The 115,343-nt window shown below is 41.6% G+C and carries 90 protein-coding genes and 1 pseudogene (2 of these 91 running past the window's edge); 43 read left to right on the forward strand and 48 right to left on the reverse strand.

Annotation, left to right across the window (positions count from 1 at the left end):
- From H6G96_RS12010 to H6G96_RS12045, 8 genes are all read right to left on the reverse strand, one after another.
- A protein-coding gene (locus H6G96_RS12010; RefSeq protein WP_190911663.1) for a sugar porter family MFS transporter crosses the window boundary here: on the reverse strand, window positions 1-1,201 show its 5' portion. It extends 200 nt beyond the left edge of the window; 1,201 of the gene's 1,401 nt are visible here — the first part of the coding sequence; it begins with the start codon at window positions 1,199-1,201; its stop codon lies off the left edge, out of view.
- Window positions 1,202-1,349: 148 nt separating this feature from the next.
- Window positions 1,350-2,348: a ribose ABC transporter permease gene (locus H6G96_RS12015; protein ID WP_190911664.1), complete on the reverse strand. Its 999-nt coding sequence runs from the start codon at window positions 2,346-2,348 to the stop codon at window positions 1,350-1,352.
- Window positions 2,345-3,901 carry a sugar ABC transporter ATP-binding protein gene (locus H6G96_RS12020; RefSeq protein WP_190911665.1) on the reverse strand — a complete coding sequence of 519 codons (1,557 nt, stop codon included), beginning with the start codon at window positions 3,899-3,901 and terminating at the stop codon, window positions 2,345-2,347. Before H6G96_RS12020 ends, H6G96_RS12015 begins: the two co-directional genes overlap by 4 nt.
- Before the next feature lie 269 nt (window positions 3,902-4,170).
- Window positions 4,171-5,196 (reverse strand): ABC transporter substrate-binding protein, encoded by a 1,026-nt coding sequence (locus H6G96_RS12025; protein ID WP_190911666.1) that lies wholly within the window; start codon window positions 5,194-5,196, stop codon window positions 4,171-4,173.
- 152 nt (window positions 5,197-5,348) lie between these two features.
- Window positions 5,349-6,356, reverse strand: a complete 1,008-nt coding sequence (locus H6G96_RS12030; protein WP_190911667.1) for an ABC transporter substrate-binding protein — start codon at window positions 6,354-6,356, stop codon at window positions 5,349-5,351.
- A 1,296-nt stretch (window positions 6,357-7,652) separates the two neighbouring features.
- The gene (locus H6G96_RS12035; protein WP_190911668.1) at window positions 7,653-8,549 is read right to left on the reverse strand and encodes an inositol oxygenase family protein; all 897 of its coding nucleotides are present in this window, start codon (window positions 8,547-8,549) and stop codon (window positions 7,653-7,655) included.
- Window positions 8,550-9,005: 456 nt separating this feature from the next.
- Window positions 9,006-9,329: a DUF1815 family protein gene (locus H6G96_RS12040; RefSeq protein ID WP_190732704.1), complete on the reverse strand. Its 324-nt coding sequence runs from the start codon at window positions 9,327-9,329 to the stop codon at window positions 9,006-9,008.
- 138 nt (window positions 9,330-9,467) lie between these two features.
- A complete protein-coding gene (locus H6G96_RS12045; protein WP_190911806.1) occupies window positions 9,468-9,953 on the reverse strand; it encodes a gluconokinase in 486 nt (161 codons plus the stop codon).
- Between the two features lie 437 nt (window positions 9,954-10,390).
- On the opposite strand from H6G96_RS12045, the gene H6G96_RS12050 reads away from it, so the two are divergent.
- From H6G96_RS12050 to H6G96_RS12065, 4 genes are all read left to right on the forward strand, one after another.
- Window positions 10,391-11,425 (forward strand): LacI family DNA-binding transcriptional regulator, encoded by a 1,035-nt coding sequence (locus H6G96_RS12050; protein ID WP_190911669.1) that lies wholly within the window; start codon window positions 10,391-10,393, stop codon window positions 11,423-11,425.
- Between the two features lie 175 nt (window positions 11,426-11,600).
- Window positions 11,601-13,019 (forward strand): glucuronate isomerase, encoded by a 1,419-nt coding sequence (gene uxaC / locus H6G96_RS12055; RefSeq protein ID WP_190911670.1) that lies wholly within the window; start codon window positions 11,601-11,603, stop codon window positions 13,017-13,019.
- A gap of 290 nt (window positions 13,020-13,309) precedes the next feature.
- Entirely contained in the window at window positions 13,310-14,146 is an 837-nt protein-coding gene (locus H6G96_RS12060; RefSeq protein WP_190911671.1) for an SDR family oxidoreductase, read from the forward strand.
- Window positions 14,147-14,148: 2 nt separating this feature from the next.
- Window positions 14,149-15,405: a lactate racemase domain-containing protein gene (locus tag H6G96_RS12065; RefSeq protein WP_190911672.1), complete on the forward strand. Its 1,257-nt coding sequence runs from the start codon at window positions 14,149-14,151 to the stop codon at window positions 15,403-15,405.
- Window positions 15,406-15,513: 108 nt separating this feature from the next.
- Here the strand turns inward: H6G96_RS12065 and H6G96_RS12070 are convergent, their stop codons facing one another.
- A complete protein-coding gene (locus tag H6G96_RS12070; RefSeq protein WP_190911673.1) occupies window positions 15,514-16,302 on the reverse strand; it encodes a Uma2 family endonuclease in 789 nt (262 codons plus the stop codon).
- A 124-nt stretch (window positions 16,303-16,426) separates the two neighbouring features.
- Between H6G96_RS12070 and H6G96_RS12075 the strand changes: the two genes are divergently transcribed.
- Window positions 16,427-18,643: an FUSC family protein gene (locus H6G96_RS12075; RefSeq protein ID WP_190911674.1), complete on the forward strand. Its 2,217-nt coding sequence runs from the start codon at window positions 16,427-16,429 to the stop codon at window positions 18,641-18,643.
- Between the two features lie 45 nt (window positions 18,644-18,688).
- On the opposite strand, the gene rimM is transcribed toward H6G96_RS12075, so the two are convergent.
- Both rimM and H6G96_RS12085 read right to left on the reverse strand, forming a co-directional pair.
- Window positions 18,689-19,393, reverse strand: a complete 705-nt coding sequence (gene rimM, locus H6G96_RS12080; RefSeq protein ID WP_190911675.1) for a ribosome maturation factor RimM — start codon at window positions 19,391-19,393, stop codon at window positions 18,689-18,691.
- A gap of 14 nt (window positions 19,394-19,407) precedes the next feature.
- Entirely contained in the window at window positions 19,408-20,691 is a 1,284-nt protein-coding gene (locus H6G96_RS12085; RefSeq protein ID WP_190911676.1) for a valine--pyruvate transaminase, read from the reverse strand.
- Between the two features lie 285 nt (window positions 20,692-20,976).
- On the opposite strand from H6G96_RS12085, the gene H6G96_RS12090 reads away from it, so the two are divergent.
- From H6G96_RS12090 to H6G96_RS12110, 5 genes are all read left to right on the forward strand, one after another.
- The gene (locus H6G96_RS12090; RefSeq protein WP_190911807.1) at window positions 20,977-22,086 is read left to right on the forward strand and encodes an S-(hydroxymethyl)glutathione dehydrogenase/class III alcohol dehydrogenase; all 1,110 of its coding nucleotides are present in this window, start codon (window positions 20,977-20,979) and stop codon (window positions 22,084-22,086) included.
- A 101-nt stretch (window positions 22,087-22,187) separates the two neighbouring features.
- Entirely contained in the window at window positions 22,188-24,449 is a 2,262-nt protein-coding gene (locus H6G96_RS12095) for a heavy metal translocating P-type ATPase (RefSeq protein ID WP_190911677.1), read from the forward strand.
- A 129-nt stretch (window positions 24,450-24,578) separates the two neighbouring features.
- Window positions 24,579-25,151: a cupredoxin domain-containing protein gene (locus tag H6G96_RS12100; RefSeq protein WP_190911678.1), complete on the forward strand. Its 573-nt coding sequence runs from the start codon at window positions 24,579-24,581 to the stop codon at window positions 25,149-25,151.
- A gap of 96 nt (window positions 25,152-25,247) precedes the next feature.
- On the forward strand, window positions 25,248-25,661 hold the full coding sequence (locus H6G96_RS12105; protein ID WP_190911679.1) for a heavy metal-responsive transcriptional regulator: 414 nt from the start codon (window positions 25,248-25,250) through the stop codon (window positions 25,659-25,661).
- 495 nt (window positions 25,662-26,156) lie between these two features.
- Window positions 26,157-27,035, forward strand: coding sequence for a hypothetical protein (locus H6G96_RS12110; protein WP_190911680.1), 879 nt, complete (start codon window positions 26,157-26,159; stop codon window positions 27,033-27,035).
- A gap of 95 nt (window positions 27,036-27,130) precedes the next feature.
- On the opposite strand, the gene H6G96_RS12115 is transcribed toward H6G96_RS12110, so the two are convergent.
- The 7 genes from H6G96_RS12115 to H6G96_RS12145 all read right to left on the reverse strand — a co-directional run bounded on the left by H6G96_RS12115 (window position 27,131) and on the right by H6G96_RS12145 (window position 34,484).
- Complete coding sequence (locus H6G96_RS12115) at window positions 27,131-28,804, reverse strand: ATP-binding protein (RefSeq protein ID WP_190911681.1); 1,674 nt, start codon at window positions 28,802-28,804, stop codon at window positions 27,131-27,133.
- 335 nt (window positions 28,805-29,139) lie between these two features.
- On the reverse strand, window positions 29,140-30,504 hold the full coding sequence (locus tag H6G96_RS12120; RefSeq protein ID WP_190911682.1) for an MATE family efflux transporter: 1,365 nt from the start codon (window positions 30,502-30,504) through the stop codon (window positions 29,140-29,142).
- A gap of 438 nt (window positions 30,505-30,942) precedes the next feature.
- Window positions 30,943-31,857 carry a glycine betaine ABC transporter substrate-binding protein gene (locus H6G96_RS12125; protein ID WP_190911683.1) on the reverse strand — a complete coding sequence of 305 codons (915 nt, stop codon included), beginning with the start codon at window positions 31,855-31,857 and terminating at the stop codon, window positions 30,943-30,945.
- Entirely contained in the window at window positions 31,857-32,486 is a 630-nt protein-coding gene (locus tag H6G96_RS12130) for an ABC transporter permease (RefSeq protein ID WP_190732674.1), read from the reverse strand. The genes H6G96_RS12125 and H6G96_RS12130 overlap by 1 nt, the downstream gene beginning before the upstream one ends.
- Window positions 32,483-33,241 (reverse strand): ATP-binding cassette domain-containing protein, encoded by a 759-nt coding sequence (locus H6G96_RS12135; protein ID WP_190732672.1) that lies wholly within the window; start codon window positions 33,239-33,241, stop codon window positions 32,483-32,485. Before H6G96_RS12135 ends, H6G96_RS12130 begins: the two co-directional genes overlap by 4 nt.
- A 104-nt stretch (window positions 33,242-33,345) precedes the next feature.
- Entirely contained in the window at window positions 33,346-33,741 is a 396-nt protein-coding gene (locus H6G96_RS12140; protein ID WP_190911684.1) for a hypothetical protein, read from the reverse strand.
- Window positions 33,742-34,265: 524 nt separating this feature from the next.
- Window positions 34,266-34,484, reverse strand: coding sequence for a hypothetical protein (locus tag H6G96_RS12145; RefSeq protein WP_190911685.1), 219 nt, complete (start codon window positions 34,482-34,484; stop codon window positions 34,266-34,268).
- Window positions 34,485-34,639: 155 nt separating this feature from the next.
- Between H6G96_RS12145 and H6G96_RS12150 the strand changes: the two genes are divergently transcribed.
- From H6G96_RS12150 to H6G96_RS12180, 7 genes are all read left to right on the forward strand, one after another.
- Window positions 34,640-35,515 carry an STAS domain-containing protein gene (locus H6G96_RS12150; protein WP_242063258.1) on the forward strand — a complete coding sequence of 292 codons (876 nt, stop codon included), beginning with the start codon at window positions 34,640-34,642 and terminating at the stop codon, window positions 35,513-35,515.
- Between the two features lie 17 nt (window positions 35,516-35,532).
- Complete coding sequence (locus tag H6G96_RS12155; RefSeq protein WP_190911686.1) at window positions 35,533-35,946, forward strand: STAS domain-containing protein; 414 nt, start codon at window positions 35,533-35,535, stop codon at window positions 35,944-35,946.
- Window positions 35,933-36,331, forward strand: coding sequence for an anti-sigma regulatory factor (locus H6G96_RS12160; protein WP_190911687.1), 399 nt, complete (start codon window positions 35,933-35,935; stop codon window positions 36,329-36,331). The genes H6G96_RS12155 and H6G96_RS12160 overlap by 14 nt, the downstream gene beginning before the upstream one ends.
- Before the next feature lie 141 nt (window positions 36,332-36,472).
- Window positions 36,473-37,474 carry an ATP-binding SpoIIE family protein phosphatase gene (locus tag H6G96_RS12165; RefSeq protein ID WP_190911688.1) on the forward strand — a complete coding sequence of 334 codons (1,002 nt, stop codon included), beginning with the start codon at window positions 36,473-36,475 and terminating at the stop codon, window positions 37,472-37,474.
- 183 nt (window positions 37,475-37,657) lie between these two features.
- The gene (locus tag H6G96_RS12170; RefSeq protein ID WP_190911689.1) at window positions 37,658-38,044 is read left to right on the forward strand and encodes a four helix bundle protein; all 387 of its coding nucleotides are present in this window, start codon (window positions 37,658-37,660) and stop codon (window positions 38,042-38,044) included.
- Window positions 38,045-38,230: 186 nt separating this feature from the next.
- Entirely contained in the window at window positions 38,231-40,381 is a 2,151-nt protein-coding gene (locus H6G96_RS12175; RefSeq protein ID WP_190911690.1) for an ATP-binding protein, read from the forward strand.
- Complete coding sequence (locus tag H6G96_RS12180) at window positions 40,374-42,350, forward strand: response regulator (RefSeq protein ID WP_190911691.1); 1,977 nt, start codon at window positions 40,374-40,376, stop codon at window positions 42,348-42,350. Before H6G96_RS12175 ends, H6G96_RS12180 begins: the two co-directional genes overlap by 8 nt.
- Window positions 42,351-42,465: 115 nt before the next feature.
- Here H6G96_RS12180 and H6G96_RS12185 read toward each other — a convergent pair whose 3' ends face one another.
- From H6G96_RS12185 to H6G96_RS12195, 3 genes are all read right to left on the reverse strand, one after another.
- Entirely contained in the window at window positions 42,466-44,394 is a 1,929-nt protein-coding gene (locus tag H6G96_RS12185) for an ABC-F family ATP-binding cassette domain-containing protein (RefSeq protein ID WP_190911692.1), read from the reverse strand.
- 71 nt (window positions 44,395-44,465) lie between these two features.
- Window positions 44,466-44,882: a DUF1824 family protein gene (locus tag H6G96_RS12190; protein WP_190911693.1), complete on the reverse strand. Its 417-nt coding sequence runs from the start codon at window positions 44,880-44,882 to the stop codon at window positions 44,466-44,468.
- A gap of 175 nt (window positions 44,883-45,057) precedes the next feature.
- A complete protein-coding gene (locus H6G96_RS12195) occupies window positions 45,058-45,906 on the reverse strand; it encodes a prohibitin family protein (protein WP_190911694.1) in 849 nt (282 codons plus the stop codon).
- A 389-nt stretch (window positions 45,907-46,295) separates the two neighbouring features.
- Between H6G96_RS12195 and H6G96_RS12200 the strand changes: the two genes are divergently transcribed.
- Window positions 46,296-47,837, forward strand: a complete 1,542-nt coding sequence (locus H6G96_RS12200; protein WP_190911695.1) for an NAD(P)/FAD-dependent oxidoreductase — start codon at window positions 46,296-46,298, stop codon at window positions 47,835-47,837.
- Here the strand turns inward: H6G96_RS12200 and H6G96_RS12205 are convergent.
- The 5 genes from H6G96_RS12205 to H6G96_RS12225 all read right to left on the reverse strand — a co-directional run bounded on the left by H6G96_RS12205 (window position 47,824) and on the right by H6G96_RS12225 (window position 54,200).
- A complete protein-coding gene (locus H6G96_RS12205) occupies window positions 47,824-48,498 on the reverse strand; it encodes a hypothetical protein (RefSeq protein WP_190911696.1) in 675 nt (224 codons plus the stop codon). The genes H6G96_RS12200 and H6G96_RS12205 overlap by 14 nt on opposite strands.
- A 467-nt stretch (window positions 48,499-48,965) precedes the next feature.
- Window positions 48,966-49,427: a hypothetical protein gene (locus tag H6G96_RS12210; protein WP_190911697.1), complete on the reverse strand. Its 462-nt coding sequence runs from the start codon at window positions 49,425-49,427 to the stop codon at window positions 48,966-48,968.
- 26 nt (window positions 49,428-49,453) lie between these two features.
- A complete protein-coding gene (locus H6G96_RS12215; protein ID WP_190911698.1) occupies window positions 49,454-51,292 on the reverse strand; it encodes a bifunctional serine/threonine-protein kinase/formylglycine-generating enzyme family protein in 1,839 nt (612 codons plus the stop codon).
- A 308-nt stretch (window positions 51,293-51,600) separates the two neighbouring features.
- The gene (locus H6G96_RS12220) at window positions 51,601-52,404 is read right to left on the reverse strand and encodes an ABC transporter permease subunit (protein ID WP_190911699.1); all 804 of its coding nucleotides are present in this window, start codon (window positions 52,402-52,404) and stop codon (window positions 51,601-51,603) included.
- Window positions 52,405-52,670: 266 nt separating this feature from the next.
- Window positions 52,671-54,200, reverse strand: a complete 1,530-nt coding sequence (locus H6G96_RS12225; RefSeq protein ID WP_190911700.1) for an FAD-dependent oxidoreductase — start codon at window positions 54,198-54,200, stop codon at window positions 52,671-52,673.
- A gap of 1,143 nt (window positions 54,201-55,343) precedes the next feature.
- Between H6G96_RS12225 and H6G96_RS12230 the strand changes: the two genes are divergently transcribed.
- From H6G96_RS12230 to H6G96_RS12240, 3 genes are all read left to right on the forward strand, one after another.
- On the forward strand, window positions 55,344-57,740 hold the full coding sequence (locus tag H6G96_RS12230; RefSeq protein WP_190911701.1) for a glycoside hydrolase family 31 protein: 2,397 nt from the start codon (window positions 55,344-55,346) through the stop codon (window positions 57,738-57,740).
- A gap of 186 nt (window positions 57,741-57,926) precedes the next feature.
- Window positions 57,927-62,393, forward strand: coding sequence for a PAS domain S-box protein (locus tag H6G96_RS12235; RefSeq protein WP_190911702.1), 4,467 nt, complete (start codon window positions 57,927-57,929; stop codon window positions 62,391-62,393).
- Window positions 62,394-63,063: 670 nt separating this feature from the next.
- Window positions 63,064-63,675: a helix-turn-helix transcriptional regulator gene (locus H6G96_RS12240; protein WP_190911703.1), complete on the forward strand. Its 612-nt coding sequence runs from the start codon at window positions 63,064-63,066 to the stop codon at window positions 63,673-63,675.
- A 314-nt stretch (window positions 63,676-63,989) separates the two neighbouring features.
- Here the strand turns inward: H6G96_RS12240 and H6G96_RS12245 are convergent, their stop codons facing one another.
- Complete coding sequence (locus H6G96_RS12245; RefSeq protein WP_190911704.1) at window positions 63,990-64,472, reverse strand: DUF4168 domain-containing protein; 483 nt, start codon at window positions 64,470-64,472, stop codon at window positions 63,990-63,992.
- 109 nt (window positions 64,473-64,581) lie between these two features.
- The gene (holA, locus tag H6G96_RS12250; RefSeq protein ID WP_190911705.1) at window positions 64,582-65,571 is read right to left on the reverse strand and encodes a DNA polymerase III subunit delta; all 990 of its coding nucleotides are present in this window, start codon (window positions 65,569-65,571) and stop codon (window positions 64,582-64,584) included.
- Window positions 65,572-65,785: 214 nt separating this feature from the next.
- On the opposite strand from holA, the gene H6G96_RS12255 reads away from it, so the two are divergent.
- From H6G96_RS12255 to H6G96_RS12300, 10 genes are all read left to right on the forward strand, one after another.
- Window positions 65,786-66,574, forward strand: a complete 789-nt coding sequence (locus H6G96_RS12255; protein WP_190911706.1) for a DUF1868 domain-containing protein — start codon at window positions 65,786-65,788, stop codon at window positions 66,572-66,574.
- Between the two features lie 709 nt (window positions 66,575-67,283).
- Window positions 67,284-68,297, forward strand: a complete 1,014-nt coding sequence (locus tag H6G96_RS12260) for a PstS family phosphate ABC transporter substrate-binding protein (RefSeq protein WP_190911707.1) — start codon at window positions 67,284-67,286, stop codon at window positions 68,295-68,297.
- A gap of 111 nt (window positions 68,298-68,408) precedes the next feature.
- A complete protein-coding gene (gene pstC / locus H6G96_RS12265; RefSeq protein ID WP_190911708.1) occupies window positions 68,409-69,323 on the forward strand; it encodes a phosphate ABC transporter permease subunit PstC in 915 nt (304 codons plus the stop codon).
- Between the two features lies 1 nt (window position 69,324).
- On the forward strand, window positions 69,325-70,248 hold the full coding sequence (pstA, locus tag H6G96_RS12270; RefSeq protein WP_190911709.1) for a phosphate ABC transporter permease PstA: 924 nt from the start codon (window positions 69,325-69,327) through the stop codon (window positions 70,246-70,248).
- Window positions 70,242-71,036: a phosphate ABC transporter ATP-binding protein PstB gene (gene pstB / locus H6G96_RS12275; RefSeq protein WP_190911710.1), complete on the forward strand. Its 795-nt coding sequence runs from the start codon at window positions 70,242-70,244 to the stop codon at window positions 71,034-71,036. The genes pstA and pstB overlap by 7 nt, the downstream gene beginning before the upstream one ends.
- Before the next feature lie 1,125 nt (window positions 71,037-72,161).
- Window positions 72,162-72,941, forward strand: a complete 780-nt coding sequence (locus tag H6G96_RS12280; RefSeq protein ID WP_190911711.1) for a phosphate ABC transporter ATP-binding protein — start codon at window positions 72,162-72,164, stop codon at window positions 72,939-72,941.
- 184 nt (window positions 72,942-73,125) lie between these two features.
- The gene (locus tag H6G96_RS12285) at window positions 73,126-74,415 is read left to right on the forward strand and encodes an NYN domain-containing protein (RefSeq protein ID WP_190911712.1); all 1,290 of its coding nucleotides are present in this window, start codon (window positions 73,126-73,128) and stop codon (window positions 74,413-74,415) included.
- An 81-nt stretch (window positions 74,416-74,496) separates the two neighbouring features.
- Entirely contained in the window at window positions 74,497-75,201 is a 705-nt protein-coding gene (locus H6G96_RS12290; protein ID WP_190911713.1) for an SDR family oxidoreductase, read from the forward strand.
- Window positions 75,202-75,307: 106 nt separating this feature from the next.
- Window positions 75,308-76,393 (forward strand): 4-hydroxyphenylpyruvate dioxygenase, encoded by a 1,086-nt coding sequence (gene hppD / locus H6G96_RS12295; protein WP_190911714.1) that lies wholly within the window; start codon window positions 75,308-75,310, stop codon window positions 76,391-76,393.
- Between the two features lie 79 nt (window positions 76,394-76,472).
- Window positions 76,473-77,165 carry an HAD family hydrolase gene (locus tag H6G96_RS12300; RefSeq protein WP_190911715.1) on the forward strand — a complete coding sequence of 231 codons (693 nt, stop codon included), beginning with the start codon at window positions 76,473-76,475 and terminating at the stop codon, window positions 77,163-77,165.
- A 165-nt stretch (window positions 77,166-77,330) separates the two neighbouring features.
- Here H6G96_RS12300 and H6G96_RS12305 read toward each other — a convergent pair whose 3' ends face one another.
- Window positions 77,331-77,957, reverse strand: coding sequence for a CPP1-like family protein (locus H6G96_RS12305; RefSeq protein WP_190911716.1), 627 nt, complete (start codon window positions 77,955-77,957; stop codon window positions 77,331-77,333).
- Between the two features lie 648 nt (window positions 77,958-78,605).
- Here H6G96_RS12305 and H6G96_RS12310 point away from each other — a divergent pair.
- Window positions 78,606-79,325: a response regulator transcription factor gene (locus H6G96_RS12310; RefSeq protein WP_190731217.1), complete on the forward strand. Its 720-nt coding sequence runs from the start codon at window positions 78,606-78,608 to the stop codon at window positions 79,323-79,325.
- Between the two features lie 619 nt (window positions 79,326-79,944).
- On the opposite strand, the pseudogene H6G96_RS12315 reads toward H6G96_RS12310, so the two are convergent.
- Window positions 79,945-80,136, reverse strand: a pseudogene (locus H6G96_RS12315) (DUF2811 domain-containing protein); the annotation flags it as partial.
- Window positions 80,137-80,624: 488 nt separating this feature from the next.
- On the opposite strand from H6G96_RS12315, the gene H6G96_RS12320 reads away from it, so the two are divergent.
- Complete coding sequence (locus tag H6G96_RS12320; protein ID WP_242063259.1) at window positions 80,625-81,884, forward strand: MFS transporter; 1,260 nt, start codon at window positions 80,625-80,627, stop codon at window positions 81,882-81,884.
- Window positions 81,885-82,078: 194 nt separating this feature from the next.
- Here H6G96_RS12320 and hisIE read toward each other — a convergent pair whose 3' ends face one another.
- Window positions 82,079-82,729 (reverse strand): bifunctional phosphoribosyl-AMP cyclohydrolase/phosphoribosyl-ATP diphosphatase HisIE, encoded by a 651-nt coding sequence (gene hisIE, locus H6G96_RS12325; RefSeq protein ID WP_190911718.1) that lies wholly within the window; start codon window positions 82,727-82,729, stop codon window positions 82,079-82,081.
- Between the two features lie 101 nt (window positions 82,730-82,830).
- Window positions 82,831-83,019, reverse strand: a complete 189-nt coding sequence (locus tag H6G96_RS12330) for a ChaB family protein (RefSeq protein WP_100899632.1) — start codon at window positions 83,017-83,019, stop codon at window positions 82,831-82,833.
- A gap of 105 nt (window positions 83,020-83,124) precedes the next feature.
- Between H6G96_RS12330 and hemL the strand changes: the two genes are divergently transcribed.
- Window positions 83,125-84,423 (forward strand): glutamate-1-semialdehyde 2,1-aminomutase, encoded by a 1,299-nt coding sequence (hemL, locus tag H6G96_RS12335; RefSeq protein WP_190911719.1) that lies wholly within the window; start codon window positions 83,125-83,127, stop codon window positions 84,421-84,423.
- A 194-nt stretch (window positions 84,424-84,617) separates the two neighbouring features.
- On the opposite strand, the gene H6G96_RS12340 is transcribed toward hemL, so the two are convergent.
- Window positions 84,618-84,779 (reverse strand): metallothionein, encoded by a 162-nt coding sequence (locus H6G96_RS12340; protein WP_100903011.1) that lies wholly within the window; start codon window positions 84,777-84,779, stop codon window positions 84,618-84,620.
- Window positions 84,780-85,075: 296 nt separating this feature from the next.
- Complete coding sequence (locus H6G96_RS12345; RefSeq protein ID WP_190911720.1) at window positions 85,076-85,873, reverse strand: fasciclin domain-containing protein; 798 nt, start codon at window positions 85,871-85,873, stop codon at window positions 85,076-85,078.
- An 830-nt stretch (window positions 85,874-86,703) separates the two neighbouring features.
- On the opposite strand from H6G96_RS12345, the gene H6G96_RS12350 reads away from it, so the two are divergent.
- From H6G96_RS12350 to H6G96_RS12365, 4 genes are all read left to right on the forward strand, one after another.
- A complete protein-coding gene (locus H6G96_RS12350; RefSeq protein WP_190911721.1) occupies window positions 86,704-87,498 on the forward strand; it encodes a glutathione S-transferase family protein in 795 nt (264 codons plus the stop codon).
- Between the two features lie 82 nt (window positions 87,499-87,580).
- Window positions 87,581-89,311, forward strand: a complete 1,731-nt coding sequence (locus tag H6G96_RS12355; protein WP_190911809.1) for an ATP-binding protein — start codon at window positions 87,581-87,583, stop codon at window positions 89,309-89,311.
- A 552-nt stretch (window positions 89,312-89,863) separates the two neighbouring features.
- Entirely contained in the window at window positions 89,864-90,847 is a 984-nt protein-coding gene (locus H6G96_RS12360; RefSeq protein WP_190911722.1) for an RNA polymerase sigma factor, RpoD/SigA family, read from the forward strand.
- Window positions 90,848-91,295: 448 nt separating this feature from the next.
- Window positions 91,296-91,997, forward strand: a complete 702-nt coding sequence (locus H6G96_RS12365) for a hypothetical protein (protein WP_190911723.1) — start codon at window positions 91,296-91,298, stop codon at window positions 91,995-91,997.
- Window positions 91,998-92,005: 8 nt separating this feature from the next.
- Here H6G96_RS12365 and cobO read toward each other — a convergent pair whose 3' ends face one another.
- From cobO to H6G96_RS12380, 3 genes are all read right to left on the reverse strand, one after another.
- A complete protein-coding gene (gene cobO, locus H6G96_RS12370; protein ID WP_190911724.1) occupies window positions 92,006-92,683 on the reverse strand; it encodes a cob(I)yrinic acid a,c-diamide adenosyltransferase in 678 nt (225 codons plus the stop codon).
- Between the two features lie 417 nt (window positions 92,684-93,100).
- Window positions 93,101-93,556, reverse strand: coding sequence for a GFA family protein (locus tag H6G96_RS12375; RefSeq protein ID WP_347242220.1), 456 nt, complete (start codon window positions 93,554-93,556; stop codon window positions 93,101-93,103).
- Window positions 93,557-93,624: 68 nt separating this feature from the next.
- Window positions 93,625-94,893 (reverse strand): plasmid pRiA4b ORF-3 family protein, encoded by a 1,269-nt coding sequence (locus H6G96_RS12380; protein ID WP_190911726.1) that lies wholly within the window; start codon window positions 94,891-94,893, stop codon window positions 93,625-93,627.
- Between the two features lie 195 nt (window positions 94,894-95,088).
- Between H6G96_RS12380 and H6G96_RS12385 the strand changes: the two genes are divergently transcribed.
- Complete coding sequence (locus tag H6G96_RS12385; RefSeq protein WP_190911727.1) at window positions 95,089-95,625, forward strand: nucleotidyltransferase family protein; 537 nt, start codon at window positions 95,089-95,091, stop codon at window positions 95,623-95,625.
- A gap of 107 nt (window positions 95,626-95,732) precedes the next feature.
- Here H6G96_RS12385 and H6G96_RS12390 read toward each other — a convergent pair whose 3' ends face one another.
- On the reverse strand, window positions 95,733-96,152 hold the full coding sequence (locus tag H6G96_RS12390) for a (2Fe-2S) ferredoxin domain-containing protein (RefSeq protein ID WP_190911728.1): 420 nt from the start codon (window positions 96,150-96,152) through the stop codon (window positions 95,733-95,735).
- Window positions 96,153-96,360: 208 nt separating this feature from the next.
- On the reverse strand, window positions 96,361-97,041 hold the full coding sequence (locus H6G96_RS12395; protein ID WP_190911729.1) for a GntR family transcriptional regulator: 681 nt from the start codon (window positions 97,039-97,041) through the stop codon (window positions 96,361-96,363).
- Window positions 97,042-97,136: 95 nt separating this feature from the next.
- Here H6G96_RS12395 and H6G96_RS12400 point away from each other — a divergent pair, with 95 nt between their 5' ends.
- The 3 genes from H6G96_RS12400 to H6G96_RS12410 all read left to right on the forward strand — a co-directional run bounded on the left by H6G96_RS12400 (window position 97,137) and on the right by H6G96_RS12410 (window position 100,006).
- Window positions 97,137-98,753: a 2-isopropylmalate synthase gene (locus H6G96_RS12400; RefSeq protein WP_347242225.1), complete on the forward strand. Its 1,617-nt coding sequence runs from the start codon at window positions 97,137-97,139 to the stop codon at window positions 98,751-98,753.
- A 203-nt stretch (window positions 98,754-98,956) separates the two neighbouring features.
- A complete protein-coding gene (locus H6G96_RS12405; RefSeq protein ID WP_190911731.1) occupies window positions 98,957-99,385 on the forward strand; it encodes a KTSC domain-containing protein in 429 nt (142 codons plus the stop codon).
- Between the two features lie 123 nt (window positions 99,386-99,508).
- Complete coding sequence (locus H6G96_RS12410) at window positions 99,509-100,006, forward strand: molybdenum cofactor biosynthesis protein MoaE (RefSeq protein WP_190911732.1); 498 nt, start codon at window positions 99,509-99,511, stop codon at window positions 100,004-100,006.
- 248 nt (window positions 100,007-100,254) lie between these two features.
- Here H6G96_RS12410 and H6G96_RS12415 read toward each other — a convergent pair whose 3' ends face one another.
- The 4 genes from H6G96_RS12415 to H6G96_RS12430 all read right to left on the reverse strand — a co-directional run bounded on the left by H6G96_RS12415 (window position 100,255) and on the right by H6G96_RS12430 (window position 104,492).
- The gene (locus H6G96_RS12415; protein WP_190911733.1) at window positions 100,255-101,205 is read right to left on the reverse strand and encodes a PEP-CTERM sorting domain-containing protein; all 951 of its coding nucleotides are present in this window, start codon (window positions 101,203-101,205) and stop codon (window positions 100,255-100,257) included.
- Between the two features lie 263 nt (window positions 101,206-101,468).
- Window positions 101,469-102,176 carry an actin-binding WH2 domain-containing protein gene (locus H6G96_RS12420; RefSeq protein ID WP_190911734.1) on the reverse strand — a complete coding sequence of 236 codons (708 nt, stop codon included), beginning with the start codon at window positions 102,174-102,176 and terminating at the stop codon, window positions 101,469-101,471.
- Between the two features lie 41 nt (window positions 102,177-102,217).
- Window positions 102,218-102,922, reverse strand: coding sequence for an actin-binding WH2 domain-containing protein (locus tag H6G96_RS12425; RefSeq protein WP_190911735.1), 705 nt, complete (start codon window positions 102,920-102,922; stop codon window positions 102,218-102,220).
- A gap of 28 nt (window positions 102,923-102,950) precedes the next feature.
- Window positions 102,951-104,492, reverse strand: a complete 1,542-nt coding sequence (locus H6G96_RS12430) for an FAD-binding oxidoreductase (protein ID WP_190911736.1) — start codon at window positions 104,490-104,492, stop codon at window positions 102,951-102,953.
- A gap of 409 nt (window positions 104,493-104,901) precedes the next feature.
- Here H6G96_RS12430 and H6G96_RS12435 point away from each other — a divergent pair, with 409 nt between their 5' ends.
- Window positions 104,902-110,724, forward strand: coding sequence for a PAS domain S-box protein (locus H6G96_RS12435; RefSeq protein ID WP_190911737.1), 5,823 nt, complete (start codon window positions 104,902-104,904; stop codon window positions 110,722-110,724).
- Between the two features lie 197 nt (window positions 110,725-110,921).
- Here the strand turns inward: H6G96_RS12435 and H6G96_RS12440 are convergent, their stop codons facing one another.
- The 5 genes from H6G96_RS12440 to H6G96_RS12460 all read right to left on the reverse strand — a co-directional run.
- Window positions 110,922-111,341 (reverse strand): endonuclease domain-containing protein, encoded by a 420-nt coding sequence (locus H6G96_RS12440; RefSeq protein WP_190911738.1) that lies wholly within the window; start codon window positions 111,339-111,341, stop codon window positions 110,922-110,924.
- Between the two features lie 173 nt (window positions 111,342-111,514).
- Window positions 111,515-112,822: a CO2 hydration protein gene (locus H6G96_RS12445; RefSeq protein WP_190911739.1), complete on the reverse strand. Its 1,308-nt coding sequence runs from the start codon at window positions 112,820-112,822 to the stop codon at window positions 111,515-111,517.
- Between the two features lie 45 nt (window positions 112,823-112,867).
- Complete coding sequence (locus H6G96_RS12450; RefSeq protein WP_190911740.1) at window positions 112,868-114,364, reverse strand: NADH-quinone oxidoreductase subunit M; 1,497 nt, start codon at window positions 114,362-114,364, stop codon at window positions 112,868-112,870.
- Window positions 114,365-114,476: 112 nt separating this feature from the next.
- On the reverse strand, window positions 114,477-115,202 hold the full coding sequence (locus H6G96_RS12455; protein ID WP_190911741.1) for a carbonic anhydrase: 726 nt from the start codon (window positions 115,200-115,202) through the stop codon (window positions 114,477-114,479).
- A 69-nt stretch (window positions 115,203-115,271) separates the two neighbouring features.
- Window positions 115,272-115,343 carry the 3' end of an NAD(P)H-quinone oxidoreductase subunit F gene (locus H6G96_RS12460; protein ID WP_190911742.1) on the reverse strand. It continues 1,788 nt past the right edge of the window, so 72 of the gene's 1,860 nt are visible here — the last part of the coding sequence; the start codon falls outside the window, past its right edge; its stop codon occupies window positions 115,272-115,274.

Here is a 115,343-nt window from a genome sequence, read left to right on the forward strand (position 1 = left end):
TTTTGTTATTAAACATTTCTCCCAACAGCACCCAAACCACTGGCCCCCAAGAGAAACCGAAGCAAAATACATAGAGATTGGCTGCAATGAGAGCTATAGTACCTGCGCTTCCGGTGAGATTGGGGTTCCCAGCCGCATCTAGGGGAGCGTTGCCAAAAATATAAGCCATTGTCCCCAAGGTCAAAGTCATGCCAATCGACCCTAGTATAAGCAAGGGCTTGCGACCAAATTTATCTACAAAGGCGATCGCAATCAGTGTTGTAATAATATTTACGGCTCCTGTAATCACCGTAATTGTTAGGGAACCTTGCTCTGAAAACCCGACTGCACGCCACAAAACGCTGCTGTAGTAGAAGATGACATTAATACCAACAAATTGCTGTAATACAGATAAGCCTATTCCTATCCAAACAATCCGAAGGAGTCCACCATTTCTGCTTAAGAGGTCAGAAAAACTGGGTTCGCGTTCTCGAAGCACTGTATGCCGAATTTCTTCAATTTTTGCCAGTACGTCACCCCCCAAAATCTTGGTCAGAACGTTAGCAGCTTCTGGTTCTCGCCCTTGAGCAACCAAGTATCGGGGGGATTCGGGAATCATTAAAGCTGACATTCCATAAAGTACGGCTGGAGGAATTTCTGTCCAAAACATCCAGCGCCAAGCAGCTATGCCAAACAAGAACGGTGCCTGAGCTGAACCTGCTGACACCGCAATAAAGTAGTCACATAGCAGTGCAATGAAAATCCCAATTACGATCGCTAATTGTTGCAGAGATCCTAATCTTCCTCGCAAATGGCTAGGAGAACACTCGGCGATATAAGCTGGTGCAATTACACTAGCAGCACCGACTGCAATCCCACCTAATACCCGCCAAAAGATAAAATCCCAGATTCCAAAGGCAATCCCGGAGCCAATGGCACTAATGGTAAACAACACCGAAGCTGCTACCATTGCCTTGACTCGACCATAGCGGTCTGCGATTTTCCCTGCGTAGAAGGCTCCTATCGCAGACCCCAACAATGCCAGTGACACCGCAAGACCCGTTAATACACTGTTGGCGTTAAAGGCATTAGAAAGAGCGCCAACTGCACCATTGATTACAGCAGTGTCAAAACCGAACAGAAAGCCGCCGAGGGCAGCAGCACCAGCAATCAAAACGACATAAAACGTGTTTGATTTACGACGAGTAGTAGTGGAGGTCATAGTTTATATATTGTTTATATATTGGGAATGGAGCATTGGGCATGGGGCATGGGGCATTGGGCATTGGGCATTGGGCATTGGGCATTGGTTAATAATCAATATTTCTTCCCCTGCTCCCCCTGCTCCCTGCTCCCTGCTCCCTGCCTCTTTACCGTCTAGAACGTCTGCGGAGTCGATCAATCATCACTGCCAAAATAATTACTAGTCCTTTAACGACTAGTTGCCAGAAATAAGATAGGTTCAACAGAGTTAAACCATTGTTGAGAATAGCAATGATTAATGCACCTAAAAGAGTGCCGCCAATGGTGCCAATACCGCCTGTGAAGCTGGTTCCACCTAGAATAACAGCAGCGATCGCATCTAATTCGTAACCCTGACCTAATACGCCACTGGCACTATAAAGACGACTGGCACTCATGATTCCTGCTAAACCTGCCAGTAATCCACTAATACCATAGACGAATAGTAACACCCGATTAACTTTAATCCCAGTTAATCTCGCTGCCCGTTCGTTACCACCAACGGCATATATCTGCACTCCTAGAACAGTTTGCCGCAGCACAAACCAGCTAACTATCACACTCAGTAGCGCAATTATCACTAGCCAAGGAAAGGGGCCAAGATAGGTATTACCTACCCAAGCAAAATTGATGTCTCGGTTAATCAGTGTTGTTCCTTGAGCAATCAAAAAGGCCACACCCCGCAAGGCAGTCAGTGAACCTAATGTGACAATAAAAGGTGGTACATCCAAAAAGGTGATGAGAGCGCCGTTGAGTAAGCCCAAAAACAATCCTGCCAGCAACGCAACAGGCACGGCTGCCCAACTTAAAGCCGGCAGTAGCGATACTAGCAGGGCAACTACGGCAGAAACAGCCAATATTGACCCAACTGAAAGGTCAATACCTCCGGTGAGAATTACAAAGGTCATTCCTGTCGCCAGCACAATATTGATTGATGCCTGACGCAAGATATTAACGATGTTATTGCCTGTGAGGAAGTTGGGAGAAAGGAATGCAAATAAGATGCAGATAATTACTAGAATTGGCAGAATACCCGCAACTTCTAGTAAAGTGCTAATTGATTTCCGGTTGCGGGGTGCGGGATTGTTGCCTAATTTCTTGGCAGGCGGTCTGACTGTCTGACTCATGATTCTGATACCTCCGATGCTCCAGTTGCATAGTGCATAATCTTTTCTTGGGTGATCTCTTTACCAGGGCTGCCGTCGAGTTCACCTACCAGCTGTCCTTCTCGCATTACCAAGACGCGATCGCTCATGCCGACAATCTCTGATAACTCGCTGGAAACCATTAAAATAGCAACACCTTGTGCTGCCAATTCGCTCATAATTCGGTAAATTTCACTTTTGGCACCGATATCTACGCCGCGTGTCGGCTCATCTAACATCAAGACTCTCGGTTTAATGGCTAACCAACGTGCTAGCAGTAACTTCTGCTGATTACCACCAGAAAGATCCAGCGCTCTAATTTCTAAATTGGCTAGGCGGATATTAAAGTTTTCTACCGCATCTGTTGACAGCCGATTAACTGAACTCCAATTAACAACTCCAGCTTTGGCATCCTGCTTAAGTGTGTTGATGGCAATATTCTTGCGGGCGCTCATCTCCAGAAATAAACCTTGATCTTTGCGGTCTTCTGGGACGTAGCCAATTCCCGCAGCGATCGCATCACTGGGCGTATTAATTTCCAGCTTCATCCCATTCAGGAATACTTCACCACTTGCTTTACGGTCAGCACCAAAAATCAGCCGTGATAGTTCTGTACGTCCTGCACCAACCAGCCCTGCTAGACCAAGAATTTCTCCAGCATGAAGTTCAAAACTAGCTGGCTCAATCTTTTTGCGGGCATCACTCATATTTCTGACTTCCAGCACCACGGGGCCAGTATGCATTTGCCGTTGATGTTCGTAAAAGTCTTGCATAGAGCGACCGACCATCATCTGCACCAATCGCTGTGGAGAAATTTCACTGCGTGTGAGACTGCCAATATATTGACCATCGCGCAGCACACTAATCCGGTCAGCTAAGGCATAGATTTCTTCCATCCGATGGCTGATGTAGATAATGGCAATACCGTCATTCCGTAGTTTGCGAATTACCTCAAATAAATGCTCACTCTCGCGGTCAGACAGTGCTGCTGTAGGCTCATCCATCACCAAAACGCGGCTTTTGTCTTTCAGCGCCCTGGCAATTTCTACTTGCTGCTGTTCTGCGATCGATAAGGTACCAACTACAGTCTGGGCTGTAAAATTGGCTCCAAGGCTTTCTAGCACTTGCTCTGCTTCAAGTTGCATCCCTTTGCGGTCTAAAAACTGACCTCGCCGCAACTCGCTACCCATAAACATATTTTCGGCAACGGTTAAATTAGGTGCAACATTCAGTTCTTGATAAATGAGATTAATACCTGCCTTACGTGCTGTCGCCGGATCGGTAATTTTGAAGGGTTGACCATTGATGCGAATTTCTCCTTCATCGGCAATGTAAGCCCCAGCCAGGATTTTCATCAATGTGCTTTTACCTGCTCCGTTTTCACCCATGAGGGCGTGGACTTCTCCTGGATAAATCGTAAGATTCACATTTTGGAGCGCAGATACACCATGAAATCGTTTCGTAATCCCTTGCATTTCTAATACAGGGGTAGTGGTTGGTGTATCAGGATATGAGGTTTCAGTAGTTGTTGTCATGAGCAGAACCTCTAAAAACAATTTAAAAATTGCATTGTGAGTTAAAAATTAACGAACTCACATTTGATGTGAAATTAAAATCATCACAAAATCATGTTTTAAAAAGCGATCGCTGTTTTGGAAAGTTCTGAACGTCGCCTTCCAACATTCAGAACTTTTCGCAGATGCATATATACATCATGAGTATGTGCAAAAACTCTGTCAATGTATCAAAAGACTCAACTCAGATTAGACATAATTTTTAATTGTAAATTCACAATTTTTATTATTTACCAGCCTTTTTCTGTGTTGACATTATCTTTTGTGATCAACTTAACTGGAATCAGAATGGTAGGTGACTCAGGTTTTTTACCATTTAAGATGTCGTTGCCAACTTGAACTGCTTTCTGGGCCATTCCTCGCGGATTTTGAGTAGCAGTTGCAGCATATAAACTACCTTTAGTAGCGATCGCAGTGATTGCTTCTGGCGCACCATCAACTCCAACAATAAAGAATTCTTTACGTTGTGCTTGGTTTGCTGCTAGTTCTGCGCCAACCCCACTCGGATCGTTAATAGCAAAAACTGCATCAATCTTCGGAAAGGTTGTCAGCAAATCAGTCATAACTCTGAGTCCTCCATCCCGACTACCGCCTGCATTCTGGTTTTTAGAGAGGATTTTGATATCGGGATATTTAGACAATACATTCTCGCAGCCATTAACTCGCTGAATCACCGAGTCCACTGGCGGCCCATTAACTATTACTACGTTGCCTTTACCTTTAAGGCGGTCAGCAATATATTGACAACTCACTTCTCCAGCTTGGACATTATTAGTAGTGATAGTGGCATCCACACCTCCCTCAGCACCTGTGTCTACGGCAACGACAATTGCACCTGCTTGTTTAGCTTTTTCTACTATTGGTCTAATTCCACTTTTATCAGCAGCATTTAAAACAATGATGTCAATATTCGCAGCAGTAAAATTTTCAATTTGATTGGCTTGCTGGTTGAGGTCATAGGCACTGGAAGCTATAATAACATTGACATCTTTTCCGCCAATTTTCTTCGCTTCTGCCTCAACTGCTTCGCCCATAACAACGAAGAAAGGGTTACTTAGATCGCCAACGGTGAAGGCAACCGATCGCAACTTTTTATTCCCAGTGGCGGTTTTACTTTCTGCACTAGTATTGATAGCAGTTGTAGTATCAGTATTAGTAGCAGTGTTGCCATCGGGAGAACTATTTGTACAGCCGAAAAGGCTACCACTAATGATACCTAGTATGCTAGCTGCGATTACAATCTTTCTCACATTCATATACCTCCTAAAAGTCATTTTGATTTACACCCAATTTGTAACTGATGTATTTTTAAACAAGGTCAAAGATTCCAACCCTCCCGTATCAAGTCTTTTTCTGTGTGTTGTAATTACGAATTACAAATTACGAATTACGAATTACGAATTACAACTTACCAGCCTTTGTAGCTGCTAAGGTTTTCTCTGGTAACCAACTTGACTGGAATCAGAATGTCAGAGGACTCAAGTTTTTTGCCCTGGATGATATCATTTCCCAACTGAACTGCTTTTTGGGCCATCCCGGCGGGATTTTGAGCAGCAGTTGCAGCAAATAGACCATCTTTGTCTTCCATTGCTTTGGTTGCATCTGGCGAACCGTCAACCCCAACAATAAAAAATTCATTACGTCTTGCTTGCCTAGCAGCTAAATCTGCACCAACACCGCTTTGGTCGTTAGTGGCAAAAACGGCATCAATTTTCGGAAAGGTTGTGAGCAAATCGCTCATAACTCTGAGTCCGCCATCCCTAGTACCTTCTGCGTTTTGGTTTTTAGAGATGAGTTTGATATCAGGATATTTGGACAATGACTTTTCACAGCCACTCACTCGCTGATTTATTGAGTCCATCGGAGTCCCGTTGAGGATGACTACACTACCTTGACCTTTGAGGCGATCGGCAATATATTGACAAGCAATCTCACCAGCCTGGGTATTGTTGGAGCTAATCATTGCATCCACATCTGCATCAACGGCTGAATCTACTGCAATCACAACCTTACCTGCAAGCCTTGCTTGGTCAATTACCGGTTTAACTCCTTTTTTATCAACTGCACTGATGATAATTAAATCAGTATTTGCAGCAGTGAAATTTTCAATTTGATTAGTTTGTTGGTTCAGATCAAAGGCACTGGAAACCGCATTAACTCTAATATTACCCCCAATTTTCTTCGCTTCTGTCTCAGCCCCTTTCTGCACTGCATTATAAAAAGGGTTGCCTAAGTCACCCAAAGCGACACCGATTGTTTGCAATTTTCTATTTGGAGCATTAGCCTGACTCTCTAAACTAGCGTTGGTAGCAGTGTTAGTACCAGTATTATTAACAGTGTTGTCGTTTTGAGCGCCATTTGTGCAACCAACAACAGCGAAACCTAATATGCCCAGTATGAGCGAAAATCTCTTCATATTCATCTATTTTTAACAACGGATTTAAATTCAAAAAGGTCAAAAGAAGATAAGTTTGCTAAGTTATCACAAGATGAGCTAAATCTAAAAATTTCAGAAAGAACCTATGTACTACTAGATTTGGCAATTTAAACTCCTTCCAAAAGTTTAATAATGTGACCTAACTAGAGCTAGCGCTATTAATTGCCCTAAATTAGATAGTTTATTTTTTAAAGCAAAACTATGAGCGTTACACTACTTCAAAAAATCACATTTTTTGTGAAAATACATTTGGAAGCGTGTGGAATAAAAACAGATATTAACTAAAATTAGTAGAACCTGATGTTATGAGAATTGAAAATCTGTATTTCCTTTTAGATTATTTCAGTTTAACCTGCATGATTGTAAATATGATCCCCGTTTATCGAACTTTACAAAACCAAGAAAACTATTCCCTTTCTATGTAGTTTAAATTTTTTCCACTAGAGTATCTGCGAAAAATTAAGTAATTTTTAGCTTAGTAGAGTTTAAAAAAACTTAATACGTTTAACTCAAGTTGAGTTGAGGGAAGTTAATCGTCTCAGAGGAAAAATTTTGCTTTAAATCTATCCTTTATGGGCAGAAATACATAGCCTATTACCATACATAAAAATCCTCGCGTTTTATTTTTGGAGTTTACTCAAATACACCTGCCAGGTGTGCTTATTAGCTATACTAATTGGTCAGAGCTAATCTTGTTATATCTCGATCAGAATAATTCTCTGGATATAGGGAGAAGAAATACCAAAAAAGTCATTATTACCCTATTATCACCGTTATCAAGATGTGAAATAACGAACGCAATAAGTAGTTATTGTCTGTTCAGTTGCTCTGGTAATTAAAGAAAATTTGAGCCAATAGCTATAAACTTTAGGACATCCGCACAGATGTTTTATAGGTTTGTAACTGGCAATGTACTATTTGTTCTTGAAAAATATTTTACTTGTTTAGGGTAAGGATTCAGGTGTTTAAAACTCAGTCACAGAGCCAGTTTCAAAATTGAGTTTCGCTTATTAACATACCTGTAGTCGCAATAAAGCACGAAAATATAGTCGTTACGCAATTCTTATTGAGAATGTAAATTTGTGACTAATTCCCGGAAACCTTTATCAGCAAAAGATTGTAGAGATTTTGGTATGACCTGAATCCTTACTGTTTAGGCTTGCCGAAAAATTTTTATTCATCATTAGGTAAAAATATTCGCAATCTCTACAAGCTCAATCAGTTATAATTTGTAAGGAATGTTTGAAATTGTTTACCTTAATTACTAAGAAAGATTTAGAATTTCAAAGTTTTGGGTAAATATTTAGCCACTAAATCTTCATAGTAAGGCTTTAATTTTTGCCAGTCTGGAGGATTAGGGTTTTTTGAATACAAATCGTAGGGATTAAATAACTTCACCCATTTAAACATTTCTTTATCGTGTTTATCCATTAAATGTTCGTAAGCATTTTCACGATGTTGAGGATAAAATGAGTGATAGCGAAGGATATACAATGCAGATTCGGGCAAATAGTTTTTCATCATGTAATATACATACTCATCATGTCCCCATGACATATGTACATTACTCAAACCACAATTCGGCTCGTAAACACCATATAAAGAGTTATATATAGGGTTACTATAATCAGGGTTTTGTTTGAAAAATTCCGAAAAAACAATCTTATCAGAAAATGCACAACCCACAGGATAGGTATCGCCTACTGTAGCCCATTGGGGTTCACTAAATAAGCAAAGTACTTTCCCCATATCATGAAACAAGCCAGTAAGTACCATCCAGTCTGGGTGGCCATCAGCGCGAATGGCTTCTGATGTTTGCAATAGGTGCTGTAATTGGTCTAAGTTTGTATCAGGATCTGAATCATCAACCAATTGATTCAAAAACTCTAATGCATCCCAGACAGACATTTCTTTCTTATCTAACTTCAGAAAGTCTTCTTTTTTCTCTAATACAAAATCATATGTTTGATTGATATGATTTAATCGATAAAACTCTTTCACGGTGTCTCTAGTCGGCGTTTCGTAATTCCTGTACTCTTTGGTGGTTTTACCTTCTTTAACTATGCTGTCCGGATCGGGATAGCGATTAAGCAAGTCTTCTTCCCATTCTTCTAGCGAATGTAAGGGATTGTTTTGAGCTTGTTCGATGGCATTATTTAGAGTTTGAGACATATCTTTTTACTTGTCGATATTGATTTGTTAAATGGTACTTTCGCACTCCAACTTATGCACAGGTGTGCAAAACCTGTATTGAACTTATTTTTAATTTTTGCACACGTGTGCAAAAACGTGTGTTAAGTTTCTTTTCGTCGTATTTTGTTAAATTTGCTTGGAGCAGAAGAAATTAGCAATTAGGTAACACGTTGACAAAAGACATCTCCAGAAATTAATTCTGCGTTACCTGAAACCCTTGTAAGACCTTGCATTGCAACGTCTCTATAATCTTTTTCACTCCTATGTCGAAAATAGATAAAATCTGTTGGATGCCTTGTCTGCAACAACCAAATTATACCGCGTTTATACTTAAACGGGCATAAGTATACTAAAATATAAGCTCATCTTTTATTTTAAAGACGTAGGCAAAATAATATATATTAATCTTTTTTATCAACTCTATGCAGAGGAGCATCAATTCGTCAATTGTATAGCAAGAGAATGCTTAACAATATTAGCCAACTCTTGTAACTGGCTTATCGCTTCTGCACCCTCTAACTTCATTAATTCGCGATCGTCCCACAATTCCATCCAGGTTATCCCGTAATCAGACACTAAAAACCGAATCAGGTGTTTTTCTCCCAGGCTAACCATAAATGAAGCACTCTGCATTTGGTCACCGCATATATAACAAGACGCAGTATAGCCACGCCGCTCAAGTATAATTGTCAAGGCTTGCAGGTTCATTACCAAGTCTTGGGCGAATTCCTGATGCTGTTGCGCTAATCTTAAAAACACTTTTTCTCTCCTACCACTCCACTTATGTGGTTAATTTTAAAATTTCTTTAGATTTACGTCCGACGTAATTTAATTACCAAAAGTTCCTGTTTTCGTAAAGACGTGATTAATTTTAATCTTGCGTTTGTAACCAATAAGCTAAATTCCTAAAGCCGTTCTAATGTTTTGGACAATTATCTGGGGTGGTTGTGCAACATCCATAGATAAGATGTTTAATGGCTCTTCAAGAGTATTAAACTGACTGTTGAGGAGTTTTTCACTCATGTAATGATTGCTACGCTCTTGCAGCCGCTTTTGAATCAACTCATAAGACCCTTTGAGGTAAACTAGCTTGATGCGTTCGCTATCCAATACCAGAAATTGCCGATAACTATCTTTTAGAGCCGAACACGCCAGCACCACATTTTTATTTTCTTGCAGCCAATGTTTTATAGCTGTTTGTAAATCTTGCAACCAAGGCATCCTGTCAGCTTCACTTAGAGGGATACCGCACCGCATTTTCTCAACATTCTCTGGCGAGTGGAAAGCATCAGCATCGCTAAATTCCCATTCTAACAAGTCTGCTAAGAGTTTTCCTATTGTGGTTTTGCCAGAGCCAGATACACCCATTACGATAATAATCATTGACTGCTTAATCATATTTTACTTAAGAAAAGTTAAGTTATTGAAATCGAGGTAGAAGTCAGGACTACTGATAACAATTTACTCAAGCTACTTGTCCACCTAGTTAATTTTTTACAGTTTGACAAATAACGATTATTTTCTATAATAAAATATATATGCACACGTGTGCAATAATTAAAACTTAAGAGGATGTTTGAAAAGTCCTCTTGCCGATATCAAAAGTTCTAAATCCTCTAAATCCACGGCACTTGCTCCACTTTGGTAAACCCCTTCTCTACGGAAGGCGCTAGCCTCTCCCTTTGGGAGAAGACCACAGTGGCTTCCCTAAAAAAGGGGGACTTTGATTCCGGTTCCCCGCTTTTTAAGGGGGTTAAGGAGGATCTAAAAATGCCTAAAGTCACAACGAAAAACTTTTCAAACAACCTCTAAGATAAAAAATGAATAAACGAAGAATTTCTATTGAAGATATTGCTCGGAGAGCAGGCGTTTCTCATTCTACTGTTTCACGTGCTTTGCGAGATAACGCTCTTATTAGCCCTAAAGTGCGAGAAGAAATTAAGCAACTGGCGCAAGAAATGAACTATGTGCCGAATGCGATCGCTCAAAGCTTGCAAAATAAACGCACTAATACTATTGGAGTAGTAGTAACTTCAATAGCAGATCCCTTTTTTGCTGAGGTAGTAGATGGAATTGAACAGATAGCTAGACCCGCAGGCTTGAGTGTTTTGTTAAGTGCTTCACACCGAGATTTTGAGCAGGAAATAGCAGCTATAAATACTTTTCATCGCCGGAGAGTGGACGGAATCTTAGTAGCCGACTCACGAATTAGTAAACAGCACACTAAGCAACTGACACAAATTGCAGTGCCAACAGTTCTAATTAACAGCCAGACTGAAGAGCAATCAGAAATATTTCACTCAGTGGCAATAGACGATCGCTTAGGTGCTAGATTAGCCACAGAGCATTTAATAAGTCTGGGACATACCGCTATTGGTTATCTAGGTGTAGGCGATCGCAGCAGGTCGAATCAGCAACGCCTAGAAGGATATCAAATGGCTCTTGCTGAAGCTGGTTTACCACAAAATCCTGATTGGGTTGCAATTAGTGACCAAGAGAATATCAGAACCAGCGATGTTACGACTGGGCAACAAATGCTATTTAAACTATTAGCTGCTGAGGTAACAGGCATCTTTTGTTACAACGATATGGTGGCGATCGGCGCTTTGTTAGCCTGCCAAGAACTAGGTATTTTAGTACCGCGAAGTTTAAGCTTGGTTGGATTTGATGGTATTGCTTTGGGCTGTTACGTTACACCTGCACTGACGACAGTCAGCCAACCAATGTTAGAAATTGGTGGCTATGCCATGCAAATGTTACTCGATTTATTAGAAGAAAAAACTGTAGAAAACCGCGTTTTATCTCCTTCTCTATTACAGCGTGGCAGTAGTGCAGCATTAACAAAGTCATCTTAAACCATATCTACCGTCAATAACTCCACCCTAAACTTTAATCCGTTGGTTCATTGGTTTTGAGGCTGGGGCTTGGGTAGTCAAACTGAATTGAAAAAATTGGAAATTCTTACTTTCTGCATGAGGCAAATTCATATTTTCACTCAGCAATACTAAAAATTTTAAGCAAACAAAAATTATGTTAACCAAAAAACCAAGTTTATCTCCCGATCGCTGCTTTTCTCCAGAACCAGTTCAAAGACAACTAGCTCATCAATTTTTTGACAGCATCTCTGCGCTACCCCTAGTCTGTCCACATGGGCACGTTGATCCAGCCTTGTTAGCTAATCCCGCAGCCCGTTTTGGTTCACCGACCGAATTATTTATTATCCCTGATCACTACCTTTTGCGAATGCTCTATAGTCGGGGCGTGCCTCTGCAAGCTTTGGGCATACCTACTAGTGATGCACCAACAGAAACAGACCATCGCAAAATCTGGCAATTGTTCGCCGAACATTTTTATCTATTTCGAGGTACTCCGTCCGGGTTGTGGCTCAAAGACGAACTAACTAATGTCTTTGGCGTAGATGAACCTTTAAACTCTCGCAATGCCGGACATATCTATGATTACCTGGAACGTCTGTTAGCTTTGCCTGAGTTCTCCCCTTGTGCTTTATTTAAACGCTTTAACATCGAAGTGCTTTGTACTACCGATGCAGCTAGTGATAACCTAGATAATCAGCGATCGCTCCACGAACAAGGTTTTACTCAAATCAGACCAACTTTTCGACCAGATGCAGTAGTTAACCTAGATGCTCCTAGTTGGCGCGAAAATCTTACTAAATTGGAAAGCGCTGTAGGTAGAGAAATTAGCACTTACGCCACTTTTGTGCAAGCTTTAGAAGAACGTCGGGCTTTCTTCAAAAAAATGGGCGCAACGGCTACGGATCAAAGTGCGGCTACACCTTATACCACACGCCTTTCTGACCACGAAGCAGAAGCTATCTTTTCTAGAGCATTAATCGGCAAGCTGAATCCAGGAGATGTAGAGCATTTTACCGGTCATATATTCATGGAAATGGCTCGGATGAGTGTAGAAGATGGCTTAGTGATGCAAATGCATTGTGGTGTTATGCGTAACCACAACCCGGCTTTCTTTGAGAGGTTTGGATCTGATAAAGGTGCTGATATTCCGTTGAAAATAGAATGGACTCAAAATCTGCGTCCGTTGTTGTCAGCTTACGGTGATGACAAGCGCTTTAGTTTAATTCTTTTTGGCATGGATGAAAGCACTTACAGCCGAGAATTGGCTCCACTAGCCGGTCATTATCCCACTGTATTGCTTGGCCCGCCTTGGTGGTTTCATGACAGCGTAAATGGCATGGAACGCTACTTCAATCAGGTAATGGAAACTGCTGGACTTTATAACACTGCCGGGTTTAATGATGATACCCGCGCTTTCGTTTCTATTCCGGCTCGTCATACAGTCTGGCGGCGAGTAGCTTGTAATTGGTTAGCTGGATTGGTAACACGGGGATTAGTCGAGGAAGAGGAAGGGTATGATATGGCCCGCGCTTTAGCTTACGACCTCGCTAAGAGTGCTTACAAACTGGACTAATACCAATTTTCCCAAATCAAGCTATTAAAATTAGCTCTTTCAAGGTGATTCGAAAAATCTCTTTTTTTCTCTCTGCGCTCGCGGTTTAAAAGTAATTTATTTAACCACAGAGGCGCAGAGAAGCCAGTGCGTTGGGCGGGTTCCCCGACTTGTAGCAACTGGCGCGACACAGAGTAAATAGCTCGAACAAGAATTTATTAACCAAACTTTTTACCTACCTTGAAAAGGTTAGTCCTAATATTGATTTTTTAATTACGAATTACGAATTACGAATTACGAATTGAAACAAGATGTCAAACTTAATTTTAAATAAACTTTTTAGTTTAAAAGAGCAGGTAGCAGTCGTCACAGGCGGCTCTGGTGTGCTTGGTGGGGCTATGGCACGGGGTTTAGCCCTTGCTGGAGCGCGAGTCGTGGTTTTGGGTCGCAATGAAGCAAGGGCGGGTGCAGTAGTAGCTGATATTACTGCTAATGGTGGAGAAAGCATAGCTGTGCTGGCAGATGTTAGCGATCGCTCCCAATTAGAAATAGCCAGGGATGTAATTATACAGCGTTGGGGTCAAATAGATATTTTGGTAAACATGGCTGGCGGTAATATTCCGGCTGCCACAATTACCCCTGATGCGACTATCTTTGATATGCCACACGCGGCTTTTGAGGAAGTAGTTAGCTTAAACTTACTCGGTACTCTACTACCCAGCCAAGTTTTTGGTCAAGCAATGATAGAAAAAAACCAGCCCTATGGTTGTATTGTCAATATTTCTTCTATGTCTGCAATTCGGGTGATCAGCCGTGTGGTTGGCTATTCAGCTGCTAAAGCCGGGATAGATAACTTTACTCGCTGGTTAGCCGTCGAACTCGCCCAAAAGTATGGAGATGGAATGCGAGTAAATGCGATCGCGCCAGGTTTCTTTATTGGGGAACAAAATCGAGATTTACTCCTAAATACAGATGGCAGTTTGACCGTTCGCGGGCAAAAAATTATCGAGCATACCCCCGCCGGACGTTTTGGAAAACCGGATGAATTACTCAGCACCTTAATCTGGTTATGCAGTTCTGGTTCTAGTTTCGTCAACGGAGTCGTTGTACCTGTAGACGGTGGGTTTAGTATCTACAGTGGAGTTTAATCATGTATTCACTGGCTGTAACTTACGGGACACTTTCAGATCAGCAAGTTTCCGAGCTAGTTCATCAAGCTTTGGCAGATCCTAAGTTGGATGGACAGCGTATTTTAGTATTAATTCCAGATGGCACTCGTACTGCTCCCATCCCTCAAATGTTTCGATTGCTTCATCAAGAGTTGGGTAAAAGGGTAGCGGCTCTAGATTTTTTGATCGCTCTGGGTACACATAATCCCTTGAGTCAAGAACAAATCAATCGCTTGGTGGGGGTGACACAGGAGGAGCGAGAGACAATCTTTAAAAAAGTTCAGATATTTAACCACCTTTGGAATGAACCGAATACCTTTATTTCTTGTGGAGTAATTTCGGCAGATGAAATAGCAGATATCAGCCGGGGAATGCTACATCAGGCAGTTGAAGTCCGTGTCAACAAACTGGTAACAGAATACGATTTAATAATGGTTTGCGGCCCAGTTTTTCCACACGAAGTTGTCGGTTTCTCTGGTGGGAATAAATACTTTTTTCCCGGCATTGGTGGTCAGGAAGTAATTGATATATCACATTGGTTAGGTGCATTAATCACCTGTTACGAGATTATTGGTACACCGGGAATAACACCAGTTCGACGCTTGATTAACCGAGCCGCTAACCTGATTTCTACCCCGAAACTTTGCTTGGCGATGGTGGTTGCACCCAAAACAAATCAGCTAGCTGGACTTTACATAGATCAACCAGAGTCAGCCTGGGAAGCTGCTGCAAAATTATCAGCCAAACTGCATATTAAATATGTAGATCAGCCTTTTAAACAAGTGCTTTCAGTAATGCCCCGAATGTATGACGACATTTGGACAGCAGCTAAAGGAATGTACAAGCTAGAGCCAGTAGTGGCCGACGGAGGCGAAGTAATTATATACGCCCCTCACATTACCGAATTTAGCTATACACATGGCGAAATTCTAGCCCAAATTGGTTATCATGTGCGGGATTACTTCCTCAAACAGTGGGATAAATTCCAAGAGTATCCCGGTGGAGTGCTGGCCCATAGTACTCATTTAAAAGGTATGGGTACATTTGATCCGATAAAAGGGGAACAAGCGCGGATTTGTGTGATTTTAGCTACTGGTATTTCTGCTGAACGGTGTGTTGCTCATAACTTGAACTATCGTGATCCGGCTACTATTAGACCTTCTGAATGGGCTAACCGCGAGGATGAAGGTATCTTGCTTGTGCCAAAGGCTGGCGAAATACTATACCGTACAATTTGACATCCTCCCCGCCGTAAACGGCGGAGATTCCTAAACTTTACAATTTAGGTTTCTGTTTCTTTCCCTTACGGGTATTTCGCAACAGCCCATAATTAGTGAAGTTATTTATTAAGACAAATTATTCGGGTCAATACCCTGAGATTGCAAATAAGCAATCAGCCGTTCTTTTTGCTGGCGTTCTTGTTCAGCGCGTTGGTGTTCTTGTTCAGCGCGTTGGCGTTCTTGTTCAGCACGTTGGCGTTCTTGTTCAATCTGTTCTACAGCCCACGGTAATAAATTACCAGCTTGATCCCACCAGCGCAACCAATAACCACTTCGCCCTTCTTTTGTTCCTTGCCAAGTTCCCAAAAATAAGCCCATTACATCAATCCAATGGCGGCCATTTTCGTCGGGTTGCTTTAACTCATAGCGTTTATTTTCCAGTTCATAGAATTCTAATAAACCGCCATCTGGTTCAAAAATTACGTAGATGGGAATCTGCAAAATTTGCTCGTAGAAAAACCATTTTCCTGGTGGATAAGTTCGCTTGACTGAATATTCTCCACCTTCAGTATCGGATAAAAATTCGATGGCGATCACTGGGATATCCCCTTCTAAATTGGGTGTATAACTTTTGCGATTACCCACAACTTGATTAACCGACGGCACATAAACCCAGTCAGGTGCTTTGGCAATAAATTGGCCGTTGACTGTCGCACAAAGACCAAAGTTTGAAGCTATCAACATCTGGGGTTGGATAAATCCACTGATTTCTAAGCTTTCACGCAAAGCACCAGCCAGAAGTGGCTGACCTGTGTTCTCCACTGGTTCATCCTCTAGTTTAAAATCCTTGGGTAAGGCTTCCCAAGAAATTACCAGTTCAGTTTGGGATTTGGCTTCACTGAGTTGGGTTGCCATAAACACAGCATGAATTTATTTTTAATCTTATCGCTTGCCATACCAGGATCAAAAAAAGGCGCAGAAAACCCGCCTCTCTATTTAACTAAAAACTTCAAATTATTCAAATTTTTTAACAAAAACAATGCAATTGAATCGAAGTAATTTTCTGAAATTTCTGATCCAGTCACAGCCAGGAAAACCAGCAATATCCAACGGCTTGCGAGCAGCGTTAGGATTGGGGGTTCCCATGCTAATCGGTCAACTTATAAACCAGAGAGAAAGCGGATTATTTATCGGTTTAATGGCTTACTTTGTCAACTTAGCGAATGTTGGCGGCCCTTACCAGATAAAAGCTAAGGCAATGACGGCGGCTACTTTGGGAATGGCTGTTTCAATGTTTGTGGCTACCCTAGCCGCTAAAGTTCCAGCGCTAACTGTGGTGCTGACATTTCTCTGGGGTCTTGCTTCAGGTTTTGCATCCATGTACGGTAATGCTGGCGCGAATGTCGGTCTGGTGGTAGGAATATCATTTATTTCCATGATCGCACAGCCAGGAAACTTGGAAGCCGCACTCATGCGATCGCTGCTATGTCTTATTGCAGGCGGATGGGCGATGCTACTCTCGTTAGTAATGTGGCCTTTTAGACCTTATGACCCCCTACGGATAGCTTTGGCTGGCTGCTTCAGTGCGATCGCTAACTACATTCAGGCATTTCTCGGTAAAGTGGCAACACCTGAAAAGATTCTCGAAATTAGAAAGGCGTTAGAGACAGCACGTACTATTTTAGGTACTGCACGAATTGGAAATTCGGCTCGAAGTTGGATGGATGAACAATTGTTGGTACTAATTCAGGATGGCGATCGCTTGCTTGGTTCAGTTATTGCCTTAACAGAGTTACTAGAAACTCACTTTCAACATCAGCAATATCACGCAGTCCAGCAATTAGTAGACGATGCACTCGAACAAATATCAGTGATTCTTCGATCCATAGCGAAAGCCATATCTGGCAAGCCTACCAGCATCGATCTGGGAAATCTCAACCGCATCTATGAGGCACTGAAAGAACAAGAAAATCTGCAAAGAAAAGCAATTGCTGGGAGTGAGACAGACTACACAACTCTCGTTGCTCTCACTAACCTAGTGCTGATGATAGAAAAGCTGATGAAGCAATTGCAATACATGGCTCAGACAGCTAAATCTCTAATAGATCGCAGCAAAATGAGTGGGCGAGATGTAGATACACTTCTTGTAGTTGAAGATAAACAGCGATCGCTCTTAGATTTACTCAAAGAAAACCTTACCTTAGACTCAGCAATCTTTCGCCATGCTCTCCGCATTGCTGTGACTCTAACTGTAGGTGTAATTCTGTATAGCATTACCAATTTACCAATGGGCTATTGGGTGACACTGACAAGCATCCTAGTCCTCAAACCTAACTTTGGTGCAACTTTCTGGCGTTTCTTCCAGCGAGTTGGCGGGACTATCTTGGGAGCTGTGTTAGCAGCTGTCATAGTTGCAACCATCACAAGTAAGCCTGTGTTAGACATAATCATTGTGCTGACAGTCTTTTGTGGCATTTCCCTGATCAGTTTCAACTATGCTTATTCAGTGATTTTCTTATCAATATTTGTCTTACTAATTATCGATATTGGTCATCCAATTGGTTGGGAATTTGCTGGCTTTCGCGTGTTAAATACATTAATTGGGGCGGGACTAGCTTTTGCGAGTCATTACTTTATATTGCCAAATCGGGAACGCGATCGCTTACCTACTCAACTCGCCACTGCTCTGCGAGAATCCCACAAATACTTTAGGGATGTAATGGCTGTTTACCAAGGAACAAAGGAGCAAGACTCTACGATTATCAGTCAACGCCGGCAAACCGGACTGGCAATTGGTAATGCCCAAGCCTCTTTCCAAGGATTGCTGCGCGAACCCCAGATGCAGAAAGGAATAGTGGAACCAGTAATGACGCTGTTGGTATACATGGGACGTTTTACTAATGCCGTGACAGTTTTGGCTGTCCATCTCGAATATTTTCGAGGAACTGTGCCACTTCCAGAATTAGAAACCTTTGTTCGCCAAGTTTCATTACTGTTACAGCAGTTAGCTGATTCAGTACAGCAGGAAGTTATACCACCGCCTTTACCTGACTTGGAAGAAACGCTGCAAAAAATTCAACCGCACCTGCAAGCGCTACGTACGGCGCGTATACAAGAGCTAGCTGTCAATCAAGGACATACACCTATTCGTCAAGCAGTCATTGATTACAGCATATTAGATTTGGAGATTGATCAGATTGTCCGACGGTTGACTGCTATGCACTCAGCGATGGTAAGGCTAGTATCAGTTAAATAAAGCGATCGCCTCTAATGTATCGCCAAGATTGTTGACAGCAATGAGCTAATTATTAATTTCCAATAATCCAGGCGGCGGGGTAATTTCAATACGATGAGATTTCAAGTCTACGACTGGTGCGATCGCTTCCACAAATGGAATCAAAACAGTCTGTTGCTTTTTGTCAGTAGCAAATGATTCATGGAACTTTACTTCTAACAAATCATTTCCGGCGGGGATAATATCTACTACCGTACCAACAAGTTCGCCAGATGCTTGCATGAAAACTTCCAAGCCTATCAAATCGAGGACATGATATTCATCCTCATCTAATTGGGGGCGATCGCTTGCTGGTACCATTAGCTTACAACCGCGCAACGCCTCGGCCTGATCGCAATGTTCCACGCCAGCTAATTTGATCACATACAAGTTTTTGTTACTAATATAACGTCCTGTCAATAATTCGATTGGTTGTGGTTCTGTATCACCTGAACGCAACAACCAACGTTTCCCTGGTACCTCAAATCTTTCGGGGAAGTCAGATACAGGATAAACGCGTAATTCCCCAGACAACCCTTGAGGGGAAACAATCTTACCAATTTCTAGCCAATCGTCGAGATTGGGGGCTGGGGACTGGGGATTGGGGATTAGGGATTGGGGATTGAGGATTGGCGATTGGGGACTGGACTTTTTTGATTTTCTTCCTCCTCTGCTCCTGGGCACTTTTGCGCCTTTGCTCCCTATCTCTTTGTTTGCTTCTTCGTGTTTCATTTCCATTTTTACTACTAGGCAGTCACAGCCGTACGCTTATAAGTTTCTTCAGCCACTTTTGCTAAACGTTGCATAGCAGTGGCTATCTCCTCATCGCTGCCTGTGAGGCTGATGCGGAAGCATTGGTGTTTGTGGGCCCATTCTTCCTCTAAACCGGGGAAGAAGGTACTTCCAGGGACAATAATCACACCTACTTGCTTAAGTTGCTGGTAAAATTCCCAGTCGCTGATGGGTAGATCCTGTAACCACAACCAAGCAAAAATTGCTCCTTCACCGCGATGGAGGAACCAAGGTAAATCCTTGGGCATCGCTTGTTCTAAACTAGTTTCTAAAACGGTAAATTTATTTTGGTAAAAGGGACGGATGACACTGTGAGAAATTTCCACTAAAGCGCCAGAGTTGATTGCAAGAGCTGCGATCGCTTGGCCGTAACGTGAAGAATGGAGACCAATATTTGCTTGGAAACACTCCAGCGCTTCAATCCACTTTTCATTCCCAATGGCAATACCAACCCTTTCTCCTGGTAATCCCGCTTTTGATAAACTCATGCAGTGTAAGATGTTATCGCCAAACACTGGTGTCATTTCGGTAAAGTTCAATGCCGGGAAGGGAGGTGCATAAGCCGAGTCAATTAACACGGGCAGATTGTAAGGCGCAGCCAGGGCAGTAATTTTTTTCACCTCATCATCAGTGAGAACATTACCAGTGGGATTACAAGGGCGAGAGAAGAGAACACAACCCGTATCTTCTGTAATCGACAGTTGGCTGAAGTCGGGGCGATATTTAAATCGATGGGCGGCTGCATCAATATCAAGAGTCGGTTTGTAGGCGATTAAGGCTTTTGGAACTAAGCAAACACCGCCGTAACCAGTGTAGTCAGGGCTGAGGGGCAAAACGATTTGTTTTAACTCGCCGCTAGAAGTGTAACCACCGAAAGTATTAGCAGCGTAGAAGTAGAGGGTTTGACTGCCGGCGGTAATGAGGATATTGCGATCGCTTAAGTTTAACCCGTAGCGTTTGTTAAAGTCGTTGGCGATCGCTTCAATTAATGGTGCATAACCCTGACTTGAGCCGTAGCGACAAACTACCTCACCATATTCTGGGCTAGCCAAAAGCTGTGCAGTACAATCCCGCCATAATTGCTCTACCTCTGGCAAAATCAACGGATTACCAGCACTCAAATTAATAAACTGCTGCCCTGCACCCGCTCGTAATGTCTCGATAATATCCTTCATGATTGCTCTTACGCCAGTCAGGTTGGACATTTGAGCGCCAATTTGAGTTAGGGCAGGGTTCATAAGCTGTGACAAAATGTATTAATTGAGGGGTGGACAAATTATTTAGGGGTTGGTGCTGACATCAAGTTTAGATTGTTGCCAAAACAACTGTTACCGCCTTTAACCAATCTAGCTAGAGAATGATATTTTAACAAAGATAAGATTTATCGTTATCGTGGCGATCGTCCTTAATAAATACGATGAAGTGATACAAAAGTGTATCATGCGCTCAATATGTTTAAGTGAAATAATCCCTGTATTGCAGCACTGGGGAAAAGTCAAATAACTATATTAGGAGGGCTGATGTTGCAAGTTAAAGCAGCAGTAGCTTACAGCGTAGGTAAGCCGTTGACGATTGAAACCGTTCAACTATCGGGGCCAAAAGCTGGTGAAGTGTTAGTTGAGGTGAAAGCCAGTGGGGTTTGCCATACCGATGCCTTTACATTATCTGGTGATGATCCCGAAGGTTTGTTTCCGGCAATTTTGGGACATGAAGGCGCTGGTGTGGTAGTGGAGGTAGGCGCTGGTGTCACCAGTCTCAAACCAGGGGATCATGTAATTCCCCTGTACACTCCCGAATGCCGCCAGTGCGAATATTGTTTGAGTTTCAAAACTAATCTTTGTCAAGCCATTCGCTTAACTCAAGGACGGGGTGTTATGCCCGATGGCACTAGTCGCTTTAGCATTGATGGACAGATGATTCATCATTACATGGGTACATCCACTTTTGCCAACTATACGGTGCTGCCAGAAATCGCTCTGGCAAAAATTCGAGAAGACGCTCCATTTGATAAGGTTTGTTACATTGGCTGTGGTGTGACTACTGGCGTTGGTGCAGTCATCAATACTGCCAAGGTGGAACCAGGAGCAAATGTTGTGGTTTTCGGCTTGGGTGGTATTGGCTTAAATGTTATCCAAGCGGCGCGGATGGTAGGGGCGAATATGATTGTCGGGGTAGATATTAATCCCAGCAAACGTACCTTGGCGGAAAAGTTTGGCATGACGCACTTTGTCAATCCCCAGGAAGTAGAAGGTGATTTAGTTCCTTATCTGGTTGATTTAACAAAAGGCGGTGCTGATTACAGTTTTGAATGTATCGGTAATGTCAAAGTTATGCGTCAAGCATTAGAATGCTGCCACAAAGGTTGGGGCGTTAGTGTGATTATTGGTGTTGCTGGTGCTGGACAGGAAATCAATACTCGTCCTTTTCAACTAGTAACCGGACGCGTTTGGAAAGGTTCGGCGTTTGGTGGCGCTAGAGGACGTACAGATGTGCCAAAAATTGTTGATTGGTATATGGAAGGGAAGATAAACATTGATGATTTGATTACTCATGTAATGCCCATTGAGCAAATTAATAATGCTTTTGAATTGATGCACAAAGGCGAATCAATTCGCAGTGTGGTGACTTTTTAGCTAATTCCAATTTTTTTCCTCTACCCTCTTGACTCTCCAGTTAACTGGATGATTCAAGATGAAATCAGTCTTGAACACGACTTGATAATTGGAGGCTTAAAATGGAGAATGCCACACTTAAGCTGCGTGGGATGAGTTGCGCTTCCTGTGCCAGAAGTATTGAAGATGCTATTAGTTCTGTCCCAGGTGTGAATGAATGTAGTGTGAATTTTGGGGCAGAACAGGCAACAGTTGATTATGACCCCAGAACAACAGATTTACAAGCCATCCAAGATGCGGTGGATGCAGCAGGTTATTCTGCCTATCCCCTCCAAGAACAAAACTTGATGACTGGGGAAGATGATGAAGAAAAAAGATATCGCCAGAAAGAATCCCGTGATTTAGTGCGAAAGGTGACGGTAGGGGGCATCATTGGCACTGTGCTGGTGATTGGCTCACTACCGATGATGACAGGGTTACACCTACCTTTGATTCCAATGTGGCTGCATAACCCTTGGCTGCAATTAGTCCTTACTACTCCTGTACAGTTCTGGTGCGGTTACTCTTTTTACGTTAATACCTGGAAAGCTTTCAAACGCCATGCTGCGACAATGGATACCTTAATAGCTTTGGGTACAAGTGCCGCATATTTCTATTCACTATTTGCCACTTTATTTCCTGGCTTTTTCATAGCTCAGGGATTGATGCCAGATGTGTATTATGAAACTGCGGCGATTGTAATTACCTTGATTTTGTTAGGGCGGCTGTTTGAAAATCGCGCCAAAGGCCAAACTTCAGAAGCTATCCGCAAGCTGATTGGTTTGCAGGCGAAAACAGCACGGTTAATTCGCAACGGGCGAGAAGTAGATGTACCCATTGAACAAGTACAAATTAGCGATGTAGTGTTGGTTCGTCCTGGGGAGAAAATTCCGGTTGATGGCGAAGTAGTTGACGGAACATCCACTGTTGATGAAGCAATGGTGACTGGCGAAAGTGTAGCAGTGAAAAAGCAACCAGGGGATGAAGTTATCGGAGCAACCATCAACAAAACCGGAAGTTTTAAGTTTCGGGCGACAAGAGTTGGTAAGGATACTGTACTGGCGCAGATTGTCCAACTAGTGCAACAGGCTCAAGGCTCAAAAGCTCCCATTCAAAGACTAGCAGACCAAGTTACAGGGTGGTTTGTGCCGGCGGTAATTGCGATCGCTATCTTTACCTTTATTATTTGGTACAACATCATGGGTAATGTCACCCTGGCGTTGATTACCACAGTCGGGGTGTTAATTATCGCTTGTCCTTGTGCGTTGGGTTTAGCCACACCAACTTCGGTGATGGTAGGTACTGGGAAAGGTGCAGAAAACGGCATTTTAATTAAAGGAGCCGAAAGCCTAGAAATAGCACATCAGATTCAAACAATTGTGTTAGACAAGACCGGCACGATTACTCAAGGTAAACCGACAGTTACAGATTTTCTCACAGTTAACGGTACACTTAACGGCAACGAAATTAAACTGATACAACTAGCAGCATCCTTAGAACGTAATTCTGAACACCCATTAGCAGAAGCAGTTGTTCGATACGCCCAATCTCAGGAAGTAACCTTAGCAGATGTCAGAGATTTTGAAGCCGTTGCAGGTAGTGGTGTACAAGGTATCGTTACTAACCGTTTCGTACAAATTGGTACACAACGCTGGATGGAAGAGTTGAGTATTAACACTCAAAGTTTGCAACAAGACAAAGAACGCTTAGAATACCTGGGTAAAACCGCAGTTTGGTTAGTAGTTGATGGCGAAATCAAAGGATTAATGGGGATTGCTGATGCTATTAAACCCACTTCCACCCAAGCGGTAAAAGTACTGCAAAAACTCGGTTTAGAAGTTGTGATGCTCACAGGTGATAACCGCCGCACCGCAGAAAGTATCGCCCGTGAAGTTGGTATTAAGCGGGTTTTGGCAGAAGTCCGCCCCGATCAAAAAGCTGCTACAGTGCAAGCACTACAAGCAGAAGGCAAAATCGTTGCAATGGTTGGTGATGGTATTAATGATGCACCAGCCTTAGCTCAAGCCGATGTGGGAATTGCAATTGGTACTGGTACAGATGTGGCGATCGCAGCTAGCGATATTACCTTAATCTCTGGTGATTTGCAAGGCATAGTTACAGCAATTCAACTCAGCCGCGCCACAATTCGCAATATTCGCCAAAACCTATTCTTCGCTTTTATTTACAACGTTGCTGGTATTCCCATCGCCGCCGGAATTCTCTTTCCTATCTTTGGTTGGTTACTGAACCCGATTATCGCCGGTGCAGCAATGGCCTTTAGTTCGGTTTCTGTAGTTACGAATGCGTTACGTTTACGTAACTTCCAACCTAAAACACTTGGGTAGAGGAAATAACAATGTTCAATCAAGTGATATTTTTCGGGACTTTAGCAGGATTTGGATTTCTGCTAGGAGCAATTTCAGGAACTTTAATATAGCTGGTAACTTACTCACATTCACCTAGGAGGTTTTTTAATGTTGAACAAAACAGCACTCATCGGTAGTATAGCCAGTTTAGGAGTTGTATTCTCAATTGCATCTGGTGAAGCAGTTGCACAAAACTCCCACCAGGCGCACTCATCTGCAACAGTCCAAACCAATCAATTTCAACGCATTGAGCAGCCATTAGGGAACAAAGTAGCCGTCACCCTCGGCGGATTGGGACTAATTAGCTTAGAAGTTTGGTGGTTCTTGCTGAGTAAACCCAAGTCTCAGAAAGCAGTTGCAACGAGTGGAAATATTCAGGAAGCAACCGTCACCGTTGATGGAGGATATGAGCCAAGTCGAATTGTAGTGCAAGTCGGGAAACCAGTACGACTAAAATTTGAACGCAAAGATCCCAGCAGTTGTTTAGAACAAGTTTTGATTCCAGACTTTCACATTGCCGCAGATTTACCGCTTAATCAAGCTACTACTGTGGAATTTACCCCTGAAACAACAGGTGAATATACTTTCACTTGCGGTATGAATATGTTTCGTGGTGCGATCGCAGTCCAAGCCGCAAACACTACTGAAGAAAAGTTGTCCACTCAAATCAGTGTCTCATGAGCTTAATGGAATCATCCTTTTCATACTTGACTCTCCAGTTGAATGGAGAGTTTAGTATAAGATCAGTAATCATATCTCACTGAGGGTTTAGTTAGTATGTTAGCCCAAGCAGAAGCAAAACAGATTGGTGTAGTTGCCAAAGAAAGCGGCGTACCCATTAAAACTATTCGCTACTATGAAGAACTTGGCCTATTAAAATCATCAGGAAGAACGGAAGGTGGATTTAGATTATTTAACTCTGATATTTTGGAGCGACTACACTTTATTAAACGCGCTCAAAGTTTAGGATTAAGCTTATCAGAGATTAAAGATTTTTTAAATGTTCATGATGGAGGGGAATTACCTTGTGAGCATATCAAAATTAAACTAGAAGATAAGGTAAAAGCAATTGATGAGCAAATTCAGCAATTACTAATTTTGAGGCAAGAATTATCGGGTTTGCTCTCTGGTTGGGAAATTAAGCCTGATGATTCTTATTCAACTATTTGTCCAATTATTGAACATAATTAGTGAGAGATATAGCGGTTCCCATTCAGATGCAGTACAAAATTATATTGCAAGGTGTAGGGGCACGGCAGTGCCGTGCCCTTACGAGTGTACTTAAAAACAGTCAATTTAGTAAAAAATAAAATTTCTAGTAAAAGTCAAAACTTGAAATTTTAATGGTGACTATAAGTTAGTTTTTGCTATTTTTAATATCCTCATTACAGCCTTTATTTTAAAAATTTCTGTTCATCATAAGTTGGTGAATAGAAATTTTATGTGTTTACTTATAAGTTAATTTCTTTGATTTTTCCTCTTGACTCTCCCGTTAGGTGGAGAATATAAGCTAATTCTAGGTTGAATAAATAAATTAAAAACCTACTCAAACAAATCACGATTTATCAGTTAATAGCCAGGAGTTTTCAGAGATGACCCTACAAATTACTGTTCATAAATTAGCTTGTTCAGCTTGTGTGGATACTTTTGAATAATTTAATCTATTAAAAAAATGGAGTTAAATCAATGAATCGATTTCTAAATACGATTGTTATAGCTACTACTTTAGTGCTAGCTCAAAGTTGCTCATTATTATCTAATCAAGAAAAAGCAATATCTGTTAGCACACATCAGCATCAAGAGCGTTCAACCACTGAGAGTGATCATAGAGAACATTCAACAAGTGGCACGATTCATGGTGATAAGAAAGCATTGACTCAGGCAAAACTCAAAGTTCCTAGTAACATTACCCAGAATAAAAATATTCCACTATTGATTGAGGTTCAAGATTTAAATGGGAAAGCGATCGCAAATTTTGAAACTTTCCAAGAAAAGCTCATGCATTTAATTGTTGTTAGTGATGATCTTCAATTTTTTAGTCATCTTCATCCAACATATAACGATAATGGGCAGTTTGAAGTTAAAACTAGTTTTCCACAAGCTGGTGGTTACACATTTTTTAGTGATTACAAACCTGTTAGTCAAACAGAACAAGTTTCAGTACTGAAAATGCAAGTTCCTGGAAATAGTATTGCTGCTCCAGAAATTAACCTAGACAGAACTAAAATTTTTAATGATACTAAAGTCAATCTCATTCTCTCTGAATCCACTATTAAAGCAGGTCAAGAAGTCACTTTAATTTTTAAATTACAAGAAGCTTCTAGCAATCAATCGCTTACAGACTTACAGCCTTACTTGGGAGAAAAAGGACATTTAGTTATCCTGCGAAAGTCAACCTCTTTAACAGCAGAAGATTATATCCATGCTCATGCATTAAAAAATACTCCTACTGGACAGGTTCATTTTATGACTAAATTTCCTCAATCAGGAAAGTATAAACTTTGGGGTCAGTTCAATCGAAATGGCAAAATCATCACTGCTGATTTTTTGATCAATGTTGTTTAATTTGGCTTGAGTAAATTCTGAGCGATCGCTTTTATCCGGGTGAGCCTGCAAAATATGATTTAATACGATAAAAGTGAGTCTACGATGGGCTACGCTTACGCACTCACGAGAAAGTATCGATCAATTTCTGCCGTAAGCACTTCAAAGTCCACAGGCTTGGTCAAGTGAGATTTAAAACCAGACTTAAGCGCAAGCTCTCTATCTTCTTGACTACCATAGCCAGTAAGCGCAATCAGAATTGAGCGAGTAAATTTAGGGTCTTTACTCAGTTCCTGTGCAACGGCGAATCCATCCATTTCGGGAAGTCCAATGTCACAAATAATCACATGAGGCTCAAATTCCCTTGCAGTTTCTACCCCTGAAATTCCATTATTGGCAATAGAAACTTCATGCCCGAAGTACTCAAGCACTGCTTTTAATGTCACGGCTGAATCCTCGTTATCTTCGATCACTAAAATCTTCAACGATTTTTTAGCCGTTTCTATAATCTCTGGGTCATTATGCCAAGCTGTAGTCTCTTCGCATACAGGGAGAGTGACTTTGAATTCTGCTCCCAAATTGATCCCTCTACTTGAGGCTTCAACATTACCACCATGAAGTTCGACAAGACTTTTTACTACCGATAGTCCTAAACCTAACCCACCCCTCGAACGGTCTAAACTGCGATCAGCCTGGGTAAACGGCTCGAATAGTTCTGGTAAGATTGTCGGGTCTATCCCTATGCCTGAGTCTTTTACAGATAAAGCTGCTACACTGCCTGAGCCATTTTCACCTGGAATAAATGAGAGATCCACCCAGATCATTCCATCTGGCTTGGAAAACTTTAAGGCGTTATCAAGAAGGTTTCCAAAAACTTGGAAGAATCGCGTCGGATCAACATAAGCCCACAGAGGCGTGTTTGGCAGGTCTTGTACTACGTTAAGGTTCGATTTCTTTATTGCTTGTGCATGGTCATTAAGACTCTGGCGAACCAATTCCACCAGATTAACCTTCTCAAGGTTTAATGAAATCTTCCCATAGGTGATGGACGATACATCAAGTAACTCATCAATCAATTTTGAGAGGTGCTTAATCTGGTGCTGCATCTTTAAAACTGTTTCTCCGACTACACCAGTCTCGCCTAGCTTCAACTTGAGAAGCTGAACCCCATTTGAGATGGGAGCAACAGGATTTCTCAGCTCGTGAGCTAGCATGGCAATGAATTTGTCTTTAAGCGCGTTTTGGTTCGTAAGTTTTTGAAAAAGTTGAACATTTGCGATCGCCACTGCTGTAGTTTCGGTCAAAGTTTCAAGCAATTCTATCTCTTCGGGCGTGGCTCGGTGTGGTGTACTCCAGTAGGCTCCGATCGCACCGAGTGGATCAGAAATCCGTATGGGAACCATCACTAAGCTCTTGACAAAAGTTACTTTATAAGCATCGAGAGGAATTCGCGCATCCTGATAAATGTCCTCAATCACGGCTGCTTGTTTATTGAGCATTGCCCAACCGGAGATGCAAGACTTGATCGGAAAACGCATACCTTTCCAAAGTGGCCCGATGGCATTTTCATCGACATAGTGGCAACATTCACCATCCCGCAGTACAAAAGTTACTCCATCAGCATTAGTTAGATCGCGAGCAGCCAAACGCACAATCTCAATAATTTCCTCAATAGTCCGTACACAAGCCAAATCCTTCACGACCAAAAGCAGCCTATTGTAGGACGGAATACTATAGCTCTGATGTGAATTCTGTGCTTCACAGATGGAGCCTTGTAATATGTTTTTCATAAAAAACTCCGTAAAAAGGGATGTCTGTATAAAAACTCAGGTAAAGCGGGTAGGTTTTAGCAGACACCTACTCTTAATCGTAATCTTAACTTTGATGTTAAGAGTACGTCTTGCATTTTTTGCTTCTATGTTTATGGGTATAAATACTTTTAATCCAGCTTAGAGATTTCCAAATAAATATTCTGAATTTTCTTATAGAGTTGCGCCACAAGCTTTGATCCCCCCAACCCCCCTTAAAAAGGGGGGCAAAAACCTTTCAAAGTCCTCCTTTTTAAGGAGGATTTAGGAGGATCTACAACGACTTTGATAAAAATCTCCGAATCTTCCCTCTGCGGTTAACTTATTTCTATAAATGATTTAGTTTTTTTAGTACTAAACCGCCAAGTAAGGATTATTGCAGCGATCGCTAAACCAATAGCCAATCCCCACCAAAGACCAATGGCTCCATATCCTGACCAGATCCCGAAACCATAACCAGTCAATAAACCAACACACCAATAAGCAAAAATGCCAATTAACATCGGAATTCGAGTGTCTTTTAGTCCGCGTAATGCTCCCGCCGCAGTCACTTGCACACCATCAACTATTTGAAAAATCGCCGCCACTCCCAGCAATTTCACCGCCAGGGCAACCACATCTGCATTATTCTGATTGCTGGTGTCAATGTAAAGGGAAATAATCGACTTTGGCGCTAACCAAAATAAAATGCCTGCTACACCCATAGACAAACCTGCAATGGCAATGCCTACATATCCAGCCCGACGAGTAGCGATTAGGTCATCCTGTCCGGCTAACTGCCCAACCCGTACTGTTGTTGCTAGAGAAATACCCAGCGCAATCTGGAATGATATAGAAATTGTTTGTAAAGCTATTTGATGAGCAGCAAGGGCATTTGTTCCCAATTGTCCGATTAAAAAGGTGACAACGGTGAACAGTCCAGCCTCTACTGCAATCAGTCCGCCGATGGGTAATCCAATGTGAAAAATCTCGCCAATGATCCGGCGATACTCTACGGAAAAAGCTTCGTTAGACAAAGGTCGAAAAATACCGTAGACTGCAAATTCACGCTGATTACAGACATAAACTGTCAAAGCAATAAACATTGCCCAAAGTGAGAGCGTGCTTGCCCAACCGATACCAGCTAAACCCAGCGCAGGAAATCCCAACTTGCCAAACATCAGCACATAGTTAGCTGTGATGTTGAGCAGAGTACCCAAAACCACAGTCACCATAATTAACTGCGGTCGCAAAAGAGCCGAAAGAAAGCTTTTAAGTACCCCAAAGCCCAAACCAGGAATAAAACCCCAGGCGATCGCCCTTAAATAAATTTCTGCTAATGCTACTGTATTAGCATCCTGCCCTAGTAGCAGTAGTAAAGCACCTGCATTGTAAAGCAGCAATGTAATTGGCATTCCTAATATCAGAGATATGCCTAGTCCAAGCCGGACAATTGTGCCAACTTTTTCTGTATTTCCCGCTCCGTATGCTTGGGCAGCTAAGGGACTGACAGCAGAAACAATACCATTAGCAATCAGCAGACAAAAATTAAAGATAACAGCTCCCAAACCTCCAGATGCAATTGTTTGGCTTCCCAACCAGCCCATCATGACCGTATCTACAAAAGCAGTTGCAGATTGAGCCAGTTGTGCTGCTGCTAAAGGTACAGCCAACACAAGACATTTTTTAACTTCAGAAAACATATATCTTTATCTTTATAACCCGATGTGAAAAGCAAAGGGGTCTATGGCGTTTCTCGTTTACGCGAGGTACATCCGTAGGGGCACGGCACTGCCCATTGGTGTCAACTTAAGTTAAAACGCTTATCCCACAGGCGTTTTACCCCACACGCCAGATGCTTCACTTGAGGAGACCCCAAGACCGCACTGGCTCCCCTTAATCCCCTCCCCGTTCACGGGGAGGGGAGGTTTTGTCGCTAGACAAAAGCGGGGTGGGGTTCCGACGACTTAATTGGTAATTGAGTAGGCTTGATATAACGTCATTGCCAAGGTTTCACGTTAAGTTGACACGTATGGGTACTGCCGTGCCCCTACACCTTGCAATATAATCTTGTACCGCATTTGAATGGGAACCGCTATATCTAGTAGTTGGAAAATGGTATAGACTATTACCCATCTTGTCTATCCTTGAGATGAACCTAATCCTTTCGATTTCAAAAACTCCCGGACAACACCTTTAATATCACGTAATTCCCCTTCAACTAAATAGTTTAATTGTTGCATTTCATCTGCTGAAATCTTCCCAGCAAGTGAAGCGATCGCTTTTCTTAATTCGGGATATTTTTTCAATGTTTCTTGACGGACGATTGGCACAGTTTCGTAAGGTGGAAAATACTGTTTATCATCTTTTAAGACAACTAAACCCAAGCGAGCAATCTGCCCGTCAGTGGAATTACCCGCCACCACATCCACCTGTTTTTGAATCAAAGCACGATATATCAAACCCAAATCCATAATTTGGGGTGGTTTAGCAAAACGTAAATTGTAAGTTTTAGCTAATCCTGGAAAACCATCTTCCCGTTCTACAAATTCGTAACCGAAACCCGCACGCCACTGCGGTGTATATTGACTAGCTTGGGAGAGAGTTTGAATATTGTTGCGCTTGGCATCTTCACCTCGGATAATCATTGCAAAAGTGTTTTCAAAACCCAAGTTTGGCATCACTTCCAAATTGAATTGCCGGGCGTATGTTTGTTTTATTTTTTCATAAACTTCTTTGGAGCCATTAATTGGTTTTTCCTTTAAAATTGCAGTCAAAGCTGTGCCTGTATACTCAATATAAGCATCGATTTGACCAGCAGTAATAGCATTATGGCAAACAAAAGAACCACCTAGAGTACGACGAGATACTTTTAAATTAGTTGTTGCCTCGATTTGCTGTGCTAAAAGTTCAGCTAAAACATCTTGTTCGGTAAAACCTTTAGAAGCAACGATAATATTAGCATCATTGTTACTACTATTTAAATTCGGCGTACAGCCAGCGATTAAAAATAATACAGCAAAATTTAAAAAGCAAAGTGCCAAAAATTTTTTCATTACTTAACTTTTAATTTATTCTCCATCCAGCCAATTGCGAAGTCAGTTAATAATGCAATTCCCGCTGCCGGAACTGCACCAGCTAAAATTAACTGATTGTTCACTACTGATATCCCACGAAAAATAAATACTCCCAAACCACCAGCACCAATTGCTGCTGCAATAGTTGCAATACCTATGGCAATCACTGCTGCTACTCTTACCCCTGCCAAAATTACTCCCAATGCCAAGGGAATCTCAACTTGCAATAACAATTGTCTATCTGTCATTCCCATCCCTCTCCCAGCTTCTCGAATCGCTGGATCTACGCCAGTAATCCCTGTGTAAGTATTACGAATTATCGGCAGCAAGGAATATACAGTTAAAGCAACAATTGCTGGGACTGCGCCAATTCCGCCAATTATCGGCACAGGAATGAGTAAGCCAAACAACGCCAAACTAGGAATAGTTTGGAAAATATTTGCTATACCGAGAATTGATTGGCGGAGATAGGTTTTGCGTGTAATTAAAATACCTAATGGAATACCTACAAGTATGGCAATTCCAATTGCAATACCTACCAAAAATAAGTGTTCTAGAGTATGCTGAAGAATTTCTGGAGCATACTTAACGAGGAAGAAATCTTTCATAAAGTATCTTGTAGGGAACGCAGACATTGGAGAAAAGCGAGGCTTTCTGGATGTTGCGATCGCATAAATTCATCCTTCGCCTCCAATACTACCAACTCTCCCCCATACATTAAACCAATTCTCGATGCTAAAACAAAGGCTTCTTGAATATCGTGGGTAACAAACACAACTGTCTTGCCTAACTCTTGCTGCAAACGCCGAAACTCTTGTTGCAGTTCTAAGCGGGTAATCGGATCGAGTGCGCCAAACGGTTCATCCATCAACAGCACAGGCGGATCTGCTGCTAAAGCCCTGGCTACACCTATTCTTTGCTTTTGTCCCCCCGAAAGTTCGTGCGGGTAACGCCCTGCGAATTGTGCTGGTTCTAAACCCACTAATTGCAGCAATTCATAAACCCGCGTTTTTATTTGTTTAGATTGCCAACCTTCCAAAGCTGGGACTAAACCCACATTGCGTTCTACAGTGAAATGCGGAAATAAACCAATTTCTTGAATTACGTAACCAATTTTTCGTCGCAGTTTAATTTCATCCCATTGAGTTGTGGGAATGCCATCAAATAAAACTTCGCCTTGTGTCGGTGTGAATAGGCGATTAATTAACTTCATTGTTGTGGTTTTGCCGCTACCACTACGCCCAAGTAATATCAGTGCTTCTCCTTGGCGGATGGTGAAATTGAGATTTGACACCAAAGGGCGATGATTGCGGCTAAAGGTGACATCGCGGAATTCGACAGCAGTTTGGTTATTTTGCGGCATTAGTTGGCTTTTGGTGGACGCTAGCTATTGTAGTGCTGATTTTACTAGCGTGCTAACGCCCAATTTGCCAGACAAGTTGCTCAAGGCTTTTGTTTTAAGCTGCTCTATGCAGTTTTATTATTTTCTTCTGATGCTTGTTCTGCAACATTTTTCAAGCGGCTCGACCTAATTTTGCGGATGCGATCGCTATTGCGAACACCACCCGCCATTTCATATTCGCGGCTGTCTTTGCCGTATTTGATAGCAACCACCATCAGCATTTTTTCAGAAAGCTGACTCAAGTTTTTTTCCATCTCTTCAATTTCAGTTTTAGAAGAGTCAACCACAGACAGAGCCGTATTATAAACATCAAGTTTGTTACGTAACTGGTCAATTGACTCAATCAGTTTTTCCAGATTATAATTTTCATCAAATTTGATGTTTGGAACGATCGATTTCAGTCCGGCCGACCTTAACTGAGCTTTTTCTAGAATGCGGGATGTACGTTTTTGACGAGACATAAAATTACTCCTTTAAGATGCTGCTATAGCTAGCTTGGCTTAATTGAACTACGTTTCGGTTCAGCAGAACTCACAGTTTTTGTTCATAAAATATTCAGGTTATATCGGTAATTTTTCGGTATTTCTTTTCAGAATTTAATTAATCATGTAAAAAAGCAAAAGTGAGACCGCTCCCGTCACGAGTGAGACCGCTCCCGTCACGAGCGAGACCGCTCCCGTCACGAGTGAGACCGCTCCCGTCACGAGTGAAACCGCTCCCGCCACGAGCGAGACCGCTCCCGTTACGACTGAGACCGCTCCCGTCACGAGTGAAACCGCTCCCGTCACGAGCGAGACCGTTCCCGTCATGACTTAGACCGTTCCCGTCATGACTTAGACCGTTCCCGTCACGAGTGAGACCGCTTCAGTTTGTTGGGGAGTGCGTAGATGCAAAGCGGCTTAAGCGATCGCTTAGTATTCTGTAGAAAAGACTGATGCGATCGCAGTTTATAGAAGAGCGATCGCCTTTTGCCCATAAGATAAATCTACATATCTAATACACTACTCATCAACAAGCCTAAGTGCTGACTCCAAAACTTGTGTACTGATTCTAAAACCAACCTGCCCAAAAGCAGAAAATTGAGTAGCTTAAATGTCTTCCGAGAAATCATTGTAGGCGATGCATACAACGGTAAACTATGCAGTTTATGAGAGATAGTTAGTAGGGTGTTGTAGAAGTGCGATCGCAGGTTAGGCAAGGACATTTTGAAAACCTCAAGGCTAGGAATAGTAATACTTTTACCTCCTGCCTCCTGCCTCCTGCCTTTCTTGACAATTTTTCTCCAAAAACAAGCATGACTCGATTTTCAACTTCAGCTATTAGGTTAGGCTGAATCGTCATACACTGAATTGGAGACTAATGAAAACTGTTGCCTTAGGAACAATGAGTGAAAGTAAGATACCGCAGATCCTAGAAACCTTTGAGGCTGATCTGCTGTCGGAGTGGACTCAGGAATTAGCCACTGTCAATATTCGCAGAGGCTTGATGAAAGAAGCCGAGCTAAAAGAGGAGTGCCGGGAATTCCTAAGCTTGTTTCGTGTCGCCGTTGCTCAGGGAAAGTTGAGCAATATTCAAGCAGGGGACTGGCAAGAGATGCGCTCGATGCTAAAGGGCGTTTCTCGATCGCGATCGCAACAAGGTTTCACACCGTCGGAAACAGCTACATTCGTCTTTTCGTTCAAGCAACCCCTGTTTAACCGAATGCGTCAGCAATTAAAAGACGCCATTGAGTTAGGTGAAGAGATATGGCTAGCCACAAACCTACTGGATCAGCTGGGATTGCTGACAATTGAAGTGTATCAAAAAGCGCGTGAAGAAGTGATTTTGCGGCAGCAGCAAGAGTTGATGGAGCTGTCTACCCCAGTAATTAAACTCTGGGAGGGAATTTTGGCATTACCCATTATCGGTACCCTGGATAGTACGCGTACTCAAATTATGATGGAGTCGTTATTGCAGAAGATTGTTGAAACAGGGTCAGAAGTTGCCATTATTGACATTACCGGGGTTGCAACCGTAGATACCCTCACCGCTCAACATCTACTTAAGACAGTTACGGCTGCCCGTCTCATGGGAGCTGATTGTATGATCAGTGGCATTCGTCCTCAAATTGCCCAAACGATCGTTTATCTCGGCATTGATTTGACTGATGTTACAACGAAGGCAACGTTAGCCGATGCCTTTCTCACTGCACTAAAACGTTTGGGAGCTAGCATTACCCGCTCTCAACCCGAATAGGTAGGCAGGAGGAAGTAATGGAACACATTCCTATACTCGAAATGGGCAATTTCCTGATTGTGACGATCCAAGTGGATATGCACGATCAGCTTGCTATGACACTACAGGATGACTTGACCAACCGCATCTCTGAAGCTAATGTTCACGGTGTATTGATCGATATCTCTGCATTAGAGATTGTTGATTCTTTCGTTGCGAGGATTTTAGGAAACACTGCCAGAATGTCACGGGTGCTGGATGCCCAAACAGTTGTCGTTGGTATGCAGCCTGCTGTGGCAATTACCCTGGTAGAATTGGGGCTGTCGCTGACAGACATTCGGACTGCCCTAAACGTAGAAAAGGGTATGGCACTGTTGCGCTCTTCACTTAATAAAACCAAAAATCAGACCGCTGCTAATAAATGGCGTGTAGATGACGATGCAGCAGACTGAAACGCTCAACATTCAAACTTCAACAGATATAGTATTAGTTCGGCAAGCTGTGCGCCAGATGGCCGTGGAGATTGGTTTAAGTTTAGTAGACCAAACTAAAATTGTGACTGCTGCTAGTGAGTTAGCGCGCAATACCCTAGACTACGGGGGAGGTGGCACAGTCAAGCTAGAAATGCTTCAAGAAGAGAGAAAACGAGGACTTCGGTTGACTTTTGAAGATCGGGGGCCGGGAATTCCCAATATTGAGATGGCACTGAAGGATGGGTTCACCACTGGGAGCGGGTTGGGGATGGGACTGGGCGGTGCCAAACGACTTGCCAACGAGTTTGAAATTCAGTCTGCGGTGGGAGAAGGGACACGGATAGTAATTGTACGATGGAAATAATACAGCAGTTTTCTTTTGCATGAAGTACAAAGTCAGTGGTTTTGAGGCAGGAGGCAGGAGGCAGAAGGCAGGAGGAAGAAGAATAATTTGATTTGTGTGTGAATCCTTGGTTCTGTACCTCATTTAGTTGCAAAGTGCTGTATGAGAGAATCTGTCGCCATTACAATTACTGAATCTAGCCAGACTGGGGAAGCGCGACGGGTAGCGATCGCTTTAGCAACTCGGCTCGGTTTTCAGGAAACCCAACGGGGCAAGGTTGGTATTGTGGTGACAGAGGTTGCGAACAATCTGATCCAGCACGGTCAGGGTGGGGTCTTATTACTAAGATTGCTCGAACAAGATTCAGCCATCGGTATTGAAGTCTTGTCGCTAGATAAAGGACGGGGAATGGTTGATGTGGATGAGTGTTTGCAAGATGGCTTTTCCACAGCCGGAACCTTAGGCAATGGACTGGGTGCAATTTCTCGCCTCTCTGGTTTATTTGAAATTTACTCCATTCGCAACCAAGGGACGGCGCTCCTCGCTCACCTTTGGTCAGACTCCGCACTTCATCCGCCCCAAGAAACTTTAGAAATTGGGGCGATCTGTTTGCCCAAACGAGGGGAGGACGTTTCGGGAGATGCCTGGGCATATCAAATCGATCGTTGCCGCAGCCTGTTGCTAGTAGCCGATGGCTTAGGGCATGGGCCTGCTGCTGCCACTGCTGCTTCACAAGCCGTAAGAATCTTTCAAGAACATCATCGCTCTCCTGGTGCGATCGTCGAAGCTGCCCACGCCGCCTTGCGAAGTACACGCGGAGCAGCACTCGCCATTGCCGAAATCGACTTTGAACAACAGTCTGTCCGCTTTGCCGGAATAGGTAATATCGCTGCCAGCATTTTCTCGTTTACTGAACGCCACCATCTAATATCTAACAACGGCACGGTGGGACATGAAGTCCGCAAAATTCAAGAGTTTACCTATCCCTGGTATGCCAACGGACTTTTAATTATGCATTCTGACGGATTAGACACTAAGTGGCAGCTTGATCGCTATCCAGGCTTAAGTCAAAAACATCCCAGCCTGATTGCAGGTGTGTTATACCGGGACTTTAACCGAGAGCGAGACGATGTGACGGTGTTGGTGGCTAGGGGAGTGGGGTGAAGATGGCAGGGGGAGTAGGGGAGGCAGGGGAGGCAGGGGGAGCAGGGGAGGCAGGGGAGGCAGGGGAGGCAGGGGGAGCAGGGGAGTAGGGGAGGCAGGGGAGGCAGGGGAGGCAGGGGAGGCAGGGGAGGCAGGGGGAGCAGGGGAGGCAGGGGAGGCAGGGGGAGCAGGGGAGGCAAAATAATGAATAAAGAAGCAATAAAAGATCATAGAGATTTGGGGATTTATAAAATTGCCTTTGAAGCAGCAATGAAAATTTTTGAGCTATCAAAAAAGTTCCCTGTGGAGGAGAGATATTCGTTAACTGATCAAATTCGTAGATCATCACGTTCTGTGTGTGCAAATATGGCAGAAGCATGGAGAAAACGGCGTTATGAAGCAGCTTTTATCGCTAAATTAAATGATTGTGAGGCAGAAGCTGCCGAAACTCAAACCTGGATTGAATTTGCTGTCAAATGCAACTACATGAATGTAGAATTAGGACGAGAAATTTATGCAAATTACAACCAAGTTTTATCTGGTCTGGTGAATATGATTAATAATCCATCACCTTGGTTGAGAAATCATTAAGGGCACTCCAAAAATTAAATTATCCAATTTTTAGCTTAAGTCCCGTTATTCAGACTCTTCTCCCCCTGCTCCCCCTGCCTCCCCTGCCTCCCCTGCCTCCCCTGCCTCCCCTGCCTCCCCTGCCTCCCCTGCCCCCCTGCCGTCTCAGTAGTAACTGATAACTGATTTAATTTGGAGTGAAGCGACTTGACAACTATTTTCACCCTCGAAATCCAGTACGAACAGGATGTTGTGCAGGCTCGGCAGCGAACTCGTGAGATTGCAGAGCAATTGGGCTTTGCTGCCCAAGATCAGGCACGATTGGCAACGGCAGTTTCAGAAATTGCCCGTAACGCCTTTCAGTATGCCAGAGGTGGAACCGTTGAATTTTCTGTGGCAGGAGAACCGCAAGCGTTTGTGATTCGGATTCAGGATCGGGGTAAGGGAATTCCTGATCTGGCAGACGTTCTGGCAGGACGCTACACCTCTAGTACAAGAATGGGGCTAGGCATCATGGGTAGCCGCAAGCTGATGGATTTCTTTGAAATGGAATCGCTGCCAGGACAGGGAACAACGGTGGTGATGAGCAAAAAATTCTCGAAGCGCACACGGACTTTTACTGATTCGCAATTGCAGCAGATTCGAGAAACTGTGATGGAGCGATCGCCCCAGAATCCATATCAAGAGATCCAGCGACAAAACCAGGAATTACTGCGGGCAATGGCAGAGTTACGCAAGCGCGAGGAAGAATTGACCCAGCTCAACCGGGAACTGGAAGATACCAATCGTGGTGTGGTTGCTCTCTACGCAGAACTGGATGAAAAGGCAAGTTCCTTGCAAAAGGTAAATGACCTAAAAACCCGCTTTCTCTCGAACATGAGCCATGAGTTTCGTACACCCCTCAACTCGATTCTGTCCCTTTCTCGGATGCTGTTAGCACGGATGGATGGCGATTTGACCGTCGAGCAAGAAAAGCAGGTGACATTCATCCAAAAGGCGGCGAGCGGATTATCAGAAATGGTCAATGACTTGTTGGATTTGGCAAAGGTGGAAGCTGGAAAAATTGAAGTGCGTCCCAGTTCCTTTGAAGTTAGTGACTTATTTGCTACTCTGCGGGGAATGCTGCGCCCATTATTGGTTCAAGACTCCTCTGTTGCGCTGATTGTGGAGGAACCTGAAAGCATAGCTCCACTTTATACTGATGAGGGCAAAGTCGCGCAAATACTGAGAAACTTTGTCTCGAATGCACTCAAATTTACCCAGCAGGGAGAAGTGCGCGTGAGTGCTGTGCAAAGGGGTCATACCGTGACATTCTCTGTGTCTGATACGGGGATCGGCATTGCGATCGCCGATCAAGAGCGCATTTTTGAGGATTTTATTCAAATTGAGTCTTCTCTACAAAAGCAGGTGAAGGGAACCGGGTTAGGATTGCCGTTATCACGCAAGCTAGCGGAGCTACTCGGCGGTAGTATTTCGGTTAGAAGTAAGCCAGGTCAAGGCTCTACTTTTACAGTATCGATTCCGCTCATCTACCCATACACAACTGAATTTCCCACCGTAGTACAGCCGCTTATATCACTTGAGACAACTCGGCTGCCCATTCTGGCGGTTGAAGATCATCCAGAAACACTATTTATTTACGAAAACCACCTTCAGCAGTCAACCTATCAATTAATTGCCACCCGCACCTTAGCTGAAGCAAGGCAAGTATTACAACAAGTCCGACCAGCAGCGATTATGCTAGATATTATGCTAGAAGGGCAAAACGGCTGGACGTTCTTGCGAGAACTTAAAGCAGATGAAATGACTTGCACCATCCCTATAGTCGTTATTACTATCATTGATAACGAGAAGCAAGCACTGGCACTAGGAGCTAACGGTTTTCTGATTAAGCCCGTAGACAGATTACAGCTATTAATCAAACTCAATACGCTAATTAATCAGAACAAGCCTCAAAAAATCTTGTTAATTGACGATGACCCCGCCTATCGGTATCTGATGAAACAGTTGTTAGGAAATACACCTTTGAGTATTTTAGAAGCCGCGAACGGACAGGAAGGGTTAGCGTTGGCACAATCTGAGCAACCGACTGCGATCGTGCTTGACTTGGAGATGCCAGAGATGAGCGGGTTTGATGTACTCAAACAACTGAGGCATAATTCAGTCACTTCGTCAATTCCTGTAATTATCCACTCGTCTGCCCAACTGGATGCAGAAGCGAACAGCTGGTTAGCAAAACAAAGCATCGCTATTGTTTCTAAAGAAACAGGCTCTCAAGCAACGACGAACGCCCAACTTCAAGATGCCCTCGTCAAAGCCGGACTTGTTCTAGAGGTTTCAGGGGGAATTCATGTCTGAGCTACAGGTTACAATTCTCCATGTGGATGATAACGAAGCCAATCGTTACGTTGTGATCCGGATTTTGCAAGATGCAGGCTTTCGGGTTGTGGAAGCAGCAACCGGAGCAGAAGGATTAAAGGCAGTTGTTGAGCATCTCCCTGCTCTGGTGATTTTGGATGTCAAATTACCCGATATTACAGGCTTTGAAGTTTGTCGCCAAATTAAGGCAAATCCCGAAACTGCTTTTATTCCCGTGCTACACCTTTCGGCAAGTTTTGTTCAAAGTCAAGATAAAGCAGAAGGCTTAGACAGTGGTGCTGATGCTTATCTTATACAACCTGTTGAACCTATTGAACTGGTGGCTACAGTGCGATCGCTGCTGCGAATTCGACGGGCAGAGGAAGCAGCTTTATCTTCAGCACGAGAGTGGCAAACGACTTTTGACTCCATCAATGACGGTGTATGTCTAGTAGACCAAGAAGGCAGAGTGTTGCGCTGTAATCGAGCGATGATGCAACTCGTTTACAAGCCTTATAGCGAAATTTTAGGTCGCACCTACTATGAGTTGATTAACGTAAAATGGGGAATTGGGGACGGTATTTGCTTTCACCGTGCTACAGAAACTCACCAACGGCAGGTTTTAGAAGTTCAGTCTCAAGACAGATGGTTTAGTAAAACTATCGACCCAGTACTTGATGAGCATGGGACGCTCACAGGTGCTGTTTTCATCCTATCCGATATTACCGAACGTAAGCGTGCAGAAGCTTTACTGCAAGAGCAGAACGATCGCCTTAATCGGCTGATGGTCTCTTTGCAGGAACAGACTGAACAAGCGCAGCAAGCAAACCGCATCAAAGATGAATTTTTAGCAGTGCTGTCTCATGAATTGCGATCGCCCTTAAATCCGATTCTGGGATGGACAAAAATCTTACAAACCAGCCAGCAAAACGCAGCTAAAACTCAGTATGCACTGGAAACGATCGAGCGCAATGCCAAGCTGCAAGCACAACTGATCGAAGATTTGCTTGATGTGTCGCGCATTCTCCAAGGCAAATTGAGCTTGAAAACAGTTCCAGTCAACCTAACTTTTACCATCAAAGCTGCGCTGGAAACGGTGCGGCTTGCTGCTGAAGCTAAATCTATTCAGATTAAGACAATATTTGAACCAAACGTTGGGCAAGTTTTGGGTGATTCTGGTCGCCTGCAACAGGTTGTTTGGAATCTGCTTACCAACGCTATTAAATTTACCTCACAGGGTGATCAAGTTGAGGTGCAGTTAGAGACAGTAAAGGAATTAGATACTCATCCTGATGAATACGCTCAAATCACTGTCAGCGATACTGGTAGGGGGATCTCTGGTGACTTTCTGCCTTATGTCTTTGACTACTTCCGCCAAGCCGATGGTACAACAACTCGACAATTTGGGGGGTTAGGCTTAGGGTTAGCGATCGTGCGTTATTTGGTTGAATTGCATGGGGGAACTGTTCAGGCAGCGAGTCCCGGAGAAGCGCAAGGAGCAACGTTTACAGTTAAGCTGCCACTCATCCCTACGGCAAAATTAAATCACAATGATATTGTGCCTGATAATTTCTCAGACTTTGATTTTCATGGATTGCAAGCACTGCTAGTAGACGACGACACAGATTCACGAGAGGTAATCGCCTTCTTGTTAGAAGAGCATGGCTTTCAAGTGACTCAAGCTCAATCAGCATACGATGCTCTGAGCATTTTGGAGCAAGCAAAATTTGATTTGCTAATAAGTGATATTGGTATGCCCGATATGGATGGCTACACACTAATTCGTCAAATTAGAAAGCTCTCACCTTCAAAAGGCGAAGAAATTCCAGCGATCGCCCTCACAGCTTATGCTGGAGAGATTAATCAACAACTTGCAATAGCGGCTGGATTTCAACAGCATATTTCTAAACCAATCGACCCAGAGATACTAATGCGGGTTATTTTAGATACATTAGGGGTACGGCAATAATTGAGAAAAATTCTGTCATAGCTATATCTGCCCCAATACTACTAAAGTTTTGCATTTTTAACGCAGGTGGGTTTTGTGTGTGTAACCGCAATTTCTAATCTCCAGGTATTTGCTATTAAGACTCCATCTCTGCCAACTCTAACCAGCGTTCAGTCGCCACATCAATCGCTTGCTTGAGCTTTTCCACCTGATCGTACAATTTCTGCACTTGGCTATAATTTCCCGGTGAGACATTCGCTAGTGTTTTCTCGGTTTCTGCCTTTTCAGCCTCTAACTTGGCAATTTTACCTTCTAATTGCTCAAATTCTTTTTTCTCCCAATTAGATAACCTCCGCCGCTTGGTATTCTCTACATCCTTGGGTGAAGCCGCACCATTTTGCACTTCGACATTTTTGGGCTTCTCCTTAGCGTTAGCAGCTTGTTGCTGTGCCTCTTCAGCCTTCTTATAGTCCAGATAAATTGAGTAATTACCTGGATATTGCCGCAGATTACCGCCTTCTTCAAAGGAAAAGACTGTGTCGATGGTGCGATCGAGAAAGTAGCGATCGTGAGAAACTACAATTACACACCCGACAAAATCCTCTAAATAATCCTCAAGTACTGCCAATGTCTGAACATCTAAATCGTTTGTCGGTTCATCTAAAATCAACACATTGGGCGCACTCATCAAAACCCGCAACAGAAATAAACGGCGTTTTTCACCACCCGAAAGTTTATTAATTGGGGCATACTGTTGATTACCAGGAAACAAAAACCGCTCTAACATTTGAGAAGCAGTAATTTGAGTCCCATCGGTAATTTTGATAAATTCACCTTCTTCTTTGATGTAGTCAATCACGCGCTGATTTTCGTTTAAAGCTGTGAGCAATTCTTCTGAATGCTGGTCAAAATAACCGATGTGAATTGTAGTACCAATTTCTGCAACACCTGAATCTGGCTTAATCTGACCAGTAATAATATCCATTAAAGTGGATTTACCAGCACCATTAGCGCCGATGATGCCAATGCGGTCTTCTGGACTAAATTCGTAGGTGAAATTATTAATCAGGGTACGTCCATCATAAGCTTTAGAAATGTTATTTAATTCAATAACTTTTTTGCCAATGCGACGACCAACTGTAGAAATATCAACTTTACCCTGAACTTGTTTAAATTCAGTATCCCGCAAAGCGTGAGCGCGGTCAATTCTAGCTTTCTGTTTGGTACTTCTAGCTTTTGGGCCTTTTTTCAGCCATTCCAACTCGCGCCGCAACAAGCCTTGGTGTTTACGTTGACTACTTACGGCAGATTCTTCGGCTAAAGCTTTCTTTTCGAGGTAATATGAATAGTTACCTGAATAGGTGTAAATGTCGCCTCGGTCGATTTCAATGATCCGATTGGTGACACGATCTAGAAAGTAGCGATCGTGGGTGATGAGAAAAAGTGCGCCGCGATAGCGATTTAAATAACTTTGTAACCATTCTACAGAAAGAGCATCCAGATGGTTTGTCGGCTCATCCATAAGCAAAACATCGGGTTCTGCTAGCAATGCTGATGCTAAAGCAATCCGCTTGCGATAGCCCCCAGATAAAGTGCTTATTTTGGCATCAAAGTCAGAAATTCCTAATTTTGTGAGGATGATTTTAGCATTAGTTTCTAGTTCCCAAGCACCAGTTGTATCCATCTTTTGCATCACCACAGAAAGGCGAGACATCAGTTGGCTATCATCTGGATAGTGAGCTAATTTATCCGAGAGTTCTTCGTACTCACGCACCAAAGCCATGTGTTCACCACTGTCGGCGAAAACTTGCTCTAAAACTGTGTGGTTTTCATCTAAATCTGGCTGCTGGGGTAAGTAGATAATTCTAGAACCAGAATTAACTAAAATTTGACCACTATCAATGGATTCTAACCCGGCAATCATTTTTAATAGGGTTGATTTTCCTGAACCGTTAGTACCAATTAAACCAACTTTATCGGTAGCATCGAGGCTAAAGCTGGCATCTTTTAAAACTTCTTTGATACCAAAGTCTTTTTTAACCGATTGTAGTGTAATAATACTCATAAAATCTAGTAATTTTTCATTGATCGTTAGCTAGTAGGTAAAGCACATACCTTACCTACATTTGCCGAATTCTATACAAATAAATCCAAGGGGAGATGTCCATACATTTCGTTTATTCCGTCTTCGTGGTAAGACTGACAAGAAACTAATACGCCACGATGATGTCCAGCATAAGAATCGAGATAACACAAGCCATTTTTACCATTTAATTTTATATAAACTGGCCCTTCAGGTGTAAGTAAATTGTCTGGTGGTTCATAACCCAAAGCCAGAGAATAGGTCTTCATTGCCAATATTCCTTCTTCTGCTGTATCAGCACAAATTCCTAAAATTTGGTAATCAGCAAGCTTGGTGATCAAAATTAGGGCATCACGAATTACTGCTTTTTCTGATGACTTGAGGATAGGGGCAATGTCTAGACAGTTGAATTTATTCAGTAATTTTTTCGCTTCTTCGGCGGTGAGATTTTGAGGATTGGGGGTTGACATAAACTTCGATTATTGACTTGTTGGGTTTTCGATTGTGTTAGAGTTGGTACTAGCCCAACTTATACTATTTTTGATTTTAGATTTTGGATTGCAAATCGTCCAAGTGCTATGGAATTTGTATGAGGCCAAAGCAAATTCCATAATTCTGGACTTTATTATCTAATGCCTACTCTTTTTACGGTTGATTTTGGACATTTCCAAGGTTAAATATGAAGGGGACACCGCCTTTTGAGTCACCACCCATAACAAGGACTTTGGGCATTTGAGCGCCGCCAGTTCTCCAAGCTTCAATTGCTTCTTTTTGCAGAACTAACTGCCCCCCTTGGGCTTTGAGTGTCTCTGCTAAAAGTCTTTGAGCTTCTGCCCTACCTTTAGCGCGATTCACATCTGCTTGTGCTTCTTGTTCTGCTTCCCGTGCTACATAAACGGCTCTTTGCGCTCGTTGTTCAGCAATTTGTTTTTCTTCCACAGCTCTTGCAAATTCTGGTGAGAATGCTAAATCAACTACGCTAGTATCTAACACAATTATCCCATATTTGTCTAAGCGATCGCCTAGGGCTTCATCAAAGTCTTCTTTCAACTCACTTCTTTTAGTAATTGCTTCTTCTACTGTTCTTCTAGCGGCTGCAATTTTAAAGGCTTCTTGGGTCTGTGGTGCAATGATTTTCGATACAATATTTGCTAAGGTTCCTTGTTTCCTTCTAACTTCAACTACCTTAATGGGATCGAGGCGAAAGTTGATCGCAAATCTCGCAGATAAATTTTGCAAATCTTTAGTGGAACTCTCTGCCGGAACTTCAAATTTCTGCACAGTCAAATCATACACATCTATCACTGAGATAAAAGGCGGTTTTGCATGAATCCCTTCCAATAATGCCCCATCTCTCGCTTTACCCAAAATGCTGATCACTCCTGCTTGTCCTGGGTTAATAATGATAAAGGAATTTAGTCCCAGAACCACTAGTGTTGCTAACACAATTCCTAAAACTGTGCTTTGCCAATTTCCAAATTGCTGATTTTTCAAATTCCTTTCTCCAATATGAGTTAGTCATTGGTCATTAGTCGTTAGTCATTAGTCGTTAGTCATGAAGAGTTATTATTTTTCTCCTTGTCTTCTTTTTCTAGTCCCCAATCCCCAATCCCTAGTGCTAAGTCAGAAGTTTTACTTTAGCTTGGGTCAACTTAGTTACTAGTTTAAGCTTCTCATTAGCCTGTGTGAATCAACCCTTTAATTTGAAGAATGCGGCACTGGCGGTTTAATGTTCATCGTTTGTGATGATATTAACTAATTAGAGCGGTTTATGGATGGAGGAGCGAATGATATTATCCAAGTTTCCACACCTGTTCTAACAGTACGCGGAAGTCCCCACCCGTAGGCAGTCTGAGTAGCTCACTTTATTGTTGCAAACATATATGCAAGTTACAGATGTAGTTGTCATTGGTAGCGGTATTGGCGGTTTGAGTTGTGCTGCTGTTTTGGCACGATATGGCTTTGATGTAATAGTCTGCGAAAGTCACTCCATTGCTGGAGGTGCTGCCCATGCTTTTGAGCGCAATGGTTTCAAGTTTGACTCGGGCCCGTCTCTCTACTCTGGACTATCTTACAGCCCCTCTGCCAATCCTTTGCGACAAGTGTTAGATGCAATTGGTTCTGAATTACCATGTGTAACCTACGATACTTGGGGTTGTTGTGTACCAGAAGGTGATTTTGATACGTCGGTTGGTGCGGAGCAATTTTGTGAAGTGCTGATGAGATTCTGTGGTAATGATGCTGTTGCTGAATGGCAGGAACTCCAGCGCATTATGGAACCATTTGCTAGTGCAGCAACTTCCATACCACCAGCCGCATTACGCTTTGATTTTGGTGCAGCTAGAACTGTGGGCCCATTTCTCCCATCTCTGACAAAAAATCTGGCGAATATAATTAAGCTGACGGGCCCCTTCAGCCGAATTATGGATGGGGTTGTTAAAGATCCTTTTACCCGAAACTGGCTGAATTTGCTGTGTTTCCTACTTTCTGGATTACCCGCAGATGGCACTAGTGCCGCAGAGGTAGGATTTATGTTTGCGGACTGGTATCGCCCAGATGCAATACTTGAATATCCCATTGGTGGTAGTGGTGCTTTAGTTGACACCCTTGTACAAGGGTTGGAGCGTCACGGTGGGAAGTTGATTCTAGGCGCTCATGTGGAAGAAGTGCTTGTAGAAGGTAATCGTGCGGTGGGTGTGCGTCTGCGCGATCGCTCCGAAATTCGAGCGCGGCGGGCAGTAATTTCTAATGCATCGGTTTGGGACACACTGAAGTTACTACCAGAAAAGGCGATACCCAAAAAGTACCGCACTAAACGACAGGCGACACCTGAATGTGATAGCTTTATGCATCTACATTTGGGCATTGATGCTCAAGCATTACAATCAAATTTGCGGTGTCATTACATCGTGGTTAATAACTGGGAATTGGGCATAACAGCACCTCAGAATGTTGTAGTGATATCAATTCCTTCAGTTCTGGATCCATCCTTAGCGCCAGCAGGTAAGCACGTAATTCATGTTTATACTCCTGGTAATGAGCCGTATGCTATCTGGCAGGGAATGGATAGGAGGAATCAAGAATATGCCCAACAAAAGCGATCGCGTGCAGAAGTAATGTGGCAAGCTTTGGAAAGGGTCATTCCAGATATTCGCTCTCGTTGTGAAGTCACACTTGTTGGTACACCTCTAACCCACGAGCGTTATCTTCGCCGTCACCAAGGTTCCTATGGCCCAGCAATTCAGGCTGGAAGTGGTATGTTTCCTGGTCCCGGCACACCTCTACCAGGGCTGATGTGCTGTGGAGACTCGACATTTCCCGGTATTGGTTTACCAGCAGTCGCCGCCAGTGGGCTGATTGCTGCGAATACCCTCGCACCGGTTGATAAGCATTTAGCCATGCTTCAAGATATCAAGTGTATTTAATTTTTCGAGGATAAAATCTAGTTGCCAAGAGAGCCGCACCCACTGCCAAAACTGCTAGCACACTATCAGATTCGGGTACGGCAGCAACTTGAGCATCAATTCGTGCAGTTCCAGCAAATAAACCTGTCAAGTCCGGGTTTCCTAGTATTTTGGCAAACTCTGGAGAAACCAGCAATTTAACATCAGGGATAGTTAAATTTTTACCATCAAATGCCACAGGTTCTGAAAGACTCAAATCAAACAAAATTGTATCTAAAGAAAATGTGTCTCTTAAAACAAATCCGCTAGCATCTTTGATAGTACGTCCCGGAGCAAAACCTATTGAAAACTCACCAACAGTAATTTGATTATTGAAAGTAACAGTACCAGTTTGCTCGATTGTCCCTGAGAGCGGAGTAAAACCGCCCTGATCACTGAACGTAAAGTTGGTGGCTGAGTCGATGTTGAAGCCAACCAAATAATTGCTGGGAATTGGTGCGACTGTATGATTAGCACCTGTCAAGGTTAGCCCGATATTTCTAAGAATATCCTCGTGATCGTGATCTATACTGGTGACTCCAGATATCACTTTAAAAGTTGCAGCTTCTACCTCTATGGGTGCAATTAATATAAAAGCTGCTGTTGTACAACCAAGAATTCCTGCAAATTTAGAAAACCGCATACATACCCTTACATTTTTAGTTTATTTTATCGAACAAATGCTCTTTATTAATTTAAAAGCTTAAGTATTACCACTAAAGAAATACTCTCAAAACATAAAAGAATATTTTTTGAAACTTTATATTGAGCAAAAGCTAAGTTAATACCAAGATTTAATTTGTATAGTTACAAAGATAAGTTTAAGTAGTGGGTAAAAATAAAGATCACTGCTTATAATAGAGTAGAAAATATCAGGCATAAGGCATTAGACATAAAACACGATAAAAATATAGTTACGTTTAATTATGTCCAATGCCAAAACCTCGTTTCCAACCTCTGGCTATAAATGCTACTCATTGACTGCTGCCGCTAGTCTTGAGGCGGCAGTTCTCCCATTAGGGACTTGCAAAAAATAAATTATTCCAAATTATTTGTAAATTGGTAGGGGGCATACAGCTAGCTGTGCGTCCCTACTGAAAAGTTTTTGCTTTACAAGCTTGTTCTAATCCACCAGCTTATTTTCTCCAAATTAGGATCTATTTCTTGCCAAAAGCTTGCTGATGAGTTTGCTTCTCTTGCGGCTGCCAGTATTTTATCTATATTGTCGAAGTTTTTTTGAATCACCTGTTTATCAAGTTTAGGAATATCTAATTTAAGGTATTTCAGACGGTTGGGTAACTCTACTTTCTCTTTTATCGGCAAGTTAAGAAACTGCTCAACTATTTCTAGAATTTTATCTATTGACGTAATGACTTCTTCAACACTCGGCTTTTTACTTTTTAATTTTAAATCTTTTTCTTCAAAGGCTTCTTCTTGATTACCTAACTTTACTATCACTATTTTGACAAAGAAAATATTGTAATCAACTTCAATAACTTCACCCACTTGATTATGATATTTTCCAGTTTTATTTATAAGTACTATGTCACCTTTCTCAATTTTGTCTTTCATAATTTATGCAGCGCTGAATTAAATTGCTAAATAATCTCCTCTACAGAAAATACTACTCTAAAGCCACAAACCCTCAGCCCACCGTCTGACTCATTCCAGCTACGGCTAGCGCTGCGACACAGTTCTGCATTGAAACTCCAAGAACCACCGCGTAACACTCGGCGATTAATATCACCGCCAACTTCCCAGGCTGTTCCATCTGAGGGTGCGTCGCTGTAATTGTTGTGCCACGAATCAGCGCACCATTCCCAAACTAGCCCGTGCATATCATACAATCCAAAGGCGTTGGCGACTTCAAAACTACCGACGTTTGTTGTTTCTTTACGGAATTTGCTTTTTGGTTCGATAGTGCAACTGACTAACTCAGAGGTAATGGCTTCACCAAAGTGGAAAGATGTTGTAGTTCCAGCCCGACAAGCATATTCCCATTCAGCCTCACTGGGTAAACGATAGTCGCGTCCAGTTTTTTCTGATAGTCTAAGACAGAATTCTACAGCTTCATGCCAGGATACATTTTCTACTGGTCTATCTAAACCTTTGAATTTTGATGGATTGGGATTTAAAGCTTGTTTGACTTTGGGGAAAGCGGCTACTACTCTCCACTGTGCTTGAGTTATGGGAAATTTCCCCATAAAAAATGGTTCGACGGTAACTTTGTGTCGAGGGCGTTCGTCAGCATCTCCTTCAAACTCCGGTGAACCCATCATGTAAGTACCACCAGGAATCGATACCATTTCTAATGTGACAGATTTACCCAATTCTTCGGCAAAAAAGTTTGCATTACAACTGATGCGGTTTACTTCTCTACCACCTGTGTCTACTGTTACTACATCAAATTCAAAGGTTTCTAAGGGGGGTAATGGTACTATTACTTTTTGTGGTAGCGGCGGTAATATGGGTTGGGACATCGAAACAATTTTAAGGGCAACAGGTTCAATGTTCAATGTTGCAAACTTCAAATCATTAATAACTTCTACTGCTGTTTGATATCTTTCACTCGGTAGATGTTTTAATAATTTATCTAAAATTTTTCCTAAGTCGTCGCTGAGAGTAATACCTTTTTCTTGTAAACGTTCACGCCACAACCACTTAGCATTCATGGCATCATAAATAGGATCAGTAATTTGTCCAGAAGCATCCTGCAACGGTAAACATCGAGTTAAAAGACGCACGCAAGTTACACCCAAAGCATACAAATCGCTGCCGTGACAAGCAAATCCAGCCATTTGTTCTGTTGGGGCATAACCAAGGGTATAAATTACTGTAGCTTGTCTTCCTAAACTAGTTTGTGTTACCTGTTTAGCACCGCCAAAGTCAATTAATACGGGTTTTTGATCACTTGCACGGCGGATAATATTTTCTGGTTTAATATCCCGATGAATGACATTATGAGTATGAATAAATTGCAGTACTGGCAATAAGTCAGTTAAAAGTTGCCAAACTTGTTTTTCACTATATATTTGTTGCTGAACTTCCTGTAAGAGAGTTTTTCCTTGAATAAATTCTTGTACGAGATATAAGCTAGCACCTTGTTCAAAATAAGCTAGTAATCGGGGAATTTGGGTATGATTTTCTCCCAGTTCATACAACCGAAAAGCCTCTTCTTTGAAAAACTCTGCTGCTTTTGTACGTTGTCCTGTTCCCTGAAACTGCGGAAAAAATTGCTTGATGACGCAAGGCGCGTTTAGTCTGTCTACATCTTCTGTAGCATAGGTTCTACTAAATCCACCTTCACCTAGAAGTCTCAATACACGGTAACGGTTTCTTAGAAGTTTGCCAAAGTTGCTTTGTCCGCAACTCACGCAAAATCTATTGCTATCAGAGTTGAATGGATTTGAGCAATTGGGATTTTGGCAGATTTGCATAATGAGGTGAAAATAGCATCTTCTCCAAAGTTAGCCCCAATATTATCTAATTGAAAACAGTTATGTAGAGAAGCGAACACGGAAGTTTATTTATGTGCTTAAATTTCCTTCCATACGAAGGCAGAAATATAAATAAATCCTAATATTGTAGCGTTTTAAAATATTAGTAAATATGAATACATCAGTATAACGGATGTAGAGGCGTTACATCGCAACGTCTCTTTTAATATAGCTTTTGTTTCCCACTTAAAAAGTTCATGGAGAGCCAACTCGTCCATAATGTTTATTACTAATTGGGATTTTTATTTTCAGCTTTTATTCTCTCCAGAAATGCGAATTAATTCAGCTACAAGAGCCGCGATCGCAGATACTGTAATCAACATTACACTTAATGCGTTAATATCAGGCTTGACTCCTGTTCTAATGCGGCTAAAAATCTCCATTGGCAAGGTGTTAGAACCACTACCAGCAGTAAAACTGGCAATGAGAAAGTCATCTAAGCTGAGGACAAAGGCTAAAAGACAACCAGCGACAATCCCAGGCATCAATTGAGGTAATAATACTTCAATGAAAGCTTGCGTTGGTGTAGCACCTAAATCTAGTGCTGCTTCTTCTAAGTGAGGATCTAAATTGGTAAGTCGTGAACTAACTACAAGTCCAACATAAGCAAGACAAAATACGATATGGGCTGCAACTATTGTCCATAAACTTAGGGGTATGGCAAAGGCTGCTAGACATACTAGGGTAGCCACTGCGATCGCAATATCGGGAATAATCAATGGTAGGTAAGCAACACCTCGATACAATTTCTTCCCAGGAAATTGGTAACGCGCCAACCCAACCGCCATTAAGGTTCCCAGCACTGCTGAAATCCCGACTGCACAACCAGCAACTATCATACTGTTTTGCAAAGCTGATAAGATGCGATCGTCATTGAATAACTTGCGATACCAATCGAGAGTAAATCCTTGCCAAGTTGCGCTGTAAGGTGACTGATTAAAGCTATAAAAGCTAAGTACTAGTATGGGCAAGTACATGAACACAAACATGAGCAGTGAGAAAACCGCCTGCCATGAGACACGCGGTTTTTTGATAGATGGAGAGATATTCACGTTTATATATGATTTTTATCTGATAGCAACATAAAATATCATATTTAATGTAATAAGTCAATGATATAAGCAGAGGAGGCAGGGGAAGCAGGGGAAGCAGGGGAGGCAGGGGAAGCAGGGGAGGTAGGGGAGGCAAGAGATATCTGTTCAGCTATTCTTATCTCCCCCTGCTTCTCTTCTCCCCCTGCTCCCCTTACCTACCTCAACCAAGAAATTCCTTAACCGAACGGTATTGCCTTCTCCCCTGCCTCTTCGGTGAGAGGATGTCAAGTATTTTCCGTTGATGCCAGTCCATTAATCGCCGGGCCGTTAATTACCTTTCCCTGCGTATCAAACCGTGAACCATGACATGGGCAATCCCAGGTGTTTTCTGAAGAATTCCAGGCAACGATACAGTTGAGGTGGGTACAGATTGCAGAATGTTCGTGTAGTGTGCCGTTTTCATCTCGGTAAGCTGCAATTTTTGTCAAACCACGCCGCACTACTGCACCTGTACCGGGAGCAACTTTTTCAACAGAATCAACATCACCTGGTGTCACCCAGTCTAAATATTGGGTAGCAACGTTGAGATTTTCAGAGATAAAATCACCTACTCCACCAATTCTGATACGCGATGGGTCATAAAGCTCTGCCCAGGTATTCTTTCGCCCTAAAATCAAGTCAGTTAAAAGTATACCTGCGATCGTGCCGTGGGTCATTCCTATGCCTGTATCACCAGTAACGATATAGACGTTTTCCTCATCAAAGGGGTTTTTGCCAATGTAAGCAATACCATCATCAGAATTCATTACCTGACCCGACCAGCGAAATAAAATCTCCTGTGCCATTGGGAAACGTTCTCGTGTCCATGTTTGGAGTCTGGCATAGCGGGCATCGGCATCGTCAGCTTGTCCGGTTTTGTGGTCTTCGCCGCCAACGATTAATACATCATATTGTTCGTCAATGCTTTGTAACCTTACGTAATGGTAAGGGTCTAGGGTATCCCAATAAAGCGCTTTGGGAACAGAACCGCGAGGCACTTTTGCACCGATGACAAAGGTGATGTATGGAGCCTGCTTGAAGTGCATAGTAGCTAAGTTACTGATGGGTGAGTTGGTTGCTACCACTACAGCATCGGCTGTCACAACTTTACCACTGCTCGTCTCAACGCGGGCGGGTAAACCACCTTTAATTTTTTCAACGTGTGTGCCAGTATAAATTTTACCGCCACGGCGTTCTATGGCTTCTGCAAGCCCAGCTAGATATTTTAGTGGATCAAATTGCCCTTGTCGGGGAAAGCGTAGGCACATTCCTGTATCAAAATCAGGCAACGGCGCTTTTGTCACCATTTCAACATCAGTAAGTCCAGCCCGGTGTACTGCTTCTAATTCCTGCTGAATCTCATCTATTGATTTTAGGTCTGGGGGAAAAAGATAGCCGTCAAGTCGCTCAAAGTCGCAGTTAATGTTTTCTTGGGTAGCGATCGCCTCTATAGTATTAATTGCTGTAACATGACTTTGAGCAATATGTTTTGCACCTTCTTTACCGTGCATTTGCTCCAGTTCGTGGTAACCATAACTTAGCACATTCGATACGTGTGCTGTTGTTCTTGATGTTTGACCGCCACCAATGGGGCCATCATCCAGTACGATCACTGATTTACCTGCGCGGGTTAACATATAGGCAGTTGACATCCCTGCTATCCCAGCACCAATAACGCAGACATCTGCATAAGTATTTTCGGTAAGCACGAGTTTATCTGGGACTTCTGCCGTTGTCATCCAAATAGAAATTGTTTTACCAGAGTCATTTTGCATATTTTTTTAGAGTCTCAAGCCAAATTTAGCTGCTGGAAAGAAAATTATGGAGCTAAGAGTAATGACAGAAGAAGAAGGAAAAATATTTTTATATTTTTCCTTTTCTGATTGTGCCTTTATGTGTCTTTAATCCGCACCACAACTAAGCTAAGATGTGTATTCCAGCTTGTTATTGTATAAGCCTAGACTATTAATTGTAAATAATGTATCTATATCATGATAGACATAGAAATATGCTTAAGAGGGGATGAAATCGTCAGAAGTTTATATTGCAGGAAAACTTAAATTATTTTGTAAAACATTCGACTCTGGAGTAGATAATTTATGATTTGGTATAGCAATCTAAATGAATCGTAAAAATCTCCGATTCCCCTGTCTGCGTTTTCTGCGGTTAATTTATTTTTACAAATGATTTAGAACTGTTATGTAGCGGTTCTCCTTTGGATGCAATACGTCTGACCTCACTTCCATTCCTCTCTCCTAAAAGGCTACCGTGTACACACAAGTCGAATTTCTTCTTAAATCCCAAAGACTACCTACTTAATCGCAGTGATGGTTAGGGTGGGGTAAAACTAAAGCTAAAACCTTAGTAAATCAGGTTTGGGGTGAGGTTTTGAGAATTTATGCAATAAATATATTGAATTCGGATGGTCGTTTATTGAATTCGGGTAGTCGTTTATTGAATTCGGGTAGTCGTTTATTGAATTCGGGTAGTCGTTTATTGAATTCGGGTGGTCGTTTATTGAATTCGGGTGGTCGTTTATTGAATTCGGGTGGTCGTTTATTGAATTCGGCTGGTCGTTTATTGAATTCGGCTGGTCGTTCATTGAATTCAAGCAGTGGTTAGGGTGGGGTAAAACCCAGATTCTTGAACAACTTCAGACTTGTGTGTACACCGTAGTCTAAGAGGAGAGAGGCTTTGAACTTTACTCCCCAACGCTAGTAGGGAAGGGGCTGGGGTTAGGTCTGTATTGCACTCAACTGAGAACTGCTATATAGCAACAACTTGTGCATTACAAAAACCACTCTTGGTAATAAATATCTACTAACTTTTTACCCAACATCTAGCGAAAGAAAGAGTTTAAGGCTGAATATCTCTGTAATCATAAATGCGGACAAGTTTTAACCCACTTAATAACTGATATGCCGCAATATTTCGGAAAACTACCCACTACTAACCAACCTTGGACAAGCATCGGCAATGTAAAAGCTGTAACGTGGGACAATAATATTATTAATTTAGACTGTGACAACTCACGCCTTACTATCAGCGTACTTGCTCCCAATTTAGTCCGGGTGCGTTTTGCACTAACTGGGCAATTTATGCCCCGCCGTTCTTGGGCAGTGACGGTAGATGATGCAGAATGGGTAACAACACCTTTTACAGTGCAAGAAACTGAAGCAACGGTAGAAATTGAAACAGCACAGATTCGGGTGTGCGTCCAGCGAGAAAAGTGTCGCATTGCTTGTTTTGACAAAAATAATCGTCCGTTCGCCCAAGATGCAGAGATGGGTATAGGTTGGCGGATGGGCGCAACTGCGGGGTGGAAAGAAATTGTAGCCGACGAACATTTCTATGGCTTTGGTGAACGTACAGGTTTTCTGGATAAACTCAGCGAGGTAAAAACCAACTGGACAACGGATGCCTTAGATTATGATGCACTTACTGATGAAATGTATCAAGCAATTCCATTCTTTATGGCTTTGCGCCCAGAGTTAGGCTATGGCATCTTTTTCAACACTACTTTTTGGAGTCAGTTCGATATTGGTGCTGAACAACCAGGTATTTGGAAGATGGAAACTCGTGGCGGTGAATTGGATTATTACATTATCTATGGCCCCGAACCAGCCCAAATCTTGGAGACTTACACTCAGTTAACTGGGAGAATGCCATTACCGCCGAAATGGGCGCTAGGTTATCATCAATGTCGCTGGAGTTACGATTCAGAAACCGTTGTGCGGGAACTGGCGCAAGAATTTCGTCAGCGTCGCATTCCTTGTGATGTTATTCACTTGGATATTGACTATATGCAGGGTTATAGAGTGTTCACTTGGAGTAAACAGCGCTTCCCCAACTCGGCAAAACTTATTAGTGATTTAGCAAAGGATGGTTTCAAAACAGTCACAATTATTGACCCTGGTGTTAAGTATGAACCAGAAGGCAATTATCATGTTTTTGACCAAGGAATAGAAAAAGACTATTTTGTGCGTAAAGCTGATGGTACGTTGTTCCACGGCTATGTTTGGCCAGAGAAAGCTGTTTTTCCTGACTTTTTACGTCCTGATGTGTCTAACTGGTGGGCTGATTTACACAAAAGCCTAACTGATATTGGGGTGGCAGGCATTTGGAATGATATGAACGAACCCGCCATAAATGATCGCCCTTTCGGCGATGATGGTGAAAAGATTTGGTTTCCACTTGATGCACCGCAGGGGGGAGAGAATTCAAAATTCAAAATTCAAAATGACGCTCGCGGACTCGCTAACGCTGCGCTAACAAAATTAGAAATTGATGTGACTCATACGGAAGTGCATAACTTGTATGGGTTGATGATGGCTAAGGCTTGCTATGAAGGGTTGGAAAGACATCGAGGTTCAGAGCGATCATTTGTGTTAACGCGATCGGGTTATGCTGGTGTGCAACGCTGGTCTTCTGTGTGGATGGGGGATAACCAATCGTTGTGGGAGCATTTAGAAATGTCTCTGCCGATGCTTTGCAATATGGGACTTTCGGGTGTGGGGTTTGTGGGTTGCGATATTGGCGGGTTTGCTGGTAACGCTACAGGTGAATTATTCGCTCGGTGGATGCAGGTAGGAATGCTTTACCCATTAATGCGCGGTCACTCGGCCATGTCTACTGCTCGTCATGAACCTTGGGTATTTGGCGATCGCGTTGAAAATATCTGTAGAGAATATATTAATTTACGCTACCAATTACTTCCCTACATTTATAATCTTTTTTGGGAAGCGGTAACAACAGGCGCACCAATTTTAAGACCATTATTGTACCATTTCCCTAATGATCCGAAAACTTATAGCCTCTACGATCAAGTATTACTAGGTGCGTCGCTGATGGCTGCGCCAATTTATCGCCCTGGAGTTGAGCATCGAGCTGTCTACTTACCTGCTGGCACTTGGTATGATTGGTGGAGTGGTGAGAGTTATGAAGGCCCGATTCACATTCTTGCTCATGCACCACTAGAAAGAATGCCATTGTATGTTCGTAGCGGTGCGATCGTTCCCATGCAACCTGTCAGGCAATACGTTGATCAAGCCCCACTCGACGAGATGAAATTACGGATTTGGCCTGGTAATAACGAATATCAGCTATTTGAAGATGATGGGCACACAAACGATCAAGATAAACATTTTTCGCTAACAAATATAATCGTATTTACAGAGGCAAACCAAACAGTAGTGGAAATTGGAGCGAGAGTTGGGGAATGGACACCTCCACCACGTGAAGTGATTGTAGAACTTGTTGGTGTTGGAGAGCAACGTTTCCAAGATGATGGTAAGCAACGTAGCCTGCAATTCTGAAATATTCACAAAGATAGTTTTTTAACCAACATTATTTCTAATTCTCAATTCTGGAACACAAAATATGCATAAAGATAGATGAAAAGTAAGTCAATGGCAAACATACAATACAAAAGATAGAGGTGATTAAACTGTAAGAAATACGGTAGTTTAATACGCTAGATAGATGCGGTTAGAGAATACTTGATGTTAAATATTAACCGCTTGCGGCTGCAAGATATATTTAAAATCCCTACAAATTCACTTGTGGCAAAAGTCGCAAGTGCGATCGCTGTTTTTGTTGGCAGCTTGGTACTAGTTGGTTGGTGTTTTGGCATTGAAGTTCTTAAGCGCGGCTTCCCTGATAGCCTTGCCACAATGAAAGTCAACACAGCGCTGTGTTTTGTGCTGTGTGGTATATCGCTGTGGTTGTTTTCAACAGGGGAAGAAAACAATTCAAAATTCAAAATTCAAAATGACGTTCGCGCAGCCTCTCCAAAAGTTGCCATGCCGTTGGCAAAGCCTCTTTTAGAGAAGGCTTACGCCGCGCTAACAAAATTATTCCCCAACTTTCCCACTCTTTTAATCTCTAGGGTCTGTGCAATAGCTGTCACTACGATTGCTGCGCTCACACTCTGTCAATATCTGTTTGGCTGGAATCTCGGCATTGACGAGCTAATTTTTCGTGATTCGCCAACTAGTATAGCGACATCGCATCCAGGGCGAATGGGGGTGAACACAGCACTGAACTTTGTGCTGGTTAGCGTCGCCTTACAACTTCTGGTTCATCCAAAAAACCACCGCAGTTATTGGTATGCTCAGATTATCGTACTGATCGCTACTTTAATTTCCTTTCAGGCGCTCATGGGCTATGCCTACAAAGTGAAAGCTCTCTACGGGCTTGCCCCCTATACAACATCAATGGCTTTACATACAGCTATGTTGTTCAGTTTACTAAATATGGGAATTCTGTGGGCGCGGGCAGAACAAGGGTTAATGAGAGTAGTTACAAGTGATACCTACGGCGGCTTACTTGCACGTCGTTTATTAATTGCCGCGATCGCAGTACCTTTTGTATTGGGGTGGATAATCGTTGAAGGTCAACGAGCAGAAAAATACGGCCCGGCGTTTGCAATGTCGCTGTTTGCAATCATCCTGATTGTGATTTTTACGATTTTGATTTGGCAAAGTGCCAGCGTTATTGAACGCCTCAGCGAACAGCGCGATCTTGCCCAGGAAGCACTTAGAACCCAGGAAGCTAAACTGAGAAGTTTTGTAGATTCTAACGTCATCGGCATTCTATTTGGCAACGTGTATGGCGGCATCCAGCAGGCAAACGACGAATTTCTGAGGATGATTGGTTACACGCAGGAGGATTTGTTAACAGGTAGGTTAAGTTGGAGCAATATCACACCACCAGAGTATCTGTCTTTGGATGAGCGAGGTGTCGCCGAAGCACAAGCAAATGTTAACGCTGCTTGTACGCCTTATGAGAAAGAATATATCCGCAAAGATGGTAGCCGCATCCCAGTTTTAGTTGGTTACGTGCTGCTAGGAGAAAAACGGGAAGAGTCAGTAGCGTTTATCCTTGACTTGAGCGAACGCAAGCAAGCAGAAGCAGAACAGCAAAAATTAGTATCGCTGGTAGAAAATAGCTCTGATTTTATCGGCATTGCTACCCTTGAGGGTCAATTACTCTACATAAATGATGCAGGTCAAAAGCTGGTAGGCTTTGCAAGCCTTGATGAAGTGAGGCAAAAAGCAGTATTAGATTACGCCATGCCCAAAGACAAAGCCTATTTTCAAGAATATATACTGCCGACTGTGCTATTACAAGGGCGCTGGCAGGGAGAATTCTGCTTTCGGCATCTTCAAACAGGTCAACCAATACCAGTTGATTACAATATCTTTACTGTTACCGACAACAACACAGGTCAACCAATTGCCTTAGCAACTGTGACTCGCAATATCAGCGAACAAAAACTGGCTAAGGAAAAAATCTTACAACTAAACAAGGATCTACAGCGCCGCATTACTGAGTTACAAACATTGTTGGAGGTAATTCCCATTGGAATAGGCATTGCCGAAGATCCAGAATGCCAAAATATCAAGGTTAACCCTGCTTTTGCCAAGCAGTTGGGGATATTACCAGATACAAATGCCTCCCTCAGTGCTCCCTTGGACGAAAAACCGACAAGCTTTAAAGTCTACCGCCACGGAAGAGAACTGTCAGCAGAAGAACTCCCAATGCAATATTCTGCTGCTCATGGTGCGGAAGTTCTGGATTGTGAACTGAAAATTGTCCATGAAAATGGAAAAATTGTCAATCTGTTGGAGTATGTTGCACCCTTGTTTGATGAAGAGGGTAAAACCAGAGGAAGCGTTGGTGCATTTTTAGATATTACGGAGCGCAAACAAACAGAGGAAGCACTTTTGAATCAGCAAAAATGGCTGGAGGATGTGTTAAATCTGATGCCAAGACCATTGCTGTTTATCGAACCAGGAACGGCGCGGGTAACTTTTGCCAATCGCTCTGCTAACGAATTAGCTGGGGGCGAATTTCCCAAAGGTGTACCAGCCCAGGAGTATCACACAGTTTATCATTATACAGATGCGGCAGGCGATCGCATCCCCAATGAACAAATGCCAGGAGTGCGGGTTGCCCTTGGCGAACGCCTGAATGGATTGGAGGTAGACTGGCACACTCCATCTGGTGTACGCTCTCTACTAATATTTGCTGATACCTTACCAGCAATGCACGGTCATCCGGCTACCTGTATCTTGGTGTTCCAAGAGATTAGCAACCTCAAACAGGCAGAAAAAGCCCTCTCGTTAGGTTACAAAAGGCTAAAGCTACTATTTGACACAGCCAACGATTTACTATCAAGCCAGGAACCAGTACTACTAATCGATAGCGTCTACCGAAAACTAAGAGAGCAAATAGGTTTAGATGTTTATTTGAACTATTTGGTTGAGGATAACTCTCAAGTAATGCGGTTGAGGTCTTCGAGTGGCATTTCCCAGGAACTAGCAAAGGAAATTGAGTACTTACCATTTGGTCAAGGGGTTTGCGGTACTGTAGCGCTGTCACGCCATTCCATAGCTGTAGAGAATGTGCAGCAATCTACTGACCCGAAAACAGAATTGATTCGCTCTTTAAGTATTACTGCTTATTATGCATATCCATTGATCGCCCAAGGACGGCTGTTAGGTACTCTTTCTTTTGGCAGTCGCACTCGGTTAAGCTTCACCGAGAATCAAAAGGGGATGATGCAAGCAGTATGCGACCAAATAGCGATCGCAATGGAACGAGCTAGTTTAATTAGTTCTTTGCAACAACAAACTGAGCAGTTGCAAGAAGCTAACCGCATGAAAGATGAGTTTCTGGGAATATTGTCTCACGAATTGCGATCGCCCCTCAATGCCATCTTTGGCTGGGCGCAATTACTGAAACGAGGCAAGCTTAGTGAAACTCAAATGGCTAGGGCTACGGAGACAATTGAGCGCAATGTTAAGGCGCAAACCCAGCTAATTGAAGACCTACTGGATATATCACGGATGATGAGAGGCAAGTTACGCCTTAATGTTGGTACTTGTAATTTGGTTCCGATGATTGAGTCAGCTATTGAGACTGTTAGCCTCGCCGCCCAATCTAAGGAAATCGATTTAAGATTTTCCCTGATTCCTTCAAAAGAAACGCGAAATGCGCCACCGGGGATACTCCCCGTGGTCACTTTCGCGCAAAATTCAGATTTGGGATTAGGAATCAATCACGAAAAGATAGAATCTTCAGAAGTACAATCCCAAACCAGTCAACACTCAGAGGAGAATTTGCTTGGTGAAAATTCTCAATTCTTAGTTTCCGGGGATTTTGAGCGCTTGCAGCAAATAATCTGGAATCTCCTATCCAATGCCATTAAATTCACACCCAGAGGAGGACGGGTAGAGGTGCAATTGTCTGTAGTGACTGACCAAGAAAAACAACAGACGATGGATCAATATGCCCAAATTCAGGTAATTGACACAGGCATTGGTATCAGCCCTGATTTTCTTCCCTATGTCTTTGATCGCTTTCGTCAAGCTGATAGTTCTAGCACTAGAACCTATGGTGGATTAGGATTAGGATTAGCGATCGTGCGTAATTTAGTAGAATTACATGGCGGTACTATCCACGCAAATAGTCCAGGTAAAGAGCAAGGAGCAACGTTTACAGTCAAGCTACCACTTTTGAAAAGTCCTCCCCTCACAGCCTTGCAGCCTCTCCCCCTGCCCTCTCCTCTTCCCTCCCTCTCCCTCCTTGGCGTGCGCGTACTGGTTGTAGATGACCAAGCCGATACCCGTGACTTCATCACTACAGTCCTCGAACAGTGCCAAGCCGAAGTTCAGGCTGTAGCATCAGTTCAAGAGGCATTACAGGTAATTACACAGTGGAAACCAGATGTTTTAGTCAGTGACATCGCTATGCCCGATGAGGATGGTTATTCTTTAATCCGCAAAGTGCGATCGCAACCACCAGAACTAGGAGGAAATATTCCAGCCGCAGCGTTAACAGCTTATGCTAGGGCAGAGGATCGGATGCGAGCTATACAAGAAGGTTATCAGCTACATTTACCTAAACCTATTGAGGCAGCTGAGTTAACTACAGTAGTTGCCAGACTTGCTGGACGGACTTAGAGAAAATGGAGCATGGGGCATCGTCCTTTTTCCTAATATCAAAATTTATACAAAATTCCAATTGTTTCCCAATTACTAAAAAGCAGTTTTTATTTGTAATTTAGCGTAGTTGGTGGATACCTGCATTGTCTAAATCCCGTTAGATGTATATTTTTATTTCAGCATGAATAATTGTTGTCTTTTGGAGCGATCGCTATTTAATAGAAGTGGCTTCAATAGGCAAGATAATGGCTTCACCTCAAAAAAGCCCGCTCTTTTCCTCCTTTAGTCCGTGTCAACGGGATAAATAGTACAGGCGGAAATAAGCAGATCATTGAAAATCCATAAATAGCTTATTCCATAATACTTTTGAATTTTGAATTTTGACTTTCGCCTTGCGGTAATAGGGGGGATAACTTAGTTTAAAGTTGATTGGAAGTAAATTCCGAAATAGGCAATTGTAGAGTTGTATTTAAATTATGTAATCTAACTTAATTCGAACAAACTACATAAATGGCAAATTGAGTATCTCAAAGAAATAGTCTTAACAAAAGTTGTAGTTGCTGCCATTAGCATGATTTATCTTTATCACCCAATTTATTTAGATAATCATGCAAAAAATAGATAGTGCATCTTTCAAACGCCATAAAGCTAACTAATAAACAGTATTTTATACATTACAGTTTTTATTATGATCGCCATAAACAAGACATTATTAAAAACATTAGCTGAACCACAAAAACTAGAAAGTATTGACTTATATGAATCGAAGCGAGCTGATTTTTTACAAGAAGTAATTGAAGGTTTAGAAGACGGTATATTAATTTTAAACCACACTGGTGAAGTAGTTCATGCTAATGCATCTGCTCGTCGCCTTTGTTGTAAATTTAATCAAGGCAACTTCAACCAAAATTTTGTACCATCAGCTATCTGGAACCTTTGTGAATCGTTGTTCAATAACCGAGATTTGTTTTCTGACAAACTACTAATTTTGTCGGATGAGATTGTGCTTGATAAGTCAAATATTTTTCGGATTAGGGTGAGACTGTTAGATTTAGATGGGTTTGAAGTACCTTGTTTATTGGTGACTATAGAAAATCAATATGAATCTGTGAAAAATGTAGCACTCACTGAAGTTAAAAAATTTGACCTAACGCCCCGAGAAGCTGAAATTTGGTTTCTCTATCGAAGCAACTACAGCTACAAAGAAATTGCCACTAAGCTTTACATCACCATAAACACTGTGAAAAAGCACATGAAAAATATTCACACCAAGCGCCAAGCAAATATGTCTTATGATTGAATGGTAGTAGGGTATCGAAGAATTCAGAATCAATGAGTGAGAAATTCAAAAGAGCCACTCACTCATTGAATACCACTAAAGATGCATATTTAGTGGTGGTTTTAAAGCCCTGGATTCAGATGTTTTCTTGTTCAAAATTCATGGTTTTATTCTTCCTTGATAAAAATTCATTTGTAAAATGTAATAAATTATTAGTGATTAACCTAATATTCAAAAACAAGTATTTTATGAATCAATACTCGCAACGTTTTGTAAAAAATCAATACTAAACCTACTATCTCCCCCTTTTATGCAAGTGTTTTACGCCATTTTGACTACGGAGATTCAGGACTTTTTTGTAGACGGAGTAAGGTATTGTAAACCTGCCGTTTTAAGATATCGTTATTTTGTAGTTCTATAGTAATTTTGTTGAACTGCTCAAATTTCAACCCATTAACTTGGACAATTTCTTGAGCGTGCTTACAGTAATTCACTGCGATATCTTGAGCCTTCTTTGGAAGACCACTTATGCTGTTAGGATCGTTACAAACAATCTGGGGAATTTCTCCATTACCAATAAGTTTTTTAATTTCTTCAAAGGCGTTTTGGCGGGCTGGCTCCATTGCTAGCACGGCTTGAGCATAGCTGTCGATTTCAGTATTGTTAACTATTGGTGGTGGAGTTTGACCATAAGCTTTTGAACTCAATGAAAACGCATTAGAAATTACACTCACAGCTGCGATCGCACCGAAAAAGAATGATTGGGAAAGAATTCGTTTTCGGCTATATCGGGGAAATAAATCAGAAATTTTTTTCATATACTATGTGACAGAGAACTACATCAGGGATATTATAAGGACTTTGAATTATTTTCGGAGTTGGAAGTTCCAGCAACTGTTCAATTCATTAAGCTTTTATATTTGATTGTCAACTTCCTCGGCAAACTTGGCAAAGTTCAATTACTTTAGTCTGGAGTGTTAGCATTTCTGATGCTCCTTGCTTGAGACTGACTTCTAACTCCAGTAGTAGGGGTAAACAAGAAATTAGCTGTTGTACAGAAAGAAGCTTGATTTCTTGCTGTAAAAAGTAGATCCGTTTGGGATTACCAATATCAGCAGCAGTAGCGATCGCTTGTTGATTGCGCTCACCACTTTCTATCATAATCTTCACCCAGAGCCAGGTGCGAAATTGTCCGATCAGCGTGGCAACTATCCGTAATCCCGGCTCGGAAGCATTGTTCAGATCCGCCAAGGTTGTCAAAGCTTTAGCTGTATCTCCTGTTCTAATTGCTGCTGCTAATTGTAAACTATTTTGAGTAGTATTTCTTACTAACTTCGTAACAGTATCTGTATCTAAAGGTTTGTTACTACCTTGGGCATATAGGCGCAGTTTTTCTAACTCATTATAAAGAAGACGTGTATCATTTCCTACAGATTCTGCCAATAAGTGGGCAGTATTGGCAGTCAGTTTCACGCCCACAGTCTGAGCTGCTTGATTAACAGATTGCACCAGCAATTCGGTTTTCCAAGGTGGAATGAGGGAAAATTCTCGGAATTCGGTGGCAAATTGTTTTAACAATTTCGTGGATTTGAGGCGTTCATCTGGCTTATTGCGGCTGGTGAGCAATAAAAATGAGTTTTCGGGAATGACTGGTAGCGATCGCACCAGTTCCGCTAAAACATTCTCTGGACAGTGCTGGCACAGGGTAGTATTTATCAGCCATACCAAGCGCCCACCAGCCCCAAAAGTGGGTGTCATGACCTGATTTAACCCCTGGATAGCAGCATCAGCTTGATCTGGCGTAAATGAAGTGTAATTAAAACTTATCCAGTCGGGATCGAGGACGCGATCGCGCAGCATAGCGATCGCCTTTTCCATAGCAAAATCATCCTCACCCCAGTAAACATAAATTGGCATAGACTAACCTCGTATATTAGGGCGTTGGGCATTGGGCATGGGGCATTGGTGAAGAGTTAATATTTATAACTCCTAACTCCTAACTCCCCACTCCCCACTCCCCACTCCCCACTCCCCACTCCCCACTCCCAAAACTAAATACTTTTGAAATCATTCTGTTAATTAAGGTAATTTTCCCTAAAATCTATCAAGTGAGAGCATGAGGCTATGAAGATTGGACGACAACTATCAAACTTATTTAAATCGGTTAGCAAGGCTGACGCTGCCAGAAGCCTACAGATCCCAAGTCCAGCATATCCAGGAATCTTCTAAATTTCAGCCGCATTCTGGGTTGAGACAAGCAGTGTCCTTTCCTGGCTATACGCTAATTACCCCGCCGGCAGAAGAAGAATCACAAAACTCTGCTTTCTATGCCAAATTACAGACTTACCAACAGGAACTTTTACAGTTGCCTGTAAGCCGTGATTTGATTGTGCCTCTAACTCCTGCGAGCTTTCATCTGACTTTAGCAGATTTAATTTGGGATAATGCTTACCTTGATGCCTGCGAAAAAAATCCCAAATTTGACGAGGAGTTACACTCTTGTTTAGCTGAAATGTTTCAGCAATATCAACAATTGATGACAAATAGGAGTCATCCGATTAAATGGCAAATGCTAGGACTGATACTGATGCCAAGAGCTATAGCCGTTTGTTTAGTACCTCAAGATGAACGCTGCTACGAGGAAATTATTAAATTTCGCCGAACAATTTATCAAAATCCCAAGTTGATTGCTTTGGGTATTGAGCAGCATTATCACTTAACAGCCCATGTTACATTAGCCTACTTTGGGGAGGTTTCATCTGACTTAGACCGCACAAGTTTCAGCACGATGCTTTCTCAGCTGAATGAACAATGGCTGTTAAATTTGCCAGAATTTTTGATCAATCGCGTCGAATTGCGAAAGTTCGACAATATGACACGCTATTATCGTGAACCAGACTGGCCGATTTTAGATTTTTAGTTAATTGATTAGTTAGTAGTCAGTAGTCAGTAGTTTTTACTCGCTGACGACTGACTACTGATTATTAATTATGTCTGTGGTAATGTATTGCAGCCGCAAGGAAGCATAAAAAGACGAACAACGACAGGAAGTTTTGATTTCAACACATATTTTAGCGAGGTTAAATATATCAAAGTATGTATATGAGCTATCTATAGTAAAGGATATTCGCTAAAAATTAGAAGCATAAAAAAGTGGTTTCTGTACTTTTATAGTTTATAAATTTTCATCATAATAATCTTTAAGAAGAGCTTTGAATCAGTCAAATAGTACCGTCTAAAAAGTATTAAAATTTGGTTTTATACCCAAAAATAAAATTTTAAATTATAATTATTTACTCTAGCAATATCTGCCTTATCTTATAAATTATAAATTTTTAATTTCTGTTCGCTCTATAATAACAGTTTGAACATTTTATAAAGTTAATACATTGATAATTGCTATTTAGATGGCTCCGTACTACTATTATTTTGGCTAAGAAAATTATCAATTTCAATTAATCTATAATTAACTTTTAATTAACCTTTGATTAACTTATTCACTAACTGCCAAGGTTATATTCTTGACTATGAACAACCGGGTTATTCACTAGATTTTTAACTTGAAAAATAGTTATTTTTTGAGGTGAATTAGCGGAAATTTAATTGTTCAATCAACTAGTAATCTTTTTATGAACAAGATGAACTTTAAGCTTAACAGCCTGACAGTATTAGGTATAGTCTCATTGGTAGCCGCCTCCTTTGGTATATCAATATCTGCGGTTCATTCCCAAAGCGTCAGCACAGTTACGGTTGATGGTTCTAGCACCGTTTTCCCAATTACGGAAGCAGCAGCAGAAGACTTCCAAAAGGCGCAAAGAGGCAAAGTTAGAGTTACAGTAGGCGTTTCTGGTACTGGCGGCGGCTTCAAAAAGTTCTGTCGTGGCGAGACAGATATCTCTGGTGCATCTCGTCCCATCCTACAAAAAGAAATCGATGCTTGCAAAGCTGCTGGCATTCGTTATGTCGAACTACCAGTAGCTTATGATGCTTTAACAGTAGTGGTTCACCCCCAAAACTCCTGGGCAAAAAATCTCACAGTTGCCGAATTGAAGAAAATTTGGGAGCCTGGGGCACAGGGCAAGGTGAACAACTGGAATCAGGTTCGTAACGGATTCCCCAATGCACCACTGAAGTTGTTTGGCCCTGGTGCAAACTCTGGAACCTTCGACTACTTTACCGAAGCTGTTGTTGGCAAATCGAAGGCTATCCGGGGTGACTTTACTGCAAGCGAAGATGACAACGTACTTGTACAAGGTGTTAGCCGTAACAAGAACGCCCTTGGTTACTTCGGTTATGCCTATTATGCAGAAAACAAAAATAAACTGAAGGCAGTGCCAATTAACGGTGTATTACCTTCGGAAGCAACAGTTAAAAATGGCTCTTACAATCCACTATCTCGCCCCATTTTTATCTATGTCAGTTCTAAGTCTATTGACAAACCAGAAGTAAAGCAGTTTGTGCAATTTTACTTGCAGAATGCAGCTAAGTTTTCTCAAGAAGTAAAATACATTGCCCTGCCAGCATCAGCATACACTACCGCTCAAAATCACTTCAATAAGAAGAGATATGGCACTATTTTTGGTGGTCAAGAATCAGTTGGGCTGAAGATTGAAGAATTATTAAGCCGTGAAGCTAAAGAATAAGCCTAATTGTGAATTTTGAATTAGTTCAAAATCTGCAATTTATCAAAGGGAGGTGTAGTACCTCTCTTTGTCTATTTAAATTCATTATCTCAGGAGCGATCGCATTTCAGCATGAGTAGTGCAAAACAAACTCAAATTTCTCGAAAGCTAGCGCGTGATTTGCAAGAACGGGCTATTGAGTCTGTCTTATTTCTAGCAGCACTCTCTTCTGTGGCAACTACAATAGCCATTCTCGGTATTTTAGTTTACGAGTCTATAATATTTTTTCAAAAAGTATCTTTATGGGAATTCCTTACAGATACACAGTGGACACCTTTATTTGACGATAAGCATTACGGAATTTTACCGTTGGTAACAGGAACATTAGTTACTACATTAGTTGCTTTATTAGTAGCAGTACCGTTAGGTACGATTATTGCTATTTACCTAAGTGAATTTGCTTTACCCATCGTTCGGGAAATTGTCAAGCCAGCTTTAGAACTGCTGGCGGGTATCCCTACAGTAGTTTACGGTTATTTTGCCCTCTTATTTCTCACACCCCTATTGCAGGTAATTCTGCCAGATTTACCTGGTTTTAATATGTTAAGTGCGGGGCTAGTCATCGGTATTATGATTATTCCTTATGTCAGTTCCCTGAGCGAAGATGCCATGCGTACAGTACCCGCACATCTACGCGAGGCTTCTTATGCAATGGGGGCTACCCGCTTCCAGACAGCTTTGCGAGTTATATTACCAGCTTCTATTTCTGGCATTTCTGCCGCTTACATTTTGGGAATTTCTCGTGCGATCGGTGAAACGATGATAGTAGCTATTGCTGCGGGTGGACAACCAAACCTGACCCTTAACCCGATGGAACCAGCCGCTACAATGACAGCCTACATTGTATCGGTAAGTCTCGGTGACCTGCCTCATGGCAGCCTGGAATATCAGACTATCTTTGCAGTTGGACTCACGTTAGTGCTAATGACTTTAGTCTTCAACATCATTGGTTATTTTCTCATCAAGCGCTATCGAGAAATTTATTGATATGACAACTCTCAATATTCAAGAAGTCCGTAAGACTATTAACCGCAATAAGCGATCGCAACATATTTTCAACCTTATAGGGCTGTTGTCAATGCTGATTGGCATTGTCACATTACTGGCACTATTATTGGATTTAATTACCGATGGTTTCCCACGTCTTTCATGGCAATTTTTGACTTCGTTTCCCAGTCGTAGGGCAGAAGAAGCGGGCATCCTCTCAGCTTGGGTGGGAACGCTTTTGGTTATGTTTGTAACATCTTTAGTAGCTATACCCATTGGTGTAGCTTCAGGGATTTACTTAGAAGAGTATGCCCGAAAAAATTGGTTGTCTGATTTAATCGAAATTAATGTGACCAATTTAGCTGGTGTTCCTTCAATTATTTACGGACTTTTAGCTTTGGGTGTATTTGTTTATGGATTAAACCTCGGTCGAAGTATTATTTCTGCCGGGTTTACCTTGGCGTTATTAGTTTTACCAGTAGTCATCGTTTCTACCCGTGAGGCTGTGCGTGCTATACCAAATAGCATACGTGAAGCTGCTTATGCGGCAGGGGCTTCTAAGTGGCAAATGATTTGGGATCATATTCTGCCTTACTCAACGGGCACAATTCTCACTGGTATTATTGTTGCCTTAGCACGAGCTATTGGTGAAACTGCACCTCTAATTACCATTGGTGCACTCACCTTTATAGCCTTCTTACCAGAACCACCAATTACTGAGCAGTTTCCCTATATATCCTTATCTTGGTTACTTGCTCCGTTCACAGTTATGCCCATTCAAATGTTTGATTGGGTATCTCGTCCCCAAGCTGAGTTTCAGGTGAATGCAGCAGCAGCAGGTATTGTTCTAATTGCCATTACTTTGGCCATGAACGCTGCGGCAATTTATATCCGCTATCGTTTACGCAAAAAAATCAAATGGTAGAAATTACATCATCAACCCTAGAAAAATCAATTAAAGCTTCGGTTAATTACTTGAATTTCTACTACGGTGGAACAGTTCACGCTCTCAAAGACATTAATATGTCAGTGGGTGACAAACAAGTAACGGCGCTGATTGGCCCTTCTGGATGTGGTAAAACCACCCTGTTACGTTGTTTTAATCGAATGCACGACCTCTACCCCGGAAATAGCTATAAAGGGGAAATCACTCTCAAACCAGATGGGATTAACCTCCTCGGTAATAAAGTTGACCCAATTGAGGTACGGATGCGGATTAGTATGGTGTTTCAAAGACCCAATCCTTTTCCTAAGTCAATTTATGAAAATGTGGCTTATGGTCTAAAGGTAAGGGGTGAATCAAAACGTGCAGTCCTTGATGAGAAAGTAGAGAAAGCTTTGCATGATGCAGCTTTGTGGAATGAAGTAAAAGATCGCCTAAATGATTTAGCTTTTAACCTTTCCGGTGGTCAACAGCAGCGATTGTGTATCGCCCGTGCTTTAGCGACTGACCCTGAAATTGTTCTATTTGATGAGCCAACATCAGCCTTAGACCCGATAGCTACCGCCAGCATTGAAGAGTTAATTAATCAATTGAAAGAAACGGTGACGATTTTGATTGTGACTCACAATATGCAGCAGGCAGCTCGTGTTTCTGATTACACGGCGTTTATGTATTTAGGTGAATTGATAGAATTTGATCAGACAAAAAAGATTTTTAATCACCCCTCGAAGCAACAGACGGCAGACTATGTGAATGGTCGTTTTGGATAAGAATATTTTCTAGAAAAGTAAAAAACTTGCTATATCTGGTTTCCCGGATGCTTGTCACTCCTTCAGGCGATGCCTACGACAGGCAAAGCCAAAGCGTTTTGCGAAAATAGAAGAAGTTAAGAATGATAATCATTTAAAAGTTGAGAAAAAGCGCTTGCTATCGACAAGCGCTTTATTTTTTATTTTTGTAATAAATTTAATAATGATTAGACTTTTTAGGTATTTAGTGAGTCTGTAGCGTTAAGGATATAACATAAACTCTAGAAGCATTTTCAACCTATGTTCCCTACATTAAACTGTTACAGATACTACAATGGTAGTAAACTGGTACACTCTAGAGAGAGTTTGCTTTACCTGTATTTAACAACTAGATTTTGCCAGTTTGGAGACTTAGTTTAACCCAGACATAGCTTCCAAAAACTGGAAATAGTTATTAAGTTTTACATATTGTTATATAATTCTTTTTAAGAAAAAAGCACAAAAACTTCAATTCAATAAGTTATCTTAGCTAAATAAAAAATTTTTGAAATACTAAAATTAATATTTTAGTGACTATATCGAACGATAAAAATATCCACTTAGTTCTTTTTAAAATATTTTAAATAATCCTATAAAATTAAACTTTAACTATAAATGACGATGTACAAATGCAATTAAAATATAGATTAAAAGCCGTGATTTATTGATTTTAGAAACTATTTTTTTAATGAGGATATACTACTAATGGAGCGAGCAAATTAAGTAGGCTTACAAAGTACAACAACTACAAAATTGAGATAAAAATTTTGCTTTTTAAAATACCCTTGATCTTTATAATATTTCTATGGGTTTGTTCAGAAAGCTTAAGGCATAAATACAGGATAAGTAAGGGTAAAAATTTTTCTACTTTCTCCCTTAATCAAAAATTATTAGTCAATGTAAGTAAAATGAGTAGAAAAAGGTTGTAAAAATGAATTTTGGGACACAACCCTATATAAAAATATAGTAACCGTTTATTTGCTGCATGGCTACTACGTAACTATGTAATTTATATGAACATCTACTTTTCAGATTAACATAGTGAAACAGCGTTGCTGATTTGTACTGTTTTACTGAATCAAGTTTTGTTTCACACGTTTTAGGAATATGAGTAAACTAATTCCAGCCATAAGAGTCAAAAACTTCAGCTTCTATTACGACAGTCAAAAGATAGTTGAAGGCGTGTCAATGGATATTTACCAAAACCAGGTCACGGCAATTATTGGTTCTAGTGGTTGTGGCAAGTCTACTTTTCTTAAATCGTTAAATCGCATGAGTGAATTAGAAGCAGATGTGAAGGTTGAAGGAAAAGTAGAATTTTTTGGGCAGAGTATTTATGAGCGTCGTGTCAATATCAATCGCTTACGTCGCCAAGTTAGTATGGTTTTTCCCAAGCCTAATCTTTTTCCCATGAGCGTTTACGATAACGTTGCTTATGGAGTGAAATTAGTTGGATGGCATCCGAAAGTAGAATTAGATGGAATCGTTGAATCTGCCATCAAAACTGCTGAACTTTGGGATGAAGTCAAAAATAAGCTGCACAAATCTGCTTTAGAACTTTCTGGTGGTCAACAACAAAGATTATGTATTGCTCGTGCTTTAGCAGTCAAACCTAATGTTTTGTTGATGGATGAACCTTGTTCAGGCCTTGATCCTGTCGGTAGCATGAAAGTTGAGCATCTAATCCATAACTTGCGTTCTGAGTTGACAATTGTGATAGTTACTCACAATATGCAGCAAGTTACTCGCCTATCTGACTTTACGGCTTTTTTTCATAATAATGAAAATCGTATTACTCAAATGGTTGAATTTGGTACTACAAGCAAAATCTTTACTAACCCTGTAGATTCTCGCACCCGCGACTATGTTTTCGCTCGCGTCTGTTGAAGTGTTTCTAAAATTCTAGCTATTCAAAGGGTTGCTAGATAGTCTTGCGGAAATTAGGGATTAAATTTAATTTCCGCTTGTTTTGAGTTTTTCCTGTGTTGGGCAATGCAGACTGACATTGACAGTCTTTTTTTATACTATATACTTAAAGAAAAGTATCTGCCTAGACCACCTGAACCATAAGATGAAATGTCCTCTGTGCGAATCTACTTCATATTATAAAAATGGTCGTCGCAATGACCAGCAGAATTACCTCTGCAAAAATTGTGGCAAACAATTCCTTGAGACTGCATTACCTGATTCTCTGGAAGGGGACTTGCTAACTAACAGCAATGGACATACTAAACTATCTATGACTGATGCGGCGGAACTTTCTTTAGTAAAAAACCTGCCAGAAGAAAAAATTGCAGAGAAAGGTCTTGGCTCTTTTAATTTTAAATTAGCTGAAGAACTGCTGCAAATGATATTATCGCCTGATTGGTTAGAATATTCTGTATTTAGACAATTACTCTTGAAAATTCAGCAAAACAATGAAATTAAGCATAAGTTAGAAACAGGAATATCTCTTCTCATTTTGGATGCAGAAAACTTAAAATTAGATATTAATTCAGAATTATTTTTAGCCAGCATTTGTGAATATCCACTCCAAGTTAAAATTGCATTTGCTAACTGGAAAAATCCCAGTATTGGGAAGCAAGATATTGAACTATATAATCGTGGTTATCAACTTTTCCATGTCCCTGAAGGTAAAAATAGTGCTGATGCAAAAATGATTGCATTCGGTGCTTGTGTATTACGCTCTTATCCAACACTTAAAGAAATATTTGTCTGTTCTAACGATGGAATTTTAAACCATCTTTGTAACGAACTCCAAAATCAAGGATTAATTGTCTATTGGGTACGTAGGCAAGGACAAAATTTGTATATAGACAACCGGAATACTGGCAAATCAACTCATTATTCTTTGCCAATGGCAACAAAAGTTACATCTTTTGAAAAAGTGATTGATTCAATTCAAGATTTAATTAAAACTGAAGAAGAATCAATCAATGCTAAATTAAACACTTTAGTAGATGTTGCAACTTTATTTCAAGAAAGATGCGAGATTAATATTAAACATAATTTAAATCAACCAGAAAAAGAGAAATCAACAGCTGTTGTAGATAACTCATTTACTGAATCTATTAAAGACCAAGAAAAGCAAGAAAATTTGACGGAAATCTCTACTGGAAAAATATTAGATAAATTATTATTGAAAATTATTCAAGATATACAAAATAAGTCTCCTAAAAATAAATTATCTGTGTCCACATTAGGGACAGAGATACGGAAAATTACCGGAGAATCTCCTAATTCAATTATTGAAAAATTAAACTTAGGTTCTAGTTTTCTTAAATATCTAAAATCATCTCCCACATTTACATTAAAGCCGAATGGCAAAGAATACGAGGTAACAGCACTATTCTGCGAGTAAATACTTTCTGAATGTTTACGTACAACCTGAGCCTGTAATTCAGTATTATGTAAAAAGATATAAAGAAATGTAAATATTATAATGCAGGATAAAGTCGTTGTTATTGTCGGTGCTACTGGTGGTATTGGTTCAGCGTTAACACACAAACTTGCGTCTACTGGAGTTCGGTTGGTACTGGCTGCGAGAGATGCGGTTCGTTTAACAACACTGGCAAATGATTTACCAGGGCAAGTTTTGAGCGTTCCCACCGATATTACTGACCCGCAACAGGTAGATACTTTGATAGAAAAGACGATCGCTGAGTTTGGTCAAATCGATATTTTAGTGAATGCGGCTGGTGCTGGTATACTCAAGCCTTACAACAGCCTGGAACCTAGTGATTTAGACAAGATGTTAGATGTCAACTTGAAAGGCAGCTTTTACACCACTCAAGCGGCTGCTGAAGAGATGCAAAAACGCAAGTCTGGTCACATCTGTAACGTGGTTGGAATTCTGGGTAAGCATTCGATGGGAATGGCAGCAGCTTATTCTGCTTCTAAGTTTGGTGTTGTCGGTTTTAGCAAATGCATGGCAGAGGAACTCAAGCGTTTTGGTATCAAGTTCACGCTATTCTACTTTGGTGGGGTAAATTCTCCTTTCTGGGATAACGTCAACCTAAAAGTAGACCGGAAAAAAATGCTCAGTCCTGAAACTGCTGCCAATGCAATTTTCTTTGCCCTTTCTGCCGAACCGCAAGCTGTGCCAATGGAAATTAATATTCAACCTGATAGTCATTTGTTTTTTTAAAGTGGCAGTACGACTGCATAATTCTTGCCTGAGAAAGACCTGAAAATTTAGCAAAAAAGGCAAAATTTACAGAGATATAAGCTGTTATGCTGGATTTTCAGTATCTATGAAAATTGATCACGTTCATTTCTATGTAGAAGACGCCAAAGTATGGCGGGATTGGTTTGTACACCATCTTGGTTTTCAACCAGTAACCGATCGCATTAGTTCATTTCACACTTGTACAGAAGTGGTGAAGAGTGGTGCTGTCTGCTTTTTTCTGTCTTCACCACTTTTACCCACAAGTCCAGTAGCTGAGTTTCTGCGTCAATATCCACCTGGTGTGGCAGATGTCGCTTTTGCTGTCGAAGATGTAGAAACCGCGATCGCACAAGCTCAAAAACACGGTGCTACAATCCTACAGCCCACCCAGGAACGCCAGGTGGGTACAGCATTCCTCAAGTGTGGCAAAATTGCCGCCTGGGGTGGACTGACTCATACGTTGATCGAAAGGTCATTGGTCATTTGTCCATCGTCATTTGTAACTAACATCAATGACAAAGGACAAATGACTAATGACAACACTTTTACCGCTATAGATCACGTAGTGTTAAACGTGGCAGTTGGTGAATTGGAAAATGCTGTCGCTTGGTACGAAAATATCTTAGATTTTCAACCTCAGCAGGCTTTTAAAATTAAAACCAATCGTTCTGCTTTACACAGTCAAGTCATGGTTTCGCACAATGACAGCGTCCAATTGCCAATTAATGAACCAGCTTCCAAAAATTCCCAAATTCAGGAGTTTTTAGATGTCAATCGCGGGCCGGGAATTCAACATATTGCTTTGCGGACGACTAATCTTGTGAGTGCGATCGCTAAATTTCGTACCAGTGGTTTATCCTTACTCTCAGTTCCCCAAAGCTACTACTCGCAGCTAAAACAACGTCCAGGATTGCCTCTATCACTTTTAGAACTAGAAGCGATCGCTCAACAAGAAATTATGGTCGACTGGCAAGAATATGCTCCTGTAGAGGAACAACAAACCGCGCCCTTATTACTGCAAATTTTTACTCAGCCAATTTTTGAACAACCGACATTTTTCTTTGAGTTTATTGAACGTCGTTTCCAAGCTCAAGGTTTTGGCGAAGGTAACTTTCGCGCCTTATTTGAAGCTATTGAAAGCGAACAAATCAAACGCGGTACGCTGCAATAAAATGCAGATACTAAATTTATCTCTCAAAAAATAGCCATACATCTGAGATAAACTTAATAAAAATTAACTTTTACCGCCGATGCTAAGACTTATTACTGACTTCGACGGCCCAATTATTGATGTTTCCGAACGGTACTACCGTGTTTATCAATTCTGCTTAGAGAAAACCCGTCGCCCAGACCAAGTAGTGCAAGAACTTCCGAAAGCGGAATTTTGGCAGTTAAAGCGATCGCGCGTTCCCGAAAAACAAATTGCCTTGAATTCTGGCTTAGATGAAGCCCAAGCCCAAGAATTTGCCCAGTTGCGGCGGCAAACTGTGCATACAGAACCCTACTTTGACTATGACACTCTCGCGCCTGGTGCTGTGGATGCACTGTTAAAAATTCAACAAGCTGGAATTGATTTAGCAGTTATGACCATGCGCCGAGTTCGGGAACTAGATTATGCCTTCAAAAAACACGATTTAGGGAGATTTTTTCCAGAAAATCGTTGTTATTGCTTGAGTAATGACTACGTTAAAACTCGTGATATTGAAGATAAGCCCTTGTTGATGGCTAGGGCTTTAAAAGAACTGCCCCCGGCTACTGATACCTGGATGGTGGGAGATACCGAAGCCGACATCACCGCAGCTAAAAATTATGGGATTAAGGTGATGGCTGTAGAATCTGGCATCCGCGATCGCATCCAATTGGAACTTTACTACCCCGATTTAATCGTTAAGGATTTTAGCACTGCTGTAGATTTAGTACTAAAGCCTAAAAATCTTGTCTAAAAAAGCTCTGTAGGTGCAACAGACAACAGATTAAATTAATCAGTATTTAGGTTGCCAATTAAAATAGGAGCCAGAATAGATATTCTGACTCCTGACTTTCAAATTTTAAGAAGAACACACATAAACCATGTCTTCTTTTATAGAAACTTACTTGCGGGTAGTGGTTTACCGTAGAAAACTACTAACCAACCACAACAATATAAACGTTAGTACAGTAGAGAACTGATTCGATGACAAATTAAGGAACGATATTTGTGGTAAGAGCCAGCTAGCAACTAATCCCCCAGCAATTAACCCAATGATTAAACTGACCAGGGTGAACAAAACTGCTCGGCCAAATTTGTTTTCCTTGCGATTAAGGAAGTAAATACTGGTGCCTACCCCAACTACCAATGCTAACTGTAAAACCTGATCGCCTCCCTCTGGATAAAACACACTGATAGAACTCAAACCAAGAAACCAAGCTCCCGGTAAGAGTATATCGGCAGGTGTTGGCTGATCCAGCATCCGTTGCAGCCATGCAGGTGACTGCTCACGAGGGGTTGGACTTTCTTTAGGAGGCGATTGCACTCGCAACTCTGGAAACCGGATACGTTCAGGGACTTTAATTTTACCTTCCTGGCGCATCCGTAAGCGATCCATTAAAATCGCATCGTAAGCTGCTTCAATTACTTCTAAATGCTTGGCATCACCATTATGTTGCTCGAATAGGCGATTACGAGCATCCTGAATTTCATCGAAGGTAGCTTCTTCTGATACCCCAAGTTTTTCGTAGGGATTTTGATCGCTCATGGGAGTTTGTTACTTCAGCCTCAGTCAGCGGCAGTCTTTTGTCAAAATAAAAAACAGCTTTAGGTTTTATTTTAATCGAAACTAAAGTTTCGACCTATTTTATGCCCTAACAGGATAGTAGCACGGCTTAGTTTAATCGACTTTGTAATTTTAACTATAGTAACTTTAACATATCGCCAGAACTCCGTGTATACCCTCATGTCGTTGCTTAATTCTGGCTCTAATCTAGAATTTGACCAGGGAGTACTGAAAACACATAGTTTTTATGAATAAATCAACTTTACTGTTTCAAATTTGGCAACTTACTGTGCCCTAATAGAGTTTTTTTTAATTATACTGAATAATCGCTTGTGGTATATATCCGCATATCGATTTAAAATTGAAACGTTTTAAGTTACCACCTAACTCGGATCAAGAACGTGTTTTGGTGTCAAGAGCTATTGCGGCTAAAGTCAGAGCGCTTATATACTGTGGCTAACATAAGTTTAGCGTTCTCGTTGCCGACAATCCTGATTAGAATATTTATTTTGGAATAATCAGGAATCTTATACCTTAGCCATGTAGATTCTTAGTTAGTCCCTAAGTGGCAACTGCGTTTTTACGCAACCCTCATGTTAATCTTACGAATTTTTGTGCAAAGAAATGGTCATGGCTCCTGCCAAGATTCTTGTAGTTGACGACGATCCTGCGGTTCGGAATTTAATCCAACGCTTTCTGATTAAGCAGAACTATCAGGTAGAGGCTGCCGAAGATGGAAAGACAGCCTTAACTCTATTTGAGCAATTTAACCCTGATTTGGTAATTCTAGATGTGAATTTACCAGATGTAACAGGGTTTAACCTCTGCCAAGAGATGCAAAGTCGTAATGGTGTTTTTGTTCTGATGTTGACTAGCCGTGCTGACGAAGCTGACAAAATTCGCGGCTTTGCTAAAGGTGCTGATGACTATCTCACCAAGCCTTTTGGGCTGGGAGAGTTAGAAGTCAGAGTCGGAGCTATTTTAAGGCGTCAACGAGTGATAACTACTGCCGAGCAGAAACGCTTGGTATTTGAAAAACTTATGATTGATCCTGTGCGACGGGAGGTGGCACTTAATAACCAATCAGTACCTTTAACTGCTCTGGAATTTGATTTGTTGCATTTTTTAGCCAGTCATCCAGGTCGAGTTTGGCGGCGTGCGGAGCTAATCCAAGAGGTATGGGACTATGAATATGTCGGCGACCAACGGGTTGTAGATGTCCATATCGGTCAAATCCGCAAGAAGATTGAAATTGATGCTAGTCAGCCAGCATTAATTCAAACTGTACGTGGCGTAGGGTATAAGTTTGAATCTCCTGCTCACCCCCAGCAATTGGAAGCCAAATCCTAAGTTTATAGTCTAGAGTTTTTTAACTCTTGACTATTGACTTTTGGGGGAGCCATTAGTGAATTTATTTGGCTTTAGTAAAAGACAAATTAAGACAATTAAAATAGATAAATTTTCCTCAAATACAGACCAGACAGTTATTTGAGATATTTATCCTTTTAAGTCAGTGGACAGGGGAGAGAGTTCGCTGGAAAATATTTTTGCATCAGACTATTTTGGTAAATACAACGTTGCTTAGGTTGGAGTTCATAGAGGCGTATATTTGTGCGCCTCTATGAACGTGTTTGTATGCAAAATAAAACCGTTATACAACAAGTACTAACGGTTAGCCAATATATTCAAATTTTGCCTCAATTCTAAATCTTGCGCTATTACCAACTAGTTTTGGCAACAATAAAAATTATTGAAACCTTTTTAAGGATCAGAATTTACTGATCTTTTTTGTTGTAATCTTGCCCCGATATGGCCGATCGCTTTAGATCAAAATTCCATTGATCGGGCACGGTTTGCCGTGCCCATATTAAGGCATGATCCAAAGTAACGCCGTTTATACCAGTACCTATGGGGTGTCTAGTAGATTAGCTGTTGCGGGTGAATCAATGCTGGGCATTTTTACTGTGGAGTGGTGGAACAAAGTCTCTAGATAGACTCGGGCAGCGCGGCGATCGCTATCTCCATTTTGGAGTAAAAACAATGATAGTGCCGCCGTTAATACCCTATTTTCATCCCAATCGGGATGGGTTTCTAAGTAGTTTTTTAAGGATTCGTGGAGTGTTTCGGGAATTTCTGTAAAGATGCTAACCGTTGATTTCATGAGATTTTCCTCCTATGAGGATAATCAAGAGGGACAAGTTGCTTGCGGTAAAGCGGCTTAGAGCTACTTCACACGCTCTTTCGCCAGTTTGCCAATCTGCGCCCACATCTATTGGTAATATATTTTACACATTTGATGCCAACGGTTGACCGAACTACAAAAGCAAGCCGAATCATTGTGCGCCAAGAGGGGGTGGGTTTGTCAATGCTGCGAAATGTTAAAAACGATTGTATAAAAAATAAATGCGAACGGAATAATCAGCATTTGATGCTATTTTTCGTTACTTTACTTTACAAAAACTCAGTCCATTAACTTCCTTTCCACTGTTAATCAATAATCCCCAACAAGAGAGTAAGAAGCTCATTAGCTCGTAGAGTACTTGTGGAAAACTGCTAAAATCCCTGTGGAAACCCTGTGGAATGAGTGAGGAAAATAGCAGCCAATGATAAGAATTACAAAAATGTTATCAAGTCATGACATTTAACCTGATGAAATTAGCTTCTCAATCTCCTGTATCATCGTGGCTGCCGTCGATACATCCCCAGGTATGGATTTTCGCAATTGGTAGATTTCTCTCGGAAGTTGGCACAGGCTTTACTTTGTTTTACGCCCCGATCTTTTTTGTCAATCAACTCGGTTTATCTGCAACCAGTGTTGGGGTAGCCTTAGGTAGCGCCTCGATTTCCGGCATTGTGGGGAGGATTGTAGGTGGTTCTTTGGCTGATTCTGAACATTGGGGTCGCCGCCGCACTTTGTTGCTAGCCACGGCGATTTCAGCAATTGCTTCTCTAGTGTTAGCTGCAACCAATAATTTTACTATTTTGGTAATTGGTAGCTTGATTAGCGGTTTAGGGATAGGTTTCTATTGGCCGGCGGCTGAAGCTGTTGTTGCTGACGCTAGCCAAATTGACAATCGGCGCGAAACTTTTGCGATCGCTCGACTAGCTGATAATCTTGGGTTAGCGATCGGAATTGTGCTTGCTGGGTTTTTGATCGCGATAATTGGAACTTATCGGTGGCTATTTGTCATTGATGCCATCTCCTTTCTCGTGTTTTTTGGGGTTGTCTATGTGGGAATTAGTAAAACCGAACAACAGCAGATAAAGGCATCTGAAAAGACACAATATATTGCTTCTTGGATAGCAGTATTAAGCGATCGCCGTTTCCTGGTCTACATAGCAGTTAATATATTCTTTACAATCTATATTTCTCAAATCCACAGCACCCTGCCGCTTTACTTCAAAAACTTTGTCTTTGTAGAAAATACTGCCAAGGGATTTACTGAAACTACCATTAGCGGACTATTTGCTTGGCATTTGGTGTTCGCAATTATTTGTCAGTTGCCTGTCACCAGCATCTTAAAACGCTGCTCACACACACTGGCGCTCACTGTTTCCGCCATTTTTTGGGCAATTGGTTTTGGTCTGATTTGGGTAAGCGGCACAGCCCCATCTCACTATCTAGTTTGGGTAATTTTGGCATTGGGAGTATTTGCTATGGCGATTGTCTCTTATACCCCATCTGCTGCCTCTTTAGTCACTGAGTTAGCCCCGGAAAATCAACGCGGCGTTTATTTCTCCATCAACGCTTTGTGCTGGGCTGTTGGCTCTTTTATTGGTCATCCCTTGGGTGGATGGGCATTAGATCAACCGGAAACTGTTACCAATAGTTTATGGCTAGGCTTTATCTTGAGTGTGGCGATCGCTGTGGCAATTTTACAGTATCTCAATCGAATTTTGGTTGAGTAGGGGGGCACATCTCATCTGTACGCTTATTTTTTTTCTATTGACCGAAGAGGTAGGGGAACAGGGGGTAGGGGAGAAAGAATACTGGAATTTTCCTGCAAAAAGGGTTTCATATCATCAAGTCCGGTTAATCATTTATGATTACCGCATCTGTGCAAAAATCAGAAAAGCCTCCTTCCCCCTGCTCCCTTTCCCCCTCATTGGCGACGTTCTTGCAACTTACGATATACAGATTTCAGATCAACTTTATGGTGAGCTAAGGCAACCAAAGTATGATATAGCAAATCGGCTACTTCACCTGCGATCGCATCTGCTTCATCATCCTTAAAAGCCATTACCACCTCGGCGGTTTCTTCACCAATCTTTTTCAATATTTTGTTATCGCCACCTGCGAATAGTTTACAGGTATAAGAACTTTCAGTAGGATTGTCGCGGCGATCGCATATTATTTGAAACAATTGTGACAATGTATCCCCTGGTGGTGGAACAATACTCCCTTCTATTTGGTGAAAGCAACTGCGTTCTCCAGTGTGACAAGCAACATCTCCTAATTGCTCTACACCTATGAGTAGCGCATCACTATCACAGTCATAACGGATACTCTGCACTTTTTGAATATGTCCAGAAGTCGCCCCCTTGTGCCAAAACTTTTGCCGGGAACGGCTCCAAAACCAAGTTTCTTCAGTTTCTAAAGTTTTTTGTAATGACTCCTGATTCATCCACGCCATCATTAGGACAGTACCATCCAAATAATCTTGGACAATTGCAGGCACTAAACCCCGTTCATCGTAGCGAATTTCCTCAACAGGGATGGCGTAATGCAGTGAGCGTGAATCGTTAGAAGACATACCAGCTAGTTTGCTCTAATAAGAATAATTCATGGATTCACGATACCATTCTGAATAGGGCCGCTGGCATATTTTCTTAAATTTAACTATCTTATGTAGCTCTAAACAAGAACATTCCGTTCCATAGCAGACTGCATTTTTACAGCACTCAACGCGACTTTGTGAGCTTTTGAGGCTTCACCATACCAATGAATCGCCGAATTAAAAGCTGCTCGGTAAAGATCCTGGTATGCTTCAGATAATCGAGTTTGAATATCTAGAGGTAAGTCTTTATTTGAGTTGTATAACATATTATTATTTTTTGGTTCAGCTATTTATATAGGATAGAAATTCTAAGTAATTTTTGACACTATCCTAAGATAGAGCTTTTTATTGCCCACTGTTAGGAGAGAACCTTGGTAAATACCACAATTAAAACAACAAAATCACAAGAAATCTTTGCTGCTGCTCAAAACCTCATGCCCGGAGGAGTCAGTTCTCCGGTTCGTGCCTTTAAATCTGTGGGTGGACAACCCATCGTTTTTGATCGTGTAAAAGGCGCATATATTTGGGATGTAGATGGCAATCAATACATAGACTATGTAGGTACTTGGGGCCCAGCTATTTGCGGTCATGCTCATCCAGAAGTAATTGCAGCCTTGCATGAAGCTTTAGAAAAAGGCACGAGTTTTGGCGCTCCCTCAGTTCTAGAAAATGTTTTGGCAGAAATGGTTATTGATGCCGTTCCTAGCATTGAAATGGTCAGATTTGTCAACTCTGGAACTGAAGCTTGTATGGGAGTTTTGCGGCTGATGCGGGCTTTCACAAAACGAGATAAAATCATCAAATTTGAAGGCTGCTACCACGGACACGCCGATACGTTTCTAGTGAAGGCAGGTTCTGGTGTTGCCACACTTGGCTTGCCAGACTCACCGGGAGTTCCGAAAGCGGCAACTAGCGCCACTCTAACCGCACCTTTCAATGACCTAGAATCCGTCAAAGCCTTGTTTGAAGAAAACCGCGACGAGATTGCTGGTGTCATTCTTGAGCCAGTTGTCGGCAACGCTGGGTTTATTACACCTGACGCTGGATTCTTAGAAGGATTACGGGAACTGACTCACGAGCATGGAGCGTTATTGGTATTTGACGAGGTGATGACAGGCTTCCGCATTGCTTACGGTGGCGCTCAAGAAAAATTTGGCGTTACTCCCGATTTAACGACCTTGGGTAAGGTGATTGGTGGTGGTTTGCCAGTTGGAGCTTATGGCGGCCGTCGAGATATTATGTCAATGGTTGCCCCTGCCGGCCCCGTATATCAAGCTGGGACTCTTTCTGGTAATCCTTTGGCGATGACTGCTGGTATTAAGACTTTAGAATTGCTGCAAAAGCCAGGTACTTACGATTATCTTGAGCGAATTACTAAAAAGCTAGCAGATGGTTTGCTGCAAATTGCTAAAGAAACTGGCCACGCGGCTTGTGGTGGTCAAATCAGCGCCATGTTTGGTTTATTTTTTACCTCTGGCCCAGTTAATAACTACGAAGATGCGAAAAAGTCTGATACAGCTAAATTCGGACGCTTCCATCGCGGTATGTTAGAACGGGGTGTTTACTTAGCACCCTCCCAGTTTGAAGCTGGGTTTACGTCTTTTGCTCACACTGAAGAAGACATTGAGCAGACTTTAGCAGTTGCACGGGATGTAATGTCTAGTTTGTAATGCGAACCTAGTCAAAGTAGGGGAGCCAATGCATTGACTAGAGAACTGTGAGCGGAGGCTTCCTCTGCTCAAAACTTCTCTTCCCTTCTCTACCCGAGGTTTAGCTTGTTTCTTTGCTATAGCAACTGGCGTTGTGTTAGCTGAAAGTACGCACGATTCTGAGGTGCGTACTTTCAGCTAACGCACTCTACATATTAACAGCCACAACCTCCGTGACTACAGCCTTTAATAGTTTTATGACCTTCAGCACAGCCTTGGGAGCAATAGTGTTTGCCGTCTTCTTTAATAGCATCCTCAAGTGAAACGATACACAGGCAAGTCGGACAGGCGCATTTCATTTGGGTTACGGTTGTCATAACTTTCTCCATTTCCTGTTGAGATTACTTTAACAATACATGAATTGTTTCTGTCTGGTATGCGTCATATAAAGACTTATTATTTAGGCTGAGGCGAGAGCAAGGGCACGCAAAGAGATTTTAATAAAAAGTGATTAGCCGAACTTAATATCAATCTGCTCTAATTTGTAGGCGGGTTGCTAATTTAACTCACTTTATTACAAAAAAACCGTCCAAAATAATATCTGAACGGAATTTTTTCCTATTAATATTTTATGCCAACCTAGTCTGCTACAGGTTGTACTGATACCGAAAAGCTACAAATCAGGAGGTAAAATCACTTGATCAATTGCGTGGATTACACCATTGCTGCCTGTGATATCTGCCTGTGTCACTCTAGCATCGTTGATAGTTACACCAGTAGCAGGATCAACTTTAACGTTGATTGCGCCGCCTTCAAGGCTTTTAACTTCACCAGACTTCAAATCAGTGGACAATACCTTACCAGGTACTACATGGTAAGTCAAAATCTTGAGCAATACTTCTTTGTTGTCTGGTTTTAACAATTCTTGCAAAGCATCTTGTGGCAACTTAGCAAAAGCTGCATCAGTGGGTGCAAAAATAGTTAGGTTATCTTTGCCTTGTAAAGCTCCAGTCAATCCTGCTGCTTTCAAAGCCTTAGTTAAGGTGGTAAAAGAAGCGTTTGACTCTGCCAACGCTAACAAGTTTTTACCCTGAGTGTCGGTTGAACCTGGGGTTGATGGAGTTGTAGGAAGTGTCTGGGTAGGTTGAGTTCCTGGAGTGCCGGGTGTTGGTTCACTAGGTGTAACACTACCACCACGGTTATAGGGAGGCTCGTTGAAAATACTTGGTCTGGGATTTAGCGTTCCACCACTCTGCTGTGCTAGTTGTTGACCCTTGGTATTGCTTTTTTCTATTAGGGAAGCGTTTGCTTGAAGGCGTTGACCCTGATTATAAGGGGCTTCTTTGAAAATACTGGGGTTAGGATTTAGTGCGGATTTCGCATCGGATGGTAAAGTAATGAGAAGGCTGAAACTTGTAAATCCTGCTATGCCTGCCAACGTGGTCAGCAATTTGCTGTAATTTGTCTTCATAAATTTTGTTTGTCTTTTTGTCCACACATTACATAAAGATTTATAACATTTTGCTATGCACAAAATCTAACCGAAGAGGAAAGTAAAATTATTCATCCGATGAGTTTGTGTTTATGAGGTCAAATATCTAACCTCGATTCAGGCTTAACAAGGATCAAATATACTTAGCATATATTTCATGTAAATTGAGTAAATTTTCTCCATTACACCAAAAGGAGTTAAAAAGCCTGGCTTGGTGTAGCTTAAACTCTTAAAAAATCGAAAAATATATTTACAATTTATGAGTTATAACAAGCTTTGTTAAGCTCATCTCACCCGTAAAAGGGGATGGAATTTCGTGTTAACTGTTGACTGTTGACTGTTGACTGTTAATCGTCAACGCGTCTGGTCGTAATAATGTCAAAATTACTAATTTAATACTCAGGAAAACTACAGAGAGTAAATAACTAAATTTATTACGTAGGCTAACAGGTAGAGAGATTAAAGTAACTACTGAATGCCAGGACTGAGCAGTTAAATTTGTTTATGTATGCTCAATTATTGAATTATTTTATATTTTAATCACTGAGAAAATAATATTTTTTTAATCGATAATTTTGCCAAAAATCATATACGTCGGTTCCAATTCAAATGCGGTATAAGATTATATTCCAAGGTATAGGGGAGATGCCGTGCCCCTACGGGTGTACCTCACGTAAACGAGAACCGCTATATAAGTTCAATCCTAATCTCAATTAGATTAACTACAAGCAACTAATGTAAAGAAAAATTACCTTAACTAAAGATACAATTGTAAAGTTAAGAAGTTGACCAGTTACAAGGTATACAAGATGCTGGAATTATACCAATGGGAACTATCTCAATACTCAGAGAAAGTACGCCTAATTCTAGATTTTAAAGGACTAGATTATCGCAAAATAGAGGTTACGCCTGGGATTGGACAAGTAGAACTGTTCCGGCTGACTGGTCAAAGACAAGTTCCGGTATTAAAGGATCGGAACAAGTATATTGTGGATTCTACGGAAATAGCTAAGTATTTAGACTTAGAGTATCCCGATCGCCCAATAATACCGCAAGATCCCAAAAAACGGGGTTTAACTTTATTAATAGAAGAATGGGCTGATGAGTCCATAGGCATCAAAGGTCGTAAAGCACTATTTGCTGCCATAAGTCAAGACCAAAATTTCCGTAAATCTTTATTACCCACCTCAACACCAGATATATTTAAAAGTCTGGTTGGAGGAGTACCCACTGATTTACTGACAATGTTCGGTTTTGGAGTAGGTTATAGCCCGGATGTTATTCAATCAGCGATCGCATCTTTAAAACAAGATTTGGAAGCGGTAACGTTATTATTGGCAGATAGTCCTTATTTAACAGGAGATGAACCGACTTTAGCTGACTTAGCAGTAGCTGGCTTATCAATATTGCTCAAGTTCCCCTCTGGCCCCTATCTGGATTTACCAGCTTCTCTCAGAGGAAAAGGATTGCCAATCTTTGCAGAGAATATAAATTATGAACCATTCTTTAGCTGGCGCGATCGCCTTTATGCCCAATTCCGTAAACCATTAATCAGTACTACTCCACCAACCGGAAGTGCGCCAACTTCGATTCAAATTGATTAGGTAATGGCGCATTGGGCATAGGGCATAGGGCATTGGGGGAGAATAACTAATGACAAATGACAAATGACCAATGACTAATCAGATGAATTCGGTACAGCCATTAGGTTCGGTTATTCAAGGTTCTTTAACTGAAGGTTTAGAAGTGCGATTGCATCCTGACATTTCTGTGGAAGATATGCGGGTGGGTAAGTTTCTTGTTGTGCAAGGGATGCGATCGCGCTTTTTTTGTATGCTGACAGATGTAGCATTGGGAGCTGCTAATGCCCGAATTATTGCCAATCCCCCTAGTTGGGAAGACACTTTTTTACGAGATGTTTTAGCCGGAAGTGGAACATACGGTACTATCAACCTCGCGCCGATGTTGATGTTCACTCCCGAAACTGAAGAATCTTTCTCTCCTACAAATGGCAAATCAACAAATCCCTTCCTCCCATCAGTGACGGGTTTGGCTTCATTTGTGCCGCAAACCAGTACTACGATGGAATTGTTGCCTGTTAAAACTATTCCTAGCCACTTTAGTCAAGTTTACGAAGCAAGTGTTGAAGATTTTCGTCGGGTATTTGGTTGGGAAGATGACCCCCAAAGGCGCAATTTTTCCATCGGCAAACCTTTGGATATGGATGTGCCCGTTTGCATCGATTTAAATCGCTTCGTAGAACGGAGTAATGGGGTTTTTGGCAAATCTGGTACTGGTAAATCCTTTCTAACACGGTTACTTTTAGCTGGCGTTATCCGTAAAAGTGCGGCAGTAAACTTAATTTTTGATATGCACTCTGAATATGGCTGGGAAGCCGTTGCAGAAGGGAAGAACGTAAACACAGTTAAGGGTTTAAAACAACTTTTTCCTAGTAAGGTGGAAGTTTACACCCTCGACCCGGAATCGACAAAGCGCCGGGGGGTGCGTGATGCTCAAGAACTTTATTTGAGTTATGAGCAAATAGAAGTTGAAGATATTAAGTTATGTAGCCGAGATTTAGGACTCTCTGACGCAGCCTTGGATAACGCCAATATTCTATATAGCGAGTTTGGCAAGTCTTGGATTGTCCAGTTGCTGAACATGACTAACGAAGAAATCGAGATGTTCTGCGACGAGAAGCGGGGACATAAAGGCTCGATTATGGCATTACAGCGCAAACTCTTGCGGATGGATAGCTTGAAGTATATGCGAGCGGTTTGCCCTCAGAATTATATTAGTAAAATTGTTCAGTGTCTGGAAGCTGGGAAGAATGTTGTGATAGAATTTGGTTCCCAGTCTAATATGCTCTCTTATATGTTGGTGACGAATATGATCACCCGACGTATCCACGAGCATTACGTCAAGAAAGCAGATAAATTCCTGCAAAGCAAGAATCCGAACGATCGCCCCACGCCATTGATGATTACCATTGAAGAGGCGCACCGTTTTCTAGACCCAGGAGTAGTACAAAGCACTATCTTTGGGACTATTGCCCGCGAATTGCGGAAATATTTCGTCACACTTTTGGTAGTTGATCAACGTCCATCGGGTATCGATAATGAAGTTATGTCTCAGATTGGGACTCGCATTACCGCTTTGCTGAATGACGAAAAAGACATTGACGCGATTTTTACAGGTGTATCTGGTGGTGGCGGACTGCGATCGGTATTGGCAAAGCTAGACTCTAAGCAACAAGCTTTAATTTTGGGTCATGCGGTTCCGATGCCAGTAGTAGTACGTACCCGTCCTTACGACGCAACTTTTTATGAAGAAATTGGTGAACCAGCCTGGGAAGAAAAACCTGACGCAGAAGTATTCGCTGCTGCTGAACTAGCCAAAGCTGACCTGGGATTCTAGATAGTCATTGGTCAGTTATCCTTTGTCCTTTGCAAATGACCAATGACTAATGACAAATCCCTAATTCGTAACATCCCTCCATTATCGCGGGAAATTAAGTTCGGTTATCCGGCTAGTTTTGGGCAACAGAAGAGGGGTTTTTAGCGTCACTATAGATATAGTCAGTAATTTCAAGGAAGTTTAATTTTTTTTTGCAAATCGGCAATTTTGAATTATAATTAAAGATTTAATCTTAAAAAACTTTACTATTTGCCTGATTTATCGTACTATAAAGTAAATAGAACTCATATCGACTTCGGATTTGCAGTTGCTACTAAGTAACTGCCTAAAAGAAGAATTCTCGAAAACAACCAGCGTGCTTATATAAAGATTGAAAATTTAGGGAAGGTAGGGGAACCTATCATTGGGAGTTTACCGTCTGAACAACGGCTAGATCAATTGATAATTACTTTTGATAGCTCCCGATATTTCGTGATAGATGTACTACCTTTCTCCCATCGATTTTAGTAAGAAAACATACATTGTGTTTACGGAGTAGAGGATAACACATCAATGCCTACTGTCAACACCCAAACGGAAAACCTCAACACCAAATTCACAGCTGATATGGTAAGAACCTATCTGCGAGAAATTGGTCGTGTACCACTGCTAACCCGTGAACAAGAAATTGTCTATGGGAAGCAGGTGCAACAGATGATGAAGTTCATCGATGCCAAAGAAGCTTTGGCGAAGAAGCTGCACCGCGAACCGGATATGTCAGAGTGGGCTGACCACGTCCAACAGTCGGAAACCGAGGTACAACAAACTGTCGCTCAAGGTAAGCGGGCAAAGCAAAAAATGATCGAAGCGAATTTGCGCTTGGTCGTTGCTATTGCCAAAAAATATCAAAAGCGGAATATGGAGTTTCTGGATTTAATCCAGGAAGGAACGCTAGGATTAGAGAGGGGTGTGGAGAAATTTGACCCAATGAGGGGTTATAAGTTCTCAACCTATGCTTACTGGTGGATTCGCCAAGCGATTACTCGTGCGATCGCTCAACAAGGCCGTACCATCCGCTTACCGATCCACATTACCGAAAAACTGAATAAAATCAAGAAAGTGCAGCGCGAATTGGCTCAAACCTTGGGGCGATCGCCTACTCCAGCCGAAATTGCCAAAGAACTGGAAATAGAACCTGCTCAGATCCGCGAGTACCTGAACATGGCCCGTCAACCAGTATCCTTGGATGTTAAAGTTGGCGACAACCAGGATACTGAGTTGCAAGAAATGCTCGAAGATGACGGCCCATCACCAGAGTATTACACCAACCAGGAATTCTTACGCCAAGACTTGAACAACCTCCTAGCAGAACTAACTCCGCAACAGCGACAAGTTTTAGCCCTGCGCTTTGGTTTAGAAGATGGTAATGAAATGTCATTGGCGAAAGTGGGTGAGAGATTGAATCTCAGCCGTGAACGCGTCCGCCAGTTAGAGCATCAAGCTTTGGCTCATCTGCGTCGCCGTCGTGCCAATGTTAAAGAATACGTTGCTAGTTAAAATGAGAGACGCGGCATTTCGCGTCTTTCCACCACCTTGGTGATGCGCCTCCTGAATTCAGGGGGCTATTTTTTTTGCTGACAATCAGGAAAATATTTAAATTTTACCCTGTATTTATACGGAAAAACATTTTAAAAAATAGTGTCAGTAATTTTTATTTATTAAAAAGCAAAAAACAAGATGTCAAAAAACCGATATTGATTGAGAGCTGTTTATTTCTACTTAACCTCACCCGATGGGATGAATCTATTGGATGAAGAATAAATACTCTAAGTGATGGTAATCTAAGGTTATTGAATTCAATTAAATAAAAACTTTAGTTTTTGACAGTTTTCTTTTTTGGACAATAGTAATATAAATCGTTAGCAAAGTCTTTGGCAGTTAAGACTTGGTTATGATTTAAGCAAGTTCTAGAGAACTTAGTTCGTTTTTTAACAGGAGAAGTAGGGTGCTTAACAACCTTCATCAGTTATTATCTCCCCGTCAGTGGGGAATTTCCCTCGCGGGCTTAGGCTTACTTCTCGGTTTGGGCTTTATGGCCAAACAGACTCAAGTAGTATCGGTTACAGGTTCTTCATTCTCATCGGCTCAGATTCAGAAACCCAGCGAAAACTCTCTTTTATCGCAGCTAAGAAGAGTTAGAGAGCAGAGAGGTCAACTCAATGCGGCTTCTGGAGATAGAGGTTTTTTTGGTCATAAGAGCGGAAAAACATTACCTACAACCACAGCGTTGGTTCCAGGTTCTCAAGGAGCTACAAAAGGCGCAGAAGTTTTACCAAAAGCGAATTTTCCTGTAAAAGATGGGATTTATCTTTATGGTCAATCCCCAAAATCAAACCAACTAGGTCAAGGTTACATCATATTTCAAAAGCAACAGGGCAAGGTAACTGGTGCATTGTATATGCCCCAATCAGAGTTTAATTGTTTTCAAGGTACACTCAACCCCTCAGGAGAGTTGGCGATGACGGTTAATGGTTCGTCAAATGAAGCCAGTTATCCTCGGTCGAATCAGGTCGCTGCAAGCAATAGACCATCTAAAGTTAGTGAAGATGAGTTCAGCAGTTATGCTTACTCGGTGGCTCTGCAAGACTTTTATCAGTTAAATTCCATTACAGCTAGCGATCGCCACACGCTGCAAATGTGTAAGTAATCTTCAAGTTAATACTCAATTCCTGCTTGCGCCTTAACACCTTGATCGCGGAAAGGATGTTTAACTAGGGTCATTTCGGTTACGAGGTCAGCACGCTCAATTAAAGCAGCTGGTGCGCCTCTACCTGTGAGGATTACGTGCTTATTAGCTGGTTTTTGCGCCAATCCCGCTAAAACATCCTCTACATCTAAGTAAGACATTTTTAGAGCGATATTGATTTCATCTAACAACACCAGATGAAAATCTGGGTTACGGATGTATTCTAATGATTTTTCCCACGCAGCGCTAGCTTTGTCGAGATCGCGATCGCGGTCTTGAGTTTCCCAAGTGAAGCCTTCGCCCATTGCGTGAAATTCTAACTGGTCTTCCCAATAGCTAAAAACCCTTTTTTCTGAAGGTTCCCAGCTACCTTTGATAAATTGGACGATCGCTACTTTATACCCGTGACCTAGCGATCGTAATACCATTCCCAAGGCGGCGGTGGTTTTACCTTTACCATTACCAGTATTTACAATAATTAATCCTTTTTCTGGTACAGCTTGTGCTATGCGTTGATCCTGCACTTCTTTGCGTCGCTGCATCTTTTTGCGATACTGTTCATCAGTCAGAGATGAAGACATAACTTCATCAATCAAGCGCCCAATCTCTTGGTCTGGGTTTAATTCTTCTGGTGTATCGTTTTTCATTAATCTTGTTTAGAAATTAACTGTTAAAAATGTTGAAAATGAGCCAAAATATTGTTTTTTATCAAATTTCACTTAAATAAATCGATTGAAAATGTCCAAGGATTTTCACATGAAATATTAATAGTGTATAAGCTTTTTTTAACATGATTTGCAAACAAGTATAGAAAATCCTATGATATACAAACTGAACTTATAATTTTAGTTTATTATTACTATTTTAAATAATTTAATATGTTCATTAAGGCACTTACCAGAAAAATTTTGTCATTATATTGTTTAGTACAGTCATAAGTTATATTACCAACCGAGGGTACTCGATTGCAGCCTTGAGAATGCGTTACCTGTGCTATTTAGTTTAACTATTTATAGAATATTATCTTAGGAGTTGTCGGGGTAGTGCTGTAGGGTGTTATGGGTTTATGGATGCTGTTGTGTCCATTTTTCCCGCAGAGGGCGCATATCCTCTGGTTGCCCATCATAATTGAGCAATTGGTCTGAAATTATCACCCATGATTGGGCATTGCGTGTCCAAACGTTCCCAACTGGGCGTAACCAACTTGTATTATCTAAGGTTCCGGGTTTAACGTTGATAGTATCTGGGTTATAAGTCCGTTCATGGAACAATCGCGTTCCGCAATCACCACAGAACAAATTATTTATTTCGCGTCCGCTATCAGCTTTGCGAGTCCAAGCCTTCGGTTGCCCCTGAACGATTACAACAGCATCTCGTGGTACTGTAAAAGACATTCCAAAGGCACTAGACGATTGTTTTTGACACTCTTTACAGTGGCATACGTAGAGAGTTAACGGTTCAGCATGAATTTCGTAACGAATGTGTCCACATTGACAACCTCCAGTATATGGAAGACTCACAGGTTTCATCTCCTTTAAAATTTGGTGTTGCCTGATTATAACTAATGCTATCTCATTCTATTATTTCCTCATTCTTCATCTTTATCTGATTCATCATCTTCACTCCAATATTGTTGAGGTGCATTTCCGTGAACTTCTAAAATCTTTGGTTTTTTGATTTTATTATCAGGTGGATTAATTGCTTCTAACTGCACATCAAATTTCCAGTTGTCGCCAAAATCATAAAGATAGGTCATTTTAGCACCCGGTTCTAAAGACAAGTTACCAATCTGCACTTGATCTGCAAATGGAGGAGTTTCCATGTACGGATGACCTATTTTGATACTACGCCCAAAACGATCTTTATAACTAAACTCATATAAATGGTCGTAGTCAAAATCAAAAGCATCAAGAATTGTCTCTGCTAGCCAGCCTAATGGTTTTCTTGCTGGTATAGCAATGCGTCTCCAAGCTTGATAAATAGACACTTTAAAAATATAAATACCATCAGTGAAGCCTTGCTTCGGAACAAACAGATTATGTTTCCATTCTGGAAAAAATGGTTGAAAATGTGACTGTAATTTTCCAAAAGTTACATTAACATCATCCTGTAATTCTCCTTGTATCCCCAGTGGGAATAGTAATTGTAACAGAGCATCACCAAAGGGCAAACGTTGTAAACTAGCAATCCGCCACCCCTTCCCTTCTTGCGGCTTTCCCTGCTTGATAGATAACAACCCAAATAGCTCTAAAAGGGCAACATTATGCAGACCGGGGTAATAACTAATATCGTGTTGGTCTTCATATTTAGGAAATTTTAAACCTTTGTCTGAGATACGGGGCCAAAGTTGAATGCATCTAAATAAATTCCCGAATGAGTCTTGATGCTCACCCAAAATTTCGTTATTTCCCCAGATCAACCAGGCTTCTAATAAGTTGAAATAGCGTTCTGTTAGGTTAAGATTTGACCATGATTCTAAGGCGGCTACGTCTAATACTAAAATTTGTTTCTTAGCTTGGGATGTAATTTGGGCTATCCCAGAACTGCGTAATAACAGATATAGCCCATTAATGTATGGGTATGATTTCTGTACGGGACGTTTGAGTTTAGTTGCAATTGGGTGACTTAAGCGAGAATTAAGTTCTGATAGTACTTTCAAGGGTAGAAGGTTATTAACACTACTAACTTCCACTCCATTTGGTTGTAAGAAATCTATCAGGGTTTGAAAATCCCGCAGAATTGTACCGGGTTGATTTTCATCAATGCTAAGTTCTTGTAGAAGTTGTTGTTGTGACTCTGTTAAGGAAGGTAGTTCAGGATTGAGTGTGCGTTCTAGCCGCGCAAATAAATCTTCCATAAATAAAAATTATAAATTTGAAATTCACAATTTAACCTTCCGTAAAACCCTGTTTCCTTTATACTATGATTCCAAGAGTTACCCTAGTAAACCTTAACCTGCTAAGTGTCATAGTAGGTCTATCAAGACCGTAAGCTTAATGAAATCTGAATGATAATATTTTCACCTTCTAGTTGATAATCCCAGGGATTTGATATGAATAGTAACACTCGTCTACAGATGATTTTAGCTGATACACCTATTGATATAGTATTACCTGCGATCGCTCAACTAAATCTACCTAACTGGTGGTTAGCCGGGGGTGCAGTTAGAAACACTGTTTGGTCTTCAATTTTTGGACATGAGTGTGGGTTAGGTATTAAAGATTTTGATATTGCATTCTTTGATATAGAGGGGAACCGTTCTGAAGAACTAGCAGCAAAGGCTACTCTCACAGAACAATTTCCTGATGACCAGTTTGATGTCAAAAATCAAGCTAGTTTTACTCGGTGGCGGCTTGGTAGCAGACCTTACACTAGTACAGAGGATGGCATCACAGATTGGCTGCACACCGCTACTGCTGTCGGAGTTCGACTAGATACACAAGGCCAATGGCAATTTTTCACTCCCTACGGATTAGATGACCTGTTTGGTGGCATTATTCGAGCTACGCCAGCACATACTCATAACCTAAATGCCCACAATAAAGCTTCTGGGTTTTTACAAAAGTGTCCTTATCTGCGGTTGGCTTAAAAGTTACAGTCGGGTTATAGCCGCTGGCTTAGTGTGAAAAATCGCTTTTTACTGGCTTCAAGCAGTAATTTTTCACACCATAAAAAGTAAAAACTACAAAATACTTTTTACTTTTTATTCTGTTTGATGTATGAGTAAAGAAGTTCGTAATCGCTCCGAGGATTTACAATTAAGCATGGACTATTACCGCCACTTCCATTACTTACAATAACGACAGTAATACCAGCTTTTGGACAAACTCCTAAACAACTGCTGCTAACTACTCGAAATTCACCCCATAATCCCTCAAATTTCAGACGAGATTTCAACCAATTCTCTAAGTCTTCGGAAGCTGTTGAACCTAATCGCTCGTTTGCACATTGTGAACACACAAGCACTAAACCAGACTCCCATCGGGGAGAAACGCTGGGAATAGATGTGTCTAACGGACGAGAATTTATTAAGGGCGATGTCTGCTGAGAATCGGATGCAAAGCTTTTAAGGATACGTTGGAGCAATCTCTTAATACGCCGGATCAGTTTTTTCATGGACGACCTTATTTCTCTGAATAACGTGAATTTAATAAAAAAACCTCTCCCTGGTTTTTCATAGTAAAACCGTCCCTCTCCGAGTCGGAGAGGGAGAAAGTTGAACTTTAGTTCAAGTTATGGAGAGGTTTGTCGAACTCACGTTGAACAGGATAATGTAAATTTCCCGTTTAATCTGTTCTGGTAGATCATCTTGTTCCAACAAGAATCAGCGCTTCTGAGCAATTTGCTGTAAGTATGCAATTAGCTGTTCTCCTGCGGTGTCAATGTGTCGTTTTAGTAATCTGACAGCAGCTTTTGTATCCTGCTTTTGACAAGCATCTAAGAGTTGATAGTGTTCTTTTTGCGATCGCTCTTGGTAATCCATCTGCGCTAATTGTACGCGAACATAGCGATCGCAATTAACGTGTAAAGTTTTAATCATCGCCAGCAATCGAGGACGTTCAGCAGTGGCGTACAGCGTCGCATGAAATTCCCAGTTGAGTTTTGCCAACACACCTGCATCAGTTGCTTGATCTGTCGCTGACAAAATCACAGCAGCTTTTTCTATATCTGTTTCTCTGAACTTGGGTATTGCCAACTGCATCGCTTTCACTTCCAAGGCGCTGCGAATTTCACAAATTTCTTGTGCCTCTTGTGCTGTCAACACCGATACGATCGCACCACGATTTAGATGCAGTGTCACTAATCCTTCTGCTTCTAGCTGCTTCAAGGCTTCGCGCACGGGAATGCGACTAACGCCAAACTGAGTGGCGATTTCGTCCTGTCTCAGAGATTGTCCTTCCTGAAAAATGCCCCGCAGAATCGCTTCCCGCAAAGCATCGGCAATTAAATCTGGGGTACTACGTTGTTGTTGCAGCACATTCGCTGCCAAGTCATTTAAGTTCATATTGAATATTGTATACAAAATCCAAAAAATTGTATACAATATCCAAAATAAGTTTTTTCAACATCCCTTCAATACCACGGGAGACATTTATGAGCATCGCATCTCAACCAGACCGAGTTATCATCTTCGACACTACGCTACGCGATGGCGAACAGTCACCGGGCGCAACCCTCAATGTAGAAGAAAAATTAGCGATCGCTCATCAACTAGCTCTCCTTGGTGTCGATGTGATTGAAGCCGGTTTTGCCGTCGCTAGTCCGGGAGATTTTCAAGCTGTTAAAACCATTGCAGAACAAGTCGGAATACCCGGTGGGCCAATCATTTGCAGTTTAGCTAGAGCCATTCGCCAAGATATTCACGCCGCCGCAGAAGCCTTGAAGGGCGCGGCTCGTCCCAGAATCCACACAATGATTTCTACTTCTGATATTCACCTGAAATATCAGTTGAAGAAGTCTCGCAGCGAAGTATTAGCGATCGCATCAGAAATGATTGCTTATGCCAAGTCGTTTGTAGACGATGTAGAATTTTCGCCAATGGATGCTAGTCGCACTGAACCAGAGTTTCTCTATGAAGTTTTGTCAAGAGCGATCGCAGCAGGTGCAACTACAATTAATATTCCTGATACCGTTGGTTACTGCACACCCAAGGAAATCGGAACTTTGATTCAGGGAATTCGAGAACACGTTCCTAATATTGATAGGGTGATTCTATCCATTCATACCCAAAATGATTTGGGTTTGGCGACAGCTAACGCTTTGGCAGCAATTGAATATGGTGTGCGTCAGGTGGAATGTACCATTAATGGCATTGGAGAACGAGCAGGTAATGCCGCATTAGAAGAAATTGTCATGGCGTTGCAGGTTCGCAAACCATTTTTCAATCCTTATTTTGGTCGTCCAATTGAATCAGATGCACCCCTGACTAATATTAAGACTCAGGAGATTTACAAAACCTCATCCTTGGTTTCTCAATTAACCGGAATGCTGATTCAGCCCAATAAGGCGATCGTGGGAGCAAACGCTTTCGCCCATGAGTCTGGTATTCACCAAGATGGAATCATCAAGCACCGCCAGACTTATGAAATTATGGAAGCTGCTGCGATCGGTTTGCCAGAAAATCGCATTGTTTTGGGTAAGCACTCTGGACGAAATGCTTTCCGTACCAAGCTTAAAGAATTGGGTTTTGAATTGAATGAGGCGGATTTGAATAAAGCCTTCAATCGATTTAAAGAAGTTGCCGATAAGAAGAAAGAAATCTCAGATTGGGACTTAGAAGCGATCGTTCGAGATGAAATGCAGATTCAAGTAGAAAGTGGCTTCCAAATCGAACACGTCCAGGTAATCTGTGGTGACTGCACTTGCCCAACTGCAACTATCACAATTGTTACCCCCGATGGCAAAATCCTCACTGATGCGAGTGTAGGCACTGGCCCAGTGGATGCAGTGTATCAAGCAATCAATCGATTGGTGCAGATTCCCAATCAACTGATTGAGTTTTCCGTCCAATCTGTGACTGGAGGAATTGATGCACTGGGAACAGTTACAGTTCGCTTGAAGCATCAGGAGCGAATATTCTCTGGACAAGCATCTGATACTGATATTGTGGTAGCCGCCGCTTACGCTCATATAAACGCTCTAAATCGTCTTTATCGTTACTTGCAAACAGAGAGATCCCATTTTGATGAGATGAACTCTGCTGTTGTCTCTAGGTAGATCATAAAATTTACGTAAAACTACACGCTGTAGGGGCAATTAATGAATTGACCCTATAGCGTGTTTCTACACACATAAAATTCTTTCTTGGCGAAAAAACTTGACATCAAAGCGCTTTATTGGTACACTTGTACTACAAAGCGCTTAAGTGTTGCATAAAACTTTAACACTCCCGATTACGCCAACAGGAGAGTAAAAAATTAATGAAGCTATCTAAGGTAGACTTGAGCAGTTTAGTAGCGATCGCTCACTCTGATGGATATTTGCAGTTGTTGCTAGATCGAGGCGACGAACTAGAGTTTTTGGAAATTCCTGCGCCGATACAAGCTTATGAAGGATTGCAAGAACTGAACGGGGTTATCGCCGAAACGCCTGCACTACCCTTTGAAGAAGAACCAATTGCTATGTTACCAGTTAGCTCATCAATGGCGATCGCTGTAGGCTATAATCGCGACGAACAAATTTTGCAAGTTGAGTTTCAAAGTGGATCTGTTTATCAATACTTAGGCGTAGACGAGGATACTTGGGAAGATTTACAGACCTCTGACTCAGTTGGTAGCTTTTTCAATCAAGAAATTAAAGGTAGATATGACTGCGATCGTTTAGACCATGCAGATTATACTATTGACTAATAATTGCATATAGGGTTTTCAATACTTATTTTGCCCAAAAGTATTATTAAGAGCAACTAAACATACACCAGCAGGGTTTTGTTCAGAGACAATAGAAAAAGCCCATATAATATGAACCTAGTTATGACGACTACATTTGCCTCTGCTGTTAAACCAAGAGCCGAAGATAGTTTTGCTATTAGCTTTGCACCATTGTCTCTTGAAGAAATCTATGCCAAATCTGACGATCCAGCTAACGGTGCTGTAGTTCTGATGAGTGGCATGGTTCGCAATCAAACTGATGGTAAGCCAGTAATTGCTCTAGAGTATCAAGCTTACGAACCTATGGCATTGCAGATATTTTATCAAATTGCTGCTGATATTCGCTTGTCCATATCTAATGTGAATCGGGTAGTGATTCATCATCGCATTGGACGTTTGCAAGTTGGAGAAATTAGCGTTTTAGTAGCAATAGGTTGTCCTCATCGGAGTGAGGCGTTTGAAGCTTGCCAGTATGCCATTGATACCCTTAAACATAATGCCCCCATTTGGAAAAAAGAGTGGTATAGCGAGCTAAATGGTAAACTATCTAGCACTTGGGTAAGTATTGCTGCTTGTGAACAGTCAGGAGAAAATTGTTAAAATTACCGAAGTGTTTGCCTATGCCCGTGTTTCGTCTAGGTAACAGGCAGAAAATTCTGCTGCCTTAGATTAGCAAATAGCTCGTTTTAAGGCGGCAGGAGGAAAGTTAGTATTAACTTACTACTTAATCTGGACGTGAAGGCAAAGAAGACCAACGTTCTAATTTCTAGTAACTCATGCAGTGGGTTCGAGGTCGGTTAGTTAAGCAAGTTACCTTGTTAACTTTGGGGGTTGATAAGAGATTGAGACTACCGTCTGCGTTTGAGCAGCAGCGAGGTACCCAAAACACCGAGGAGGGCGATACTCAACGATGGCTCTGGTACTGCCTGTGTTTGACGCGATTGGATGTATGTAGATAAACCAGCGAGATTATCGGTATTAATTAGGTCAACATTAGCATCGTAGAGCGGCCCCCAAACACTGGGTGCATCAATAGGCAGATTCCAGAAGCGCAGGATTTTGTTCTCACTATGTACCTGAGCCACGATATTGTCTAGGGCTGCCTTGGTGTCATCAGGGATGGTGCCAAGACCGTCCCAAGCCAGATCGCCATTAAAGAAAGTGTTCCAGTTGCCACTGATTAAGGGGATGAACTCAGGTGCGATGCCCATACCGATGTCGTCAGAACGCCCATCATAGGCGGCGTAGCGCAAATCCTGGGAGAGCATATAATCTCGTGGTCGATCACCTGAGATGATGACATTAACCGCTCCCTTTTGCGTGTCGTAGCCACCAGAGGCGTTTTTGCTGTAAGTAGTGAACAGTCCGGGATTGTCAACTGCATAGTTGGTTAGGACATTGTGTAGGCGCTCGTAGGTTGAAACACCCTCACTTTTAATGTCAACCAACAAAAGTAGGGGTGTACCATCGGCGTAAATACCACCGTTGTTTACCTGACTCGCCAAGTCTCGCAATGGTGTCAGGTATAAATCCTCAATCGTGGGCAGTGTCGTTGGGTTAGATACTGGGTCGTGGGCAACGCGCAACTGTGTGCCGTAGAGCCAGATATCAGCCTCAACACTGATGAAACCATTGTGGAGAGCATCGAAAAGCGGGTACTTGTTTTCATAGTCGTTGTGAGCATGGGTGCGCGGTACAGACTTATCGAGCGGATCTATAATTGTATCGGCATAAGCTTGACCGACATAACAACTTGCTGCGATGACACCAACAGCCAATGTGCGAATGAGACTTTTCATGGCATATTTTCCCTAAAGTCTCTCTCAAAATAATTGGCTTTTATCTTAAAGCGAGTTAAGCTTCGGTAATCTTTTTATTAAAAAGTTAGGTACTGCCGTAGGCGATCGCAGTCCGTTTGGATCGCTGACTCTTTAACTTTTCCTCGCTTGGCATAAGAGAGGCGTTAACAGCCAACAGTCTTTCGTGTTATCCCATGTCTCTACAAAGGTTTCAGGTAAAGCATAATTAATTTTTGGAGATGTCTAATCATCGAAATCTTAGATTAACGCAAACCTAAAATTTCGGAAACCGCCGCTACAATATCCAGATAAAAGTTGCCTTTCACTGCTCGAAACAACTCGAAGTTAGAGTCAGGGGCACCAAAAAATGGTCTGAGAAACCATCCTAACTGCATACCAACAAAAGCATAAAGCAATAACCAAGATCTTAAAATAGTGGTGCGGGTTTTTTTGCCAACTTCATCTTGTTGAGAAAGTAATTGCATTCCTTCATAAAGGAATTTAACGCCAAAGATGCCTGTTATGCCAAAAATTAACACATTTAACAGTTTAAAAAATTGATAAGAATCGGGTGTAGTGATGAGGAAAAAGAGCGTAACTGGGGCCAAGCTGAACAAAAGCACACTAATTACTGATACAGATGTGAGCAAAACAACGAAATGTTGTTGGATACTACTCCGAGAACCAAATAAAACATTAAAAAAGAACAAAGTTGGAAAACAAATAATTAGTGTTAATAAATAAAAGGCTGGGAGTTTGATAGCACCCGATAACGCCTGTGCCCAACTATGAGAAGCACCGATAATTGCGCCATAGATGGCAAAGAAAATAGAACTAGATACGAATAGAGAACTGATTTTATTTTGTAATCTTATTCCGTGACGAATTTCTTCTAAAAACGCTTGGCGATCGCGGAGTAAATTAACCAAAACCCCAAATTGCTGAATTCCGCGATTTTTCTTATCTATCATAAATTTATATACTCCACATTTATGGAATTACTAATGTCTAATTAACGGATTCCCAGTAAATAGCTAATAGCTTGAATTACACTCAAATAGAAATTACCTTCTTTTTCGCGGAATAGTTGGAAAACAGAATCAGGTGTGCCAAAAAACGGTCTGAGAGTCCATCCTAACTGACTACCTACGAAAGCATAAAGAAATAGCCAAAATTGTAAAATTTTCTGGCGTGTTTTACTACCTTCATTATCTTGTTCTAAAACTAAACTCGTGGCGTGATATAAAGACGAAATACCAATAAACCCAGTTAAGGCAAATATGAATACATTTAACAGAATTAAAAATTGATAGTTATTGGTGGTAATTAAGAAAAACAGTGTGATTGGGGCAAAGCTGAATAAAAGCACGCTCGTGATTGAAACCGCAGTCAGCACTAATGCTAAATGCTGTGCAAAAGTCCGCTTTGAACCAAAAATAATATTAGCAAAGAACAACGTCGGGATACAAATCAGGAGTGTGATTAAATAAAGGGCTGGAAGTTTAATGGCGGAAGACAAAGCTTGCATCCAACTATGGTATGCACCAATGATTCCGCCATAAGCGGCAAGAAATAAGGAACTGCAAACTAGCAGAGAAATGATTTTATTTGGTAACCTTATACCTTGGCGAACTTCCTCTAGAAATCCTTGGCGATCGCGCAGGAATCCAATCAACACTGCAAAGTATTTGATTCCTAAAGATTTCCGTTCAATCATGTTAACCTCACACAGGTATCATTCAAATTTAATCTGAGTAATCACCACCAGAACCATACTTCCAGGCATCAATCAAACGATGCCAATAATATTGCTGTTCATTTGATTGATTCTTAATCCATGTTTCTAGCATTGCACTAAACCAAAAGAAGGTAGTATATACACCTAAGTTCCCGTAATGCACCATCCAATCTAACAAACTTGTCAAACCTACTTGCGGAATTATTTTGGCAACTAATATCGGATGAGATAAACCAGTTTTTAACAGTGTTTGCGTTAGTGCCGAAAACTGCACTATATCCTGTAAAAATGGTTTTAGCACTGGTGTACCTAACTGCTGCATTTCCTCAAATACCGCCGAGAGTAGTTGGTTAATTTGATCTGGAGCAATTTTCTGATTTACACCAACACTCATCGCCCTTTGAAACAACCAGGTAACAGTCAAACTTGGCTGATAAGGTTGCAGCAGTGTAATCGCTTTTGCAGATAATTGTTCTGTTTCTAGCGCTTCGTAAATGCCATATGTTAAACGCTTCAGGTGACGCACCATTGCCCCAAAACCACCAAAACTCAAGGGAGATTGACTACCACTGCTATCTCCAATTGGTAGAATGCGATTCCAGGGAGTTTTTAGCGGACTTTGGCGATAGGTGGGAAAGAAACCAAATAGCGCTCGTTGAAATTTCAGGTTGCTTAATTCTACTCCCTGATATTCTGGTAATAGACGCAGATATTCTTCAAATAAAGCTTCTAAACTCAAACGTTGGGGGTGTGCATCCATGTAAGTAAACAAGTAAGTTGTTCTGCCATCCCTGGCTGGGAAAGCTTCCCAGAAGTACTGACATTGATTTTGCAAAGGTGTAAATGATAATAACAAGTCGCCTGAGTTATTTTCGGCAAACCCTTGGGCGCAACTTCCTACAACTAAACACAGCGCGTCTGGTTTTTTACCTTGACGTGCTTGTTGGCTGATGGGTGAAAGATGTCCCATTGCATCGATTAATAACCGAGTTTTGAATTGGTTATTTACCATCACCCCATCTGGATGAACCACCGCTCCGGTAAAAGGTGTGTTTTCTAACAACTTTCCACCAACGGCAAGAAATCGGGTTTTCAACGTAGCCAGTAGATAAACTGGATCTACACCGATATTTAAAACATCCTCTACCCAAACTTCTGTACCACCATCAAAACTAACTCGCGCTGGGTTATATTCAGTAGCGATCGCACTTGCTAATTCTTCCTCTGTTAGCAAGTTTAATTCCACAAACACATCTAATTCTTTGCGAGAGATATTCCACTCTTGTTCCCTCCCCCGCAAAATACCCCGTTCCATCAACGTCACCCGCAGTCCCTTCACCGCTAAGGCGCAACCAATTAAAATGCCCAAAGTACCACCGCAGATAAGCAAATCGTTGTCTACAACACCTAAAGGCTGCTGATTTTCTTTAACTAACGTTGGTACAGGTGCGGTGTTTTCTCGCAAAGATGTGAGGATGCGATCGCCTTGGCGCAAACCTCCTAAAACATCACCCGGTAATTGGGAAAGAATTTCTTCGGTTAAAGACATAGAGTTTAATTCCAGCAGAGTTACTAGTATTGATCGTATCTTTGCTGGAACAGCGCCCTTATTATCAAATAAGGTAGGCATACGGTTTTATTTGGTATCGCCTACAAAGCTCTCATTCTCGTATTTTAGAATTCTGATGCAAAATTGAGGTGAAGCCATAGTATAATCACCTCCAAATAGTTTATGTATAAAACTTACTTATGTATTACAGTGTAATGGCCGTTTATACAAAGTTTAATCTCTAGTTAAAGAGCATTTTGGCCTAATTTAACACCTCTATACCCTACCCTGAAGTATGGTAGTAAGCAATAATAATTTTATTTACTTTTAACAAAGTTTTTCTTTTTGATTTTATGCTCAGTTTGATTAAATAAATTATTCCTGATTTAAAATCAATTCAGTAACTGATATGGATGCTCAAAAAATAAAAATTTTATTAGTTGATGATAATTTAGAGAATTTACATTTTTTATCAGACATCCTTGAACACCAAGGTTATCAGGTACAAAGTGCCATTTCTGGGCAATTAGCAATCAGTACAGTACTTGTGTCTCCCCCTGATTTGATTTTGCTAAATGTTCTTATGTCAGAGATGGATGGTTATGAAGTTTGTAAACATTTAAAAACTAACTATAAAACTCAAGAGATTCCAATAATTTTTTTCGGAGTTTCAGATGATTTTTTTGCAAAAATAAATATTTTTGATTTCAGCGATATTGATTATATTAGTCAACCACTCCAAACTCAAGAAATTTTATTACGCATCCAAAATCAACTCACTCTTCAAAGGCTGAGAAAACAGTTAAAAGAACAAAATGACCAACTGCAACAGGAGATTCAAGAACGCCAACGGGTTACTGTTGAGTTAAATATTCGCAACAAACAAATAGAAGATATTTTTAAAGAAATTCCCGTTAGCATTGGCAAAGATTTATGTAAAGAAATTTCCCAAAGCGAACGCCTTTTAGTCGAAGCTGCTCTCAAGAAGAGTGAAAGTCAGTATCGCCACTTAGTAGAGACATCCCAGGATATAATTTGGTCGGTGGATATTGATGGACTCATTACCTTTGTCAACCCGGCAGTCAAGCAGATTTATGGTTACGAACCTCAAGAAATGATTGGGCGTGCCTTGACTGATTTTATCTCGCCGACACAAGTTGCTCAAGATAAAGCAGCCTTTGAGTGTGTTTTTCAGGGAAAGCCGATCTTCCAGCATGAAACTACCTGTATAGCTAAAGATGGTACTTTACTTTATTTAATGTTTAATGCGATCGCCTTACGCAACGAAGAGGGTGTAGTTATAGGTATGACAGGCACTGCTAGTAATATTACACAGCGCCGAGGAGCAGAAACATTACTTCAAGAAAGCGCGATTAAGCTCCGCAATCATAACCTGGTGCTAACCCAACTGGCGCAAAATCAGACGCTTTATCAGGGTGACTTAAAAGCAGCTTTGAGTAAAATCACAGAAACATCTGTCAAAAATATTGGGGTGGAACGAACCAGTGTCTGGCTGTATGACGAAACAGGCACAAAAATCCAGTGTTTTGACCTATTTGAGGCCAGTCGCAATCGACATAGCGAAGGACTTTCCTTGGTAGTAGCAAACTATCCAGCTTATTTTGCAGCTTTGCAGCAAGATCAACAAATCGCCGCAGATGATGCCCATGCTGATCCCAGAACTAGAGGATTTTCTGCATCTTACTACTCAAAATTAGGGATAACTTCTATACTCGATACACCCATTAGGCTGGAGGGAAAAACCGTAGGAGTTTTATGTATGGAGGGAGTAGGAATTACTTATCATTGGACGCTAGAAGACCAAAATTTCGCTCGTTCTCTGGGCAATTTTGTATCCTTGGTATTGCAGGCAAAAGAACGCCAACGCGCAGAAGCAGCACGAAGGGTTTCTGAAGAAAAGTTAGCATCAGCTTTTCGGTCATCTCCTGATCCAATTGCCTTAATTACTGTTCCTAACAAACGCTATATCGAAGTTAACGACAGCTTTTGCCGATTTTTTGGTTATTCTCGTTCTCAGGTTATTGATCACACTGATGATGAATTGAATATTTGGGTAAATCCTGAAGAATATAATTTTCTCACCCAGATTTTGCAACAGACAAAAGCTATCCGCAACTATGAGATTGATGTCTGCACTTCAATAGGAGAAATCAGGACAACACTGTTTAGTGCAGAAATGATTGAGATTGATGGGCAATGGTATGTGTTGGGCACGGCGAAAGACATTACTGAACGCAAGCAGGCAGAAAATGAAAGCAGTTTGCTATTGTTGACGACCCAAGCTATCACTAACGCTAATGATGTCAACAGTGCTTTAAAAGTAGTTTTGCGCTTAATTTGTCGCACGATTGATTGGGATTTTGGTGAAGCATGGATACCTAATGAAGATGGTAATTTAGAACACAGCTTGGGTTCCTATGGTGAGGAAAGTAGTTTAGCAGAATTCTCCCAACACAGCCAAGTTATGAACTTTGCTCTGGGAGTAGGGCTACCAGGAAGAGTTTGGCAAAGCCGGGAACCAGAATGGATAGAAGATGTTTCTAAAGTTACAGAACCAGTTTTTTGGCGATCGCAACAAGCTGCCAAAGTAGGATTAAAAGCTGGTTTTGGTGTTCCCATCTTGTCTGGAAACCAAGTATTAGCTGTTTTAGTGTTTTTTAAACGTAGCTCGGTATTGGTAGATAAACGTTTGCTTTTGTTAGTAAGTGCTGTTGCTGCTCAGTTAGGTGGTTTGATTGAGCGCAAAACCTTAGAACAAGAATTAGCACTGAGAGAAGCTCGTCTCAATGCCTTTTTTAGCAGTGCTCCCGTCGGTATGAACATTTTAGATAACCAACTGCGGTTTGTGCAAATCAACCAACTGCTGGCGGAGATTAATGGATTGCCCCAGCAAGATCATATTGGCAAGACAATCTATGAAGTTTTACCCCACATTGCACCCTTAGTAGAACCAATTTATCAACAGGTTTTGTTGACTGGTCAACCCATTCTTAATCAAGAATTAAGCGGTGCATCAATTAAACAACCAGATGTTATCCGCCACTTCTTAGCTTCTTATTTTCCAATTCCTGGTGAGGACAATTGCCCCTCTGGCGTGGGAACAGTTTTAGTAGAAATTAGCGAACTGCAAGCAGCACTGCGCGAACGGCAAGCTGCGCTACGCGATCGCAAACACGTCGAACAAGAACTGCGTTTAGCCAACGAACGCCTACAATATCTGCTTACCTCTAGCCCTGTGGTCATTTATAGCAGCAAAAAAACCTCAGGAGATTTTAGCACTACCTTTATTAGTAAGAACGTTAAGGTAATGGTTGGCTACGAAGCGCAAGAATTTATCGAAAATCCCAGTTTCTGGCTTCATCACGTCCACCCAGAAGATGTTGAACTGATATCGGAAAAATTTTCCCAGCTTGTTGAACGGGAGTACAGCTCCTACGAATACCGTTGGTTACACGCTGACGGAACTTATCACTGGTTTTACGAAAAGATGAGGTTAATCCGTGACGAAACTGGTAACCCTATAGAATGCGTTGGTTATTGGGCAGACATTAGCGATCGCAAATTGGCAGAATTAGCTCTACAGTCAGGTCGGCAGCGATATCAACTTTTAGCGGAAGCCTCACCAGTTTGTATATTTAACGCAGATATAGATGGCAATATCTTATATTTTAATCAACGCTGGAGTGAAATTACTGGATGCAGTTTAGAAGAGTCTTTGGGAACAGGTTGGACAAAAGCCATACATCCAGACGACCTTGAGCAGCTATTGTTCGTATGGAATCAAGCAAGAGCCAATAAAGAAATGTATAAATATGAGCATCGATTCTTGCGTAATGATAGTACAGTTGTCTGGGTAATTTGTCAGGCTTTGCCAGAATTTGGAGATGATGGAGAAGTTAAAGGTTACATCGGCACAATTACAGACATAACCGATAGAAAATTGGCAGAAGAAGCCTTGCGTGAGAGTGCAGAACGCGAAAGAGCGATCGCTCAAGTGATTCAAAGAATGCGCCAAACACTTGATTTAGAGACTATATTTGCGGCTACAACCCAAGAATTACGGCAAGCGCTTAATTGCGATCGGGTTGTTGTCTATCGTTTCAATCCCCAGTGGAGTGGCGAATTTATCTCTGAGTCGGTGGGTAATGGTTGGATTTCTTTGATAGAAGAACACAACAATGACCCTTATCTCACAGAAGGTATTTTACAAGATGGTCGTTGCCTAGCAAAAATTTTGGATAGTACGAATAACCAGGTGCAAGATCCTTATCTGCAAGCAACTCAAGGTGCAAGTTTCCTCTGTGTCCCAGATATTTACAACGCTGGGTTTCATTCTTCTTATATCAACCTGTTAGAGCGTTTTCAAGCTAAAGCCTACATTATTGTCCCCATTTTATATGGTAATCAGCTTTGGGGATTACTAGCGAGCTATCAAAACTCCGCTCCCCGCCAATGGAAACCAGGAGAAATCAACATCGTAGTTCAAATTGGCAATCAGTTGGGTGTTGCTTTTCAGCAGGCACAATTGCTGGCGCAAACTCAAAGGCAGTCACAAGCATTGCAAGAAGCTGTAATCACAGCTGATGCTGCCAATCGTGCCAAAAGCGAATTCCTGGCCAACATGAGCCATGAACTTCGGACTCCACTCAACGCCATCCTTGGTTTTACCCAAGTCATGAGCCACGATCATGCTTTATCTACTGAACATCAGCAAAACCTAGCAATTATCAATCGTGCTGGCGAACATCTCCTCAACTTAATCAACGACATTTTGGAAATGTCTAAAATAGAAGCCGGCAGAATAACACTAAATCTCAACAGTTTTGACTTAATTCGTCTCTTAGAAAACCTCGAAGAGATGTTGCGCTTCCGCGCCACCTCGAAAGGGTTAGAATTGGTCTTTGAATATACATCTCACCTCCCGCAGTACGTCCAAGCTGACGAAAGTAAACTGCGTCAAGTGTTGCTTAACCTGTTGGGAAATGCAATCAAATTTACTGATACTGGGAGAGTGATGCTGCGGGTGGGCATGGGACATGGGGAAGAGGCGGTCACTGAGCGTCTTGCCCTGAGCTTAGTACCACTTGCCTACGGCACGCTCCGCGAACGTGAAAGCAAGCTACACGCAGCGTCTCCAAGAGTTGGGAGCCGAAGTGGAGCAGAGAGCAAGGAAGAATTTTCCTCACTGTCCCCCGCACCCTGCCCCTCTGCCTCTTTTCAATACCCAATGCACAATGCCCAATCGCTAATCTTCGAGGTTACAGACACTGGTCGTGGTATTGCCCCACAAGAAATTGGCTTACTGTTTGAAGCTTTTGGGCAAACTGAAACCGGGAGGAAATCGCAACAGGGTACAGGACTAGGTTTAGCAATTAGCCGCAAATACGTGCAACTAATGGGAGGAGATATTAGTGTTATTAGCACTGTTGGCGAGGGAAGTAAATTTGCCTTTGATATTCAAATTGGTCTAGCCACAGCCAGCGAAATACAGATAAAGCAAATCAGACGCCAAGTTATTAGTTTAGCGCCCACTCAAAACGAATACCGGATCTTGGTGGTTGATGACTCCACAGACAGCCGTTTAGTATTAGTAAAAATTCTGACATCTATCGGTTTTACAGTCCAGGAGGCGGCAAATGGAACTGAAGCGATCGCACTTTGGCAGACATGGCAACCACATTTAATTTTAATGGATATGCGGATGCCAATTATGGATGGCTACGAAGCCACAAAAATTATTAAAGCCAAAGAAGACACCTCAATTCAAAATCGCAAGACTATTATCATCGCCTTAACCGCTAATGCCTTTGAGGAACAGCGAGAGGCAATGATCAAAGCGGGTTGCGATGATTATATTAACAAGCCTTTCCGCGAGGAACAATTACTAGAAAAATTGAGCGAATATTTAGAAGTTCAATATATTTATCAAGAAGAAAGCTATCAAATAGCAGATGCAAGGCAACAGGAAACAGAATCAACCTTGAAACTTGCAGATTTAGTTCCTCTATTGTCTGAAATGTCGCCTGAATGGGTAAAACAAGTGTACACTGCCGCAGCCCAATGTAGTGATGACTTAATTTTAGAATTGATTGAGCAAATACCTTCGGAAAATGTGGTACTACGGAATTTTATTAATAATTTAGCTTATGATTTTCAGTTTGAGAAAATCATGGAATTAATGAGTATTCCAGGAGTATTATCTAGTTCATAATAATTAAGGCTACGGTATACACACAAGTTTTTTAGAGTTGCGCCACAGCCTTTTGATCCCCCCAACCCCCCTTAAAAAGGGGGGCAAAAAGCTCTCAAAGTCCCCCTTTTTAAGGGGGATTTAGGGGGATCTGCGACGGTTTTAGTTTTCTAGAAAAATGTGTGTACACCGTAGCCTTAAAAAGGGGGGAACCGGAGTCAAAGTCCCTCTTTGTAAGGTGGATTTAGGGACATATATAAGGTGATAACCTCTTCTATCTGTTGACACACACTTTCAAAATTATTTAAAACATCATCATTGGTGAATCTCATTACATTGAGTCTATAACCTTTTAGTATGGATGTTCTTTCTGCATCAGAATATTTGCCTTCACTTGTGAAATGGCTATTACCATCAACCTCAATCACTAATTTCAAGTTTGCACAGTAAAAATCAACAATAAAATTATTAATTGGTCTTTGCCTTAAAAATCTAAATTCTAAATTTTTTAGATAACTGTTCCACAGCTTTTTCTCTGCTGGGGTCATGTTTTTTCGTAGTTCCTTTGCCCTTTCTACAAGTTTCGGGTTGTAGGGTAAGTGAAAATCTGAGTGAAGTAAGCTTTTTTGTCTAAACATTTGTGGATACAAATTAAGATACCCCCTAACTCTCCTTAAAAATGGGGGATTTGAGTTTTTAATTTATTTAGGGAGGTGATTTTAATCTAGTCCACGGAAATTATAAGGAGAAACCGTAAATCCACTATTAACCCAAAAAAGCCCCCCCTTTTAAGGGGGGTTGGGGGGATCTCTTATCGATAATCTTGCTTTTGAATACTTCCCAAACGAGCAGCATCACGAATATTGTAGTCAGTTCGGGTAAAGCGATTTAGCTGCATCTCAAAAAACTCTCGATTGGCTTGTAAATGCCTAGGATTTGGATCATCTAATGGATATAAAAGAGCAGTTCGCAAAGCTTGAATTACCGCAGAAGTTACACAGTACATTGACCGTTGGAAACTAACTCCCAACTGAATCAACATATCTTCTTCACCCCGGCAATGTTGGCTGTAATAATCAACAAGATATGGTGGCAAAAAGTGCAACATATCTTGCATTAATAATGTGGGAGGAATGCCAGCAGTACCTACCGGGAATACATCAGCGTAAAGAATACCATAGTGAAAGTCTTTCTGGTCTGCTGGTACTTGACGCGCTTGAGCATTATAAGATTTTGTTCCTCGGAAGGGTGCGGTGCGGTAGAAAACAGCTTCTACATAGGGCAATGCGGCTTCATATAGCCACATGAAACCCTTGGATTTGGGGACAATTTCGTAACATTCGCCACGAATATAAACGTGATGGTAAATCGGACGACCTGCGATCGCAAATATACCATTAACTAAGAAGTTCATCGCCTCTGGGACGCTGCTAATCGTACCTTCGTCATAGCGGTCGGACATTTCAAAGAACACTGGGGCCATAATTTCCCAGAATAAGCCCAGATTGGCGTAGTATGACATCTGGCGACACTGTTCCAAAAACATATCGGGGAACAGCTTATAAAGCCCCAGCATAACGGGGTTACCTTGGAAGTAAGCTTTTATTGCCCTGTCAGCGTTGGCTTTGTATTCGTCTGAATCTAGGTAAGGGTCAAATTGTCCACCCATCCCCCTGTGCCACAACATCGCCCGCATACAAGCTTCAGCAAATTCCATGTTAATGCGATCGTGGAACAAGTGATGCAACAATTTCGGCATTTTGAAGGTTTCACCTTTCTCGATAAATGCCAAAAGTTCTGGATGTGCAGTAGCTTCGCCGCGCCAAATTCGCAAATCGGCATCATCACCAGCGTAATGATTATGCAGTTCTAAATACTCTTTGGGTAAGAAGTATTTAAAGAAGGGAAGCGGGTTTAAAAATTCGCGTTCGGCAATATAAAGTAGGTCACGCCAGTAAAAATCCATCGGCACAGCATAAGCTTTGTATAAACCGATGATTTGCATCAAATTTTCTGGAGTATCAGGTAACATTGCGCCGCCTGCTTCTAAGCGGTGAATGACTTCAGCAAATTCGTGCTTGGAAGGAGGTAATTTAATTGCTGTTTTAATTGCTGTCATGGGAATGGGGAATGGGGAATAGGGAATCGGGAAGAAACTGTAACCCTATTTCAGGGCGACTTCAGAGATTACGGTTTTTTCTAAGGAGGGAATTGCAGCCACCATTGTTGTAGTTGTGGATTCACTCCAACGCACTAACCAAGTGGGTTGTACTCCCAAAAAGATGATGAAGGCTGCCAAAATTAAAGCTGGTATTTTCTCAGCCCATAGGACTTTAGGATAGTAAGCGATGTTATCGAGTTTGCCAAAACAGGTACGGTTGAGGAGGATGACAAAATAAACTGCGGTTAATCCACTAGCCACTACACACAAAATAGTCGGAATGGGAAAGGCAGAGAAACTACCTTGAAAGACGATAAATTCGGCGATAAATCCTGTTAAACCGGGAATACCAGCACTAGCCATTCCACCTAAAACTAGTAAGGCACTAATTAGAGGTAAACCGCGTATGGGACTCATCAAACCATTGAGTTTATCTAATTCGCGTGTGCCAACTTTGGCTTCTACAACTCCTACCAAGTGGAAGAGAATTGCCAGGATGATACCGTGGCTAAACATTTGAGCGACTGCACCAACGAGTGCTAAGGGAGTACTAGCAGCGCTAGCTAGCAAAATATAACCCATGTGACCGACGGAACTGTATGCTACCATCCGCTTGATGTCTTTTTGAGCGATCGCAATTACTGCCCCATAAATAGCGCTGACTGCTCCCCAAATCGCTAAAGTCGGTGCAATAATACTCCAAGCATGGGGAAACATACCTAACCCAAATCGCAACAATCCATAAGTTCCCAGCTTGGCCAACACGCCGCCGAGAAGAATGGCAATTGGTGCTGAAGCCTCAACGTAAGCATCGGGTAGCCAAGTATGGAAGGGAACTAAGGGAATTTTAATACCAAAACCTAATACTATCCCTGCTAGTAAAAGGATTTGTTTTGCTGTTGACAGGTTTTCTGTAGAGAATGCATCAAAAGCAAAATTGCTAGAACCACTCAACCACACCATACCTAAGAATGTCGCCAGAATTAATGCTCCTGAAACAGCAGTATAAATCAGGAATTTAATCCCGGCATAACCCCGTTTTTCTCCTCCCCAAATGGAAATTAGTAAATAGAAAGGGATTAATTCTAGTTCGTAGAATAGGAAGAATAGCAGCAAATTCTCAGCGAGGAAAGCACCTGCAACTCCTCCACTAACTAATAAAATCATGGAGTAGAACAGTCGAGGGCGTTCAGTTTCTTTACTACTGCTGTAAATAGCAATCCAGGTGAGCAGGCTATTTAGCACCAACATTAATATAGAAAGCCCATCAACACCTATTTGATAGCTCAAACCAAGAGTTTCATTCCAGGGTAAATACTCTTTAAATTGCATCCCTGGATTGCTGATATCAAATTTTAGCAGGATAAATAGGTTCCAGACAAGAACTATCCCAGAAAAGATTAATGCTGTTAAACGAATGCGGTGATTAGGGAAACTTACAGGTAATATTGCTATAAGAGCAGCCGCTAAAATTGGCAGCCAAATCAAAACACTTAACATGGCAATTTGGGATTTCAGAAAATTGGTAATTGTTATAAATGTCTATGAATTCATGGCAGCAGAGCAATGAAGTTCATTTCCAGGTTACACCTGGAAACGAGTTTTAAAAAATCTAACTAACTAGACTGATTCTGCCAGTATCTAAATCGTAATAACCACCGACTATTTTGAGCTTTTCTGCCTTGATCAATTCAGATAAAACTGATGATGATTTCAATTCTTCAACTTGCGCCAAAATATTTGCTTTACAAGCGTTTTCTAACTTATCTCCTGTCTGTTTTTTTGAACTTTCTACACTTGGTTTAATTGCTTCAAGCAAAGTTCCAATTCGCCCTGGCACTTGAGCACCTTTGATTGCGGCATCTACCGCACCACATCTTTCATGCCCCACTACCATAATGACTTTGGAGCCTAATACTAAACTGCCAAATTCTAAGCTACCAATTTGCTGTGGTGTGGCAATATTCCCAGCTATACGGCAGACAAATAAATCTCCAAGTCCCTGGTCAAAGACAATCTCTGAAGGTACTCGTGAATCTGCACAGCCTAGAATAGAAGCAAAGGGCTTTTGACTTTTGGCAACTTCGACTAAACGTGATTGGGTTTGGTTAGGATTGCGACGTTTTGATTTAACAAATCTATCATTCCCATCTAGTAATTCTTGCAATGCTTTATCGGGGGTAATATCATCTTCTGCTGGCGTTACTGGAGCTTTTTTTTCGGCTGCAAGTAAGTTTGATCCTAGTCCGGCTGTCAATACACCTGTACCGATCGCACCTGCACCAAACTTGAATAAAGTTCTTCTAGAAAGATTGATTTTGGGATGTTGCATGCTCATGGAATTATCCTCACGATACTAAACTGTTTGTTTGAAATAAAACGGCATTGGATACCTGAATCTAGTGATTTAGGAAATCAAATTTAAAAACTGCACTTCCCAAAAGGACCAAGTTACCCACATTCCTAAAATGCTCACTCC

It is taken from the genome of Nostoc sp. FACHB-892, assembly GCF_014698795.1.
Classification (GTDB): Bacteria; Cyanobacteriota; Cyanobacteriia; order Cyanobacteriales; family Nostocaceae; genus Nostoc.

Bases quoted from the DNA above. Each gene is read 5' to 3' on its own strand.
- pstA (WP_190911709.1), top strand. From the start codon at position 69,325: ATGACAACTCTCAATATTCAAGAAGTCCGTAAGACTATTAACCGCAAT.
- H6G96_RS12420 (WP_190911734.1), bottom strand. From the start codon at position 102,176: ATGATAGATAAGAAAAATCGCGGAATTCAGCAATTTGGGGTTTTGGTT.
- H6G96_RS12450 (WP_190911740.1), bottom strand. From the start codon at position 114,364: ATGTTAAGTGTTTTGATTTGGCTGCCAATTTTAGCGGCTGCTCTTATA.
- H6G96_RS12245 (WP_190911704.1), bottom strand. From the start codon at position 64,472: ATGAAAAAAATTTCTGATTTATTTCCCCGATATAGCCGAAAACGAATT.
- H6G96_RS12300 (WP_190911715.1), top strand. From the start codon at position 76,473: ATGCTAAGACTTATTACTGACTTCGACGGCCCAATTATTGATGTTTCC.
- H6G96_RS12160 (WP_190911687.1), top strand. From the start codon at position 35,933: ATGCAGCAGACTGAAACGCTCAACATTCAAACTTCAACAGATATAGTA.
- H6G96_RS12305 (WP_190911716.1), bottom strand. From the start codon at position 77,957: ATGAGCGATCAAAATCCCTACGAAAAACTTGGGGTATCAGAAGAAGCT.
- H6G96_RS12225 (WP_190911700.1), bottom strand. From the start codon at position 54,200: ATGCAAAATGACTCTGGTAAAACAATTTCTATTTGGATGACAACGGCA.
- pstB (WP_190911710.1), top strand. From the start codon at position 70,242: ATGGTAGAAATTACATCATCAACCCTAGAAAAATCAATTAAAGCTTCG.
- H6G96_RS12200 (WP_190911695.1), top strand. From the start codon at position 46,296: ATGCAAGTTACAGATGTAGTTGTCATTGGTAGCGGTATTGGCGGTTTG.
- H6G96_RS12345 (WP_190911720.1), bottom strand. From the start codon at position 85,873: ATGAAGACAAATTACAGCAAATTGCTGACCACGTTGGCAGGCATAGCA.
- H6G96_RS12205 (WP_190911696.1), bottom strand. From the start codon at position 48,498: ATGCGGTTTTCTAAATTTGCAGGAATTCTTGGTTGTACAACAGCAGCT.
- H6G96_RS12455 (WP_190911741.1), bottom strand. From the start codon at position 115,202: ATGAGCATGCAACATCCCAAAATCAATCTTTCTAGAAGAACTTTATTC.
- H6G96_RS12075 (WP_190911674.1), top strand. From the start codon at position 16,427: ATGCAATTGAATCGAAGTAATTTTCTGAAATTTCTGATCCAGTCACAG.
- H6G96_RS12015 (WP_190911664.1), bottom strand. From the start codon at position 2,348: ATGAGTCAGACAGTCAGACCGCCTGCCAAGAAATTAGGCAACAATCCC.
- H6G96_RS12100 (WP_190911678.1), top strand. From the start codon at position 24,579: ATGTTGAACAAAACAGCACTCATCGGTAGTATAGCCAGTTTAGGAGTT.
- H6G96_RS12165 (WP_190911688.1), top strand. From the start codon at position 36,473: ATGAGAGAATCTGTCGCCATTACAATTACTGAATCTAGCCAGACTGGG.
- H6G96_RS12085 (WP_190911676.1), bottom strand. From the start codon at position 20,691: ATGAACCCTGCCCTAACTCAAATTGGCGCTCAAATGTCCAACCTGACT.
- H6G96_RS12180 (WP_190911691.1), top strand. From the start codon at position 40,374: ATGTCTGAGCTACAGGTTACAATTCTCCATGTGGATGATAACGAAGCC.
- H6G96_RS12240 (WP_190911703.1), top strand. From the start codon at position 63,064: ATGATCGCCATAAACAAGACATTATTAAAAACATTAGCTGAACCACAA.
- H6G96_RS12020 (WP_190911665.1), bottom strand. From the start codon at position 3,901: ATGACAACAACTACTGAAACCTCATATCCTGATACACCAACCACTACC.
- H6G96_RS12340 (WP_100903011.1), bottom strand. From the start codon at position 84,779: ATGACAACCGTAACCCAAATGAAATGCGCCTGTCCGACTTGCCTGTGT.
- H6G96_RS12130 (WP_190732674.1), bottom strand. From the start codon at position 32,486: ATGAAAGATTTCTTCCTCGTTAAGTATGCTCCAGAAATTCTTCAGCAT.
- pstC (WP_190911708.1), top strand. From the start codon at position 68,409: ATGAGTAGTGCAAAACAAACTCAAATTTCTCGAAAGCTAGCGCGTGAT.
- H6G96_RS12415 (WP_190911733.1), bottom strand. From the start codon at position 101,205: ATGAAAAGTCTCATTCGCACATTGGCTGTTGGTGTCATCGCAGCAAGT.
- H6G96_RS12110 (WP_190911680.1), top strand. From the start codon at position 26,157: ATGAATCGATTTCTAAATACGATTGTTATAGCTACTACTTTAGTGCTA.
- H6G96_RS12095 (WP_190911677.1), top strand. From the start codon at position 22,188: ATGGAGAATGCCACACTTAAGCTGCGTGGGATGAGTTGCGCTTCCTGT.
- H6G96_RS12210 (WP_190911697.1), bottom strand. From the start codon at position 49,427: ATGAAAGACAAAATTGAGAAAGGTGACATAGTACTTATAAATAAAACT.
- H6G96_RS12410 (WP_190911732.1), top strand. From the start codon at position 99,509: ATGACGACTACATTTGCCTCTGCTGTTAAACCAAGAGCCGAAGATAGT.
- H6G96_RS12385 (WP_190911727.1), top strand. From the start codon at position 95,089: ATGAATAGTAACACTCGTCTACAGATGATTTTAGCTGATACACCTATT.
- H6G96_RS12215 (WP_190911698.1), bottom strand. From the start codon at position 51,292: ATGCAAATCTGCCAAAATCCCAATTGCTCAAATCCATTCAACTCTGAT.
- H6G96_RS12310 (WP_190731217.1), top strand. From the start codon at position 78,606: ATGGCTCCTGCCAAGATTCTTGTAGTTGACGACGATCCTGCGGTTCGG.
- H6G96_RS12435 (WP_190911737.1), top strand. From the start codon at position 104,902: ATGGATGCTCAAAAAATAAAAATTTTATTAGTTGATGATAATTTAGAG.
- uxaC (WP_190911670.1), top strand. From the start codon at position 11,601: ATGTTAACCAAAAAACCAAGTTTATCTCCCGATCGCTGCTTTTCTCCA.
- H6G96_RS12150 (WP_242063258.1), top strand. From the start codon at position 34,640: ATGAAAACTGTTGCCTTAGGAACAATGAGTGAAAGTAAGATACCGCAG.
- H6G96_RS12425 (WP_190911735.1), bottom strand. From the start codon at position 102,922: ATGATTGAACGGAAATCTTTAGGAATCAAATACTTTGCAGTGTTGATT.
- H6G96_RS12145 (WP_190911685.1), bottom strand. From the start codon at position 34,484: ATGTCCTTGCCTAACCTGCGATCGCACTTCTACAACACCCTACTAACT.
- H6G96_RS12445 (WP_190911739.1), bottom strand. From the start codon at position 112,822: ATGACAGCAATTAAAACAGCAATTAAATTACCTCCTTCCAAGCACGAA.
- H6G96_RS12190 (WP_190911693.1), bottom strand. From the start codon at position 44,882: ATGTCAACCCCCAATCCTCAAAATCTCACCGCCGAAGAAGCGAAAAAA.
- H6G96_RS12060 (WP_190911671.1), top strand. From the start codon at position 13,310: ATGTCAAACTTAATTTTAAATAAACTTTTTAGTTTAAAAGAGCAGGTA.
- H6G96_RS12050 (WP_190911669.1), top strand. From the start codon at position 10,391: ATGAATAAACGAAGAATTTCTATTGAAGATATTGCTCGGAGAGCAGGC.
- H6G96_RS12030 (WP_190911667.1), bottom strand. From the start codon at position 6,356: ATGAAGAGATTTTCGCTCATACTGGGCATATTAGGTTTCGCTGTTGTT.
- holA (WP_190911705.1), bottom strand. From the start codon at position 65,571: ATGCCAATTTATGTTTACTGGGGTGAGGATGATTTTGCTATGGAAAAG.
- H6G96_RS12405 (WP_190911731.1), top strand. From the start codon at position 98,957: ATGAAGCTATCTAAGGTAGACTTGAGCAGTTTAGTAGCGATCGCTCAC.
- H6G96_RS12140 (WP_190911684.1), bottom strand. From the start codon at position 33,741: ATGTCTCGTCAAAAACGTACATCCCGCATTCTAGAAAAAGCTCAGTTA.
- H6G96_RS12380 (WP_190911726.1), bottom strand. From the start codon at position 94,893: ATGGAAGATTTATTTGCGCGGCTAGAACGCACACTCAATCCTGAACTA.
- H6G96_RS12025 (WP_190911666.1), bottom strand. From the start codon at position 5,196: ATGAATGTGAGAAAGATTGTAATCGCAGCTAGCATACTAGGTATCATT.
- H6G96_RS12035 (WP_190911668.1), bottom strand. From the start codon at position 8,549: ATGTCTCAAACTCTAAATAATGCCATCGAACAAGCTCAAAACAATCCC.
- H6G96_RS12280 (WP_190911711.1), top strand. From the start codon at position 72,162: ATGAGTAAACTAATTCCAGCCATAAGAGTCAAAAACTTCAGCTTCTAT.
- H6G96_RS12045 (WP_190911806.1), bottom strand. From the start codon at position 9,953: ATGATTATTATCGTAATGGGTGTATCTGGCTCTGGCAAAACCACAATA.
- H6G96_RS12155 (WP_190911686.1), top strand. From the start codon at position 35,533: ATGGAACACATTCCTATACTCGAAATGGGCAATTTCCTGATTGTGACG.
- hppD (WP_190911714.1), top strand. From the start codon at position 75,308: ATGAAAATTGATCACGTTCATTTCTATGTAGAAGACGCCAAAGTATGG.
- H6G96_RS12115 (WP_190911681.1), bottom strand. From the start codon at position 28,804: ATGAAAAACATATTACAAGGCTCCATCTGTGAAGCACAGAATTCACAT.
- H6G96_RS12170 (WP_190911689.1), top strand. From the start codon at position 37,658: ATGAATAAAGAAGCAATAAAAGATCATAGAGATTTGGGGATTTATAAA.
- H6G96_RS12285 (WP_190911712.1), top strand. From the start codon at position 73,126: ATGAAATGTCCTCTGTGCGAATCTACTTCATATTATAAAAATGGTCGT.
- H6G96_RS12135 (WP_190732672.1), bottom strand. From the start codon at position 33,241: ATGCCGCAAAATAACCAAACTGCTGTCGAATTCCGCGATGTCACCTTT.
- H6G96_RS12440 (WP_190911738.1), bottom strand. From the start codon at position 111,341: ATGTTTAGACAAAAAAGCTTACTTCACTCAGATTTTCACTTACCCTAC.
- hisIE (WP_190911718.1), bottom strand. From the start codon at position 82,729: ATGTCTTCTAACGATTCACGCTCACTGCATTACGCCATCCCTGTTGAG.
- H6G96_RS12350 (WP_190911721.1), top strand. From the start codon at position 86,704: ATGCTGGAATTATACCAATGGGAACTATCTCAATACTCAGAGAAAGTA.
- H6G96_RS12290 (WP_190911713.1), top strand. From the start codon at position 74,497: ATGCAGGATAAAGTCGTTGTTATTGTCGGTGCTACTGGTGGTATTGGT.
- H6G96_RS12390 (WP_190911728.1), bottom strand. From the start codon at position 96,152: ATGAAAAAACTGATCCGGCGTATTAAGAGATTGCTCCAACGTATCCTT.
- H6G96_RS12330 (WP_100899632.1), bottom strand. From the start codon at position 83,019: ATGTTATACAACTCAAATAAAGACTTACCTCTAGATATTCAAACTCGA.
- H6G96_RS12360 (WP_190911722.1), top strand. From the start codon at position 89,864: ATGCCTACTGTCAACACCCAAACGGAAAACCTCAACACCAAATTCACA.
- H6G96_RS12070 (WP_190911673.1), bottom strand. From the start codon at position 16,302: ATGGCAACCCAACTCAGTGAAGCCAAATCCCAAACTGAACTGGTAATT.
- H6G96_RS12260 (WP_190911707.1), top strand. From the start codon at position 67,284: ATGAACAAGATGAACTTTAAGCTTAACAGCCTGACAGTATTAGGTATA.
- H6G96_RS12105 (WP_190911679.1), top strand. From the start codon at position 25,248: ATGTTAGCCCAAGCAGAAGCAAAACAGATTGGTGTAGTTGCCAAAGAA.
- H6G96_RS12185 (WP_190911692.1), bottom strand. From the start codon at position 44,394: ATGAGTATTATTACACTACAATCGGTTAAAAAAGACTTTGGTATCAAA.
- H6G96_RS12320 (WP_242063259.1), top strand. From the start codon at position 80,625: ATGAAATTAGCTTCTCAATCTCCTGTATCATCGTGGCTGCCGTCGATA.
- H6G96_RS12430 (WP_190911736.1), bottom strand. From the start codon at position 104,492: ATGTCTTTAACCGAAGAAATTCTTTCCCAATTACCGGGTGATGTTTTA.
- H6G96_RS12395 (WP_190911729.1), bottom strand. From the start codon at position 97,041: ATGAACTTAAATGACTTGGCAGCGAATGTGCTGCAACAACAACGTAGT.
- H6G96_RS12125 (WP_190911683.1), bottom strand. From the start codon at position 31,857: ATGAAAAAATTTTTGGCACTTTGCTTTTTAAATTTTGCTGTATTATTT.
- rimM (WP_190911675.1), bottom strand. From the start codon at position 19,393: ATGAAACACGAAGAAGCAAACAAAGAGATAGGGAGCAAAGGCGCAAAA.
- H6G96_RS12230 (WP_190911701.1), top strand. From the start codon at position 55,344: ATGCCGCAATATTTCGGAAAACTACCCACTACTAACCAACCTTGGACA.
- H6G96_RS12065 (WP_190911672.1), top strand. From the start codon at position 14,149: ATGTATTCACTGGCTGTAACTTACGGGACACTTTCAGATCAGCAAGTT.
- cobO (WP_190911724.1), bottom strand. From the start codon at position 92,683: ATGAAAAACGATACACCAGAAGAATTAAACCCAGACCAAGAGATTGGG.
- H6G96_RS12120 (WP_190911682.1), bottom strand. From the start codon at position 30,504: ATGTTTTCTGAAGTTAAAAAATGTCTTGTGTTGGCTGTACCTTTAGCA.
- H6G96_RS12235 (WP_190911702.1), top strand. From the start codon at position 57,927: ATGTTAAATATTAACCGCTTGCGGCTGCAAGATATATTTAAAATCCCT.
- H6G96_RS12355 (WP_190911809.1), top strand. From the start codon at position 87,581: ATGAATTCGGTACAGCCATTAGGTTCGGTTATTCAAGGTTCTTTAACT.